The sequence below is a fragment of the Methylobacterium sp. D53M genome, assembly GCF_053345625.1.
Map to the genome: position 1 here is coordinate 1 of NZ_JBKFAL010000004.1, position 111,938 is coordinate 111,938.

General features: G+C 71.3%; 102 protein-coding genes (1 of these 102 running past the window's edge). 55 read left to right on the plus strand and 47 right to left on the minus strand.

All coding sequences use genetic code 11. The features are described 5' to 3' along the window. The coding region (locus ACLBYG_RS09130) for a DUF1236 domain-containing protein (protein WP_447681271.1) at positions 1-531 on the plus strand (531 nt) is incomplete at its 5' end. A 54-nt stretch (positions 532-585) separates the two neighbouring features. Here ACLBYG_RS09130 and hrcA read toward each other — a convergent pair. After that, positions 586-1,641, minus strand: coding sequence for a heat-inducible transcriptional repressor HrcA (gene hrcA, locus ACLBYG_RS09135; RefSeq protein WP_020091867.1), 1,056 nt, complete (start codon positions 1,639-1,641; stop codon positions 586-588). Between the two features lie 167 nt (positions 1,642-1,808). On the opposite strand from hrcA, the gene rph reads away from it, so the two are divergent. The 3 genes from rph to hemW are packed head-to-tail and all read left to right on the plus strand — an operon-like array spanning position 1,809 to position 4,362. Further along, on the plus strand, positions 1,809-2,522 hold the full coding sequence (gene rph / locus ACLBYG_RS09140; protein WP_056528382.1) for a ribonuclease PH: 714 nt from the start codon (positions 1,809-1,811) through the stop codon (positions 2,520-2,522). Then, positions 2,519-3,148 carry an RdgB/HAM1 family non-canonical purine NTP pyrophosphatase gene (rdgB, locus tag ACLBYG_RS09145; protein ID WP_132366550.1) on the plus strand — a complete coding sequence of 210 codons (630 nt, stop codon included), beginning with the start codon at positions 2,519-2,521 and terminating at the stop codon, positions 3,146-3,148. Before rph ends, rdgB begins: the two co-directional genes overlap by 4 nt. A gap of 26 nt (positions 3,149-3,174) precedes the next feature. Beyond that, entirely contained in the window at positions 3,175-4,362 is a 1,188-nt protein-coding gene (gene hemW / locus ACLBYG_RS09150; RefSeq protein ID WP_447681272.1) for a radical SAM family heme chaperone HemW, read from the plus strand. Here the strand turns inward: hemW and ACLBYG_RS09155 are convergent, their stop codons facing one another. Then, positions 4,363-5,628, minus strand: coding sequence for a penicillin-binding protein activator (locus tag ACLBYG_RS09155; protein WP_447681273.1), 1,266 nt, complete (start codon positions 5,626-5,628; stop codon positions 4,363-4,365). 135 nt (positions 5,629-5,763) lie between these two features. Here ACLBYG_RS09155 and rsmI point away from each other — a divergent pair, with 135 nt between their 5' ends. Further along, complete coding sequence (rsmI, locus tag ACLBYG_RS09160; RefSeq protein ID WP_020091872.1) at positions 5,764-6,735, plus strand: 16S rRNA (cytidine(1402)-2'-O)-methyltransferase; 972 nt, start codon at positions 5,764-5,766, stop codon at positions 6,733-6,735. Then, positions 6,732-7,121 (plus strand): YraN family protein, encoded by a 390-nt coding sequence (locus ACLBYG_RS09165; RefSeq protein ID WP_447681274.1) that lies wholly within the window; start codon positions 6,732-6,734, stop codon positions 7,119-7,121. Before rsmI ends, ACLBYG_RS09165 begins: the two co-directional genes overlap by 4 nt. A gap of 38 nt (positions 7,122-7,159) precedes the next feature. Here ACLBYG_RS09165 and ACLBYG_RS09170 read toward each other — a convergent pair whose 3' ends face one another. The 3 genes from ACLBYG_RS09170 to ACLBYG_RS09180 form a co-directional block, all read right to left on the minus strand. Beyond that, positions 7,160-7,549 (minus strand): response regulator, encoded by a 390-nt coding sequence (locus ACLBYG_RS09170; protein ID WP_012319888.1) that lies wholly within the window; start codon positions 7,547-7,549, stop codon positions 7,160-7,162. Between the two features lie 270 nt (positions 7,550-7,819). Then, positions 7,820-8,932 carry a L,D-transpeptidase gene (locus ACLBYG_RS09175; protein ID WP_447681275.1) on the minus strand — a complete coding sequence of 371 codons (1,113 nt, stop codon included), beginning with the start codon at positions 8,930-8,932 and terminating at the stop codon, positions 7,820-7,822. Positions 8,933-9,008: 76 nt separating this feature from the next. After that, positions 9,009-10,004 carry an extensin family protein gene (locus ACLBYG_RS09180; protein WP_447681276.1) on the minus strand — a complete coding sequence of 332 codons (996 nt, stop codon included), beginning with the start codon at positions 10,002-10,004 and terminating at the stop codon, positions 9,009-9,011. Between the two features lie 183 nt (positions 10,005-10,187). Here ACLBYG_RS09180 and ACLBYG_RS09185 point away from each other — a divergent pair, with 183 nt between their 5' ends. Together ACLBYG_RS09185 and ACLBYG_RS09190 are read left to right on the plus strand one after the other, a co-directional pair. Beyond that, entirely contained in the window at positions 10,188-12,257 is a 2,070-nt protein-coding gene (locus tag ACLBYG_RS09185; protein ID WP_447681277.1) for a M3 family metallopeptidase, read from the plus strand. 84 nt (positions 12,258-12,341) lie between these two features. Beyond that, on the plus strand, positions 12,342-13,235 hold the full coding sequence (locus ACLBYG_RS09190) for a hypothetical protein (RefSeq protein WP_447681278.1): 894 nt from the start codon (positions 12,342-12,344) through the stop codon (positions 13,233-13,235). 3 nt (positions 13,236-13,238) lie between these two features. Here ACLBYG_RS09190 and ACLBYG_RS09195 read toward each other — a convergent pair whose 3' ends face one another. Further along, positions 13,239-13,457: a hypothetical protein gene (locus ACLBYG_RS09195; protein WP_012319883.1), complete on the minus strand. Its 219-nt coding sequence runs from the start codon at positions 13,455-13,457 to the stop codon at positions 13,239-13,241. Positions 13,458-13,631: 174 nt separating this feature from the next. Further along, complete coding sequence (locus ACLBYG_RS09200; RefSeq protein WP_012319882.1) at positions 13,632-14,024, minus strand: DUF2267 domain-containing protein; 393 nt, start codon at positions 14,022-14,024, stop codon at positions 13,632-13,634. A 216-nt stretch (positions 14,025-14,240) separates the two neighbouring features. Between ACLBYG_RS09200 and ACLBYG_RS09205 the strand changes: the two genes are divergently transcribed. The 6 genes from ACLBYG_RS09205 (at position 14,241) to ACLBYG_RS09230 (ending at position 21,568) form a co-directional block, all read left to right on the plus strand. Continuing rightward, a complete protein-coding gene (locus tag ACLBYG_RS09205) occupies positions 14,241-14,984 on the plus strand; it encodes a (Fe-S)-binding protein (protein ID WP_042673458.1) in 744 nt (247 codons plus the stop codon). After that, entirely contained in the window at positions 14,981-16,552 is a 1,572-nt protein-coding gene (locus ACLBYG_RS09210; RefSeq protein ID WP_056528400.1) for a lactate utilization protein B, read from the plus strand. Before ACLBYG_RS09205 ends, ACLBYG_RS09210 begins: the two co-directional genes overlap by 4 nt. Continuing rightward, positions 16,549-17,154 carry a LutC/YkgG family protein gene (locus ACLBYG_RS09215; protein ID WP_447681279.1) on the plus strand — a complete coding sequence of 202 codons (606 nt, stop codon included), beginning with the start codon at positions 16,549-16,551 and terminating at the stop codon, positions 17,152-17,154. Before ACLBYG_RS09210 ends, ACLBYG_RS09215 begins: the two co-directional genes overlap by 4 nt. 218 nt (positions 17,155-17,372) lie before the next feature. Further along, positions 17,373-18,233, plus strand: a complete 861-nt coding sequence (locus tag ACLBYG_RS09220) for a transglutaminase-like domain-containing protein (protein WP_020091882.1) — start codon at positions 17,373-17,375, stop codon at positions 18,231-18,233. Positions 18,234-18,948: 715 nt separating this feature from the next. Next, on the plus strand, positions 18,949-20,679 hold the full coding sequence (ilvD, locus tag ACLBYG_RS09225; protein WP_447681280.1) for a dihydroxy-acid dehydratase: 1,731 nt from the start codon (positions 18,949-18,951) through the stop codon (positions 20,677-20,679). After that, positions 20,666-21,568 (plus strand): tetratricopeptide repeat protein, encoded by a 903-nt coding sequence (locus ACLBYG_RS09230; protein ID WP_091927843.1) that lies wholly within the window; start codon positions 20,666-20,668, stop codon positions 21,566-21,568. Before ilvD (ACLBYG_RS09225) ends, ACLBYG_RS09230 begins: the two co-directional genes overlap by 14 nt. A 35-nt stretch (positions 21,569-21,603) precedes the next feature. Here the strand turns inward: ACLBYG_RS09230 and ACLBYG_RS09235 are convergent, their stop codons facing one another. Together ACLBYG_RS09235 and xth are read right to left on the minus strand one after the other, a co-directional pair. Then, positions 21,604-22,227 (minus strand): glutathione S-transferase family protein, encoded by a 624-nt coding sequence (locus ACLBYG_RS09235; protein WP_020091885.1) that lies wholly within the window; start codon positions 22,225-22,227, stop codon positions 21,604-21,606. A gap of 23 nt (positions 22,228-22,250) precedes the next feature. Beyond that, positions 22,251-23,045, minus strand: a complete 795-nt coding sequence (xth, locus tag ACLBYG_RS09240; RefSeq protein ID WP_447681281.1) for an exodeoxyribonuclease III — start codon at positions 23,043-23,045, stop codon at positions 22,251-22,253. A 95-nt stretch (positions 23,046-23,140) separates the two neighbouring features. Here xth and ACLBYG_RS09245 point away from each other — a divergent pair, with 95 nt between their 5' ends. The 3 genes from ACLBYG_RS09245 (at position 23,141) to glpX (ending at position 26,383) form a co-directional block, all read left to right on the plus strand. Beyond that, on the plus strand, positions 23,141-23,827 hold the full coding sequence (locus tag ACLBYG_RS09245; protein ID WP_447681282.1) for a ceramidase domain-containing protein: 687 nt from the start codon (positions 23,141-23,143) through the stop codon (positions 23,825-23,827). Between the two features lie 109 nt (positions 23,828-23,936). Then, entirely contained in the window at positions 23,937-25,253 is a 1,317-nt protein-coding gene (locus ACLBYG_RS09250; protein ID WP_447681283.1) for a homoserine dehydrogenase, read from the plus strand. A gap of 146 nt (positions 25,254-25,399) precedes the next feature. Continuing rightward, positions 25,400-26,383 carry a class II fructose-bisphosphatase gene (gene glpX, locus ACLBYG_RS09255; protein ID WP_091677119.1) on the plus strand — a complete coding sequence of 328 codons (984 nt, stop codon included), beginning with the start codon at positions 25,400-25,402 and terminating at the stop codon, positions 26,381-26,383. Between the two features lie 57 nt (positions 26,384-26,440). Here the strand turns inward: glpX and ACLBYG_RS09260 are convergent, their stop codons facing one another. After that, on the minus strand, positions 26,441-27,388 hold the full coding sequence (locus ACLBYG_RS09260) for a L,D-transpeptidase (protein WP_447681284.1): 948 nt from the start codon (positions 27,386-27,388) through the stop codon (positions 26,441-26,443). A gap of 512 nt (positions 27,389-27,900) precedes the next feature. On the opposite strand from ACLBYG_RS09260, the gene ACLBYG_RS09265 reads away from it, so the two are divergent. The 4 genes from ACLBYG_RS09265 (at position 27,901) to ACLBYG_RS09280 (ending at position 32,744) form a co-directional block, all read left to right on the plus strand. Then, positions 27,901-29,163, plus strand: coding sequence for an MFS transporter (locus ACLBYG_RS09265; protein ID WP_020091891.1), 1,263 nt, complete (start codon positions 27,901-27,903; stop codon positions 29,161-29,163). 225 nt (positions 29,164-29,388) lie between these two features. Next, complete coding sequence (locus ACLBYG_RS09270; protein WP_447681285.1) at positions 29,389-30,681, plus strand: MFS transporter; 1,293 nt, start codon at positions 29,389-29,391, stop codon at positions 30,679-30,681. A 6-nt stretch (positions 30,682-30,687) separates the two neighbouring features. Beyond that, a complete protein-coding gene (locus tag ACLBYG_RS09275; protein WP_447681286.1) occupies positions 30,688-31,908 on the plus strand; it encodes a CaiB/BaiF CoA transferase family protein in 1,221 nt (406 codons plus the stop codon). 23 nt (positions 31,909-31,931) lie between these two features. Next, a complete protein-coding gene (locus tag ACLBYG_RS09280) occupies positions 31,932-32,744 on the plus strand; it encodes an enoyl-CoA hydratase/isomerase family protein (protein WP_091677110.1) in 813 nt (270 codons plus the stop codon). A gap of 252 nt (positions 32,745-32,996) precedes the next feature. On the opposite strand, the gene ACLBYG_RS09285 is transcribed toward ACLBYG_RS09280, so the two are convergent. From ACLBYG_RS09285 to dctP, 4 genes are all read right to left on the minus strand, one after another. Then, positions 32,997-33,464, minus strand: a complete 468-nt coding sequence (locus ACLBYG_RS09285; protein WP_447681287.1) for a YbaK/EbsC family protein — start codon at positions 33,462-33,464, stop codon at positions 32,997-32,999. A 192-nt stretch (positions 33,465-33,656) separates the two neighbouring features. Beyond that, on the minus strand, positions 33,657-35,009 hold the full coding sequence (locus tag ACLBYG_RS09290; RefSeq protein ID WP_020091896.1) for a TRAP transporter large permease: 1,353 nt from the start codon (positions 35,007-35,009) through the stop codon (positions 33,657-33,659). After that, positions 35,006-35,698, minus strand: coding sequence for a TRAP transporter small permease (locus ACLBYG_RS09295; RefSeq protein ID WP_447681288.1), 693 nt, complete (start codon positions 35,696-35,698; stop codon positions 35,006-35,008). Before ACLBYG_RS09295 ends, ACLBYG_RS09290 begins: the two co-directional genes overlap by 4 nt. After that, complete coding sequence (dctP, locus tag ACLBYG_RS09300) at positions 35,695-36,717, minus strand: TRAP transporter substrate-binding protein DctP (protein WP_020091898.1); 1,023 nt, start codon at positions 36,715-36,717, stop codon at positions 35,695-35,697. The genes ACLBYG_RS09295 and dctP overlap by 4 nt, the downstream gene beginning before the upstream one ends. A 193-nt stretch (positions 36,718-36,910) precedes the next feature. Here dctP and ACLBYG_RS09305 point away from each other — a divergent pair, with 193 nt between their 5' ends. Both ACLBYG_RS09305 and ACLBYG_RS09310 read left to right on the plus strand, forming a co-directional pair. Beyond that, the gene (locus ACLBYG_RS09305; protein WP_020091899.1) at positions 36,911-37,564 is read left to right on the plus strand and encodes a GntR family transcriptional regulator; all 654 of its coding nucleotides are present in this window, start codon (positions 36,911-36,913) and stop codon (positions 37,562-37,564) included. A 182-nt stretch (positions 37,565-37,746) separates the two neighbouring features. Further along, a complete protein-coding gene (locus ACLBYG_RS09310; RefSeq protein WP_447681289.1) occupies positions 37,747-38,676 on the plus strand; it encodes a class I SAM-dependent methyltransferase in 930 nt (309 codons plus the stop codon). Positions 38,677-38,705: 29 nt separating this feature from the next. Here the strand turns inward: ACLBYG_RS09310 and ACLBYG_RS09315 are convergent, their stop codons facing one another. The 5 genes from ACLBYG_RS09315 to ACLBYG_RS09335 all read right to left on the minus strand — a co-directional run bounded on the left by ACLBYG_RS09315 (position 38,706) and on the right by ACLBYG_RS09335 (position 46,049). Beyond that, positions 38,706-39,386 carry a GntR family transcriptional regulator gene (locus tag ACLBYG_RS09315; RefSeq protein WP_020091901.1) on the minus strand — a complete coding sequence of 227 codons (681 nt, stop codon included), beginning with the start codon at positions 39,384-39,386 and terminating at the stop codon, positions 38,706-38,708. A 21-nt stretch (positions 39,387-39,407) separates the two neighbouring features. Then, entirely contained in the window at positions 39,408-42,395 is a 2,988-nt protein-coding gene (locus ACLBYG_RS09320; RefSeq protein ID WP_447681290.1) for an FAD-binding and (Fe-S)-binding domain-containing protein, read from the minus strand. Between the two features lie 208 nt (positions 42,396-42,603). Next, entirely contained in the window at positions 42,604-44,409 is a 1,806-nt protein-coding gene (locus ACLBYG_RS09325; protein ID WP_056528448.1) for an IlvD/Edd family dehydratase, read from the minus strand. A gap of 156 nt (positions 44,410-44,565) precedes the next feature. Continuing rightward, complete coding sequence (locus ACLBYG_RS09330; protein ID WP_447681291.1) at positions 44,566-45,333, minus strand: SDR family oxidoreductase; 768 nt, start codon at positions 45,331-45,333, stop codon at positions 44,566-44,568. A gap of 2 nt (positions 45,334-45,335) precedes the next feature. Beyond that, positions 45,336-46,049 (minus strand): GntR family transcriptional regulator, encoded by a 714-nt coding sequence (locus tag ACLBYG_RS09335; protein WP_447681292.1) that lies wholly within the window; start codon positions 46,047-46,049, stop codon positions 45,336-45,338. 119 nt (positions 46,050-46,168) lie between these two features. Here ACLBYG_RS09335 and ACLBYG_RS09340 point away from each other — a divergent pair, with 119 nt between their 5' ends. From ACLBYG_RS09340 to ACLBYG_RS09360, 5 genes are read left to right on the plus strand one after another with little or no spacing between them, the layout of a single operon-like run. Next, entirely contained in the window at positions 46,169-47,428 is a 1,260-nt protein-coding gene (locus tag ACLBYG_RS09340; RefSeq protein ID WP_447681293.1) for an ABC transporter substrate-binding protein, read from the plus strand. A 7-nt stretch (positions 47,429-47,435) separates the two neighbouring features. After that, the gene (locus ACLBYG_RS09345) at positions 47,436-48,311 is read left to right on the plus strand and encodes a branched-chain amino acid ABC transporter permease (RefSeq protein ID WP_447681294.1); all 876 of its coding nucleotides are present in this window, start codon (positions 47,436-47,438) and stop codon (positions 48,309-48,311) included. A gap of 14 nt (positions 48,312-48,325) precedes the next feature. After that, on the plus strand, positions 48,326-50,884 hold the full coding sequence (locus ACLBYG_RS09350) for a branched-chain amino acid ABC transporter ATP-binding protein/permease (RefSeq protein WP_447681295.1): 2,559 nt from the start codon (positions 48,326-48,328) through the stop codon (positions 50,882-50,884). Continuing rightward, the gene (locus ACLBYG_RS09355) at positions 50,881-51,804 is read left to right on the plus strand and encodes a 3-hydroxyacyl-CoA dehydrogenase (protein ID WP_447681296.1); all 924 of its coding nucleotides are present in this window, start codon (positions 50,881-50,883) and stop codon (positions 51,802-51,804) included. Before ACLBYG_RS09350 ends, ACLBYG_RS09355 begins: the two co-directional genes overlap by 4 nt. A gap of 2 nt (positions 51,805-51,806) precedes the next feature. Continuing rightward, complete coding sequence (locus ACLBYG_RS09360) at positions 51,807-52,736, plus strand: 3-keto-5-aminohexanoate cleavage protein (protein ID WP_447681297.1); 930 nt, start codon at positions 51,807-51,809, stop codon at positions 52,734-52,736. 176 nt (positions 52,737-52,912) lie between these two features. Here ACLBYG_RS09360 and ACLBYG_RS09365 read toward each other — a convergent pair whose 3' ends face one another. From ACLBYG_RS09365 to ACLBYG_RS09375, 3 genes are read right to left on the minus strand one after another with little or no spacing between them, the layout of a single operon-like run. Then, positions 52,913-53,194, minus strand: coding sequence for a DUF167 domain-containing protein (locus ACLBYG_RS09365; RefSeq protein WP_100251172.1), 282 nt, complete (start codon positions 53,192-53,194; stop codon positions 52,913-52,915). Positions 53,195-53,204: 10 nt separating this feature from the next. Continuing rightward, a complete protein-coding gene (locus ACLBYG_RS09370; RefSeq protein WP_447681298.1) occupies positions 53,205-54,572 on the minus strand; it encodes an FAD-binding oxidoreductase in 1,368 nt (455 codons plus the stop codon). A 36-nt stretch (positions 54,573-54,608) separates the two neighbouring features. Continuing rightward, positions 54,609-55,802, minus strand: a complete 1,194-nt coding sequence (locus ACLBYG_RS09375) for a fumarylacetoacetate hydrolase family protein (protein WP_447681299.1) — start codon at positions 55,800-55,802, stop codon at positions 54,609-54,611. 278 nt (positions 55,803-56,080) lie between these two features. Between ACLBYG_RS09375 and ACLBYG_RS09380 the strand changes: the two genes are divergently transcribed. From ACLBYG_RS09380 to ACLBYG_RS09405, 6 genes are all read left to right on the plus strand, one after another. Next, complete coding sequence (locus ACLBYG_RS09380) at positions 56,081-57,142, plus strand: ABC transporter ATP-binding protein (protein ID WP_447681300.1); 1,062 nt, start codon at positions 56,081-56,083, stop codon at positions 57,140-57,142. Between the two features lie 73 nt (positions 57,143-57,215). Continuing rightward, positions 57,216-58,526: an ABC transporter substrate-binding protein gene (locus ACLBYG_RS09385; protein ID WP_331299996.1), complete on the plus strand. Its 1,311-nt coding sequence runs from the start codon at positions 57,216-57,218 to the stop codon at positions 58,524-58,526. 23 nt (positions 58,527-58,549) lie between these two features. Then, a complete protein-coding gene (locus ACLBYG_RS09390; protein ID WP_447681301.1) occupies positions 58,550-59,506 on the plus strand; it encodes a carbohydrate ABC transporter permease in 957 nt (318 codons plus the stop codon). Between the two features lie 89 nt (positions 59,507-59,595). Beyond that, positions 59,596-60,441 (plus strand): carbohydrate ABC transporter permease, encoded by an 846-nt coding sequence (locus tag ACLBYG_RS09395; protein WP_234082978.1) that lies wholly within the window; start codon positions 59,596-59,598, stop codon positions 60,439-60,441. A 198-nt stretch (positions 60,442-60,639) separates the two neighbouring features. Beyond that, positions 60,640-62,268 carry a dihydroxyacetone kinase subunit DhaK gene (locus ACLBYG_RS09400; protein ID WP_447681302.1) on the plus strand — a complete coding sequence of 543 codons (1,629 nt, stop codon included), beginning with the start codon at positions 60,640-60,642 and terminating at the stop codon, positions 62,266-62,268. A 69-nt stretch (positions 62,269-62,337) separates the two neighbouring features. Beyond that, on the plus strand, positions 62,338-63,294 hold the full coding sequence (locus ACLBYG_RS09405; protein WP_207904120.1) for a D-2-hydroxyacid dehydrogenase family protein: 957 nt from the start codon (positions 62,338-62,340) through the stop codon (positions 63,292-63,294). Between the two features lie 26 nt (positions 63,295-63,320). Here the strand turns inward: ACLBYG_RS09405 and ACLBYG_RS09410 are convergent, their stop codons facing one another. The 6 genes from ACLBYG_RS09410 to ACLBYG_RS09435 all read right to left on the minus strand — a co-directional run bounded on the left by ACLBYG_RS09410 (position 63,321) and on the right by ACLBYG_RS09435 (position 69,720). Continuing rightward, a complete protein-coding gene (locus ACLBYG_RS09410) occupies positions 63,321-64,418 on the minus strand; it encodes an ABC transporter permease (RefSeq protein WP_447681303.1) in 1,098 nt (365 codons plus the stop codon). Continuing rightward, on the minus strand, positions 64,415-65,338 hold the full coding sequence (locus ACLBYG_RS09415) for an ABC transporter permease (RefSeq protein ID WP_042669623.1): 924 nt from the start codon (positions 65,336-65,338) through the stop codon (positions 64,415-64,417). The genes ACLBYG_RS09410 and ACLBYG_RS09415 overlap by 4 nt, the downstream gene beginning before the upstream one ends. Beyond that, positions 65,335-66,921: a peptide ABC transporter substrate-binding protein gene (locus tag ACLBYG_RS09420; protein WP_447681304.1), complete on the minus strand. Its 1,587-nt coding sequence runs from the start codon at positions 66,919-66,921 to the stop codon at positions 65,335-65,337. The genes ACLBYG_RS09415 and ACLBYG_RS09420 overlap by 4 nt, the downstream gene beginning before the upstream one ends. 2 nt (positions 66,922-66,923) lie before the next feature. Continuing rightward, the gene (locus tag ACLBYG_RS09425) at positions 66,924-67,361 is read right to left on the minus strand and encodes a GlcG/HbpS family heme-binding protein (protein WP_056528495.1); all 438 of its coding nucleotides are present in this window, start codon (positions 67,359-67,361) and stop codon (positions 66,924-66,926) included. A gap of 185 nt (positions 67,362-67,546) precedes the next feature. Further along, positions 67,547-68,575, minus strand: coding sequence for an alpha/beta fold hydrolase (locus ACLBYG_RS09430; RefSeq protein ID WP_447681305.1), 1,029 nt, complete (start codon positions 68,573-68,575; stop codon positions 67,547-67,549). An 80-nt stretch (positions 68,576-68,655) separates the two neighbouring features. Continuing rightward, positions 68,656-69,720, minus strand: a complete 1,065-nt coding sequence (locus ACLBYG_RS09435) for a WcbI family polysaccharide biosynthesis putative acetyltransferase (RefSeq protein ID WP_020091925.1) — start codon at positions 69,718-69,720, stop codon at positions 68,656-68,658. 726 nt (positions 69,721-70,446) lie between these two features. On the opposite strand from ACLBYG_RS09435, the gene ACLBYG_RS09440 reads away from it, so the two are divergent. Then, positions 70,447-71,112, plus strand: a complete 666-nt coding sequence (locus ACLBYG_RS09440; RefSeq protein ID WP_447681306.1) for a hypothetical protein — start codon at positions 70,447-70,449, stop codon at positions 71,110-71,112. 91 nt (positions 71,113-71,203) lie between these two features. On the opposite strand, the gene ACLBYG_RS09445 is transcribed toward ACLBYG_RS09440, so the two are convergent. Further along, entirely contained in the window at positions 71,204-72,058 is an 855-nt protein-coding gene (locus ACLBYG_RS09445; RefSeq protein WP_447681307.1) for a LysR substrate-binding domain-containing protein, read from the minus strand. 92 nt (positions 72,059-72,150) lie between these two features. On the opposite strand from ACLBYG_RS09445, the gene ACLBYG_RS09450 reads away from it, so the two are divergent. Continuing rightward, complete coding sequence (locus ACLBYG_RS09450; protein WP_447681308.1) at positions 72,151-73,455, plus strand: aspartate aminotransferase family protein; 1,305 nt, start codon at positions 72,151-72,153, stop codon at positions 73,453-73,455. Between the two features lie 69 nt (positions 73,456-73,524). Here ACLBYG_RS09450 and ACLBYG_RS09455 read toward each other — a convergent pair whose 3' ends face one another. Then, positions 73,525-75,390: an ABC-F family ATP-binding cassette domain-containing protein gene (locus ACLBYG_RS09455; protein WP_447681309.1), complete on the minus strand. Its 1,866-nt coding sequence runs from the start codon at positions 75,388-75,390 to the stop codon at positions 73,525-73,527. 265 nt (positions 75,391-75,655) lie between these two features. Here ACLBYG_RS09455 and ACLBYG_RS09460 point away from each other — a divergent pair, with 265 nt between their 5' ends. Then, positions 75,656-76,720: an HD-GYP domain-containing protein gene (locus ACLBYG_RS09460; protein WP_447681310.1), complete on the plus strand. Its 1,065-nt coding sequence runs from the start codon at positions 75,656-75,658 to the stop codon at positions 76,718-76,720. 9 nt (positions 76,721-76,729) lie between these two features. Here ACLBYG_RS09460 and ACLBYG_RS09465 read toward each other — a convergent pair whose 3' ends face one another. Then, positions 76,730-77,632 carry a UDP-3-O-acyl N-acetylglycosamine deacetylase gene (locus ACLBYG_RS09465; protein WP_447681311.1) on the minus strand — a complete coding sequence of 301 codons (903 nt, stop codon included), beginning with the start codon at positions 77,630-77,632 and terminating at the stop codon, positions 76,730-76,732. 244 nt (positions 77,633-77,876) lie between these two features. Between ACLBYG_RS09465 and ACLBYG_RS09470 the strand changes: the two genes are divergently transcribed. From ACLBYG_RS09470 to ACLBYG_RS09485, 4 genes are all read left to right on the plus strand, one after another. Further along, on the plus strand, positions 77,877-78,563 hold the full coding sequence (locus ACLBYG_RS09470; protein ID WP_026604752.1) for a Crp/Fnr family transcriptional regulator: 687 nt from the start codon (positions 77,877-77,879) through the stop codon (positions 78,561-78,563). A 4-nt stretch (positions 78,564-78,567) separates the two neighbouring features. Then, entirely contained in the window at positions 78,568-79,626 is a 1,059-nt protein-coding gene (locus tag ACLBYG_RS09475; protein ID WP_447681312.1) for an ABC transporter ATP-binding protein, read from the plus strand. A gap of 77 nt (positions 79,627-79,703) precedes the next feature. Beyond that, complete coding sequence (locus ACLBYG_RS09480) at positions 79,704-80,594, plus strand: ABC transporter permease (protein WP_447681448.1); 891 nt, start codon at positions 79,704-79,706, stop codon at positions 80,592-80,594. Continuing rightward, positions 80,591-81,364: an ABC transporter permease subunit gene (locus ACLBYG_RS09485; protein WP_447681313.1), complete on the plus strand. Its 774-nt coding sequence runs from the start codon at positions 80,591-80,593 to the stop codon at positions 81,362-81,364. Before ACLBYG_RS09480 ends, ACLBYG_RS09485 begins: the two co-directional genes overlap by 4 nt. Positions 81,365-81,370: 6 nt before the next feature. Here the strand turns inward: ACLBYG_RS09485 and ACLBYG_RS09490 are convergent, their stop codons facing one another. Then, complete coding sequence (locus ACLBYG_RS09490) at positions 81,371-82,831, minus strand: sodium:solute symporter family protein (RefSeq protein WP_447681314.1); 1,461 nt, start codon at positions 82,829-82,831, stop codon at positions 81,371-81,373. Continuing rightward, complete coding sequence (locus ACLBYG_RS09495; RefSeq protein WP_042673517.1) at positions 82,828-83,031, minus strand: DUF3311 domain-containing protein; 204 nt, start codon at positions 83,029-83,031, stop codon at positions 82,828-82,830. The genes ACLBYG_RS09490 and ACLBYG_RS09495 overlap by 4 nt, the downstream gene beginning before the upstream one ends. A gap of 198 nt (positions 83,032-83,229) precedes the next feature. Here ACLBYG_RS09495 and ACLBYG_RS09500 point away from each other — a divergent pair, with 198 nt between their 5' ends. After that, positions 83,230-83,460 (plus strand): hypothetical protein, encoded by a 231-nt coding sequence (locus tag ACLBYG_RS09500; protein ID WP_056528533.1) that lies wholly within the window; start codon positions 83,230-83,232, stop codon positions 83,458-83,460. Between the two features lie 39 nt (positions 83,461-83,499). On the opposite strand, the gene ureG is transcribed toward ACLBYG_RS09500, so the two are convergent. The 7 genes from ureG to ACLBYG_RS09535 all read right to left on the minus strand — a co-directional run bounded on the left by ureG (position 83,500) and on the right by ACLBYG_RS09535 (position 89,336). Further along, positions 83,500-84,117, minus strand: a complete 618-nt coding sequence (gene ureG, locus ACLBYG_RS09505) for an urease accessory protein UreG (protein WP_020091939.1) — start codon at positions 84,115-84,117, stop codon at positions 83,500-83,502. Between the two features lie 9 nt (positions 84,118-84,126). Then, positions 84,127-84,837 carry an urease accessory protein UreF gene (locus tag ACLBYG_RS09510; protein ID WP_447681315.1) on the minus strand — a complete coding sequence of 237 codons (711 nt, stop codon included), beginning with the start codon at positions 84,835-84,837 and terminating at the stop codon, positions 84,127-84,129. Beyond that, positions 84,803-85,303 (minus strand): urease accessory protein UreE, encoded by a 501-nt coding sequence (locus ACLBYG_RS09515; protein ID WP_447681316.1) that lies wholly within the window; start codon positions 85,301-85,303, stop codon positions 84,803-84,805. Before ACLBYG_RS09515 ends, ACLBYG_RS09510 begins: the two co-directional genes overlap by 35 nt. 33 nt (positions 85,304-85,336) lie before the next feature. Further along, complete coding sequence (locus tag ACLBYG_RS09520) at positions 85,337-85,816, minus strand: DUF29 domain-containing protein (protein ID WP_447681317.1); 480 nt, start codon at positions 85,814-85,816, stop codon at positions 85,337-85,339. 32 nt (positions 85,817-85,848) lie between these two features. Then, the gene (gene ureC, locus ACLBYG_RS09525; RefSeq protein ID WP_132366588.1) at positions 85,849-87,576 is read right to left on the minus strand and encodes an urease subunit alpha; all 1,728 of its coding nucleotides are present in this window, start codon (positions 87,574-87,576) and stop codon (positions 85,849-85,851) included. 2 nt (positions 87,577-87,578) lie between these two features. Beyond that, a complete protein-coding gene (locus tag ACLBYG_RS09530) occupies positions 87,579-88,199 on the minus strand; it encodes an urease subunit gamma (protein ID WP_447681318.1) in 621 nt (206 codons plus the stop codon). A 123-nt stretch (positions 88,200-88,322) separates the two neighbouring features. Continuing rightward, positions 88,323-89,336 carry a LysR family transcriptional regulator gene (locus ACLBYG_RS09535; protein WP_020091945.1) on the minus strand — a complete coding sequence of 338 codons (1,014 nt, stop codon included), beginning with the start codon at positions 89,334-89,336 and terminating at the stop codon, positions 88,323-88,325. A gap of 97 nt (positions 89,337-89,433) precedes the next feature. On the opposite strand from ACLBYG_RS09535, the gene ACLBYG_RS09540 reads away from it, so the two are divergent. Genes ACLBYG_RS09540 through ACLBYG_RS09550 form a run of 3 tightly spaced genes read left to right on the plus strand, consistent with a single transcriptional unit; the run spans position 89,434 to position 91,503 of the window. Continuing rightward, complete coding sequence (locus tag ACLBYG_RS09540; protein WP_447681319.1) at positions 89,434-90,687, plus strand: GNAT family N-acetyltransferase; 1,254 nt, start codon at positions 89,434-89,436, stop codon at positions 90,685-90,687. Further along, complete coding sequence (locus tag ACLBYG_RS09545; protein WP_020091947.1) at positions 90,684-91,298, plus strand: cysteine hydrolase family protein; 615 nt, start codon at positions 90,684-90,686, stop codon at positions 91,296-91,298. The genes ACLBYG_RS09540 and ACLBYG_RS09545 overlap by 4 nt, the downstream gene beginning before the upstream one ends. Continuing rightward, positions 91,291-91,503 (plus strand): hypothetical protein, encoded by a 213-nt coding sequence (locus ACLBYG_RS09550; protein ID WP_026604754.1) that lies wholly within the window; start codon positions 91,291-91,293, stop codon positions 91,501-91,503. The genes ACLBYG_RS09545 and ACLBYG_RS09550 overlap by 8 nt, the downstream gene beginning before the upstream one ends. Here the strand turns inward: ACLBYG_RS09550 and ACLBYG_RS09555 are convergent, their stop codons facing one another. Together ACLBYG_RS09555 and ACLBYG_RS09560 are read right to left on the minus strand one after the other, a co-directional pair. Beyond that, entirely contained in the window at positions 91,504-91,683 is a 180-nt protein-coding gene (locus ACLBYG_RS09555; RefSeq protein WP_447681320.1) for a hypothetical protein, read from the minus strand. Positions 91,684-92,131: 448 nt separating this feature from the next. After that, positions 92,132-92,359 (minus strand): hypothetical protein, encoded by a 228-nt coding sequence (locus ACLBYG_RS09560; protein WP_056528555.1) that lies wholly within the window; start codon positions 92,357-92,359, stop codon positions 92,132-92,134. A gap of 255 nt (positions 92,360-92,614) precedes the next feature. Between ACLBYG_RS09560 and ACLBYG_RS09565 the strand changes: the two genes are divergently transcribed. The 6 genes from ACLBYG_RS09565 (at position 92,615) to ACLBYG_RS09590 (ending at position 101,237) form a co-directional block, all read left to right on the plus strand. Continuing rightward, positions 92,615-93,868 (plus strand): efflux RND transporter periplasmic adaptor subunit, encoded by a 1,254-nt coding sequence (locus tag ACLBYG_RS09565; protein WP_447681321.1) that lies wholly within the window; start codon positions 92,615-92,617, stop codon positions 93,866-93,868. Positions 93,869-93,917: 49 nt separating this feature from the next. Then, positions 93,918-97,082: an efflux RND transporter permease subunit gene (locus tag ACLBYG_RS09570; protein WP_447681322.1), complete on the plus strand. Its 3,165-nt coding sequence runs from the start codon at positions 93,918-93,920 to the stop codon at positions 97,080-97,082. A 231-nt stretch (positions 97,083-97,313) separates the two neighbouring features. Then, a complete protein-coding gene (locus ACLBYG_RS09575; RefSeq protein ID WP_447681323.1) occupies positions 97,314-98,459 on the plus strand; it encodes a CaiB/BaiF CoA transferase family protein in 1,146 nt (381 codons plus the stop codon). Between the two features lie 34 nt (positions 98,460-98,493). Then, entirely contained in the window at positions 98,494-99,243 is a 750-nt protein-coding gene (locus ACLBYG_RS09580) for an SDR family oxidoreductase (protein WP_042669500.1), read from the plus strand. A gap of 10 nt (positions 99,244-99,253) precedes the next feature. Further along, positions 99,254-100,402, plus strand: coding sequence for an acyl-CoA dehydrogenase family protein (locus ACLBYG_RS09585; RefSeq protein WP_447681324.1), 1,149 nt, complete (start codon positions 99,254-99,256; stop codon positions 100,400-100,402). 1 nt (position 100,403) lies between these two features. After that, entirely contained in the window at positions 100,404-101,237 is an 834-nt protein-coding gene (locus ACLBYG_RS09590; protein ID WP_447681325.1) for an FAS1-like dehydratase domain-containing protein, read from the plus strand. A gap of 123 nt (positions 101,238-101,360) precedes the next feature. On the opposite strand, the gene ACLBYG_RS09595 is transcribed toward ACLBYG_RS09590, so the two are convergent. Both ACLBYG_RS09595 and ade read right to left on the minus strand, forming a co-directional pair. Beyond that, the gene (locus ACLBYG_RS09595) at positions 101,361-101,786 is read right to left on the minus strand and encodes an organic hydroperoxide resistance protein (protein ID WP_020091957.1); all 426 of its coding nucleotides are present in this window, start codon (positions 101,784-101,786) and stop codon (positions 101,361-101,363) included. An 85-nt stretch (positions 101,787-101,871) separates the two neighbouring features. Beyond that, the gene (gene ade, locus ACLBYG_RS09600; RefSeq protein ID WP_447681326.1) at positions 101,872-103,593 is read right to left on the minus strand and encodes an adenine deaminase; all 1,722 of its coding nucleotides are present in this window, start codon (positions 103,591-103,593) and stop codon (positions 101,872-101,874) included. A 127-nt stretch (positions 103,594-103,720) separates the two neighbouring features. Here ade and ilvD (ACLBYG_RS09605) point away from each other — a divergent pair, with 127 nt between their 5' ends. Beyond that, a complete protein-coding gene (gene ilvD, locus ACLBYG_RS09605) occupies positions 103,721-105,550 on the plus strand; it encodes a dihydroxy-acid dehydratase (RefSeq protein ID WP_331300025.1) in 1,830 nt (609 codons plus the stop codon). Here the strand turns inward: ilvD (ACLBYG_RS09605) and ACLBYG_RS09610 are convergent, their stop codons facing one another. The 3 genes from ACLBYG_RS09610 to fcl all read right to left on the minus strand — a co-directional run bounded on the left by ACLBYG_RS09610 (position 105,551) and on the right by fcl (position 108,324). Next, positions 105,551-106,249, minus strand: a complete 699-nt coding sequence (locus ACLBYG_RS09610) for a GDSL-type esterase/lipase family protein (RefSeq protein WP_447681327.1) — start codon at positions 106,247-106,249, stop codon at positions 105,551-105,553. Between the two features lie 3 nt (positions 106,250-106,252). Further along, positions 106,253-107,275 carry an SGNH/GDSL hydrolase family protein gene (locus ACLBYG_RS09615; protein ID WP_447681328.1) on the minus strand — a complete coding sequence of 341 codons (1,023 nt, stop codon included), beginning with the start codon at positions 107,273-107,275 and terminating at the stop codon, positions 106,253-106,255. Positions 107,276-107,352: 77 nt separating this feature from the next. Beyond that, positions 107,353-108,324 carry a GDP-L-fucose synthase gene (gene fcl, locus ACLBYG_RS09620; RefSeq protein WP_447681329.1) on the minus strand — a complete coding sequence of 324 codons (972 nt, stop codon included), beginning with the start codon at positions 108,322-108,324 and terminating at the stop codon, positions 107,353-107,355. A gap of 321 nt (positions 108,325-108,645) precedes the next feature. Here fcl and ACLBYG_RS09625 point away from each other — a divergent pair, with 321 nt between their 5' ends. The 3 genes from ACLBYG_RS09625 to ACLBYG_RS09635 form a co-directional block, all read left to right on the plus strand. After that, positions 108,646-110,109: a hypothetical protein gene (locus ACLBYG_RS09625; protein ID WP_447681330.1), complete on the plus strand. Its 1,464-nt coding sequence runs from the start codon at positions 108,646-108,648 to the stop codon at positions 110,107-110,109. 74 nt (positions 110,110-110,183) lie between these two features. Beyond that, positions 110,184-111,707 (plus strand): phytoene desaturase, encoded by a 1,524-nt coding sequence (locus ACLBYG_RS09630; RefSeq protein WP_091976571.1) that lies wholly within the window; start codon positions 110,184-110,186, stop codon positions 111,705-111,707. After that, positions 111,688-111,938, plus strand: partial view of a phytoene/squalene synthase family protein gene (locus tag ACLBYG_RS09635; RefSeq protein ID WP_447681331.1) — the beginning only. It continues 820 nt past the right edge of the window; the window shows 251 of its 1,071 coding nt (coding positions 1-251); its start codon is at positions 111,688-111,690; its stop codon lies beyond the right edge, outside the window. The genes ACLBYG_RS09630 and ACLBYG_RS09635 overlap by 20 nt, the downstream gene beginning before the upstream one ends.

A 111,938-nucleotide genomic window follows, 5' to 3' on the forward strand; every position in this document is an offset into this window, starting at 1 on the left:
GCGGGTCGCGGCGCGGAGGGACCGGGTCGTCCGGGGGGCGCGGCCGAGCGCAACGGACCGGCGGACCGGGGCGGACCGGCCGCGAAGCCCGGGGCCGGTGACCGCGATGCCGGCGATCGCGGTGACCGCGGCGAGCGGGGTGGCCGCGAGCCGGGCGCCGGACCCGAGCGGGGCAACCGCGACGCGGCCGGTCCCGAGCGCGGCGGTCGCGGTCCGGCCGGCGAGCGGGGTGGCCGTGCCGGCGCCCGCGACCGCGGCGCCGTCCGCGGGGCTGTCGGCCGCCTCGACACCCGCCAGCGGACCGAGTTCCGCAGCTCGATCACGCGTCTGGGCGTCTCGCCGCTCCGGGACGTGGCCTTCGGTCTCGCGGTGGGCACGGCGATCCCGCGCTCGGTCAGCCTGCACCGGCTCCCGCCGGCGATCATCGAGCTGGTGCCGGAATACGAGGGTTACGACTTCATCCTCGTGCGCGACGACATCGTGATCATCGATCCCGACACCTACGAGATCGTGGACGTGATCCCGGCCTGAGCCGGCCGTCCCGATAAGGTCGGCGCGCCGGGCGGATCCTCTGCCCGGCGCGCTCTAGCGTCCGCCGTCCAGGAGCTTCGACACCACGCGCGCTGTGTAGTCGACCATCGGCACGATCCGCGCGTAGTTCAGCCGGGTCGGACCGATCACGCCGACGACGCCCACGATCTTCTGCGAGCCGTCGCGGAACGGCGCCGCGATCAGCGAGGATCCGGAGAGCGAGAACAGCTTGTTCTCCGAGCCGATGAAGATCCGCACGCCCTCGCCGCCCTCGGCGCGGGACAGGAGATCGATCACGTCCTTCTGGGTCTCCAGATCGTTGAACAGGAGGCGGATCCGCTCGAGATCCTCGACCGCGCGCAGGTCGTCGAGCAGGTTGGCCTGCCCGCGCACGATCAGCTGGCGGGCCTCCGTCGGGCCGACCGGCGTGGCGAGCCCGGCATCGACGAGGCGCTCGGTGATCGCGTCGAGCTCCCGCTTCATCGCCTTGCGGCCGGCCTCGATCTCGGCGCGCAGCGTGCCGAGGGTGCGGCCCTGCAGGCGCGCGTTGAGGAAGTTCGTCGCCTCCTGGAGGGCACCGGCCGGCAGGCCCGCCGGCAGGTCCACGAGGCGGTTCTCCACCGAGCCGTCGTCCGAGACGAGGATGACGAGGGCGCGGGCGGGATCGAGGCGCACGAACTCGATGTGCTTCAGGTTGACGTTCGCCTTGGTGGTCAGGACGACCCCGGCGCCCCGGGAGACGCCGGACAGCATGGTCGAGGCTTCGGCCAGGGCCGAGTCGAAGGTGTGACCCGAGGCGGCAGCGCGCATCTGCGCCTCGATGCGCGCCTGCTCGTCCTGGCTGACGTCGCCGAGCTCGAGCATCGCGTCCACGAAGAAGCGCAGGCCGAGCTCCGTCGGCAGGCGGCCGGCGGAGGTGTGCGGCGCGAAGATGAGGCCGGAATGCTCCAGATCCGCCATGACGTTGCGGATCGAGGCCGGCGACAGCGCCATCGGGAGGATGCGCGCGAGATTCCGGGAACCGACCGGCTCGCCGGTCGTGAGGTAGCTCTCCACGATCTGCCGGAAGATCTCCCGGGCACGCTCGTTGAGGGCGGCGAGCGCCTGCATCGCTTGGCCGTTCGAGAAGTTGGGACTGGGGTGTGTCACGGGGTCATCCTGTGGTCCGATCATGTCCAACCGTCCCGCGCGGATCAATCCGTACGGCGATGCTTGCCCGCGGTGGCGCGGCGGCCTAAGAGCCCGGCCCTCGACACTCTCGACAGAAGGGGCCCGCGATGCGGCCTTCCAAGCGTGCCGCCGACGAGTTGCGGCCCGTGAGCCTGGAGCGCGCGGTCTCGCGCTACGCCGAGGGCTCCTGCCTCGTCAGCTTCGGCAACACCCGGGTGCTCTGCACCGCGTCGCTGGAAGAGCGCGCGCCGCCGTGGCTGCGCGGTTCCGGCAAGGGCTGGGTCACGGCCGAGTACGCCATGCTGCCGCGTGCGACGCACGAACGCACCCGCCGCGAGGTCGGTTCCGGGAAGCCGTCGGGGCGGACCCAGGAGATCCAGCGACTGATCGGCCGTTCGCTGCGCGCCGTCACCAACCTCCCGGCCATGGGCGAGCGCCAGATCACGATCGATTGCGACGTGATCCAGGCCGACGGCGGCACCCGGACGGCCGCGATTACGGGCGCCTGGGTGGCGCTGCACGATTGCTTCGCCTGGATGCGGACCCGCTCGATCATCTCCGTCGATCCGCTGCGCGACCACGTCGCCGCCGTTTCCTGCGGCCTGTACAAGGGCACGCCGGTCCTCGACCTCGACTACGCCGAGGATTCGGCGGCCGAGACCGACGCCAACTTCGTGCTCACCGGCCGGGGCGGCATCGTCGAGGTGCAGGGCACCGCCGAGATGGAGCCCTTCACGCAGGAGCAGCTTCTCGAGCTCCTCGGCCTCGCCCGCGCCGGCACCGAGCGGCTGGTCGCCCTGCAGAAGGAGGCCCTCGCGTGAGCCGCCGTCTGACCGGGAAGGTGGTCATCGCCACGCACAATGCCGGCAAGCTCGCCGAGATGCGCGACCTGCTCGCGCCGTTCGGGATCGAGGCGGTGTCGGCGGGCGAGCTCGGCCTGCCCGAGCCCGACGAGACCGGCACGATGTTCGCCGAGAACGCGGCGATCAAGGCGCGGGCGGCGGCCGACGCCACCGGGCTGCCGGCCTTCGCGGACGATTCCGGCCTCTGCGTCGACGCCCTCGACGGGGCGCCGGGCATCTTCTCGGCCCGCTGGGCCGGCCCGACCAAGGACTTCACCGGCGCGATGGCGCGGATCTTCGCCGAACTCGACCGGCGCGGGGCCGCCGAGCGCCGGGCGCACTTCGTGTCCGCCCTCGTGCTGGCTTGGCCGGACGGGCACACCGAGCTGTTCGAGGGACGGGTCTTCGGCGACCTCGTCGCCGCGAAGGGCTCCGCGGGCTTCGGCTACGACCCGATCTTCCGGCCGGACGGCCACGACCGTACCTTCGGCGAGATGAGCGCCGAGGAGAAGCACGGGGTCGACTGGCAGCAGGGGCGGGGCCTGTCGCACCGGGCGCGGGCCTTCGTCGAGCTGAGCCGCGCCTGCCTCGCGCCCGGCGCCTGATTGCCAAACGGCGCGCGGGCGCTCACATGCCCGCCATCATGTCATCGACCGGCCCGGACCATCCGACCCGCGACGCGGGCTTCGGGATCTACCTGCACTGGCCCTTCTGCGCCGCGAAGTGCCCGTACTGCGACTTCAACAGCCACGTCCGCCACGCGGGCGTGGACGAGCCGCGCTTCCTGGCGGCCTTCCGCGCCGAGATCGCCCACACCGCCGCCCGCACGCCGGGCCGGACCGTGACCAGCATCTTCCTCGGCGGCGGAACGCCCTCGCTGATGCAGCCCGCGACCGTGGCCGGGCTGCTCGACGCGGTGGCGGAGCATTGGGCGGTCGCGCCGGACGCGGAAGTGACCCTCGAGGCCAACCCGTCGAGCGTCGAGGCGGACCGCTTCCACGGCTACCGCGCCGCCGGGGTCAACCGGGTGTCGCTCGGGATCCAGGCCCTCGACGACGCCTCGCTGCGGACCCTCGGGCGCCTGCACGACACCGCGCAGGCGCTCGGCGCGATCGCCCTGGCGCAGTCGGCCTTCGCGCGGACCTCCTTCGACCTGATCTACGCGCGGCCCGGACAGACGCCGGACCTGTGGCGGGCGGAGCTTAGCGACGCGCTCGCGCGGGCCGCCGAGCACCTCTCGCTCTACCAGCTCACCATCGAGCCCGGGACGCCGTTCCACGGGCTCGCCGCCGCTGGCAAGCTGGTGACGCCGGACGACGAGGTCGGTCGCGCCCTCTACGACGTCACCCAGGAGCTCTGCGCGAAGGCCGGCCTCCCGGCCTACGAGATCTCGAACCACGCGCGGCCCGGTGCGGAATCGCGGCACAACCTGCTCTACTGGCGCTACGGCGAGTATGCTGGCATCGGTCCGGGCGCCCACGGACGGCTCGTGACGGGCCGGGGCCGGGTCGGAACCGTGACGGAACGGTCGCCCGAGGCGTGGCTCGCCCGCGTCGAGGCCGAGGGCCACGGGATCGTCGAGACCGAGAGCCTCTCGGCCGCCGACCAGGCCGACGAGTTCCTGGTGATGGGCCTGCGCCTGCGCGAAGGGATCGATCCCGACCGCTACGCGGCGCTCAAGGGCCGGCCCCTGAACGGCAACCGCATCGGCATGCTGATCGGGGACGGCCTGCTCGAGCGGCTGCCGGGCGGCCGCATCGCCGCCACGGCGCGGGGGGCGCCGGTGCTCAACGCCCTGGTCGCCGAGCTCGCCGCCTGATCAGATCGCCGGCTTCGCGAGAACCCGGGGCGCCGGGCTGACGGGCGTCGCGGCGTTGTTGCGGATCTCGTAGACCGCGAGGGACCGCTCGCTCTGACCGTCCGGCCGGAACCGGAACGTCCCGTCGACGCCGGCGAAGCCCAGGCCGTTGGTCAGGGTGGTCTCGGCGAAGCGCTGCGAGCCGTAGCGCCGCGACAGGGCCGCGGCGAGCAGCACCGCGTCGTAGGCGAGCGAGGCCACCCGCGGCGGGACGGCGCCGAACCGAGCCTGGTAGCGCGCGCTGAAATTCGAGAAGCCGACGCGATCCGGCGCGGCGAAGCGGCCGCCTTGGAGGGCCGGCAGCGCGAACAGTGACGGCTCGTTCCAGAGGGCGGTGCCGAGGGGGCGCACCCGGGCCGGCGAGAAGCCCGCCTTCGTCAGCGCGGCCGCCACGGCAAGCATCGCGTCCGCGGTCTCGGGGATGAACAGCGCGTCGGCGGTGGCGCCGGGCCCGGCGATCACTCGCGCGAGCCGCTCGACCGCCGGGCCGGGCGCGCCGGCCGGGTATCGCTCCACGGCGGCGACGCGCGCGCCCTTGCGGGCGACGACCTCCCGGAACGCCGCCTCGACGGCGTTGCCGTAGGCGGTCTCGGGGATCAGCGCCGCGAAGGACCTCTTTCCGCCCGCGACCGCGTCCTCGACCACGCGGTCCACCTCCGGCTGCGGCAGGAAGCTCAGCAGGTAGACGCCCTGGTTCGCCACGGTCGCGTCCGTGGAGAAGCCGATGACCGGCTTGCCGGCGGTCCTGGCGACGGCCGCGGCGGCCTGCACGCTGCCGGCGAAGAGCGGGCCGAGCACGATCTCGGCGCCCTGCCGCAGCGCCTCCTGGGTCGCCTCCCGGGCGCCGTCCGGACTGCCCCGGTCGTCCTCGACGATGAGCGTCAGGTCGGGCTGCTGGGCCTCGTCGTAGGCGAGCTGCGCGGCGTTGCGCATCGCGGCCCCCACGGTCGATCCCTGGCCGGTCAGCGGCAGCACCAGGGCGACCTTCACCGAGCCCGCCCCGATGCGCCCGCCGCCGCCCGCGGCCGGCATCGGCGGCGGCGCGGGCGCGGTGCCCGGCACATCCGGCACGGCGGCCGGCGGTGACAGCTCGGCCTGCGGCCCGGTCACGCGTCGCGCGAGGTCGCTGCCGACGCAACCGCCGAGCGAGAGCAGGATCGCGCAGAGCGCGGCGGTCTGGGCGGTGACACGCACGAGACGGTCCCGCGCGCTTGTCGGGCGCGCCATGGCGCGTACTCCTTCGGGCAGGCTCCGCAGCCTGACCGGCGGATTCTCAAATGTAAACGCGGCGGCGGGGACTTGCCCCCCGGCCACGCGGCCTCGCCGCGACGAGAGGCGACCAGTGTGGCAAGATCGCCGGTGATGACCCGCAGATTCGACGACCCGGGGCCCGCTGCCCCGACCCGAGCTCCGTCCCCGAAGCTCGCCCCCGACCGCCCGCGCAGCACGACCTTCACGGCCTTCGGCCTCGCGAGCGAGACCGAACCCCTGTCGCCGGGCCTGCACATCGTGGCGACGCCCATCGGGAACCTGCGCGACATCACCATCCGGGCGCTGGCGACGCTGGCGGCCGCCGACGCGGTCCTGGCCGAGGACACCCGCGTCACCCGGAACCTGCTGGCGCATTACGGGATCACGACGCCGCTGCTCGCCTATCACGAGCATTCCAACGACGCGGTGCGCGAGCGGATGGTGGCGCGGCTCACCGCCGGCGAGGCCCTGGCGCTGGTCTCGGATGCCGGGACGCCGCTCGTCTCGGATCCCGGCTACAAGCTGGTCCAGGCCGCCATCGAGGCCGGGATCGCCATCACGCCCGTCCCGGGGCCGTCCGCGGTGATGACCGCGCTAGTCGCGGCGGGCCTGCCGACCGACCGGTTCTTCTTCGAGGGCTTCCTGCCGCAGAAGGCCGGAGCGCGGCGCAACCGCCTGGAGGCGCTGATCCAGGTTCCCGGCACCCTGGTCCTGTTCGAGTCGCCGCATCGCCTGCCCGACATGCTGGCCGACGCCGCCGCGGTGCTCGGTCCGGAGCGGCCGGCGGCCGTGACCCGCGAGCTGACCAAGCTCTACGAAACCATCCGGCGAGATACGTTGGGCAGCCTGAGCGCGCGCTTCGCCCAGGAGGGACCGCCGAAGGGGGAGATCGTGGTGATCATCGGTGCGGCGACGGCGCCGGAGCGCAGCGCGGATTCGGATGCCGCCCTCGACGCCCTGATCCTGGCGGCGCTGGAGCGGCACTCGATCAAGGATGCCGCCAGCCTCGTGTCCGACGAGACCGGTCAGCCGAGGCGCCTCGTCTACACCCGCGCGCTGGCGCTGGCGCGGGACCAGGGATGACCGGGGCCCTGCCGGACCGGACCGATCGGCGCCGCGCCGCCTACCGGCTCGGCCACCGCGCCGAGTGGCTGGCGCTCGCCGCGCTGATGCTCAAGGGGTACTGGCCGATCGGCCGGCGCGTGAGCGTCGCGGGCGGCGAGATCGATCTCGTCGTCCGGCGCTGGAAGACCGTCGTGTTCGTGGAGGTGAAGGCTCGGGCGCGCCGCGACGACGCCCGGGAGGCGATCGACGCCGCCAAGCGGCGGCGGTTCTCCCGCGCGGTCCGCGCCTGGATCGGACGCAATGCGTGGTGTGCCGGGTCGACGTTCCGGGCCGACGCCGTGTTCGTCGGATCCCGCACCTGGCCCGCCCATGTCGAGCGGGTCTTCACCATCGAGGGTCTCTGACGAGCGGCCCGAGACCGCCGGAGCCGACGCGCCGGGTCTCAGTCCCGGGCGGCGCGGATCGCCCCGATCAGGGTGCGCTTCAAGTCGGCCTGGCTGAACGGCTTCTGGACGACGGGCCTGTCGCGGAACGGCTCGCGGATGCCGGCACCGCCGTAACCGGTCGAGAAGACCAGCGGAAGGTCGCGCTTGGCGATGGCCTCGGCCACCGGGTAGATCGGCTCACCCGCCACGTTCACGTCGAGAATGGCGACCTCGAACGCTTCCTGCGACGCCATCTCCAGCGCGGAGGACAGCCGCGCGGCCGGCCCGACCACGGCGCAGCCGAAATCGAGGAGCATGTCCTCCAGCAGCATCGAGATCGCGGCCTCGTCCTCGACGACGAGAACACGGACGCCGTTGAGGACGTCGTCGTTGGGGTCAGCAATCACGCCGGGCCGTCTTCCCTTCGAATGCCCCCGTCGCCGGGGATCTTGCCATGCGGCTGGTCACGCCTTGCGCACCGCGTGAGCAGCGTCCGGACGGGTGAACGCGGCCCGAGGGTCAGCCCGCGAGACAACCTGAGGCGTCGCCCGTAATGCGCAGTGTGTCAAGCGTTCCCGGCCCGTTCCGACACCCAGACCGGGCGCTATGTTAACCGATGATACATTTTTGTGCGGGCGGCTTTGCGCGGGCGTATGCGAGTGTCGCCGCGCGGCCGCTCAATCGTCCTTGAACGTGACCTTGGCGCCCCGTGTCACATGCGCGGCGAGGTCGCGGGCGTTCCAGTTGGTCAGGCGGATGCAGCCGTGGGACTCCGTCTTCCCGACCTTCTCGGGCTCCGGCGTCCCGTGGATCCCGTAGCTCGGGATCGCCAGGTCGATCCAGACCAGGCCGACCGGGTTGTTGGGCCCCGACTGGATGGTGAATTTGTGCTGCGCCTTCACGCCCTTGAACGCATATTTCGGGTTGTAGGTGTAGTCCGGGTCGAACGCGACGCCCTTCACCTTGGTCTCGCCGCTCGGGGCCGGCTTCTCGGCACTGCCGATCGACGCGGGGTAATAGGCCACGAGCTTCCCGTCGGCGCCGTAGGCGCGGACGTCGCGGCTCGTTTTGTCGACCTCGATGCGTTCGACCTTCGGCTCCTGGGGCAAATCCTTGGCCTTCGGCTTGTCCATGCCCATCGGGTCCACCGCCGCGACCGCGATGGTCGTGCCGGCCTTGTCCAGGGGCTTGCCGGGATTGAGCGCGCTGACGAGGTCGCGGCTCATGTGGAAGCGCTCGGCCAGCATCTCGCGGGGATTGGTGTAGCCCAGCGACTTGAGCTCGGCCTGCTCCTCCATCTTGGGCGGGATCCGATCGACGTAGGGGCCCGCGGCGTCGGCCTCGGTGAGCGTGTAGTCCGTGACGGCGGGCTTGTCGCTGGTCGCCTGGAGCTTGTCCCAGATCTCTGGCGTCAGGTCCTCGCCGGCAGGAAGCCCCTGGGCCACCGCGAAGGCCGAGAGGGCGTACCGGTAATTGTCGCCCTTCCGGCCGTCGATCGCTCCGGGATAGAACCGCGCGCGATCGAGTAGCACCTGGGCCTTGACGATCAGCGGATCGGGCTTCTCGTCCGACGATTTGGCCCGACGGGCCTTCGCCTCGGACTTCGTCCCCTCGGTCTTCCCGGCGCCCGGCTGCGCCAGGGTCGCGGCGTTCACCGCCTCGGCGGTCAGCGCCGGCGGCTGCGCCGTCTCGGCCTTCCGGCCCTTCCCGGTCCGGGCAGCCGCGCCGTGCGCGGCCAAACAACTCGCCAGGAGAGCCACGCAGACCGGCCGCCAAGGTTTCGGGATCATCGCCGTCGTCATTCCGGGGAGCGGGCGCGCTCCCGAGCCGAGAAATGCCGGATCTGCGGGAACGTTCCACGCCGCTCTACTGGCACAGGCGGTGACCGCCGTTACGCTCGCGCTCGTCGAGGTGGAAATGGTTGGCGTGGGCGGCGTTCGAGCCCGGGCCGAGGACGGTGCGGAAGAAGCCGCAGGCCTTGGCGCGCACCGCGCCGAGGAACTGCGCCTCCTCGGAGCCGTCCGGCATCGCCTTGACGGGGATGCTCGCGCGTCCCGCGAAGGCGAAGCCCATGATGTCGGCGGCGTTGGCGAAGGCGTGCTCGCTGAGCTTGGCGTCGACGTCGTGGTTCTGTCCCCGGCAGACATAGGAACCGCCGAGTTCGAGCGCGGTCAGCGGATGCTTCAGCGTTCGATCGGCCTCGATCTGCACCTCCGTGACCCAGCGCGCCAGCGCCTCGGCGGTTCGGCAGGTCAGCGTGGCGCCCTGCGGCAGCGTCACGCCGTCGGCGAACTTCGTCACCTTGAGCGGCAGCGGCGCGGTGCACTGGCCTTCGGAGATCGGCGGCAGCGGCTCGAACTCGACCCCGAGACGCTTGAGGCGCGTCCGGCAAGCGGAATCGTCCGGCGGTGTCACCTTGAGCGCCAGGGCGGCCGCGCCCGACAGCTCGGACGGCCGCGCGGGCGGCGCTGGCGGCGGTGAGGGGATCTCGGGCTTCGCTGTCTCCTTCGCTGTCTCCTTCGCGGGTTCCTTCCCGGCTTCCTGCCCGGACTCCGGCGGCTTGTCCCGGCCATTCTCCCTCGACGGCTCCCGGGCCAGGTTCTTGCTCGGCTCCTTGCTCGGCTCAGCCGCGGCAGGTTTCAGCTCGGGCGGCCGCGCCGGCGGCGTCGGTGGCGCCGGCTCGGCGACGGGCGGCTTCAGCGCCTCGGGGCGCTCCGGCGGCAGGGGCGGGGGCGTCGGCACCGTGGCCGCCGGCGTTTCGACGGCGCCGACCGGCGTGGCGGAGAGGGCGAGCCCCGCGGCGAGGGCGCCGCCCGCCAGGAGCGTCGCGGATCGGAGGATCGACAGGCTGCGTCCCGGCATGGGGCCTCGAAGCGTGGGCGTTGGCCTCTACAACGGGCGAGACGCCATTCGGATCGCCCAGACCCGGTTGACGGCCGCGCCGATCGGACCACTGTCTTCCGGATCGCGCCGGCACACCCCATGTCGGCGCACCTGCGGCGCGGACGATCGCGCCGTCGCGTGGACGTCGAGATCGAGGACTGCATGTCGGACGCAGCTGATGCCGGGCTCCCGAGCCTGCCGCCGGACAATCCCTTCCGCGAGGCGCAGTGGAGCACCCCGCACGGCCTCCCGCCCTTCGAGCGGATCCGGCCGGAGCACTACCGGCCCGCGTTCGACGCCGCCCTGGCGGCGCACGATTCCGAGATCCGCGCCATCGCGAGTGAGTCCGCTCCCGCCACCTTCGGCAACACCGTCGAGGCGATGGAGCGGGCCGGCCTCGCCCTCGAGCGCGTCGCCGGCGTGTTCTACAACCTGACAGGCAGCCACACGAACCCCGAGTTGCAGGCCATCGAGCGGGAGATCGGGCCGAAGCTCGCCCGGCACGGCAGCGCCATCTACCTCAACCCCGAGCTCTGGGCCCGGATCTCGGCGATCGACGCCGAGGGCCTGAGCGCGGAGCAGCGCCGGGTCCTCGACCGGTACCGGATCCGCTTCCGCCGGTCGGGGGCGGATCTCGGGCCCGAGGACAAGGCCCGCATCGCCGAGATCGCGGCGCGTATGTCGGAGCTCGGGACCACGTTCAGCCAGAACCTCCTGGCCGACGAGAGCAGCTTCACCCTGCCGCTGCAGGGCGAGGAGGATCTGGCCGGCCTGCCGTCGTTCCTGCGGGCCGCAGCCACGAGCGCCGCGAAGGAGCGCGGCCTCGACGGGCACGTCATCACCCTGTCCCGCTCGCTGATCGAGCCGTTCCTGGTCTGCTCGACCCGGCGCGACCTGCGCGAGCGCGCCTACGCGGCCTGGACGCGGCGCGGCGAGAACGGCGGCGCGACCGACAATCGGGCGATCATCGCGGAGATCATCCGGCTGCGCGCCGAGCGGGCGCGGCTCCTCGGCTTCGAGAGCTTCGCCCATTTCGCCCTCGACGACACGATGGCGGCGAGCCCGGACGCGGCAACCGGGCTGCTGCGGGACGTGTGGACGCCGGCCCGGGCGCGGGCGGCGGAGGAGCGCGACCGTCTCCAGGCCACCATCCAGGCGGAGGGCCACAACTTTCCCCTCCAGGCGCACGATTGGCGGCACTACGCCGAGAAGGTGCGGCGCGCCGAGCACGACCTCGACGAGAGCGAGATCAAGGCGTACCTGCCGCTGGAGCGAATGATTCAGGCGGCGTTCGACACGGCATCGCGGCTGTTCGGTCTGACCTTCACGGAACTCGCCGACGTGCCGCGCTACCATCCCGATGTCCGGGTCTGGCGGGTCGGCAATCCCGACGGGTCCGTGGTCGGCCTGTTCCTGGGCGACTACTTCGCCCGCGCCTCGAAGCGGTCCGGCGCCTGGATGAGCGCCTTCCGCTCGCAGGAGCGCCTGAACGGGACGGTCACGCCGATCATCGTCAACGTCATGAACTTCGCCAAGGCGCCGGACGGCGAGGCGACGCTGCTGTCCTTCGACGACGCGCGCACCCTGTTCCACGAGTTCGGCCACGCTCTGCACGGGCTGCTCTCGGACGTGACCTACCCGCTCCTGTCGGGGACGTCGGTGTCGCGCGACTTCGTGGAGCTGCCCTCGCAGCTCTACGAGCACTGGCTGGAGCAGCCGGAAGTCCTGCGGACCCACGCGCGCCACCATCGCACGGGCGAGCCCATGCCCGACGTCCTGCTGCGGAAGCTGCTCGCCGCGCGGACCTTCAACCAGGGTTTCGCCACCGTGGAGTACACGTCCTCGGCGATCGTCGACATGACCCTGCACCTCTCGGCGGAAGGCGAGGGCGGTCTCGACGTGCCCGCCTTCGAGGCCGAGGCGCTGCGGCGGATCAGCATGCCGGCCGAGATCAGCATGCGGCACCGGACGCCGCACTTCGCCCACATCTTCTCGGGGGACGGCTACGCCGCCGGATACTACAGCTACCTCTGGTCTGAGGTGCTGGACGCGGACGCCTTCGACGCGTTCCGCGAGGCCGGCGACATCTTCGATCCGGAGACGGCGAAGCGGCTGCGGACCTTCGTGTACGGGGCCGGCAATTTGCGCGACCCGCGCGAGGCCTACACGGCCTTCCGCGGGCGGATGCCGAGCATCGAGCCGCTCCTGAAGAAGCGCGGGCTCGCGGCCTGACCGACGGGCGTGCGGTAAGGGTTTCGTAAACAAACGTCCTTAACGAACGCTTGCAGCGCGAGGCCGCGTGCGGAGTTCGGGGCGATGACGAAGATCGAAGCCAAGCAGGGCGTTTCCCAGGGAATCTCGCCGGCCGACCTGCTCAAGGCCGCGGTGACCGGCAAGACCGACGCTGCGGCCTCCGCGACCGAGACCGCGGCCTCGCCGGCCGGCGGGAAGTTCGCGCTGGCGTCGCTGGCGCGCCTGGATCCGAAGCGGTTCGCGATCCCGGGCGCGACCCTGGCGGTCGGCGTCCTCCTGGGCGGGGGCGTGATGGCGCTCTCCCGCCCGGCCTCGGTCCGGCCCGACGCGCTGGCGGCCCTCGAGACGACGCTCGATGCCGGCCGCACCGAGACCGTGCGCCTCGCCGCCGACATCGCGCAGCTCCACACCGTGCTCGCCGACCTTCGCGCCTCGACCGACGTGGCGCGGAAGGAGGCGGCCAGCCGCAGCACCGCCCTCGGCGAGCGCCTGGCGCAGGTCGACAAGAGCCTGAACGGCAAGGTCACGGCCGTCGGCGAGCGGCTCGAGCAGGTCGAGCGCGACCACAACACCCGCCTCAGCGGTCTCGCCGCGCAGCTCGACCGCCGCGCGGCCGCGACTCCGGCCGCCGCGAAGGCGGAGCCGACCCAGACCGGCAGCATCGGCGAGCCCGCCCGCGCCGCCGAGGCGAAGCCCGAGGTCAAGGTCTCGGACGCCAAGGTGAGCGAGCCCAAGCCGAAGCCGGCCGCGTCCGACAAGCCGCCGGTGATCGAGGGCTGGGCCCTGCGGGACGTCTACGAGGGCACCGCGATCCTGGAGAACCGCCGGCGCCGCCTCGTCGAGGTCGCGCCCGGCGACGTCATCCCGGGCGTCGGCCGCGTCGAAGGCGTCGAGCGCCACGGTCGGGAATGGGTGGTGGTGACCCGCCAGGGCCTCGTCACCGCGCAGGCTTGGTAGCCCTCAGCGGCCCGTGAATCCGGTCGGCGCCAGCTCGCCGGGCGCGATCGGGAAGCGCGGCTCGATCGTCATCGGATCGGCCAGGGCCGCCGCGCGCTCCGCGCGCCTGCGCCCGTGCCGCAGGGCCCGGGTCTGCGCCGCGCGGGTCGGGTGCAGGATGGCAGCGAGCAGGGACTGCCCTTCGAACTCGCTGTCCAGGTTCTTGGCTTCGAAGACGGGCATGGCCGGCCTGCTTGAGTGCGGTGCCGGACACTGCCGAAGGCGTCGATCCGGGCCACATCCCCAATAACGGGGATCGCGTGGACAGGTTCCGTCAAGCTTTCGCTCCGCAACCTCTTTTTTACTTTCGTCCAGGCGTCACCCGAATGCAGTGCGGCCGCGCACACCGGCCCGCGGTCAGACGAACTGGTTCAGCCCCGGGATCGATCCGATAATCGGGCCCATCGCGTCCTCGCCGACCTTCTCGCGGCCGAAGGCGAACAGCTCTTGTCCGAGGGGCTGCATCTGACCCATCGGCACGCCGGCGGCCATCAGCTTCTGGCCGAGCGCCATGACGCCGCCGCCGCCCATCATGCCGCCGAGCATGCCCATCAGGCCGCCGCCGCCGCTCTCGCCGGCATTCGACTCGGCGATCAGCGCCTCGGAGCCCGGCAGCGCCGCCAGGAGCTGGCCGACCTCGGCCGCGGGCCCTTCCTTCTGCAGGAAGGCCAGGATGTGCCCGATGGCGGTCTGAGCGGTCGCGGCGTCGAGCCCGGTGCGGGTGGTGACGCGGGCGAGCAGTTCTTCCATGGTGATGATCTCTTCGGAACGCTTCCAGACGTCCTTCGACTCTGAGGCGTCGGAAATCAAGCGCGCGGCATCGCTTCCCAGGAAAACTCCCCGGTTACAGCGGGCACGGTGCCGCAGCGGGCGACCTCGCCAAGGGCCGCCCCTTCCGGTAGACCCTCGGTCAGTCTTGAACCGTTCCAGGCCACCGGGCCGGATGATCCAGGGAGTTGCCGGACCATGCGGGTCGGCCTGTTCGTGCCGTGCTACGTCGACGCCTTCGAGCCGGAGGTCGGGATCGCCACCCTGGAGCTCCTCGAGCGCCTGGGCTGCACGGTCGAGTATCCGTTCGACCAGACCTGCTGCGGCCAGCCGATGACCAACACCGGCTGCCACGCCGAGGCCGCCGCGACCGAGGCGCTGTTCGTCAAGAACTTCTCCGGCTTCGACTATATCGTCGCCCCGTCGGGATCCTGCGTCCATCAGGTGCGCGAGCACCTGACGGCGATCCCGCAGACCGACGAGGTCCGGCACGTCCGCGCCAGCACCTACGAGCTCGTGGAGTTCCTGCACGACGTGCTGAAGGTCGAGGACCTGCCCTGGGCGAACTTCCCCCACAAGGTCGCCTATCACACCAACTGCAACGCCCTGCGCGGCATCCACCACGCGCGGCCGACCGAGCTGGTGAAGCCCTACTACTCGAAGCCCCTCGACCTGCTGCGCCTCGTGAAGGGGGTCGAGCTCGTCGACCTCGCCCGGCCGGACGAGTGCTGCGGCTTCGGCGGCACCTTCTCGGTGTTCGAGCCCGCCGTCTCGGCGAAGATGGGCTACGACAAGGTCGCCGATCAGAACCGGGCCGGGGCCGCCTACGTCGTCTCGGCGGATTCCTCCTGCCTCATGCACCAGAAGGGCTGCGCCGAACGGCTCGGCTTGCCGCTCAAGTACATCCACATCGCGCAGGTGCTGAACGGAGCCGCCGCATGAGCGCCGAGGACCTCAACCCCCGCGAGCGCGAAGGCGTCATCCACCCCGAGGTGCGGGCCGGCCACGACGAGAGCGAGCGGGCGCCGGACGGCCGGCGTCTCCAGCACGCGGAAGCCGCCTCGAAGCCGATCCGCGCCCCGCAGACCCGGGAGCCGCAGCCGCGCGGCGCGAAGATCCGGGGCGACCGGCCGATCAACCAGTCGGAGGCCGCCGAGCGCTTCCTCGCGGCGCCGCTGCACCAGGCCGCCCACGACGAGCGCCTGTGGGACCTGCGCAAGAAGCGCGACGCCTCCGCGCACGGCATCCCGGAGTGGGAGGAGCTGCGCGAGCTCGCCTCGCAGATCAAGACCCACACGCTGAGCCACCTCGACCGGTACCTCGAGCAGTTCGAGGCGGCCGCGAAGGCCAACGGCGTCCACGTCCACTGGGCGAAGGACGGCGCAGATCACAACCGGATCGTGCTGGACATCCTGCGGAGTCACGGCGCGAAGACGCTGGTGAAGTCGAAGTCGATGCTCACCGAGGAGTGCGGCTTCCGCCACCACATGGCGGCCAACGGCATCGAGGTCATCGAGACGGATCTCGGCGAGCGGATCCAGCAGCTCGACAACGAGGAGCCGAGCCACGTCGTGGCGCCGGCCGTCCACAAGACCCGGATGGACGTGGCCGAGGTCTTCGCCAAGACGCTCGGCACCGATCCAGACAACGACGACGCGCACTACCTTGCCGAGAGCCAGCGCGAGACCACCCGGCCCTACATCCTGAAGGCCGATGCCGGCATGACCGGATGCAACTTCGCGATCGCCGAGACCGGCACGGTCGTGACCTGCACCAACGAGGGCAACGCCGACCTGTCCGGCAACGTGCCGCCGCTGCAGATCCACTCCATCGGCATCGAGAAGATCATCCCGAAGGTCGAGCATCTCGGGGTGTTCATCCGCCTGCTGTCGCGCTCGGCGCTGGGCTCGCCGATCACCCAGTACACCTCGCATTTCCGCGGCCCCCGCGCGGGCACCGAGATGCACATGGTGCTGGTCGACAACGGCCGCTCCGAGCGCCTCGGCATGGAGGAGTTCTGGACCTCGCTGAAATGCATTCGCTGCGGCGCCTGCATGAACACCTGCCCGGTCTACCGGCGCTCGGGCGGCCTCTCCTACGGCGCGACCTATTCGGGGCCGATCGGTCTGATCATCGATCCGACCTTCAACAAGCGGAAATACTCGACGCTGCCGTTCTCCTCGACGATGAACGGTTCCTGCACCAACGTCTGCCCGGTAAAGATCAATATCCACGAGCAGATCTTCGCGTGGCGGAAGGTGCTGGTCGAGGAGCACCAGATTCCGGCCCTCAAGCAGGGCATGATGAAGGCCGCGGGCGCCGTGCTCTCGCGCCCGGCCGCCTACCGGGCGGCGATCGGCGCGGCGGATTCCGCCCTGAAGGTCCTGCCGCGCTTCGCGGTCTACAACCCGCTCAACACCTGGGGGAAGAAGCGCGAGATGCCCGACGCGCCGCGCCAGACCTTCCACGCCTGGTACAAGCAGAACCGCATGAAGGACACTGGTCGATGAGCGCCCGCGACGCGATCCTCGACGGCATTCGCAGGAACCGGCCGGCCGGCGACTTCCCGCTGCCGGAGGTGCCGCTGTTCGCGCCGCTCGTCGGCGAGGACCTGGTCGCCGAGTTCGGCGAGCGGCTGAAGCGCATGGGCGGCCGCGTGGCCGAGCCCGGTGCCGGCGACGTGTTCGCGGGCGTGCGCGAGCGCCTCGACGCCGCCAAGGTTATCGCCTCCGCGGTGCCGGAGCTGACCGGCAACCGCGACCTGCGGAGCGTGCGCGCGCCCCAGGAGGTCGAGGACGTGGACGTGGCGGTGGTCCGCGCGGTGTTCGGCATCGCTGAGACCGGCTCGGTGCTGTTCACGCAGGACCAGCTGATCGTCAACGCCGTCGCCTATCTCGCGCAGCACCTCGTCGTGCTGCTCGACCCGGCCGACATCGTACCGAACGTGCAGGCGGCCTACCGCCGGCCGGAATTCGGCCGCTCGGCCTACGCGGTGCTGCATACCGGCCCGTCGGCCACCGCCGACATCGAGGGCGTCCTCATCCACGGCGCGCAGGGGGTCCGCTCACTGACGGTGGTGCTACTCCCGCGGGATGCCGCCGCGCGCGGCTGAGACCGGCTCCATCGCTTCAGCCGTCCTTGCGAGCGGAGCGAAGCAATCCAGGGACGCGCCGCTCTGGCTCGCTTCGCTGCGCTCGCGATGACGGTGGCGCCGTCCGACGCACGCGGCGCCCCCGTCTCGCCCGCGCCCCCCCGATCGAGCCGGAACCGACGGTCGGGCGCGCCCCTTGCTTGGACGGCGGATGGGCCGTCATCCGGCAAGGAGATCCGATGCGCTACACCCTCGGTTGCAGCCTGTCCTACAACATCCTCTCGGACACCACCTTCATCTTCAATTTGGAGGTGGCGAAGCTGAAGAGCGTCGAGATCCTGAGCGAGAGCCTGGTCCTGACGCCGAACCTCAAGCGCGATCTCTACACGACCCCCGATCTCCAGAACCGCTATCTCGCGGTCAACGTCCCGACCGGTCAGTTCGCGCTGGAGTACAATGCCGAGGTCGACCTGACCGTGCACCGGGCCGACCCGGCGACCGTCAACGAGACGCCCATCGGGCAACTGCCCCTCGACATCCTGCCGTTCCTGCTGCCGAGCCGGTTCGTCTCATCGGACCGGCTGACGCCTTTCGCACTCGCCGAGTTCGGGGCGCTCCCCAAGGGCCACGCGCGCGTGAACCAGATCTGCAACTGGATTCACGACCACATCGCCTACCAGCCCGGCTCCAGCGACGGCGAGACGACCGCCCACGAGTCGCTTCTGAAACGCGCCGGCGTCTGCCGCGACTTCGCGCATATCGGCGCCGCCTTCTGCCGGGCGCTCGGGATCCCGGCCCGGTTCGTGAGCTGCTACGCCCACGGCCTCGTCCCGAGCGACTTCCACGCGGTGTTCGAGGCCTATCTCGACGGGCGCTGGTGGCTGTTCGACGCCACCCGGCAGGCTGACCTCGACGGGCTGGTGCGGATCGGCGTCGGGCGCGACGCCGCGGAGATCGCCTTCTCGACGCCGTTCGGCAACATGCAGCCGGTCAATCAGCAGGTCCGGATCCAGCGCGCGGACGGGCAGGGCAGCCCGATGCCGCGCACGGTGGACGCCATCTCGACCGAGATCCCGGCGCCGCACGCCGGAGCGGCCTGAGCGCGGATCCGGCCGGGATCACGTCGTCCTGTGATCCCGTGATCCCGGCCGCGCCGCAGCGAAGCGGGTGCCGGTGCAGGACGCCCGATCCCGGCCTGCGTCGGCGAAGAGCGGCACGCGGGCTCCATTCGATCAGGCCCGCGACGCCGCCACGAACGCGCGCCGGACCCACCGTTCCGGCGAGCGAGGACGGCGCGGCGCGCAAGCAGATTGGCGCGCGGGACCCGCCGCGGCGGCGGCGCGACATGTCGTTCCGCCCGTCGGTCGGCGTATTGCCGGCGCCGGTCCCGCGCAGAAATAGTGATAGAGCGACTTTCCGGGTGCCGGATTGCCGCGTCCCGCCCGGACCATGGCCGGAAGACCCTCGGCTTCTCCGAAGACAAGTTGCGTCTCGGAGAAGCGTCTCGTCAGCGCCGCGCCATTGTCCTTCATCTTGTCGTCGCCGCCGAAATGGCCGCAAGCGTGGCTGTGGCGGGGTCGCAACACCGTAAAACGATCCCCGCTCCGCCCCGAGACCTGCCCGTAAACGCCGCGATCCCGCCATAGTCCGGGCCCACCTCAACATCCGCGGTAAACGGCAAATTCGACAACGGTTTACCGTTCGGAAACGAGGACTTCCCGAGCACGCGGACGGATCTCCCGGCGCCTCGCGAACGGCGACGCGCCGCGGTTCAACGCACCCTCGGGATCGGCTGCGAAGGCTTGGTCTGAAGTCATGGTGACGCGTTTGAACGACAAGTCGAAGCTGCCGAGTCGCCACGTCACGGAGGGGCCCGACCGCGCCCCGCACCGCTCCTACCTCTACGCCATGGGCCTGACCCGTGAGCAGATCCACCAGCCGCTGGTGGGTGTCGCCTCCTGCTGGAACGAGGCCGCGCCCTGCAACATCTCGCTGATGCGCCAGGCGCAGGCGGTGAAGAAGGGCGTCGCCGCCGCCAACGGGACGCCGCGCGAGTTCTGCACGATCACCGTCACCGACGGCATCGCCATGGGCCATGGCGGCATGCGCGCGTCGCTGCCGTCGCGGGAGGTCATCGCCGACTCGGTCGAGCTGACCATGCGCGGCCACGCCTACGACGCCCTCGTCGGCCTCGCGGGCTGCGACAAGTCGCTGCCCGGCATGATGATGGCGATGGTCCGGCTGAACGTGCCCTCGATCTTCATCTACGGCGGCTCGATCCTGCCCGGCTCGTTCCGCGGCAAGCCCGTGACCGTCCAGGACCTGTTCGAGGCGGTCGGCAAGGTCGCCGTCGGCGACATGAGCCTCGAGGACCTCGACGAGCTGGAGCAGGTCGCCTGCCCTTCGGCCGGCGCCTGCGGCGCGCAGTTCACCGCCAACACCATGGCGACCGTCTCCGAGGCGATCGGCCTGGCGCTGCCCTACTCGGCCGGCGCCCCGGCCCCCTACGAGATCCGCGACAAGTTCTGCGCCACGGCCGGCGAGAAGGTGATGGAGCTCCTGGAGAAGCGCATCCGCCCGCGCGACATCGTCACCCGCAAGGCGCTGGAGAACGCCGCCACGGTGGTGGCGGCCTCGGGCGGCTCCACCAACGCGGCGCTGCACCTGCCGGCGATCGCCCACGAGTGCGGCATTGAGTTCACCCTGTTCGACGTGGCCGAGATCTTCCGGCGCACGCCCTACATCGCCGACTTGAAGCCCGGCGGGCGCTACGTCGCCAAGGACATGTTCGAGGTCGGCGGCATCCCGCTGCTGATGAAGACGCTCCTCGACCACGGCTTCATGCACGGCGACTGCCTGACGGTCACCGGCCGCACCATCGCGGAGAACATGGATCGGGTGACCTGGAACCCGGACCAGGACGTGGTCTATCCGGCGAACCGGCCGATCACCCCGACCGGCGGCGTCGTCGGCCTCAAGGGCAACCTCGCCCCCGAGGGCGCGATCGTGAAGGTCGCCGGCATCCCGGCCGAGAAGCAGGTTTTCACCGGCCCGGCCCGCGTGTTCGACGGCGAGGAGGCCTGCTTCGCGGCCGTGCAGGCCCGCAGCTACAAGGAAGGCGACGTCCTCGTGATCCGCTACGAGGGCCCGCGGGGCGGCCCCGGCATGCGCGAGATGCTGTCGACCACCGCGGCCCTCTACGGCCAGGGCATGGGCGACAAGGTCGCGCTGATCACCGACGGGCGCTTCTCGGGCGCGACCCGGGGCTTCTGCGTCGGCCATGTCGGCCCCGAGGCCGCCGTGGGCGGCCCGATCGGGCTGCTGCGCGACGGCGACGTTATCACCCTCGACGCGATCCAGGGCACGCTCAGCGTCGCCCTGTCGGACGCGGAGCTGGCCGAGCGGCGCAAGGCCTGGACCGCGCGGCCCAACACCGCGACCTCCGGCTACCTCTGGAAATACGCGCAGGGCGTCGGCCCGGCCCTGTACGGCGCCGTCACCCATCCGGGAGGTGCCAAGGAGACGCAGAGCTATGCGGACGTCTAGGACTGACCTCAGCCGGCGCAGGGCGCCGGCCGGGGCCGATCCCGGTCGGTTCCGGTCCGTCGGCCGGCTCGCGGTCGCGACCTGGGCGCTCGCCCTGGTCGCGCTGCCGGTCGCGCCGTCGCGCGCCCTCGACGCCAATGTCCGCACGCCCGTGCAGGTCCCGGTCGCCGACAAGAGCTACCGCTCGGCCAAGGACGCGCTGCGCGCCGGCATGCGCGAGTACAATGCCGGCGACAAGCAGGGCGCCGCCCGCGCGCTGGAGTACGCGGCCGGCCAAGGCCACGCCCTTGCGCTGTGGAAGCTCGGCCGGATGTACGCCGACGGCGACGGCGTCCCGCACGACGACCTGAAGGCGTTCGAGTTCTTCTCGCGGATCGCCGACGCCAGCACCGACGACGGGCCCGATCCGCAGAACTCGGCGGTCCTGGGCAGCGCCTTCACGGCGCTGGGCACCTACTTCCTGGAGGGGATCAAGGGCACCTACGTGCGCCCCAATCCCGAGCGCGCCTACGACATGTTCAACTACGCGGCGTCCTACTACGGGGACCCCAACGCGCAGTACAATCTCGCCCGGCTCTACCTCGACGGCACCGGCGTCGAGGCCGACCCGCGGCAGGCCGCGCGCTGGTTCAACCTCGCCGCCGAGAAGGGCCACCACCCGGCGCAGGCGCTGCTCGGCGACATGCTGGTCAACGGCCTGGGCGGCATCCCGGTCCAGCGGGTGCGCGGCCTGATGTGGCTCTCGCTCGCGCGGGAAGGTGCCGAGAGCCGCAAGGACGACTGGATCGTCGCCCTCTACGAGAAGAACTGGGCGGCCGCCAGCGAGGACGACCGCGCCGAGGCGCAGACGCAGCTCCAGACCGTGGGCTCGATCCGCAAGCGGCGCTGAGCCGCCCTCGACTGTGCAAGCGGCGCTGAGCGGCCTCAGCTCTTCGCCGCGGCGATCGCCGCGGTGAAGGACGGCCGCTCCAGCGTCGCCGCCACCCAGTCGGCGAGCTTCGGCCACCGGGCGCCGTCGACCGCGACCTTGGCCAGCCGCAGGTTGTGAAACGGCGCCGCCACGGCGATGTCGGCGATGCCGAACCGGCCGCCGACGAGGTAGGGCCCGTCGATCTGCGATTCGAGGTAGTCGAACAGCGGCGGCAGAGCCGTGTCGACGGTCCGCTGCGCCAGGGCCTCGTCGCCCTCGACCTTGAACAGGCGGGGCTTGAGGAAGCGCTCGACGAACGGCACCAGCACCTGCCGGGTCAGCTCGCACTCGCCGAACTTGTCGAACCAGCGGGCGCGGGCGGCGTCCCGCGCGTCCTCGGGGATCAGCGCGGGCGCCGGGTGCAGCCGCTCGAGATAGTCCACGATGGCGCTCGAATCGGCGAGGCGATACCCGGCATCCTCCATCGCGGGGATCTTCCCCATCGGGCTCGCCGCCCGGAAGCCGGGATCCTGCGCGTGGAAGCCGACCGGGCGGTGTTCGAAGGCGACGCCCTTCTCGTAGAGCGCCGCGAGCACCTTGCGCACGTAGGGCGACACGCTGCTGCCGTAGATGATCATCGTCGTTCCCCCAAATCGCGGCTCTAACCGGCCGCCAGCTCCGCCGTGACCGGCACGTGGTCCGACGGCTTGTCGAGCCCGCGCATGTGCTTCTGGACCGAGGCCGAGACCAGGCGGTCGCCGGCCTGGGGCGAGAGCAGCAGGTGGTCGATGCGGATGCCGGCATTCCGCTGCCAGCACCCGGCCTGATAGTCCCAGAAGGTGTAGAGCCCGTCGCGCGGGTCGCAGGCGCGCAGGGCGTCGGTGTAGCCCTCGGCGAGGATCGCCCGGAACGCGGCCCGGGTCGTCCCGAGGAACAGGGCGTCCGAGCGCCACGCCTCCGGATCGGCCGCGTCGGCCGCCTCCGGGATGACGTTGTAGTCGCCCGCCAGCGCCACCGCGATCTCGTCGTCCAGCAGCGCCCGGGCGTGGAGCCGCAGCCGCTCCATGAAGGCGAGCTTGTACGGGTATTTCGGGCTGTCCACCGGGTTGCCGTTCGGCAGGTAGATCGACGCCACGCGCACCGGGCGGGTGTCCGCGCCCGAGATCAGCGCCTCGATGTAGCGAGCCTGCTCGTCGGCGGCGTCGCCCGGCAGCCCGCGCCGAATCTCCGACATGGCCAGCGGCGCCCGGACCAGCAGCGCCACGCCGTTATAGGCCTTCTGGCCCAGCGTCTCGACCGCGTAGCCCGCTGCCTCGATGTCGGCGCGCGGGAAGGCCTCGTCCTGGCATTTCAGCTCCTGCAGGCAGACCACGTCGGGCCGCGCCTCCTCCAGGAAGCCGAGGAGGTGCGGGAGCCGCTGCTTGATCGAGTTGACGTTCCAGGTGGTGATCCGCATCGCCTCGCTTCCGGTCGCCGCCCGGCCGTCATCCGCGCTTCGCGTCGCGCTGACAAGGCCATCCCGGCGCAAGGACGGGGAAGTAGGGTCGGCGGATGAACTGGTTCGAGCCGGTATCGGCTTACTGCGAGCGGGGCGGGCCGGACTTCTGGGCCGAGCCCGCGAACGCGCTGTCGAACGCGGCCTTCCTGCTGGCCGCCGCCGCCGCGGCGCGGCGCGCCGCCGTGGCCGATCCGCCGGACCGGACCTGCCTCGGGCTGGCGGCCCTGATCGCCGTGGTGGGCGTCGGCTCGTTCCTGTTCCACACCCTGGCGGTCTACTGGGCGATGCTCGCGGACGTCGTCCCGATCGCGCTGTTCATCTACGCCTATCTCGCGCTGGCCCTCTCGCGGTTCCTGCGCTTGGCGCCGGTCCGGGTCGCGGCGGCGACGGGCGGCTTCGCGCTCCTCGGATTCGCGCTCACGCCCCTGCTCGACGGGATGACCGGCCTCGACGTCGCGCGGCTCACCAACGGCTCGGTCGACTACCTGCCCGCCCTGCTGGCGCTGTTCGGCGTCGCCTGGGCGGCCGCGCGGCGGCCGGAGGAGCGCTTCGTCGGGACCGGGCGGCGGCTCGCCGGCATCGGCCTGCTCTTCCTGATCTCGCTCGCGGCGCGAACCGGCGACCGGGCGGCCTGCGCGCTGCTGCCGACCGGCACTCATCCGCTCTGGCATGTGCTGAACGCCGTCGTCCTGTACGCCCTCGTGGCGACGGCGATCCGCCACCGGGAGACCGCCGGGTGACACGCCCCGCGGTCCCGGGCCAATTCCTTGCGGGCGGGGCGGAATTCTTGCAGAAGTGCGCCGCATCGGGCGCCCGGCCCATCGCGGTCGCCCGGGCACGGAAGGGGTCATGACAGTGAGCTTTCGCCTCGGGATCGCCGGACTCGGGACCGTCGGTGCGTCCGTTGTCCGGATGGTCGAGCGCCGCCGCGCCGCCTTCGCTGCGGCAGGCCTCGACATCCGCGTCACCGCGGTCTCCTCGCGCGACCGTGGCCGGGACCGCGGCCTCGACCTGTCCGGCATCGCGTGGTTCGACGATCCGGTGGCGCTCGCCCGGTCGGAATCCGTGGACTGCGTGGTCGAGCTGATCGGCGGCGCCGAGGGAGCGGCCAAGGCCGTGGTCGAGGCGGCGCTCGCGGCGGGCAAGCCGGTGGTGACCGCCAACAAGGCGCTGCTGGCCCGTCACGGCGCCGCCCTGGCCGCGCAGGCCGAGGCGAAGGGCGTGGCCCTCGCCTTCGAGGCGGCGGTGGCCGGCGGCATCCCGGTGATCAAGACCCTGCGCGAGGGCCTGCCGGGCAACGCGGTCTCCCGCGTCTACGGGATCCTCAACGGCACCTGCAATTACATCCTCAGCCGCATGGAGCGCGAGGGGCTGACCTTCGAGGCCTGCCTGAAGGACGCGCAGGCCCTGGGCTACGCCGAGGCGGACCCGACCTTCGACGTCGAGGGGTTCGACACCGCGCATAAGCTCGCGATCCTGACGAGCCTCGCCTTCGGGACCGCCGTCGACGCCGACGGCGTGTCGGTCGAGGGCATCTCCCGGGTGCAGCCCCTCGATCTGCGCATGGCGGACGAGCTCGGATACCGGATCAAGCTGCTCGGCGTCGCGCAGGCGACCGAGGCCGGCATCGAGCAGCGGGTCCACCCGACCATGGTGCCGAAATCCTCGGCGATCGCGCAGGTCATGGGCGTGACCAACGCCGTGACGATCGACGCGGACGCGGTGGGCGAGCTCACGCTCATCGGTCCCGGCGCCGGCGGCGAGGCCACGGCTTCCGCGGTGGTCGCCGACATCGCCGACGTGGCGCGCGGCGTGATCCGCCCGACCTTCGGCGTTCCGGCCGCGGCGATGCGCGCCAGCGAGCGCGTGGAGATGCAGCGTCACGAGGGCGGCTACTACATCCGCCTCACCGTCCATGACCGCCCGGGCGTCGCGGCCGGCGTCGCGCAGCGGATGGCCGAGCGATCCATCTCCCTGGAGAGCATCCTGCAGCGCCGCGTCGAGGGGCCGGAGGCCGATCCGCGCGGCCGCTCCGGCCGGCCGGTGCCGCTGGTGCTGATCACCTACGCGGCGACCGAGGGAAACATCCGCGACGCGCTCGACGCCATCGGCGCCGACGGGTTGCTGGCGGAGCCGCCGCAGCTAATCCGGATCGAGCGTGAATAACAGTGCATACGGTCGCGTGACCCCCCCACCCCTTGATGCAGGATAGTGGGCATTAGCGAACCGGCGTATACGCTGCGCGGCCGTCATCCGACGGTATCCATCCGGGATCCGACCCCAAGATCGGACCCGGCCAGAGGCAGGAAACCATGGAAGAGGCCCCCAAGCCGGCATCGCGCGGCGTCCCGCGCACGCTCGCCCTCGAATTGGCCCGCGTGACGGAGCGTGCCGCCATCGCCGCCGCCCGATTGCGCGGCCAGGGCGACGAGAAGGCGGCCGACCAGGCCGCGGTCGACGCGATGCGCGACGAACTCAACGGCCTGCCGATCCGCGGCACCGTGGTGATCGGGGAGGGGGAGCGCGATCAGGCGCCGATGCTGTTCATCGGCGAGCAGCTCGGTCTCGGGGAAGGGCCCGAGGTCGACATCGCGGTCGATCCGCTTGAGGGCACGACCCTCTGCGCCAAGGACATGCCGGGTGCCATCGCCGTCATGGCGATGGCCGAGCGCGGCTCGCTCCTCGCCGCGCCCGACGTCTACATGCAGAAGATCGCCATCGGGCCCGGCTACCCGCCCGGCCTCGTCGATCTCGACGCCAGCCCGACCGACAACATCGTGGCGCTGGCCCGGGCCAAGGGCGTCGACCCGAAGCAGATCACCGCGCTGATCCTCGACCGTCCCCGCCACGCGGCGCTCGTGGCCGAGGTTCGGGCGGCCGGCGCGGCGGTCCGCCTGATCTCGGACGGCGACATCGCCGGCATCATCTTCACGGCGAGCCCCGAGGAGACGGGCATCGACCTCTATCTCGGGACCGGCGCGGCGCCCGAAGGCGTGCTGGCGGCCGCCGCGATGCGCTGCATCGGCGGCCAGATGCAGGGACGCCTGATCCTCGACACCCCGGACCGGCGACGCCGGGCCGCCGAGATGGGCATCGAGAATCTGGACCGGAAATACGACCTGACCGATCTCGCGAGCGGCGACGTCATCGTGGCCGCCACGGGCATCACGGACGGGGCTCTTCTGCGCGGCGTGCGCTTCCGGCCGGACAAGATCCAGACCGAGACCCTGGTGTACCGGTCCGAGGCCGGGACGGTCCGCCGGATCCTCGGCGAGCACCGGCGCGGGCTGACCTGAACCGGCGGACCGCCGGTCCCGGACCGGCGGCGCTCGGGCGGTGGGCCCGGCCCGGCCTCAGTTCAGCACCACCACCTTGCTGCCGACGCCGACCCGGCTGAACAGGTCGATCGCGTCCTGATTGATCATCCGGATGCAGCCCGACGACACGCTCTTGCCGATGGAGAAGGGCTCGAGGGTTCCGTGGATGCGGAACAGCGTGTCCTTGTTGCCCTGCCAGAGGTACATGGCGCGGGCGCCGAGCGGATTGCGCAGACCGCCGGCGACGCCGAGACCGCTCTGCAGCTTGTCGACCTCGCTGGCGAGCTTCGGGCTGCGGGCGATCATCTCCTTCGGCGGATACCAGTCCGGCCACGCCTGCTTGGAATTCACCGTCGCGGTGCCCGACCACGAGAAGCCCTGCTTGCCGACGCCGACGCCGTAGCGGCGGGCCCGGCCGTTCGCCTCGACCAGGGTAAGCTGGTGGGCCCGTGGGTCGACGATGATCGTCCCCGGCTCGTAGGGACCGTGATAGGCGATCTCCTGACGGAGGAACGCGGGGTTCATCTTCTTGTAATTGAACGCCTGGACCGGGAAAACGTCGTCCGTGATCGGGCCGTAGATCTTGGCGTAGTCGATCGGCTCGTTGTCGGGCGCGCGGAGCACGGCCTTGGCCTTCGCGGCCTCCAGCGGCGATAGCCCCTCGGCCTGGGGCGCGCTGCCCCGGCGTGCCGGGACCGTCGGGTCCGTCTCCAGGTTGGCGGCCGGCGGCGGCGCGACCGGGGCCTGCGCGGCGGGCGTCGGGGGTGCCGGGCGCACGAAGTCGGTGCGGCCGGTATAGGGCAGGTAGCGGCCGCCTCGACGCACGTAGAGCGCGCCGTTCTGATCCTGGTAGAGCTGACCATCGTCGCCGAACCCGTCGATCCCGGCATCGCCCACGGGGCCGCGGCCCTGGGCGTTTGCGGCGGAGGCGAGGGCGAGGACCGTGAAGCCGGCCAGGAGAAGGCGACGGATCGGGGCGGACATGGTTCGAATTCCTCGGGAGGCGCCGCCGGGGCTTGCCGCGACGCGCAGGCGAGCGGGCCGGCACGAAGTCGCGGCACAGCTCATCCCGGGGCTTAGCAAAGGTCGCGCTTTACCGCCAAGTTGCCGACGGTCATCGAGGGCAACTTACAGGGTCTTCCGGGTCGTTTCTCGCCGCGTGTGTTGCCCTCGTGCAGCAACGATTTCGGCCGCGCCGCTCACCGATCCGTGAGGGCGCCGGGCGAGCGCCCGTTTACTCGGCACGCCTGCCTCGCCGAGCGGCAGCGACTCGGCGCCAGCGACTTGGCGGATTGCGGTTCGGCCGCGACGCCGCGACGGCCGAGCGATCCGGTCGGCGGGCGTCCGTCCGGGATGGCACGCTTGCTGCATTGCCCAGTCAGCCGCGCCTGCTGCGGCGGCGGAGCAACGACGCTCCAAACAGCGGACGGTGTGAGTCCGGATCCCCGGCATGAGCGACCGCACGGCGGTTCGCCCACTTACGACGAGCACCAGCTATGGCCAGCTTCAAAACGGTGATGAAGTCGGGTCACCCCCCGACGCTGTTCGCGGCATTCCTCTACTTCGATTTCTGCTTCGCCATCTGGGTCCTGAACGGCGCCATGGGCCCGTTCATCACCGAGACCTACAAGCTGACGCCGGCCCAGACCGGCTTCATGATCTCGCTACCGATCCTCGCCGGTGCGCTGATGCGCTTCCCGCTCGGCGTCCTGGCCCAGTATATCGGCCGCAAGAACGCCGCGATCACCGAGATGGTCGTGATCATGCTGGCGATGGCCTACGGCTATCTCTTCGTCTCCTCCTACAACGACGTGCTCGCCATGGGCGTGCTGCTCGGCATCGCTGGCGCGTCCTTCGGCGTCGCGCTCTCCCTCGGCTCCGGCTGGTTCCCGCCGGAACACAAGGGGCTGGCGATGGGCATCGCGGGCGCCGGCAATTCCGGCACCGTGCTGGCCGTGCTGTTCGCCCCGCCGCTGGCCCAGGCCTACGGCTGGCAGACCACCTACGCCTTCGCGGGCCTCGTGATGCTGCTGCCGCTGGCGGTCATGATCGTGCTCGCCAAGGAGCCGCCGGATTGCGAGCACCAGTCCTTCAAGGAGCACGTCTCCTGCCTGTTCACGAAGGACGGCTGGGCGTTCTCGCTGATCTACGTCATCACCTTCGGCGGCTTCATCGGCCTGTCGAACTTCCTGCCGACCTTCTTCTACGAGCAGTTCGCGGTGACGAAGGTCGAGGCCGGGCGGCTGACGATGCTGGCGGCCTTCATGGGCTCCGGCATCCGGATCGTCGGCGGCTACTTCGCCGACCGGATGGGCGGCATCGCGGTGCTGTCGGTGGTGCTGCTGGCGGCGATCGCGACCCTGCTCTCGCTGACCGCGACCCCGTCCCTCGCGCTCACGACGCTCCTGTTCATGCTGTGCTTCGCGGCGCTCGGCGCCGGCAACGGCGCGCTGTTCCAGCTCGTCCCGCTGCGCTGGCCCACCAACACGGCGGTGGCCGGCTCGATGATCGGCGAGATCGGCGCGCTCGGCGGCGCGATCCTGCCGAACGTCATGGGCCTGTCGAAGCAGTATACCGGCTCGTTCTCGCTGGGCTTCGTCGGCTACGCCGTCTTCACCGCGATCGTGCTCGGTTGCCTCGCCCTCTGGCAGCGCAAGTGGGTCGGGAGCTGGGTCGGGCCGCGCGGCAAGGCGCTCGGCAAGGCGATCGGCACCCCGACCGAGGCCGAGCAGGGTCAGCTCCGGCCCGCGACGGCCTGACCGGCGCCGCGGCGCCTCCCGGCGACGACCGACACGAGACGGGGGCCCGGGCGGCCCCCGTTTTCAGTTGCACCTCGTGGAATGAATTCACGTGCCGGATGCACGTCGGCGGTTGCCTTCCGCCGCGCGACGCGTTTGAATAATGCATTACGAAAGAGCGTCCGGCCCCTGAGCCGAGGCGCCCGGCGACCGCGCGAGGCGGCGCCCCCATGGGAGGAACGGTCGATGTCGAAGCGCTTCAGCGCCACGAACGGCGTGCTCGGCCTGCTCTGTCTGATGTACTTCATCACGTACCTGGACCGGGTGAACATCGCCACGGCCGGTGCGGAGATCATGCGCGATTTCGGCATGTCGAAGACCGATTTCGGTCTGATCCTGTCGGCCTTCGCGTACCCCTACGCGATCTTCCAGGTGATCGGCGGCTCGGTCGGCGACAAGTTCGGCGCCCGCCGCACGCTGCTGGCCTGCGGGGTGATCTGGGCCTCGGCGACCATCCTGACCGGCATGGTCGGCGGCCTCGTCAGCCTGTTCCTGGCGCGCGTCCTGCTCGGCTTCGGCGAAGGCGCGACCTTCCCGACCGCCACCCGCGCCATGCAGAACTGGACGGCGCCCGGCCGGCGCGGCTTCGCGCAGGGCATCACCCACGCCTTCGCGCGGCTCGGGAACGCGGTGGCGCCGCCGATCGTGGCCTTCCTGATCTACCATTTCGGCTGGCGGACGAGCTTCGTCATCCTCGGCGCGGTGAGCTTCGTCTGGGTCGCGATCTGGTGGCTGTACTTCCGCGACGACCCGTCCGAGCATCCGGCGATCACCGAGGCCGAGCTCGCGACGCTGCCGCCGCCCCGTCAGGTCGGCGCGAAGCAGAGCGTCCCGTGGGGTGCCCTGACGCGCCGGATGCTGCCGGTCACCGTCACGTATTTCTGCTACGGCTGGACGCTGTGGCTGTTCCTCGGCTGGCTGCCGAGCTTCTTCAAGGAGAACTACAGCCTCGACCTGAAGAACTCGGCCCTGTTCGCCTCGGGCGTGTTCTTCGCCGGCGTCGTCGGCGACACGGTCGGCGGCATGCTCAGCGACTCGATCCTGCACCGTACCGGCAAGGTGAAGCTCGCGCGCCTGTCGGTGATCGTGATCGGCTTCCTCGGGGCGGCCGCGAGCCTCGCGGGCGTGTTCATGACCCGGGACCTGACCCTCGTGGCGCTGCTGCTGTCCTCCGGCTTCTTCTTCGCGGAACTGGTGATCGGACCGATCTGGTCGGTGCCGATGGACATCGCGCCGAAATACGCCGGCACCGCCAGCGGCCTGATGAACACCGGCTCCGCCGTGGCGGCGATCGTCTCGCCGATCGTCTTCGGCGTCATCGTTGACGTGACCGGGAGCTGGACGCTGCCCTTCGTCGGCTCGATCGGCCTGTGCCTGCTCGGCGCCGCGCTGGCCTTCACGATGCACCCTGAGCGGGAATTCGTGGATCCCGTCACGCCGTCGGTCGGCCCCGCGGCCACCGTCCCGGCCGGGGAGTAGCGCGCGATGGCGGAGACGATGAAGCGGTCGGGTCCCCTCGCCGGGATGCGGGTGATCGAGCTCGCCCACATCATGGCCGGGCCGGTCTGCGGGCTGATGCTCGCCGACATGGGTGCGGAGGTGATCAAGGTCGAGAAGAGGGAGGGCGACGACACCCGTCGCACCGTCCCGCCCGCCCTCGAGGGCGAGAGCGCGGCCTACATGATGATGAACCGCGGCAAGCGCGGACTCAGCCTCGACCTGAAGGATCCGGACGGCGTCGCGGTCCTGCGGCGCCTGCTCAAGGGCGCGGACGCCCTGATCGAGAACTACCGCGGCGGCACGATGGAGCGCCTCGGGATCGGGTACGAGACCCTCAAGGTCGAGTTCCCGGAGCTGGTCTACTGCTCGCTCTCCGGCTTCGGCCGCACCGGTCCCTACGCCGACCGGGCCGGGTTCGACCTCGTGGCGCAGGGCATGAGCGGCCTCATGTCGGTGACCGGGGAGGGGCCCGGGCGGCCGCCGATGAAGTGCGGGCCGCCGGTCACCGACATCACCGCGGGCATCCTGGCCGCCATGGGCATCCTCGCCGCCTACGCGAACCGGCTCCGCACGGGCCGGGGCCAGGCGGTCGACACGTCGCTGTTCGAGGCCGGCATCACCCACACCTACTGGCAGTCGGCCATCGCCATGGCGACCGGGATCGCGCCCGGCCCCATGGGCTCGGCCCACCCGCTGAACGCGCCCTACGAGGCCTTCGAGACCGCCGACGGCTGGATCACAATCGGCGCGGCCAACCAGACCAACTGGCTGCGCCTGCTCAAGGCCATCGGCGCCGACGACCTCGCCGAGGATCCGCGCTTCGCGCTCAACCGCGACCGGATGGCCAATCGGCACGCGCTCGCCGCGACCCTCGCGCCGATCTTCCGGGCCCACAGCTCGGCCGAGTGGCTCGCGAGGCTCGAGGCCGGCGGCGTCCCGGCCGGCCCGGTCCTCGACGTGAACGCGATGCACCGGGACCCGCAGACCCTCGCCCGCGAGATGGTGGTCGAGGTCGATCACCCGCGGGTCGGCCGCATGAAGACGCTCGGCCTGCCGGTGAAGTTCTCCGAGACACCGGGACGCGTGCACGGGCCGGCCCCGTTGCTCGGCGAGCATTCCCGCGCGATCCTGGCCGAGGCCGGCTACGCGCCGGCCGAGATCGACGCGCTGATCGCGCGGGGCGTGGTCCGCGAGACCGCGGCCTGACGCCGCCACCCGGAGACCCGCGCATGACCGCCAAGCCCGCGACCGACGAGTTGCTGTTCACCACCGACGAGGCCGGCATCGCCCGCATCGTCCTGAACCGTCCGCAGGCGCGCAACGCGCTGACCTTCGCGATGTATCAGGGCCTGATCACCTGCTGCGAGGCGATCGCCGGGAACCCCGCGGTCAAGGCGCTGATCATCACCGGCGCGGGCGACAAGGCCTTCGCGGCCGGGACCGACATCGCCCAGTTCCGCGACTTCAGCACCGCCGAGGACGCGCTGGGCTACGAGCGCTTCATGGACAGGGTGCTGGGCTCCCTGGAGCGGCTGCGGGTGCCGACCATCGCGGCGATCGCCGGCGCCTGCACGGGCGGCGGCGCGGCCATCGCGGCGGCCTGCGACCTGCGCATCGCCACGCGCGACGCCCGCTTCGGCTTCCCGATCGCCCGCACCCTCGGCAACTGCCTGAGCCAGGGCAACCTCAAGCGGCTCTCCGGCCTGATCGGCCCGGCGCGGGTCAAGGACATCATCTTCACCGCCCGCCTCGTCGGAGCCGAGGAGGCGCTCGCCATCGGCCTCGTGGGCGAGGTGGTCGACGATCGGATCGCGCTCACGGAGCGGGTCGATACGCTGGCCCAGCTCTTGGCCAACCACGCGCCGCTTACCATGCAGGCGACCAAGGAGGGGCTGCGGCGGCTCGCCGAGGAGGAGGCCGGCGCCGAGGGCGCGCCGCATCCCGGCGATGACCTGATCCTCATGTGCTACATGAGCCAGGATTTCCGCGAGGGCATGGAGGCCTTCCTCGGCAAGCGCCCGCCCAACTGGACCGGACGCTAGGGCCGCGTCGGAGGGTGTTGCGACGGTCCGGAGAGAAGGCGTCTTCGGTGTCGAGACAGAGGCGCCATGCCCCCTTCCCCGGGCTGGAGAGGGTTGGGGTGAGGGACGAGAACGTTCAGGATCAAGCGCGCGATCCTCCGTCGACGGCGCGCGCCTCGTCCGGAGAGACCTGATCCCTCACCCTGTCCCTCTCCCGCGCGGGAGAGGGGATCCGCGCCTCGTGCGGAGCGGGAACGGCGCTGACCGCGCCGCTCAGCCCGGCAGCGCGCAGACATCGATCCAGTCGGCGCCGGTCAGCTCGGCCATCCGCGCCGGCGCGATCCGCACCGAGCTGTGGGTGCTGCCGGCCGCCGGCACCACCTCGTCGAACGCCCGCAGCGAGACGTCGCAGTAGACCGGCAGCGGCGTCGACAGGCCGAAGGGGCAGACGCCGCCCACCGGATGGCCGGTGAGCGCCTCGACCTCGCCGAGGTCGAGCATCCGCACCTTGCCGCCGAAGGCAGCCTTGGCCTTCCGGTTGTCGAGCCGCGCGTCGCCGCGCGTCACCACCAGGGCGACCTGATCGCCGACCCGGATCGAGAGCGTCTTGGCGATCTGGGCCGGGGCGACGCCGTGGCCCTCCGCCGCCTCGGCAACGGTCGCGGTGCTGGTCTCCAGCACGATGACCGCGATGTCGGGCGCCTTCTCGGCGAAGAAGGCGCGCACGGAGGCGAGGCTCATGGTTCGGTCCGAAGCTCGGGATCGGGGCGGGGCGGCGCGCGCTGCCATAGGCGGCTCCGGTCGCGCCGGCCAGCGCGCCGACGCGGGCCGCCGCTGCGCGGGACGCGGCGCTCGCGCGACCGCCTCCCCACGCGCGACAGGCCCCTCTCCGGGCGGAGAGGGGCTTGCCTCGCACGGGCCGGGTGGATCGAGCTACCGCGTCGTCGTCAGCAGCAGGTCCGGCAGCCACATCGCGATGCCCGGCACGAGGCACAGGATCAGGATCGCCACCGCCATCAGGATCACGAAGGGCAGGGTGCCCCAGATGATGTCCGAGAGCGGGATGTCCGGGGCGATGTTCTTGATGACGAAGATGTTGAGGCCCACCGGCGGGTGGATCAGGCCCATCTCCATGGTGATCGTCATCACGACGCCGAACCAGACGAGGTCGAAGCCGGCGGCCTTGAGCGGCGGCAGGATGATCGGCGCCGTCATCAGGATGATCGAGACCGGCGGCAGGAAGAAGCCGAGCGCGATCACCAGCGCCAGGATGGTCACCAGCAGCACCCACGGCGAGAGCTGCATCGCGACGATCGCGGCGGCGGCCGACTGCGAGATGTGCAGGTAGCTCATCACGTAGGCGTAGAGCAGCGACATGCCGATGATCAGCATCAGCATGGTCGATTCCCGCAGCGTCGCCGTCAGGATCGGCGTGACGTCGCGGAAGCGCCAGACGCCGTAGATCGCGGCGATCAGCGCCAGGGCCATCAGCCCGCCGAGGCCCGCGGTCTCGGACGGTGTGGCGTAGCCGCCGTACAGCGCCACCATCACGCCGGTGAGCAGGACCACGAAGGGCAGGACCCGCGGCAGCGTCGAGAAGCGCTGCGCCATGCTGTACTGCTCGTCCGCCAGGATCGGCGAGGCCGGCCCGCCGCGCTCCAGGGCCACCTTCGCGGCGGCGTATTCAGAGCGGAACCGCACCATCGACCACGCGGCGAACAGGCCCACGAGCAGGAGCCCCGGCCCGATGCCCGCGAGGAACAGCCGCCCGAGCGACTGCTCGGCCGCCACCGCATACAGGATCATGGTGATCGATGGCGGCAGCAGGATGCCGAGCGTGCCACCCGCCGCGATGATCCCGGCCGCGAAGCCCGGCGAGTAGCCGCGCTTGCGCATCTCCGGGATGCCGGCCGAGCCGATCGCCGAGCAGGTGGCCGGGCTGGAGCCCGCCATGGCGGCGAACAGCGCGCAGGCGAAGACGTTGGCGATGCCCAGGCCGCCCGGGATGCGGTGCATCCAGGCGTGCATGGCCGTGTAGAGATCCTGGCCGGCCTTGGACCGCCCGATGGCCGCGCCCTTCAGGATGAAGAGCGGGATCGACAGCAGGGTGATGGAGGCCATCTCCTCGTAGACGTTCTGCGCCACCGTATCGAGGGAGGCGCCGGGCATGAACGCCACCATGAAGGCGAGCGCCACGAAGCCCAGCGCGAAGGCGATGGGGATGCCCGAGAGCATCGCCCCGAGGGTCGCGCCCGCGTACAGGAAGCCGATCGCGGCCGTGCTCATCGTTCAACCTTCGCGGAAACGGTCTGACCCATCGGGTCCGGTCCCCGGGGCGCGACCTCGGCCGCCCCGTGCATGTCGCGATTCACATCGGCCCCGAGCCCGATCTTGGGCTGTGCCCAGCCTGCAGCCCGGGGCCCGTAGGCGAGGGCCTCCGCGATCTGGAGGACGAACTGGACGCACAGCAGGCTCATGCCGACCGCCATCAGCGTGTAGGGGATCCAGAGGGGCGGCCCCCAGGTCGATTGCGAGACCTGCCCGTCGACCCACGCCTCGTGATCGAGGGACCAGCTCTTCCAGGCGAAGAACAGGCAGAAGGCGAGGCTGACGACGTCGGCCAGCAGGAGCCGGATTCGGTTGGCGGCGGGCGGGAGGAGGCCGGTCAGGGCCTCGATCGCGACGTGCCCGCGCTTGGCCTGCACGCCGGCCGCCGACAGGAAGGTGGCCCCGATGATGAGGAACACCGCCATCTCGTCCTGCCACTCCGTCGGCTCCTTCAGGAGGTAGCGGACGACGACGCTGTGGGTCAGGACGAGGCAGGCTGCCACCAGGCAGAGGCCGCCGACTGCCAGGATCACCTTGTTCAGGAGGCGCATGCCCCGATCGAAGGTGCCGAGGAGGCCCGGAAGGCGCGGTTCCTCGGCCCCGCGCGCCTCCGGAGCGGCCGTGGCCGCGTCGAAGCCGTGGCTCACGCGACCTGCTCCGCGAGCTTCAGCAGTTCCGCGCAGTTCGCGTTCTTGGCGGCGTAGTCCTTCCAGGCCGTGCTGCGGGCGAGATCACGCCACTGGCCGAGTGACTTCTCGTCAACCTGGACGACCTTGGCGCCGGCCTTGGCGAAGATCTCCTCGACGCGGGTGTCGTCCTCCTTCGCGCCGGCCTGGCCGAAGGCCTCGAGCTCCGTGCCGACCGCCATGATCAGGTCCTGCTGCTCCTTCGGCAGGCCCGAGAACACGATCTTGGACATCATGATCGGCTCGAGCATGAACCAGTAGGAGCGCTCGCGCCCCGAGGTCAGCGCCTTGGACAGCTCCTCCAGGCGGAAGGAGATCAGGCTGGTGGATGAGGTGATCACCGCGTCGCAGGCGCCGGTCTGCATCGCCGCGTAGGACTCGTTCGACGGGATCGAGAGGGTGGCCGCGCCGGCCTCCTTCATCATCATGTCCATCTCGCGCGAGCCGCCGCGAACCTTCATCCCCTTGGCGTCGGCCGGCGCCACGAGGGCGCGCTCCCGGCTCGCGACGCCGCCGGCCTGCCAGACCCAGGAGACCAGGATGATGCCCTTCGCGTCCAGGATCTCGGTGAGCTTGCGGCCGACCGGGGCCGCCTTCCACGCCACGGCCTGCGCGTAGGACGTCACGAGGGCGGGCATCAGGCCGATATTGAGTTCCGGAATCTCGCCGCCCGCGTAGGGGCTCGGGTAGAGCGACATGTCGAGTGCGCCCTTGCGCATGGCGCCGAACTGGGCGTTCGTCTTCATCAGCGAGGAGCCCGGGTAGACCTGGACGTCCAGGGCGCCCTTCGAGCGCTCGCCGACCATCTTGGCGAACTTCCGGCACATGCGGTCGCGGAAATCGCCCTCGTCGATCGTGCCGCCGGGGAACTGGTGGGACAGCTTCAGCGTCGTGGCCGCCTGCGCGCTGTTCAGGCCGAACCGCAGGATGGCCGGTGCCGCGAGCGTGGCCGCGATCAGCGATCGACGAGTTGGCGTCATGGAGCTCTCCCGCACCGCAAACAACGCGGCGTAATTTTGTGCGCTGCAATAGTGCGGCGCCTCGTTGTATGCATGGAAAACCGCCTTGTATATTTTGTCAATGCTCCAGCATAATGTCCGCGCGTGCCGAACATCCGCCGGCCTCAAGGGCGGGACGGCGCGCGACCCGTTCATCGGGGGAGGGAACGGCGGCATGAGCCACGCGCAGCGGCTGCGGCAGCGAATCGAGGATGAGATCGTCTCCGGCGAGCTCGCCTTGGGATCGCGACTCGACGAGAACCAGCTCGCGGCCCGCTTCGGGGTCTCGCGCACGCCCATCCGGGAGGCGCTGCTGCAGCTCGCCGTCACCGGGCTGGTGCAGACGAAGCCCCGGCGGGGAGCGATCGTCAGCGCGCCCGAGCCGCACCTGCTGCTCGCCATGTTCGAGACGATGGCGGAGATCGAGGCGGCCTGCGGCCGTCTCGCGGCGCGCCGCCTCGTCCCCGAGGACGCCGCCGCGCTGCGCGCCGCGCTGGAGGGCTGCCGCGCCGCCCTGGCCACCGAGGACACCGAGGCCTACTACGCCGAGAACTACGTGTTCCACACCGTCGTGTACCGGGCGAGCCGGAACGCCTTCCTGGCGGAGCAGGCGCTGTCGCTCCATCGCCGCTTGGCCCCGTATCGCCGGCTGCAGCTGCGCGTGCGCCAGCGCCTGCCGCAATCGCTGGCCGAGCACGAGGCGATCGTCGCCGCGATCATCGCGGGCGACGAGGCCGGCGCCGCGGAGGCCCTCCGGGGCCACGTGATCGTCCAGGGCGACCGCTTCACCGATCTGGTGGCCGGACTGCGGGCACCGAGCGCCGCCTGAGCGGCGGGGGGCGCGTCGCCCGCGATAATTGCGTCGGCGGTCTGTCCGAATCCGGGCCCGGCCCGGGATCGTCCCTTCATCGCGTCCTAACCCTGCCGGCAGGTCGGACTGCGTAGGTGTTCCGCCCGACTCGACCATAAGTTGCAGTCCCGGCATTGTCGATCCGGAGCCGGGGATCGATCATGCTGAAGGACGTCGTCAGGAGCGCGGGCCGTCGCGCGGGGGTGGATATCTTCCGGGCCAGCCGGGAAGTTTTTCGCTGGAGCCACACGGTCCACGATTACTACCCCGTCGTGCCGTCCGCGCGCTGGTCGCCGGGCCGGGCGCCGCACGGCCAGCTCAAGGCGGTGCTCGCCCGGTCGCACGCGGCCTACGACAGCTTCCTCACGGAACTAGAGGCGCGGGCGGACCTGCTGCACAGCGTCCCGCACGACGCGCCCGTGACCGGTGCGGCGACGCCCCACTGGAACAACACGTGGTTCACCGCCCTCGACGGCGCCGCGCTGATGACGATGCTGGCCTGGAAGCGCCCGTCTCGGTTCTTCGAGATCGGCTCGGGCTGCTCGACCTGCTTCGCGCGGCACGCGATCGACACCCTGAACCTTCCGACGCGGATCACCTCAATCGATCCGATGCCCCGCCGCGAGATCGACGCGCTCTGCGACTGGACCGTGCGCAGCCCGCTGGAATCCTGTGATCTGAAGATCTTCGAGGAACTGAAGGCGGGCGACATCCTCTTCTTCGACGGTTCGCACCGCTCCTTCGCGAATTCGGATGTGACGGTGTTCTTCTTCGAGGTGATGCCGCGCCTCGCGCCGGGCGTGATCGTGCAGATCCACGACATCTTCATCCCGGACGACTACCCGTCCGCGTGGAACTGCCGATTGTACAACGAGCAGTACCTGCTGGCGGCGATGCTGCTGTGCGGCGCGCCGCCGTTCCGGGTGACCGTGCCGGTGATGTATATCTGCCAGGACCCGGCGATGAGCGCCAGGGTCAAGACGGTCTTCGCCGCCCGCGGCACCGGCCCCGACATCCCGTTTCTCTACGCGAACGATTCCCGCACGCCCGGCGCGTCGTTCTGGTTCGAGATGACCGGGACGCCCGGCTGATCGCGGGCGCGGTCTATCGCGGCTGCGGCTCAGGCAGTCTCGGCCGCACCGTAATTGGCGGCGATCACCGACTTCTTCCCGCGGATGTGCTCGCGCATCAGGACGGCCAGCGCCGCGCCGTCCCGGGCGCGCAGCAGCGCGATCATGCGCTCGTGCTCGGAGACGGCGCGGGCCCACTGCTCGGGGGTCTGGTGGGCGGAGTAGCGCGAGCGCTGGATTCGGCCGGACAGGCTCTCGTAGATGTTGGCGAGGATCGTGTTGCGGCTCGCCGCCATGATCCCCTCGTGGATGCGTCGGTTGTGGCTGAAGTAACCGGCCTCGTCGCCCGACTTCCAGGCCTCGACCATCGCGTCGTGGTCGACCACCAGGGCGTCGATGTCGGCGTCGGTGATCGTGCGGCAGGCGAGATCGCCGGCCGTCGCCTCGAGGCCCGCGATCACCTCCATCATCTCCTCGAGTTCGCCGTCCGAGATGCTGGCGACGCGCGCCCCGCGATTCGGGAGCAGTTCGAGCAACCCCTCCGTCGCAAGGATCTTGATCGCCTCGCGGAGCGGCGTCCGCGAGATCCCGAAGCGCTCGGTCAGCTCGCTCTCGTTGATCCGCGCCTTCGGCTCCATCTCGCCGGACCGGATCAGTTCGCGCATGCGCTCGGCGACCTCGTCGTGGAGGTAGCGGCGGCTGATGCCGATCCCGGGCTCGATTTTGTTCATGGTCCCCCGACACACGTCAGGTCAGTGCGACCTGTGGTCTATGTGTAGGTGCCCGGCAATGGAGTGTCGAGGCACGAGGGCCCGATCCAGCACGCGGGCCACATGTTCCGCCTGGAGACCCAGCCCGTCGTGGATCTGGTGACGGCAGCTCGTCCCGTCGGCCACCACGAGGTCGTCGGGCCCGGCGGCGCGCAGGGCCGGGAACAGCGACAGCTCGGCCATGGCGAAGGACGTCTCGATGGATTCCGGTCTGTAGCCGAAGGCGCCCGCCATCCCGCAGCAGCTCGATTCGATCACCCGCAGGTCGAGCCCCGGCACCGACCGGAGCACCGTCTCGACTGAGCCCATGACGCCGAAGGATTTCTGATGGCAGTGGCCGTGCAGGTGCGCGACCCGGCCGCCCTGATCGGCGAACGGCAGCGCGATGCGTCCGGCCGTCAGGTCGGCGGCCAGAAGCTCCTCGAACAGGAACGACTGCTTGGCCAGCAGCGCGGCCTCTTCGCCGGGCAGGAGCGCCGCGAACTCGTCCCGGAAGGTGAGCAGGCAGGACGGCTCCAGGCCGACGACCCTTGCCCCCGCGCGCAGGAACGGCAGAAGCGCGTCGAGGGTGCGGCGCGCCTCCTGGCGCGCCCGGTCGGTCTGGCCGGCGGAGAGCCAGGTCCGGCCGCAGCAGAGGGGGCGCCGCCCGCGCGACGGGTAGACCCGGTGCAGCCGGTAGCCGGCCGCCTTAAGCACCCGCTCGGCCGCCTCGAGATTCTCCCGCTCGAAGGCCCGGTTGAAGGTGTCGCCGAACAGGATCACGTCGCGGAAATCGCCCGCGACGTCCTGCGCGTGGGCGGGCTCGCCCTGCTCGCTCCAGGGCCGGCGCCAGCGCGGCAGCGAGCGCTTGGCCGAGAGGCCGGCGACGCGCTCCGAGAGGGCGGCGAGGGCCGGGTACCGGTCCCGCAGGTTGAGGAGCGGCGCCAGCCGCGCGGCGGCCCCGGCGTAGAGCGGCATCGTCGCGATCAGGCGCTCCCGCAGGGGCAGCCCGTGGCGGGCGTGGTAATGGTGCAGGAACTCGATCTTCATCTTGGCCATGTCGACGCCGGTCGGGCACTCGCGGCGGCAGGCCTTGCAGGAGACGCAGAGATCGAGGGTTCGCTTCATCTCCGGGCTGGTGAAGGCGTCCTTGCCGAGCTGGCCCGAGATGGCGAGCCGCAGGGAATTGGCCCGGCCCCGGGTCAGGTGCTGCTCCTCCCGGGTTGCCCGGAAGGAGGGGCACATGGCGCCGCCGACGAGCTTCCGGCAGGTGCCGTTGTTGTTGCACATCTCGACGGCGGAGCCGAAGCCGCCCCAGTCCGACCAGTCGAGGGCGGTCTTCATCGGCGCCGACACGGCGTAGTCCGGCTTGAAGCGGAACAGGCTGCGATCGTCGAATTTCGGCGCCCGCACGATCTTGCCGGGGTTGAGCCGGTTGTCCGGGTCGAACGCGTCCTTCACGGTCTCGAAGGCGCGGGTGAGCGTCGCGCCGAACAGCGGCTCGACGAATTCCGAGCGCGAGAGGCCGTCGCCGTGCTCGCCGGAGTACGAGCCCTTGTAGCGGCGCACCAGCTCGGAGGTCTCCTCCGCGATCGCCCGCATCCGCCGGACGTCGCCGGCCTCCTTCATGTCGAGGATCGGGCGGACATGCAGGCAGCCGACAGACGCGTGGGCGTACCACGTGCCGCGGGTGCCGTTCTTGGTGAAGACCTCCGTCACCGCGTCGGTGTAGTCGGCGAGGTGCTCCAGCGGGACGGCGCAATCCTCGATGAAGGAGACCGGCTTCGCGTCGCCCTTCATCGACATCATGATGTTGAGGCAGGCCTCGCGCACCTCCCAGACGGATTTCTGGCGCGCGGGCTCGACGACCTCCACGACGGCGTCCGGGAAGCCGTGATCGGCCATGCAGGTGTCGAGGCGCTTCAGGTCGCGCCGGAGCGACGCGAGGTCGTCCCCGGCGAACTCCGTCAGCAGAAGGCAGTTCGGCTTGCCCTTGGTGATGTCGGCGAGCGTCGTGCGGAACAGCGGGATATCGGCGCCGAGCACGAGGACGTTGTTGTCGACGAGTTCGACCGCCACCGGGTCCAGGCCGACGATGTGCCGCGTCGTCTCCATGGCCGCCCGGAAGGACGGAAAGTGGCACACGCCCATCACCCGGTGCGTCGGCAGGCGCGAGAGCTTCAGCGTCACCGCGGTGGTCGCGGCCAGCGTGCCCTCGGACCCGACGAGCAGGTGCGCGAGGTTCGGCTGGGCCTCGATCAGCGAATCGAGGTTGTAGCCGCCGACGCGGCGCTGAACCTTCGGGTAGCGCGCCGCGATCTCGGCGCGGTGGTCCTCGGCGAGGCCGCGCATCCGTGCGGCGAGCGCCGCGGCCCGATCCGAACCGTTCACGCCCGGATGCGCGTTTCCGGTCAGGCCGAAGCCGAAGGCCTCGCCGTCGTGGAGCAGCGCCTCGATCGCGAGGACGTTGTCGCTCATCTTGCCGTAGCGCAGGGAGCGGGCTCCGCAGGAATTGTTGCCCGCCATGCCGCCGATGGTGCAGCGGGTCGCCGTCGAGGGCTCGACCGGGAAGAACCAGCCGTCGGCCTTCACCCGGGTGTTCAGGCGCTCCAGCACCATGCCGGGCTCGACCGTGATCGTGCCGGCCTCCGCGTCGTAGGCCAGGACGCCGTTGAAGTACCGCGAGCAGTCGACCACGAGGCCGGACCCGATCGGCTGGCCGTTCTGCGAGGTGCCGCCGCCCCGCAGGATCACCGGGGCCCCGTGCTCGGCCGCGATGCGCAGGGTGGCGGCGATGTCGGCGGCGGAGCGCGGCAGCACCACGCCGGCGGGCATGATCTGGTAGATCGACGCGTCGGTGCTGTAGCGTCCGCGCGTGAAGGCGTCGAAGCGCGCCTCACCCTGGAGCTGCTCCGCCAGCCGGCGCGGCAAACCGGCCTCGAGGCGCGCCGCTGCACGCGGCGCCGGGGCATCCGCCCTCGCTTCCGTCACGATCGATCCCTCCCGAGATGGGACGCGCCCACCCGCGGGGAAATGTATTCAAAATTCACTGCGGCGCAAATCGGCCGCGGTGTCACGCTGGCAGCGGGCGGCCGGAGTCCTGTACTGCGCCGGGCCTCGCGGGCTGCCGCGAACCTCGCCCGGCGCGCGGCCCGTCGCAGCCCCGCGTCCGCCCGTCGGGCGGGTTCTGGTAACGGCCTCAGTGGTTGTCTCGCGGCACCCCGGAGGCCTGCGCGACCTTCTGGAACTTCACCGCGCCCTTCAGCACCATGCCTTGATCGAGCTGGTCGACCTGATCGCGGTAGATCTCCTGCCAGGGCGTCTGCGTCGCCGGGTAGGGATATCCGCCGCGCGCCGCCAGATCCGCGCGCCGGCGCGCGATCTCCTCGGCCGGGAGCAGGATGTCGGCGCTCCGGCGGTTGAGGTCGATCCGGATACGGTCGCCGCTCTGCAACAGGGCCAGCCCGCCGCCCGCGGCCGCCTCGGGAGACGCGTTCAGGATGGCGGGCGTGCCGGAGGTGCCGGATTGCCGGCCGTCGCCGATGCAGGGCAGCGAGGTGACGCCGCGCCGGATCAGGGCGCCGGGCGGCTGCATATTCACCACCTCGGCGGCGCCGGGATAGCCGATCGGACCGGCCCCGCGCATGATCAGGATCGTGTTCTCGTCGATGTCGAGCGCCGGGTCGTCGATCCGCGTGTGGTAGTCCTCGGGCCCGTCGAACACGATCACCCGCCCCTCGAAGGCCATCGGATCGTTCGGATTGCGCAGGTAGCGGGCGGCGAATTCCTCCGAGATCACGCAGGTCTTCATGATCGCGGAATCGAACAGGCTCCCCTTGAGATTGAGGAAGCCGGCGCGCTCCATCAGCGGCTCGCCGTAGGCGCGGATCACGTCGCGGTTCCAGCTGTGCCGCCCGCGGTAGTTCTCGCCGACGGTCCGGCCGTTGCAGGTGAGGGCACCCTCGTGGACCTTCCCGGCCTCGATCAGCTCGGCGAAGACCGCCGGCAGGCCGCCCGCGCGGAAATACTCCTCGCCGAGCCAGCGGCCGGCGGGCTGCATGTCCACGAGCAGCGGGATCTCGAACCCGACCCGTTCCCAGTCGTCGCAGCTCAGCGGCACGCCGATATGCTTGGCGATGGCGTTGATGTGGATCGGCGCGTTGGTCGAACCGCCGATCGCGGCGTTGGCCACGATCGCGTTCTCGAAGGACTCGCGGGTCAGGATGTCGGAGGGCTTGAGGTCCTCCCAGACCATCTCGACGATCCGCTGGCCGGTGGCGTAGGCCGCCTGGCCGCGCTCGCGGTAGGGCGCCGGGATCGCCGCCGAGCCGGGCAGCGCGAGGCCGAGCGCCTCGGCGAGGGCGTTCATCGTCGAGGCCGTGCCCATCGTGTTGCAATGGCCCGTGGACGGTGCCGACGACCCGACGATGTCCATGAACTGCTGGAAGTCGATATCGCCGGCGGCGTGCCGCTCGCGCGTCTTCCAGACGATCGTGCCGGACCCGGTCAGCTCCTTCTGGAAGTAACCGTTGAGCATCGGTCCGACGTTCAGCGAGATCGCCGGGATGTTGACGGTGGCCGCCGCCATCAGACAGGCCGGCATGGTCTTGTCGCAGCCGGTCAGCAGCACGACGCCGTCGAGCGGGTAGCCGTACAGCACCTCGACCAGCGACAGGTAGGCGAGGTTCCGGTCGAGCGACGCGGTCGGCCGCTTCCCGGTCTCCTGGATCGGGTGGCAGGGAAACTCGAAGGCGACGCCGCCGGCCGCCGTGATGCCGTCCCGCACCCGCTTGGCGAGCTCGACGTGATGGCGGTTGCAGGGCGACAGGTCGGAACCCGTCTGGGCGATGCCGATCAGGGGCTTGCCCGACCGCAGCTCCTCCGGCGTCAGCCCGTAATTGAGGTAGCGCTCCAGGTAGAGGGCGGTCATGCCCGGGTTGTGCGGATTGTCGAACCAGGCCTTCGAGCGCAGGTCGGCGGGCGTGATCCGGCGTTTGTCGCTCATGGTCGCTTCCTCGCATCCTGGGGCCGGCGCTGGCGGTCCGGCTCGTGTCTTCCGCTACCGCGGCGGGCGTCGCGGCCGCGGTCGCGGCGCCCTGAGCTCGATCTTGCAATACTCTGAGGATTGATCCGCCGCAGCATCTCCGGCGCTGGATTAATTTCAGGACAGCATCCGGGTGTCACCATCGATGGAAATGGCCTGCCCCGAGATCGTCCGGCCACGCGGCGAGCAGAGCAGCAGGATCTGGTCGGCGAGCTGCCGCGCCGTGACGTACTCCTTCACCGACACGAACGAGAACGCCCGCGCCTCCATGTCGGCGAAGCTGGTGCCCTGCTGCTGAGCCTTCGATTCGAGCACCCGGCGCTGGCGATCCCCGGCGACGAGGCCCGGCAGGATCGCGTTCACCCGGATCCCCGCGCCGCCGAGCTCGATCGCCAGGGACTTGGTGAAGCCGATCACCCCCCACTTGGCGGCAGCGTAGGGGCTGCGCAGCGCGAAGCCGAACTTGCCCGCGGCCGAGGAGAGATTGACGATCGAGGCGTTGGCGCTCTGGCGGAGGTGCGGCACCGCCAGCCGCGCGCAGTTGAACTGGCTGGTCAGGCAGACCGTGAGGCAGCGATCCCACTCCTCGGGGGCGATCTCCTCGACCCGGCCGGTCGGACCGGCGATCCCGGCATTGTTGACGAGCACGTCGAGGCCGCCGAGGAACTCGACCGCCTGGTCCATCATCGCGGCGACCGCGTCGCGGTCGGCGACGTCGGTCCGGCTGCGCCCGACGGTGTCCGGCAGCGCGGCCAAGGCTTCTATGTCGATATCGCAGGCGAAGACGCGCGCGCCTTCGTCCAGGAAGGCGTCGACGATCTCGCGACCGATTCCGGCAGCGCCCGCCGTCACCAGGACGCGCAGGCCGGCAATCCCCAGATCCATGATCAATCCTCTCCCTGAACGTCCCGCAATCCGCCGCGGGTCAAGATGAACTCCGCGGCTTCCCGGATGTCGGCGGCGATCGCGGCCGCGGCCGCCGCGCCGTCCCGGATCTCGATGGCCGCCACGGCCTCGGCGTGCCGGCGCAGAGCGAAGCCCTGGAGGAGGCGCTCCGGGTGGGCGCGCAGATCCAGGTTGATCACCGGGCCCGCCTTCAGCCAGAGCCGCGCGATGATCTCCTGCAGGGGTGCCAGCCCGCAGGCGCCGTAGATGGCGAAATGCAGGTCGCGGTTGAGCTGGACGGCGCGCGCCCTGTCGGGCTCCGCCGCCTCGGCCTCGGCCCGGAAGGCCGCCTCGGCGCTCCGGATCGCCGCGAGCTCGGCCCCCGTCCGCCGCTCGGCCGCCCGCGCCACCGCGATCCCCTCGACCGCGATGCGGGTCTCGACCAGGGCCCGGAACGCGGCCGCGCCCATGACCGGCACCCGGATCACGCGATTCGGCGCCACCTCCAGCACGCCGTCCGCCGCGAGCCGGCTCACCGCCTCGCGCACCGGCATGACCGAGACGCCGAGCGCAGCCGCACTCTGCCGGAGGGACAGCCGGTCGCCCGGCGCCAGCCGCCCCGAGGCGAGGAGATCCGACAGGGCCTCGTAGACGGTGTCGGACAGGGTCCGCCGCGCGAGCTGGGGCAGGTCGGCCAGCGCCAAAGTGGAATTCATATGCCGACACTAGACGGATCCGGCACTATCGCGCTAGTGATCTGTGATCACAGTTCGGGTGAGGGCCGTCAGAGCCCGCCACAACAACCCGGCTGGAGGACACGCACGGGAGCGGAACGATGACGGACCGGTACGGGGATTCCCTTTCTCGCCGCAGCCTCCTGCGCGCCGCCGGCGCGGCGCTCCTCGCGCCGGCCCTCGCGAGCCCGGCGCTCTCCCAGGGACAGTCCGAGGTGATCCGGATCGGTCACCTCACGCCGCGGACCGGCTTCCTCGGGCCGCTCGGCGAGTTCGCCGTGCAGGCGGCCCAGCTCGCGGTGGAGGAGATCAACGCGGCCGGCGGCATCGCGGGCCGGAAGGTCGAGCTCCTGGCGGAGGACAGCGTCAACCCGCAGACCGCCTCGGCCAAGGCCGAGCGCATGGTCCAGCGTGACCGCGTGGCGTGCCTCGTCGGCGAGATCAATTCGGCCTCCGCGCTGGCGATCAGCCAGGTCGCGCAGCGCGAGAAGATCCTGTTCATCAACACCGGCGCCAACTCGGACGCGCTGCGCGGCTCCGACTGCAAGCGCTTCATGTTCCACGTCGAATCGCAGAACACCATGATGGTGCGGGCCTGCGGCCGGGCGTTGCTCGACCGGGGCCTGATCAAGGGGCGCAAGGTCTACGCGCTCACCGCCGACTACGCCTTCGGCCACGATCTCCTGAAGCAGGCCAAGAAGTACTTCGCCGCCAACGACGCCACCCTCGTCGGCGAGGATCTGATCCCGACCGAGCTCACCGACTTCTCACCGTTCCTGCTCAAGCTCCGTCAGGCCAAGCCGGACCTCGTGATCTGCAACCTCGCGGGCGCGCAGATCACCAACTTCCTGAAACAGTACAGCGAGTTCGGCCTGCCGTTCCCGGTCGCCGGCTTCGGCTTCGACACGGCGCTCGCCTGGGGCGCCGGGCCGGGGAACTTCCTCGGCACCTGGCCGGTGATCTGGCACCACCAGATCGACTCGCCCTCGGCGAAGAAGTTCGTCGCCGCCTTCAAGGCCAAGTACAAGAAGCCGCCTGAGAACCAGGGCTGGGGCGACTACACGGCGATGAAGATCGTCGCGCAATCGATGAACGAGCTCAAATCGACCGAGTCGATCAAGGTCGTGGAGCACCTGGAATCGGGGGCGAAGTTCGACATCGCCAAGGTCCGCGAGGGCTATTTCCGCCCCTGGGACCACGAGCTGATGCAGGAGATGTTCGCGATCACCGCCCTGCCGGCGGATCAGGTCAAGAACCCCTACGACATCTTCACCTCGACCGGGCCGCTGCCCGGTCCCGGCGAGAGCCTGGAAGTGCTCGCCACCACCCGCGACGAGAACGCCTGCACCTTCCCGGCGTGAGGCGTCCATGCAGCTCGTCTTCATCCTGGAGCAGGTGCTCAACGGCCTGCTGATCGGCGTGCAGTACCTGCTGATCGCGCTGGGTTTGTCGCTGATCTTCAGCCTCGGCGGGATCGTGAACCTCGCCCACGGCGCCTTCTACGCGATCGGCGCCTACATGACCGTGCTGCTGACGCCGACCATCGGCTTCGGCGGCGCGCTCATCGCCTCGCCGCTCGCGGTGGCGGCGCTCGGCCTCCTGATCGAGCGGTTCCTGCTCCGGCGCTTTTACCGTGGCGACCCGACGCTGGGCCTGCTCCTCACCTTCGGGCTCGCGATGGTGGCGGAGCAGGCGCTGCGCATGGCCTTCGGGGCGGCGCCGGTGCCGTTCGGGATCCCGCTGTGGCTGCGCGGGCAGGTCTTCATCGGCGACCTGATCTACTCGCGCTACCGGCTCTCGATCCTCGTCGTGGCCCTCGCCTGCGTCGCCGGCCTGTGGCTGCTCCTGACCCGCACCAGCTTCGGGCGGGTGGTCCGGGCCGGCGTGCAGAACCCCGACATGGTCGCGGCGCTCGGCATCTCGCTGCGGCCCTATATGACCGCGGTGGTGACGATCGCTGTCGGGCTCGCGGCGCTGGCCGGGACCATGATGGCGCCGGTCACGGGCGTGCAGCCCGCCATGGGCGCCGAGATCCTGACCTTCGCCTTCGTGGTCGTGGTGATCGGCGGTCTGGGCTCCTTCTGGGGCGTGGTGCTCGCCGCGCTGATCGTCGGCGTGGTCCGGGGCCTCACCGCCTACGCCTACCCACCGGCCACCGAGGCCGCCGTCTACGCCCTCATGGTGCTCGTCCTGCTGCTGCGCCCGCGCGGCCTGTTCGGCGAGCACATCGCCCGGTTCGAGTGAGCGGAGAGCGTCCCATGTCCGGAACCGCCGAGCCGCTGCCGCTCGCCCTGCCGCAGCGCGGCCTGATCCTGCGCGAGAGCCGCCAGCTCTGGGCGGCCCTCGCCGCCCTGATCGTCCTGCCCTTCGCCCTCGACGCGATCGGCCTGACGCTGATCACCGCCACCGACGTAGTGATCTTCGCCCTGGCGGTGCTCGGCCTCAACATCCTGGTCGGCTGGACCGGGCTCACCTCGTTCGGCCACGGGGCGTGGTTCGGGATCGGCGCCTACGCGGTGGCGATCCTCCAGACGCGCCTCTTCCCCGGCGACATGTCCCTGCCGCTCCTCGGCGCCCTGGCGATCACCGGGCTCGCGGCCCTCGCCGCCGGCGGCCTGATCCTCCGGCGGCGGGGCGTCTACTTCTCGCTCCTGACCCTCGCCTTCACGGCGATGCTCTACGCCATCGCGTTCCGCTGGACCGACCTGACCGGCGGCGAGAACGGCATCGGAAACCTGCACCGATGGGCGGCGCTGCAGGAGCCCGGCGCCTACTACGCCGCGGTGTCCGGAATCGCCTTCGCGGTCCTGATCGCCCTGTGGCGCTTCCGGCGCTCGCCGATGGGCACCGTCCTGGTGGCGATCCGCGAGAACGAGCAGCGCGCCGGCTTCCTCGGCTACGCCACCAACCGCTACAAGCTCGCGGCCTTCGTGATCTCGGCGACGATCACCGGGCTGGCGGGGGCGCTCGCGGCCTACAGCCACCGCTTCACCTCGGCCGACCCGATCTCCATCGCCTTCTCGGGCGAGCTGCTCGCCATGGTGGTGATCGGCGGGATGCGCTCGTTCCTCGGGCCGGCGCTCGGCGCGCTGTTCTACATCCTCTTCCGCGAGTTCCTGTCGATCTACACCGCCGACTGGCTGCTGTATTTCGGCCTGCTGTTCGTCGCCTTCATCGTGTTCTCGCCGGACGGGCTCGTCGGCATCGCGGCGCGGCTGCTCAAGCCGTTCCGGCGCGTCCCGACCGAGGGCGCGGCCATGTCGGCCCGCCGCGCCGGCGCCTCGGGCCGCGTCCCGGCCCGCTTCATCGCGGAGGGGTGCGGCGACGGCCCGGTGCTGGTCGCCGACGAGATCCGGAAGAGCTTCGGGCCCGTGAAGGCGGTGCGCGGCGTGTCCTTCGCGGTCGCCGACCGGACGCTCCACGCCCTGATCGGACCGAACGGCGCCGGCAAGACCACCGCCTTCAACCTGCTGTCCGGGATGTTCAGCCCGAGCGGCGGCAGCATCCGCCTCGACGGAAGCGAGATCGCCGGCCTGGAGCCGCACGCCATCACCCGGGCCGGGATCGGGCGCTCGTTCCAGATCACCAACCTGTTCCCGGGCCTCTCCGTGGAGGAGAACGTCCGCCTCGCGGTGCAGGCCCGGCACGCCGCGCATTTCAGCCCCTGGCGGGACGCGCTGGCCGTCCGCGAGATCGCCGACGACACGGCCGAGCTGCTGCGCTGGACCGGCCTGTCCGGCATCGAGCGGGCCGAGGCCGGCAGCCTGTCCTACGGCGGCCAGCGGCTGCTCGACATGGGGCTGGCCCTGGCCACGCGGCCGCGCGTGCTGCTCCTCGACGAGCCCCTCGCCGGGCTCGCGGCGGCCGAGCGCGAGCGGGTCGGCGACCTGATCAAGGCGCTGTCGGCCGACATCCCGGTGCTCCTCGTCGAGCACGACATCGACCGCGTCTTCCGCCTCGCCGACCGCGTCACCGTGATGGCCGACGGCGCGGTGCTGGTCGACGGCTCGGTCGCGGACGCCCGGGACGACGAGCGGGTGCAGGCGGTCTATCTCGGCTCGGGCACGGCGGCGATCGCCGCGAAGCCGCGCGCCAGCGCCGCCGAGGCCGAGACGCTGCTCGCCATGGAGGGCGTCGACACCTTCTACGGCAAGTCGCACATCCTGAACGGGGTGAACCTGGCGGTGCGCCGGGGCGAGGTCGTGGCGCTCCTCGGACGCAACGGGGCCGGCAAGTCGACCCTGCTCAAGACCCTGATCGGCACCGCGCCGCCGGCCGCCGGCCGGATCGTGCTCGCCGGCAAGGACATCGCCGGCCTGTCGCCCGACCGGATCGCCCGGCTCGGAATCGGCTACGTCCCGCAGGGGCGGGCGCTGTTCGCCGGCATGACCGTCGCGGAGAATCTCGGCCTCGGCCGGCTGCGGCGGCTCACCGGCGCCGGCATCCACTGGGACGAAGAGAAGGTCCTCGAGTTCTTCCCGCGCCTGAAGGAGCGCTGGAGCGTCGACGCGGCCCGCCTGTCCGGCGGCGAGCAGCAGATGGTGGCGGTGGCCCGCGCCCTCTCGGGGGACACGCGGCTCCTCCTCCTCGACGAGCCCTTCGAGGGCCTGTCGCCGGCGGTGACGGAGGAGCTGTTCGAGGCCTTCGACCGGCTCCGCCGGGAGATCGCGATCATCCTGGTGGACCACCACCTCGACCTCGCCCTGGCGCTGTCCGACCGCACCGTCGCCCTGGAGCGCGGCAGCGTGCAGTGGACGGGCGAGTCGCGTCTCCTGCGCGAGGATCAGGAGTTGAGGCGGAAGGTGCTGTGGCTATGACCGAGAGCGTCGCGATCGTCGGCGCCGGCCTGATCGGCCGGGCCTGGGCGATGATCTTCGCCCGTTCCGGCTGGGACGTGCGCCTGTTCGACCCCGCGGCGGGCATCGCCGAGGCCGCGATCCCGCTCTGCGCCGAGGGGCTGCGGACACTGGCGGCGAACGACCTCTGCGCGGATCCCGCGGGTGCCGCGGCGCGCATCCGCGCGGCCGGCACCCTCGCGGCCGCCCTCGACGGCGTCGCCTTCGTGCAGGAGAACGGACCGGAGCGGCTGGAGGTCAAGCGGAGCCTCTTCGCGGACCTCGACGCCGCGGCGCCGCGGGAGGCCGTCATCGCCTCGTCCTCCTCGGCGATCCGCTGCTCCCTGTTCACCGAAGATCTGCCGGGTCGGGCCCGGTGCCTCGTCGGCCATCCGGTGAATCCGCCGCACCTGATCCCGCTCGTGGAGATCTCCGGCGCGCCGTGGACGGCGCCCGAGGCACTGGTGCGGGCCCGTCAGGTCTACGAGCAGATCGGGCAGGTCCCGATCACCGTGCTGAAGGAGATCGAGGGCTTCATCCTCAACCGGCTCCAGGGCGCCCTGTTGGCGGAGGCGTTCCGCCTCGCCTCGGAGGGCTACGTGACCCCGCAGGACCTTGACAAGACCGTGGCGGACGGCCTCGGCCTGCGCTGGAGCTTCATGGGTCCGTTCGAGACGATCGAGCTCAACGCGCCCGGCGGCATCGCCGATTACTGCGCCCGCTACACCGGCTTCTACAAGAGCCTCGCCGCCGACCCGGCGCCGCCCGCGGTCTACGAGGCGCCGGCCACCGAGGCGATCCTGGCCAACTGGCAGCCGCCGACCGATCTGCCCGCACGCATGAACCGCCGCGACGCGCGGCTGGCGGCGCTCCGCGCCCACAAGGCTTCACGGAAGGACTGAGCATGGCCTCACAGCGGAAAGTCATCATCACCTGCGCGGTGACGGGCGCGATCCACACGCCCAGCATGTCGCCGCACCTGCCCGTGACGCCCGAGGAGATCGCCGACGCGGCCATCGGTGCCGCCGAGGCCGGCGCCGCCATCGTGCACCTGCACGCCCGCAACCCGGAGAACGGCCAGCCCGACCAGACCCCCGAGGCCTTCGCCAAGTTCCTGCCGGTGATCAAGCAGCGCTCGAACTGCGTGGTGAACATCACCACGGGCGGCGCGCCGACCATGTCCATCGAGGAGCGGGTGCGCCCCGCGGCGACCTTCCAGCCGGAGGTCGCCTCGCTGAACCTCGGCTCGATGAACTTCGGCCTGTTCGGCATGCTCGACCGCTTCAAGGACCTGAAGCACCAGTGGGAGCGGGACTATCTCGGCAACAAGGATATCATCTTCCGCAACACCTTCGGTCAGATCGAGCACATCCTGACGACCTGCGGCCCGAACGGGACGAAGTTCGAGTTCGAATGCTACGACACCGCGCATCTCTACAACCTGAAATATTTCTTCGACCGCGGGCTGGTGCAGGCGCCGCTGTTCATCCAGACGGTCTTCGGCCTGCAGGGCGGCATCGGCGCGCATCCGGACGACGTGATGCACATGAAGCGCACCGCCGACCGTCTGTTCGGCGATCAGTACCGCTGGTCGGTGCTCGGCGCGGGCCGCAAGCAGATGAACATCGCCGCCATGGCGGCCGCGATGGGCGGCAACGTCCGCGTCGGCCTCGAGGACAGCCTCTGGGACGGTCCGGGCAAGCTCGCCGAGACCAACGCCGCGCAGGTCCGGCGCGTGCGCGCGATCATCGAGGGGTTGGGCCTCGCGGTCGCCTCGCCCGACGAGGCGCGCGAGATGCTGGCGCTGAAGGGCGGCGACAAGGTCGGGTTCTGATCGATCAGTCGGTTGATGATGCGTCGCGGGAGGTGCGACGCGTCATCCGATAGCGGCTGACGTTCAGGCTCTTCCGTCCTTGCGAGCGTAGCGAAGCAATCCAGGCGCGCCTCAGGCCTCCGATGTCGCGCAACACTGGATTGCTTCGCTGCGCTCGCAAAGACGTAGGCGACCGCTCACGGCGAACCGAACACGCGATCGAGATCCGCCTGCGCGGCGCCGTCGATCTCCAGGATCTTCAGCCGGCTCTGCTCGCCGGTCACGATGCGGACCGAGCCGCGGCTGACCTTCAGCGCCTTGGCGATCAGCGCGACGAGCGCCTCATTGGCCGCGCCCTCAACCGGTGGGGCGGCGACGCGGACCTTCAGGTAGGGCTGCCCCTTCTCGTCCCGAGCCCAGCCCTCCGCGGCGTCGCGGCCCCCGCGCGGCGTGAGGCGCACCGCCAAGCGGATCGCCACGGCGGAGCCCTCAGAAGATCTTGCCCGGATTCAGCCGATTGTCCGGATCGAGCGCCCGCTTCACGAGCCGCATGACGGCGATCTCCTCGGGCGAGCGCGACAGCTTCAGCTTGGCCCGCTTCTCGAGCCCGATCCCGTGCTCCGCCGAGACGGAGCCGTTCAGCTCCGCCAGCGGCTCGTAGATCGCCGCGTCGATCGCCGCGTTGCCGACGGCGTCGAGGCGGGTGGTGTTCCAGTGGAGATTGTTGTCGCCGATATGCCCGTAGACGACCGCCCGGCAGCCCGGAATCGCCGCGAGGCGGTCGAGCGCGCCGCGAACATAGCCGTCCATCCGCGCGAGCGGCACGCTCACGTCGAAGGCCCGGTCGATCCCGTCGGCGTTCAGGTGCTCGACGCGGTCGCGGATCCGCCACATGCCGCGGCGCTGCTCCTCCGAGGCGGCGACCACGGCGTCGAGGATCGTGCCGTCCCCCATCAGCCCTTCCAGCAGGCCCAGGAACCGGTCCGATTCCTCGGGGACGCACTCGACCTCGATGATCGCGTAGAACGGGTAGTCCGGACCGAGCGGTGGGGTCGCGCGCCCGGGTGCCGTCATCAGCCGGTAGAAGTCCGGCCACAGGCCCTCGAACGAGGAGACACGCCCCTGGAAGGCGCTCTGCGCCGCCCGCAGCACCCGCGCGCCGTCGTCGACTCCGGGGCACGCGATCAGCGCCGTCGCGTAGCCGGCGGGCTCAGGCCGCAGGCGGATGACCGCCCGCGTGACGATGCCCATCGTGCCCTCGGTGCCGAGGAAGAGCTGCTTGAGGTCGAGCCCGGTATTGTTCTTGATGAGCGGCCGCATCGACGACACGACCGTGCCGTCGGCGAGCACCGCCTCCAGGCCGAGCACCATCTCGCGCATCATGCCGTAGCGCAGCACCCGCAGGCCGCCGGCGTTGGTGGAGATCGCGCCGCCGATCGTCGCCGAGCCGCGGGCCCCGAGATCGAGGGGGAAGAACAGGCCCGCCGCGGACGCGGCGTCCTGCACGCTCTCGAGCGTCGCGCCGGTGCCGACCACCACCGTCATGCCGAGCGGGTCCACCGGCTCGATGCCGGTCATGCGCTCGGTCGAGAGGGTGATCTCGTCGGGCTGGCAGAGCGTGCCGTCGACGAGGCCGGTGGCGCCGCCCCGCGGGACCACCGCGACGCCCGCCGCGCGGCAGGCGGCCATGACGGCACTCGTCTCCTCGGTGCTGCGCGGGCGGACCAGCGCGAGGGCGGCGCAGGGCTCGGTCGGGCGCGTCCAGTTGGCCGAGCGCCCCCGCAGCTCCGCGCCGGTGACGAGACCGGACGGTCCGACGATCGCGGCGAGGCGGTCGAGGAAGGCGGTGTCGGTCATCGGCATATCTCGGGGCTCGGTCCGGTCGCCGCTCTGTCACAGAATCCCGCGCGCGGCGAGGTTCCGCATCAGCGCGCGGGCGCCGAAGGTCCAGGGCTCGCAGGCGTCGCAGGGGCGCATGCAGTTGACGAGGCTGCCGAGTTCCGGGCTCGCCACGACGACGCGGTCGCCGTCGGCGTGGGTGAAGCCGAGGCCCGGCCCGTGCCGGTCTTGGATCGGCGCGAACATCGTTCCGAGGAGGAGGAGGGCGCCGTCGGGGTAGTCGTGCGTCCGCCCCATCAGCGCCTCCGCCAGCTCCTCCGGGTCGCGGCTGATCTCGGAGAGCGGCGAGGTGCCCTCCAGCCGGAAGCCGTCCGTGCCGGTCACCTCGAGGGTCACGGTCGTGCGGCGGACGTCGTCGAGGCCGAACGTGTCGTCGAACAGGCGCAGGAACGGCCCCACGGCGCAGGAGGCGTTGTTGTCCTTGGCCTTCCCGAGGAGCAGCGCCGACCGGCCCTCGAAGTCGCGCAGGTTCACGTCGTTGGCGAGCGTCGCCCCGACGATCCGCTGGTCGGAGGCGATCGCGAGCGCCACCTCGGGCTCGGGGTTGTTCCAGTGCGAGTCCGGGTGCAGGCCCGCATCCGCGCCGCAGCCGACGGCCGAGAGCGGCTGCGCCTTGGTGAAGATCTCGGCGTCCGGGCCGATGCCCACCTCCAGGTACTGGCTCCAGGCGCCCTGGGCGACCAGCACCTCCTTGAGGGCCATAGCCTCGGGCGAACCGGGCTTCAGCCGGCGCAGGTCGTGCCCGACCAGGCGCTCGACCTCGGCGCGGATCGCCGCCGCGGCGGCGAGATCGCCGCGTGCGCGCTCCTCGATCACCCGCTCCAGCATCGAGGTGGCGAAGGTCACGCCCGCCGCCTTCAGGGCCTGGAGGTCGACCGGGGCCAGGAGCCAGGGCTTGGTGGCGTCGCGCGCGTCCGCCGGCGTGTTGGCCAGCACCGCGTCGAGGCTGCCGAGATCCTCGCCCTGGGCGCCGCGCAGGGCGGCGGCGGGGTCTCGGGCCTCGCACAGGTCGCTGACGGTGGGGAAGGCGGCGGTGACGTCGACGATTCGGGCCGCGCCGTCCGCGTCGGCGCGGATCGCCACGACGCTCGGACCGGCCACGTCCGGCCGCCACACCCGGCCCACGAGGGCGCCCCGGCATCCGTCGGCGGGCAGGATCTCCCGCGCGGTCAGGCCCGATAACGACATGTGCTCATGTCCCCTGGATGTGTGATCCTGCGATGTCCGCGCGTGGCGGGCCCGGTTCCCGGACCGCGGCCGGCGCGCGATCCCATAGCATTCCACGGCGCCCGTCATCCCGCCGGATGTTTCACCGGGCCGCGCTCGTCACGGGCGCCGGGCGGGCTCGCCTGACAGATCCAAGATTATCTGCAGCTTTGCCAGGAGGCCGGGTTGCTTTCCCGCGAACCCTCATTTGTACTGCTGCCCTAGAGCCGCCGACAGAGCGGCCTTGATCGGGAGGAAGCATGGCCTCGGTGGGAATCCGCGAGGTTCGCAAGGCTTTCGGATCGACGAATGTCCTGCACGGCGTGTCGGTGGATATCCGGGACGGTGAATTCGTGATCCTGGTCGGCCCGTCGGGCTGCGGGAAATCAACGCTCCTGCGGATGATCGCCGGGCTCGAGAACATCTCCGGCGGCGAGATCCGCATCGGCGAGCGCGTGGTGAACGATGTGCCGCCCAAGGAGCGGGACATCGCCATGGTGTTCCAGAACTACGCCCTCTATCCGCATCTCACCGTCCGCGAGAACATGGCGTTCTCGATGCGGATCCGGAAGGCGCCGGCCTCCGAGATCGATCTCCGGGTCAACAAGGCCGCCCAGATCCTCGGGCTGGCTCCCCTGCTGGACCGCTACCCGCGCCAGCTCTCGGGCGGCCAGCGCCAGCGCGTCGCCATGGGCCGGGCGATCGTGCGCGACCCGCAGGTCTTCCTGTTCGACGAGCCGCTCTCCAACCTCGACGCCAAGCTCCGCGTGGCGATGCGCACCGAGATCAAGGAGCTGCACCAGCGCCTGAAGACGACGACGATCTACGTCACCCACGACCAGATCGAGGCCATGACCATGGCCGACCGGATCGTGGTGATGCACGACGGGGTCGTGGAGCAGATCGGGCCGCCCCTCGAGCTCTACGACCGGCCCGACAACCTGTTCGTCGCCGGCTTCATCGGCTCGCCGGCCATGAATTTCATGCCCGGCAAGGTCCGGGCGAACGGGCGTCTGACCTTCACCACCGAGACCGGCCTGTCGATCCCGCTCGCCGACGCGCCCTCCGGGGCCGACGGTCGGCCGCTCATCCTGGGGGTCCGCCCCGAACATTTCGACCTCGCGCCCGAGGGGATCGCCGCGGAGGTCGTTGTCGTGGAGCCGACCGGCTCCGAGACCATGCTGGCGGTGCGGGCCGGGGGCCAGGACCTCACCTGCGTGTTGCGCGAGCGCGTGCGCGAGCGGCCGGGCGAGACGATCTCCCTGCGGCCGAACCGCGTGCACTTCTTCGACGCCGAGACCGGCCGTCGCCTGCCGAGCTGACCCGCGTCGGATCCGGCGCGGATTCGAGGCGCGCGGCGCCTCTAGGATCACGATCACCGAGGGAGAAGTAACGATGTCCGTTCTCGATCGCCGGTCCCTCCTCGCGGGCGCCGCAGCGACAGGCCTCGCCGCCGGCGGCGACCTCCTCGGCTTCGCCAAGGCCTGGGCGCAGAACGCGGAGTGGAAGCCCGAGCCGGGGGCGAGCCTGTCGCTCCTGCGCTGGAAGCGCTTCGTGCCGGCCGAGGACGAGGCCTTCATGAAGCTCGTCGACGCCTTCACCAAGGCGACGGGCGTCAAGGTCACGGTGACCAACGAGTCCTTCGACGACATCCAGCCCAAGGCGTCGGTCGCCGCCAATACGGGCCAAGGGCCCGACATGGTCTGGGGTCTGTTCTCGTTCCCGGCGCTGTTCCCGGACAAGTGCCTGCCGCTCGAGGACGTGGCCGAGTCCCTCGGCAAGAAGTACGGCCCCTGGTTCCCGTCGGCCGAGGCCTACGGCAAGGTCAAGGGCAAGTGGATCGCGATCCCCGTCGCGTTCAACGGCGGCTATCCGAACTACCGCATCTCGGCGATGAAGAAGGCCGGGTTCGACAAGTTCCCGACCGACACGGCGGGCTTCCTCGAACTCTGCCGCGGCCTGAAGAAGAACAACACGCCCGCCGGCTTCGCCCTCGGCCACGCCACCGGTGACGGCAACACGTGGTGCCACTGGGCACTCTGGTCGCACGGCGGCAACCTCGTCGACGCCAACGAGAAGATCGTCATCAACTCGCCCGAGACCGCCAAGGCGCTCGAATACGTCAAGTCCCTGTACGAGACCTTCGTGCCCGGCACGGTGTCGTGGAACGATTCCTCGAACAACAAGGCCTTCCTGGCCGGCGACCTGTACCTGACCAACAACGGTATCTCGATCTACGCGGCGGCCAAGAAGGACAACCCGAAGCTCGCCGAGGACATGGACCACGCGGTCTGGCCGATCGGCCCGGTCGGCAAGCCCACCGAGTTCCAGCTCGCCTTCCCGATCCTGGCCTTCAAGTACTCGAAGGCGCCGAACGCCTGTAAGGCCTTCATCGCCTTCATGATGGAGGCCTCGAACTACAATCCCTGGCTGGAGGCGGCCCAGGGCTACCTCTGCGAGCCGCTGTCGAACTATCCGAAGAACCCGATCTGGACGAGCGACCCGAAGAACGCGGTCTTCGCCGAGGCGGGACGGCGCTCCCTGGCGGCGGGCGGGCTCGCGCCGGTGAGCGAGCGGATCGCCGCGGTGCTGGCCGACTTCGTGATCGTCGACATGTTCGCCAGCCACTGCACCGGCCGCGAGGACGTGAAGGGCGCCATCAAGAACGCCGAGCGCGCCGCCACCCGCATCTTCCGGAACACCTGACCGCACCCGCCGGAGGCGAGACCATGGCGCACACGGCCCTGACGCAGCCCGCCCCGGCCGCAAGCCCGACCCGCTCGGCCTGGCAGCGCGTCCGCGCGAGCCGGGGCTGGGCGGGGTTCTGGTTCATGCTCCCGACGGCGCTGATCCTCGGCCTGTTCCTGGCCTACCCGCTCTTGAAGGGCATCTGGCTGTCCTTCACCAACGCGCGGATCGGCCGCGACGGGGTCTTCGTCGGCCTGGAGAACTACGAGTGGCTCTGGGACGACGACGTCTTCTGGCTCTCGGTGTTCAACACCTGCCTCTACACGGCGGTGGCGTCCGTGGTGAAGTTCGGCGTCGGGCTCTACCTCGCGTTGCTGCTCAACAAGAACATGCCGTTCAAGTCGATCATCCGGTCGATCGTGCTGATCCCGTTCGTGGTGCCGACCGTGCTGTCGGCCATCGCGTTCTGGTGGATCTTCGACAGCCAGTTCTCGATCATCTCCTGGTCGCTGCGCCATCTCGGGATGATCGACGGCAACATCGACTTCCTCGGCGAGCCGGCCATGGCGCGGGCCTGCGTGATCTTCGCCAACATCTGGCGGGGCGTGCCATTCATCGCCATCACGCTGCTCGCCGGTCTCCAGACGGTCTCGCCCTCGCTCTACGAGGCCGCGACGCTGGACGGCGCCTCTAACTGGCAGATCTTCTCGCGGATCACCCTGCCGCTGCTGACCCCGATCATCGCGGTCGTGATGACCTTCTCGGTGCTGTTCACCTTCACCGATTTCCAGCTGATCTGGGCCATGACGCGCGGCGGCCCGGTGAACGCCACCCACCTGATGGCGACCCTGTCGTACCAGCGCGGCATCCTCTCGGGGACGCTCGGCGAGGGCGCGGCCATCGCCACCGCCATGGTGCCGTTCCTGCTCGCGGCCATCGGCATCTCGTGGTTCGGCCTGCAGCGCAGGGCCTGGCAATCCGGGGGGAACGACCGATGAGCGCGCCCGCACCGCCCGCCCACGCCGATCCGCATCTCAACTCCGTGCTGGAGGCGCGGCCCGCCGGGCTCACCGACAATTCGGAGGGGATGGCCTATCTCGAGCGCCTGCCCCGGCGGCTCGTGACGACCTACCTGCCGCTCCTCCTCATCCTCGCCGTGCTGCTGTTCCCGTTCTACTGGATGGCGCTGACGGCCATCAAACCGGACGAGCAGCTGATCGACATGGAGCGGTTCAACCCGTTCTGGGTCGTGGATCCGACGCTCAAGCACATCAACAAGCTCCTTTTCGAGACGCAGTATCCGCGCTGGCTCTGGAACACGATGTACGTGTCGGTGGCGGCGACCGTGCTGTCGCTGTTCGCGAGCGTGCTCGCCGCCTATGCCTGCGTCCGCGTGCGCTACCGGGGCGCCGGCTGGGTCGGGGCGGCGATCTTCCTCGCCTACCTCGTGCCGCCCTCGATCCTGTTCATCCCGCTCGCCACGATCATCCAGGCCTACGGCCTGTTCGACTCGCCGATCGCCCTGATCCTCGCCTACCCGACGATCCTGATCCCGTTCTCGACGTGGCTCCTGATGGGCTACTTCAAGACCATTCCCTACGAGCTGGAGGAATGCGCGCTGATGGACGGCGCCAGCCGGTGGCAGATCCTCACCAAGATCATCCTGCCGCTCGCCTTCCCGGGGCTGATCTCCGCCGGGATCTTCTCCCTGACCCTGTGCTGGAACGAGTTCATCTACGCGCTGACCTTCCTGTCCTCGACGCAGAACAAGACGGTGCCCATCGCCGTGGTGAGCGAGTTCGTGGATGGCGACGTCTACAAGTGGGGGTCGCTGATGGCCGGGGCGCTGCTCGGCTCGCTGCCGCTGGTGATCCTCTACTCGTTCTTCGTCGAGTACTACGTCTCCGCACTCACCGGCGCCGTGAAGGAATAGGGACGGGCAGGACCGTCGTCGTCGCGCGCGCAGCGAAGCGTGACAGGGCGGCGGGACCTAGGTCGGCGTGGCGCGGGCCGGATCGCTGCGCTGTGCTCGCGAGGACGGAGACCGTTGCCAGCAGGGCTCGACGAGGCGGACAATGCGCGCGGATCCGCCGGCGCAGAATCGCGGATTGGCCCCATCGAAGGTCACGCCATGGCCCACTTCATCGACGCCCGCTCCACCCTGGTCAACGACGCCGTCGACGGCCTCGTCGCCGCGAGCGGCGGACGCCTGGCACGGCTCGACGGCGACCCGGGCATCCGCGTCGTCCTCCGCGCCGCTCCGGATCCCGGGAAGGTCGCGGTCATCTCCGGCGGCGGCTCCGGCCACGAGCCGGCCCATGCGGGCTTCGTGGGACCGGGCCTGCTCAGCGCCGCTGTCTGCGGCGACGTCTTCGCCTCGCCGAGCGTCGACGCGGTGCTGGCCGGGATCCTCGCGGTGACGGGGCCGGCGGGGTGCCTGCTCGTCATCAAGAACTACGCGGGCGACCGGCTGAATTTCGGCCTCGCCGCCGAGCGCGCCCGGGCGCTGGGCCACAGGGTCGAGACCGTGATCGTCGCGGACGACATCGCGCTGCCGGACGCCAAGCAGCCGCGCGGCGTCGCCGGGACGCTGTTCGTCCACAAGGTGGCGGGTCACGCCGCGCAGGCCGGGGAACCGCTCGAGACCGTGGCGTCGCTCGCCCGCCGGGCGGCCGGGGCGGCGAAGTCGCTCGGCATCGCGGTCTCCACCTGCACGATCCCCGGCTCGCCGCGCAGCGAGCGGCTGGCGGAGGGACAGGCCGAGCTCGGCCTCGGCATCCACGGCGAGCCCGGCGCGGAGCGCATCGCGCTGCCGAAGGCCAGCGACCTCGCCGAGCTGATGGCCGAGCGTCTCGCGCGGGCCGTCGAAGGTGCGGACCGGCTGGCGCTGCTCGTGAACAATCTCGGCTCCGCCTCCGCGCTCGAGATGCAGGTCCTCACCCGCGCCGTGCTCGCCACCGACCTGGGGCGGCGCGTCCGCCTGCTGCTCGGGCCCGCGCCGCTGATGACGGCGCTCGACATGCACGGTGCCTCGCTGTCGGTCCTGCCGCTCGACGACGCGCTGGAGCGCGCCCTGTCGGAGCCCGTCCCGGTCCCGGCCTGGCCCGCGGCGGTGCCGGTCGCGCCGCCGATCCTCCGGCCGGTGCCCGAGGGACTCGCGGGCGAGGCCTTCGTGCCGTCGCAAGACGCCGTCACCGCCGCGCGGATCCGAGCCGTCGCCGAGGCCCTGATCGGGACCGAGGACACCCTGAACGGCCTCGATGCCAAGGTCGGGGACGGCGATGCCGGCACGACCTTCGCGGGCGCGGCGCGGGCCGTCCTGGCCGATCTGGACCGGCTGCCGCAGGCCGAGCCGGCCGCCCTGTGCCGGGCGCTCGCCGAGCGGATCGGGCGCGCGGTCGGCGGATCGAGCGGCGTGCTCGGCTCGATCTTCTTCGCCGCGACGGCCTCGGCCCTCGCCGACGGCGCCGTGTGGCCCGAGGCTCTCGGGCAGGGCGTGGCGCGCGTCCAGGGTTACGGCGGCGCCCGGGCCGGCGACCGCACCCTGCTCGACGCCCTGATTCCCGCCGTCGAGGCCCTGAAGGGCGGCGACCTCGCGGCCGCCGCGGCGGCGGCCCGGGCCGGCGCCGAGGCCACGGCCGGCATGGATCGCGCCGGCGCGGGCCGCTCCAGCTACCTGGCCGCCAAGGACCTCGCCGGTGTCCAGGATCCCGGCGCCGCCGGCGTCGCGGCGGCGTTCGCGGCCCTGGCCGGGGCGTAGGCGCCGGGCGCCGCGCGCCGTCACCCGGCATCCGTTGAGGCTCCACCCGTCGAGGCCTACCCCATCCCCATGCGCACTGGCCTGATCCTTGACGATTACCAGCAGGCGGCCCTCGCGCTCGCGGACTGGGCGCGCCTCTCCGACCGCGTCGCGGTCTCCGCGATCAGCCAGCACATCCCGAATCCGGACGACCTCGTGGCGCGGATCGCGCAGGCCGAGATCCTCGTGATCATGCGGGAGCGGACGCCGTTCCCGGCGGCTCTGCTGGAAAGGCTGCCGCGGCTGGAACTCCTCGTCACCAGCGGCATGCGCAACCTCGCCATCGACCTCGCGGCGGCCCGCGCGCGCAACGTCGTCGTCTGCGGCACCGATTCCAGCCCGACGCCGCCGACGGAGCTGACCTGGGCGCTGATCCTCGGACTGGCCCGACACGTGGCGCCGGAGAGCCTGACCCTGCGCGCGGGCGGCCCCTGGCAGAGCACGATCGGGACCGACCTCGCCGGCGCGACCCTCGGCGTTCTGGGCCTGGGGAAGATCGGGACGCGGGTGGCCGAGATCGGGCGCGCCTTCGGCATGCGGGTGATCGCCTGGAGCCCGAACCTCGACGATGGCCGCGCAGCAGCCGCCGGGGTGGAGCGGGCGGCCTCGAAGGAAGCCCTGCTGGAGGCGAGCGACGTCGTCACGATCCACCTCGTGCTGGGCGACCGGACCCGCGGCCTCCTGGGCGCGGCCGAGCTGCGCCGCATGCGCCGCGACGCGTTTCTCGTGAACACCTCGCGCGCGCCGATCATCGATCAGGCCGCCCTGGTCCAGGCGCTGGAGGAGGGCTGGATCGCCGGCGCGGGCCTCGACGTGTTCGAGACCGAGCCGCTGCCGGCCGACAGCCCGTTCCGGCGCCTGCCGAACGTGCTGGCGCTGCCGCATCTCGGCTACGTGTCGCGCAACAACTACCGGACCTTCTTCACCCAGGCGGTGGAGGACATCGAGGCCTGGCTCGCCGGCGCCCCGATCCGGCAACTGGGCTGACGTCGCGGAGCTTGCCGGCCCCGGACTCAGTCCCGGCGGGGGTCCAGCGCGTCCGCGAGGCCGTCGCCGATCAGGTTGAGCGCCACCAGGGTCGCGATCAGGAACGCGGCCGGGGCCGCGAGCAGGTGCGGCGCCGCCTCGATGGAGCGGGCGCCCTCGGCGATCAGGACGCCCCAGCTGGTCTGCGGCTCCTGCACGCCGAGCCCGAGGAACGACAGGAAGCTCTCCAGCAGGATCACCTGCGGCACCAGCAGCGTCGCGGTCACGGCCACCGGGCCCAGGGTGTTCGGCACGATGTGCCGGAGGATGATCCGGGGTGTTCCGAGGCCGAGCGCCCGGGCGGCGCGGACGAAGTCGCGCTCGCGCAGCGACAGGGTCACGGCGCGCACCACCCGGGCCATGTCGAGCCACTCCACCGCGGCGATCGCCACCAGCATGAGCAGCAGGCTCGGGCGGAAGAAGACCAGCAGCAGGATCACGAAGAACACGAAGGGGAGGGCGTAGAGCACGTCGACGGCGCGCATCATCACGGCGTCGACGGCGCCCCCGACGAAGCCCGCAATCGCCCCGTAAGCGACGCCGATGAGCAGGGCGACGAGGCTGGCCGCGAGCCCGATCGCCAGCGAGATCCGGCCGGCGACGAGGCAGCGGGTCAGCAGGTCGCGACCCTGGATGTCGGTGCCGAGGGGGAAGTGCAGGCGTCGGACCGGCACCGCCACGACGAGCCCGCGGCCGCCGTCCCGCTCTTCCGCGACGGTCGGGGTCCCGAACAGAGCCGAGCGCGGAAGGTAGACGAGGCTACGCCGGTCGACGCCGGCGTCGGAGCCGAGGGTGAGCCGCAACGTGTCGCCGTCGCGCTCGACCGCGTCGAGCCGCGCGCGCATGCGGAAGGCCAGACGCTCGAGCGCCGGCCGGAGACGCGCGGCGTCGGGCTGCGCGGTGAGGCCGGCCGGGAGCTGGCGCAGGTCCGGATAGGCGCGCTCAGGATCGTGGCCGGTGAGGCCCGGGCCGATCAGGCAGGCGAGGGCGATCAGGACCAGCACGGCGAGCGCCGCCACGGCGGTCCGCTCCCGCGCGAACCGGAGGGCGGCGCGCCGGGCCGGCGCCGTGGAAACCGCCGTCACGCCGCCACCCGGAGGCGCGGGTCGAGCCACGCGCAGGCGAGGTCGGCGGCGAGGTTGAGCAGGATCACCAGCCCGGCGACGAGCAGGACCGTGCCCATCACCAGCGTGTAGTCGCGGTTGAGCGCGCCCTCGACGAAGTACCGCCCGATCCCCGGAAGCCCGAAGATCGTCTCCACCACCACCGAGCCGGTGAGCAGGGCCGCCGCCAGCGGTCCGAGATAGGCGACCACCGGCAGCAGCGCCCCCCGCAGGGCGTGCCGGGTGACGCGGGCCGGCGGCAGGCCGAGGCTGCGCATGGTGCGGACCGGCTGCGTCCGCAGGGCCTCGGCCAGCGAGGTCCGGGTCAGGCGGGCCAGGGCGCCGACCTGCGGCAGGGCCAGCGTCACCACCGGCAGGACGAGGTGGCTCGGGGCACCGTCGTTCCAGCCGCCGAGCGGCAGCCAGCGCAGGGTCAGGCCGAAGGCGATCTGCAGCAGGGGCGCGACGACGAAGCTCGGCAGCGAGAGGGTCAGGGCGGCCCCGACGCCGAGCAGCCGGTCGACGAGCCCGCCGCGCCGGAGCGCCGCCGCGATCCCGATCCCGACGCCGAGCGCGGTGGCGAGGGCGAGGGCGAGGGCGCCCAGCGTCGCCGAGACCGGCAGGCCCCGCGCGATCAGGCCGAGGACGCTCTGGTCGCGGAACGAGAAGGACGGACCGAGGTCGCCCCGCGCCAGCGCCGCGAGGTAGCTGCCGAACTGCGCGATCAGAGGCCGGTCGAGGCCGTAGACCCGGCGCAGGTTCTCCATGGCGGCGGGCGCCAGCGGCCGCTCCAGGTCGAACGGGCCCCCCGGGGCGAGGCGCATCAGGAAGAAGCTGACGGTCACCACGGCGAGCAGCGTCGGCACCGCCTGGAGGAGGCGGCGCAGGATGAAGCGGATCACGCGTCGAGCCTCATGAAGCGGGTCGGCGCGGCGTTGCGCAGGTTCGGGTGGTAGCCGTGCAGCCGCGGCGCGATCAGCGCCTTGGAGCGGTAGTGCATCAGCGGGATCCACGGCAGCTCGCGCAGGGCGATCGTCTCGGCGTCGTAGAGCAGGCCGGCCCGGCGGGTGAGGTCGCGCTCGGTGGCGGCCCGCGCCATCAGGGCGTCGTAGGCGGCGTCCGACCAGTGGCCGGCGTTCATGCCGTCATTCCCGCTCTGAAGCAGGAACAGGAAGTTCTGCGGATCGGAATAGTCGGCGATCCAGCTGTAGCGGGCGACGTCGAAGTCGCCGCCGTCGCGCAGGTAGGCGAAATGCGTCTTCGCGTCCGTGTAGACGTAGCGCGTCACGATCCCGAGGTCGCGCCACATCTCGCCGAGCGCCACCGCGATGGTGCGGTTGTTGTCGCTGATATTGAACCGGTACTCCACCGTGAGTGGCCGGTCCGGGCCGAAGCCTGCCTCCGCGAGCAGCCGGCGCGCCTCCGCCTCGTGGTCGATCGGCAGGCCGAGGCGGCCCTCGGTCTCGGGGGGCGTGCGGTAATTGTCGAGGCCGGGCGGGCACAGGGAGTAGGCCGGGCTCATGGTGCCGCCGTTGAGGCCCTCGGCGAGGTACTCGCGGTCGATCACGAGCGACAGCGCCCGGCGGACGCGCCGATCCGAGAACGGCGCCTTGCGGGTGTTCACCACCAGCGCCGCGAGCCCCAGCGAGGGGCCGAGCACCACCTGCGGCCCGAAGCGGCGGCGCAGGTCGGCGATCTGGTCGACGGGCAGGTCGGAGAGGGAGTCGATCTCCCCGGCGGCGTAGCGGCGCACCGCGGCGGCGATGTCGGGCGTCGGCAGGAAGGCGACGCGCCGGATCGCGAGGCTCGCGGCGTCCGGATGGTGCGGGTTGACCTCCAGCGTGATCACGCCGCCCGGAACGCGGTCGGCGAGCCGGTAGGGTCCGTTGGTCACGAGGTTTCCCGGCCGAGTGAAGCTGTCGCCGTAGCGCTCCACCGAGGCGCGGTGGACCGGAAGCGCGGTCTGGTGGGTCAGGAGTTCCAGGATGTAGGGCGTCGGCTGTTCAAGCGTGATCGCGAGCCGGAGCGGCGCCTCGGCGGCGACGCCGAGGGCGTCGGCCGGCGTCTCGCCGCGGTTCACGGCGGCGGCGTTGCGGATCGGGAACAGGATCTCGGCGTATTTCGCCGCCGTGGCCGGGTCGAGCATTCGGCGGAACGCGTAGACGAAGTCGTTCGCTGTGACCGGCTCGCCGTTCGACCAGCGGCCGTCGGGGCGCAGGTCGAAATGCAGGCTCACCCCGTCCTCGGAGACCGACCAGGCGCGCGCCGCGCCCGGGATGATCGTGCCCCGGTTGTCGTAGGTGAGCAGCCCGTCGCAGAGATCGCGCAGGATGTGCGCCTCCGCGACCGTGGACGAGCGGTGCGGGTCCAGCGTCTCGGGATCGGCGTCGTTGCCGCGGCGGTAGAGCGCGTCGGCCGCGCGGGCGGGCCGCACGGCCGCGAGGGCGAACGCGCCGGCCAGCCAGTCGCGCCGGCGCGGGCGCACGGTCAGGCGCCGGTATCCGGCTTCAGGCCGGCCGCCGCGATTCCCGCCACCGCGCAGATCTCGTCGTTGTCGGAGGTGTCCCCGGAGATGCCGACCGCGCCGAGAAGGCGTCCCTCACCGGAGCGGATCAGCACGCCGCCCGGCACCGGCACGAGGGCGTCAGGCCCGGCGAGGTGCGTCACGGCGGCGACGAAGTAGGGCTGCTGCTCCGCCCGCGCGTGGATCGCCCGGGAGCCGAGGCCCAGCGCCAGGGCCCCGTTGGCCTTGCCGCTCGCGATCTCGGCCCGGCGCAGGGACGTGCCGTCCTCGACCGCGACCGCCTTCAGCGCGCCGCGGGCATCGTAGACGACGACAGCGAGGGGCTTGAGGTTGCGGGCGCGCGCCTCCCGCAGGGCGGTGTCGACGACGGTGCGGGCGGCCTCGAGGGTCAGGTCGATCATCGGATTCCAACACGGACGCCGCTCCGGGCGGCGCCGCCATCCTTACGGACGGGGGCGCGCCGGGTCCACCGACGCGGGCCGCCTCGTCCTCCGACACCCGACCTCGTCGGTCTGCAACCGGCGCGAGCTCGGCCCGCCGGCCTGCGAGCGCCTGCGCGCCGGTGTCCCGCGAGCCCGCTAACGGATCACGCCGGTCGCGCGGCCGGCAGGCGGATGATGCTCGCCAGGAACGCGTCGTAGCCGGCCGCCACCGCCTCCGGCCGCTCGAAATGCGGGAACGCGCCGGTCGGCAGGGTGTCGACGCGCCAGTTCGGCCGGTCGGCGACCCGCGGCACCAGCCGGTAGTCGACGAAGTCGCCGCGCTCCCCGTGCACCATCCAGACCGGGAGGCGCAGGCGCTCGTAGAGGCGGGTCGCGTCGGTGGGGAACAGGTGGCCCGCGATGAAGCAGAACGGGGCGTGCTCGGCGCCGGGCTGGTGAGCCGAGGCGTGATCGTAGGCGAGCAGACCCTCGTCGATCTCGGAGGAGCCGAAGGTCTTCTCCAGGAAGAACCGCATGCTCGGCCGCGTGACCAGCGCGTCGAAGAGCGGCCGGCCGAGCGGAGGGCGGTCGAGGACGCGGAGCAGCCAGTCGCGGCCGCGATGGCCGTCCGGCGGACCCTCCCCGGAGAGCCGGGCGTCGAACCCCGTCGGGCTCACCAGCGCGAGGCTGCGATAGGCGTCGGACCGCTCCAGGCTCGCCCGCGCCAGGAACGAGCACGAGAGCGACAGGGCGAGGGCGTCGATCGTCCAGCCGCCGTGCCGGCTCCGGATCTCGTCGACCGCCGCGTGGATCGCCTCCACCATCAGGCGCGGCGTGTAGCGGCGGCGCGAGCGCTCCGAGAAGCCGAACCCCGGGAGTTCCAGGGCGTAGACCGGGCGCGTGCCGCGGTAGCGCAGGTACAGCGGCCGGACCTCATAGGCGTTGGCCGCCGCGTTGATCGAGTGGATCAGCAGGAGCGGCACGCCCTCGGCCTCAGCGGAGCCGTAGAGCGACAGCGCGCCGGCGCGGCGGGTTCGGATCCGCTCGTGGCGGCCCGGCAGGGCAGGCGGCAGGGTCATCCGCCGGTCCACGGCCAGCGCGCTCCATCCGACCAGCGCCGCCGCCGATCCGGCGAGCGTCAGGGCCGCCGCGGTCGCGGCGCGACCGGTGCGGTGGCGGGACACGGAACTCATCGGAACACCTCGACGTCCTTCCCGCGGCGGCGGGCCGTGGCCGACAACGCCGGGCCCGCGGGGAAGTGCCCGTCCGGACGCTACGAGGCGTGGCCGGCGAGGCTGCCGGCATTCACCGCCGGGGCCCGGCTCGCCGGCCGCGCCGGCGCGTCGCCCCGGCCCGCGGCCTCGCGCAGGAAATCCACCGTCGGCGCGTCGTTGAGCCAGCCCTGGACGCGCTGCGAGATCAGGAGCTTCCGCTCGCGCCGGTCGTAGTTCGCGTAGGAGGCGGCGACGAATTCGGGCCGGCTCATCGTGCGCGCGGGGCCGGACCGGCGCGTCTCCGCCTTGAAGAACAGGGCGCTGCCGGGCACGCCGTAATGCTGGGCGATCTCCGGATAGACCGGCCAGCTGCCCTGGCCGCCGAGATCGTCCGGGAGGAACGCGTCGAGGTCGCATTCCTCGAAGGGCACGCCGGCCCGGGTCAGCAGGCCGCGGGCGAGGTCGGCCACCACGTAGAGCTTCGTGTGGTTGATCGAGTGCATGAAGCAGCCCCGACGCGCCCAGCGCGTGAGGTGCGTGTCGAGATCGTACCCGGCCTGGACGCCGAGGCCGCGCAGGTACGCGACCGACTCGTCCCAGAGATTGAAGTATCCGAGGCGCTCGAAGACCGGCTCGGAGAACAGCCGCAGCGCCTGCGCCTGCGAGAAGCCCGACAGGTAGGCGAACAGCGTGATCGCCGAGTGCGAGTGCCCCATCGGACCCGAGATCAGGCCGTTCAGCGTGACGTGATCCTGAACGCCCACGTGGACGAGGTCGGGATGGTAGGCGCTGAACACGATGGTCGGGATCAGCCGGACCTTCGGGTGCGTCCGCAGCGTGTCGATCGAGCCGCCGCCCTTGAACTTGGGCAGGTAGATGCTGGTGAAGACGTGGTCGTAGCCGTCCGCGTGCGCCATCAGGTCGGCGAGCCGCGGGAACCGGCGGGACGCCGTGAACGCCGAGACGAAATCCACCTGCGCGTGCGGCAGCAGGTAGCGCATCGTCTTGGCGATGGATCCGGCCTGGCAGACCCCGATCACGAGGATGCGCGGCGATCCGGTACGCTTCTTCCCGAACTGCGCGAGCCGGTGCCGCGCGCGCCAGAGGCTATCGACGGTCAACATCCGGCCTCTCTCGCATGTCCGCGGGCCGCGGGCAAACACCGCACCCGTGCGGATCCCGCGGGCCGGGACCGCCGATCGCGCCCATCGGGAGGAGCCCCCTCGCGGTGCCGACCGTCGGACGGACTGCGCGACCCGCGCGGCGGAACCGCAGCTCACGGCGACGCGCGCCGCCTGTGGATCGCCCGGGCTCGAAAGCACGCGCTCGGGGATCTCCGATTATTCGGAGCACCGCCCGCCATCTCTGAAAAGAGCGGAAGCAACGCGTACAGCGGACCGCCGAATTCCTACGATGTCGCCACGATATAAAGTCCAAGAAAGTCTGTCACGGAGACGATTCAACTTGCGCGCCATTGACAGAGTCAAGTCGTTGGATACAAATCCGATTCAACGAAGCATGAAGCTCGCGGACTGGGCGCTCGCGGTCATGAGGACCGGCAGGCCCCCCTGATGACCGAGGTGGATCCCCTCTCTCGCCGTGACTCCGCGTCAGCGGCTGCTCCGACGGGCGCGGGGCGCTTCCGACCAACCTGCCTGGACAACGGGCCACGGTCCGAGCCGCTCGGACGGCGCAGCCGCGGCATGCCCGCGGTGGCGCCCCTCCGCATCGCCGCGACGGTCGTCGATCCACGCCCGCATGGCCGTCGGCAACCGGTCGTTGCGCGGGCGACGGCGCTGCGCGGGTCGGAGGCCGGGTTCCGCATCGGGTCGAAAGCTGGAGACTGCGCGATGGATTACGTACCTCCGATGGCCGCGATCGCGGCGGCCGCACAGAAGGCGCCGCCCGGCGAGGCGACCGTGCTTACCCCGGCGCGCGACGTGAATCCCGTCGCGGCGCCGGATCCGCGGTCGATCTACACGCTCACGCCGGAGGCGGCCGGGGCCGTCTTCGCGCTCGTCGAGAACCGCATCCAGGTGATCGACGCCGCGCTCGACGTGACCGACCGGCGGGGTACGCAGGTCGCTGCCGCCGCGATGGCGACGGCCACGGCGACGACCCCGGTCGTATCGCCGGAGACGACGAAGACGATCGGCGCCGCCAATCGCAACTGGAGCGAGGATGTCCGGTTGGATCACAGCCCGTCCCGGCTCGTCGGCGCCGACACGGTCGTGGCGTACGACAGCCCGCGGGTCACGGCGGCCTGGAGCCTGGCCTTTCCGGACGTGCCCGGCCGGCGGTTCCGGGCCGTGCAATTGCCGGGACCGAGCCTCCGCTCCGTCCTGCACGAGGCGGAGGCCGGTTTGGACGACACGGGGAGCGACATCTACCTGCTCTGCAACAGCGCGCATTTCGAGACAATCCGCCAAGCCCATCCGCGCACCCACATCAACTGGATCAACGTCGACAACGACGAGATCGTCGTCGTCTGGCGGAAGCCGTCCGAGGCGGGCTAGCGACAGGCCCGACCGGCTCGGGGTGGCCGCGATCGCGACCGGACCAGGGCTACCCCGCCCGGACGAACGGGAGCCCGGCGGGACCGCCCGATCAGAGCGTCGGCAGCACCGCGCGCAGGTGGGCGGCGAAGGCGCGGGTCAGCGGCGCGGCGTGCGCCTCGTCCAGGCGGATCGTCAGGCCGATCCGCGGCAGCGCGGGCAGGCCGCTGCCGCGGCTCAGGATGCGCAGGTCGGGCGGGACCGCGGCCCGGGTGAGGACCGCGACCGCCTGGGCGGAGCGCGCCACCGCCAGCAGTCCGGACAGGCTGCCGCTCGCGTAGGCGATCCGGTACGCGCGCCCGCCGGCGTCGAGCGCGGCCCGCGCCGCCCGGTGGTCCAGCGTGTCGGGGTCGCCGAGCGCGAGCGGCAACGGGTCGGGCCACGGCGCTTCGGCGCCGCGCGGCGCCACCCAGACGAGGTCCTCGCGCCGCAGGATTTCCCGCCCGGCCGCCAGCGGGACCGAGACGAGGGCCAGATCGAGCCCGCCGCGGGCGAGCCGCTCCTCCAGACGGGGCGTCGCGCCGCAGACCACCTCGATCGCCGCGTCGGGATGCAGGTGCGCGAAGCCGCGCAGCAGAGTGGGGAGGAAGGCCTGCGCGTAATCGTCCGGGCAGCCGAACCTGAGCGTGCCGTTGAGGCGGCCGCCGGACAGTTCCGCCACCGCGTCGTCGTGCGAGGCCAGGATCCGGCGCGCGTGGACGAGGAGCCGCTCGCCCTGCACCGTGAGCACCACCCCGCGCCCGGTCCGGCGCAGCAGCGGCTGCGCGACCAGATCCTCCAGTCGCTTCATCTGCATGCTGAGGGCGGCCTGGCTGCGCCCGACCCGCTCCGCGGCCCGGCTCAGCGCGCCCGTCTCCGCCACCGTGGCGAAGCTGCGCAGGAGGTCGATGTCGAGGCTCTGGGCCATCAGGATCGCTGAACCCTCGGTTCAGAACTATAAGCTTCTCTGGGGTTGCGGGCGGTCCTAGCATGGCGGGGCCTGCCACGGGACCCGGATCGATGACGACGCGGAACGACGACCCCGACTTCTGGACGCGCGTGCGCCGGCACCTCGTGCGCTACGGCGGCGCCTTCGCGCCGGTCATCATCGAGCGGGCGGAGGGCAGCTTCGTCTACGACGCGGACGGCCGGAAGATCCTCGACTTCACCTCCGGCCAGATGAGCGCGATCCTGGGTCACGGGCATCCCGAGATCGCCGCCGTCGTCGCCGACCACGTCGGGCGCCTGGACCACCTGTTCAGCGGCATGCTGAGCCGGCCGGTGGTCGACCTCGCGACCGCGCTGGCCGGCCTCGCCCCCGGCGGGCTGGAGCGCGCGCTTCTCCTGACCACCGGCGCCGAGGCCAACGAGGCCGCCCTGCGCATGGCCAAGCTCGCCACAGGCGGCTGGGAGATCGTCAGCTTCGCGCAGTCGTGGCACGGCATGACGGCGGGGGCCGCTTCGGCCACCTACAGCGCCGGCCGCAAGGGCTACGGCCCGGCCCCGGTCGGATCCTTCGCGATTCCCGCCCCGAACGCCTACCGCCCGACCTTCGCGCGGGACGGGGCCGCCGACTGGCAGACCGAGCTCGACTACGCCTTCGCGCTGGTGGATCGGCAGTCGACCGGCAATCTCGCCGCCTTCCTGGCGGAGCCGATCCTCAGCTCCGGCGGCATCCTCGAACTCCCGCCCGGCTACCTCGCGGCGCTCAAGCGCAAGTGCACCGAGCGGGGCATGCTGCTGATCCTCGACGAGGCCCAGACCGGCATCGGCCGCACCGGCCTGATGTTCGCCTGCGAGCGCGACGGGGTGGTGCCCGACATCCTGACCCTGTCGAAGACCCTGGGCGCCGGCCTGCCCCTCGCGGCGGTCCTGACCACGCCGGAGATCGAGGATCTCTGCCACGCCCGCGGCTTCCTGTTCTACACCACGCACGTCTCCGACCCGCTTCCCGCCGCGGTCGGCCTCAAGGTGCTGGAGATCGTCCGGCGCGACGGCTTGGTCGGCCGGGCCGAGGCGGCCGGCGCGCGGCTCGCGGCGCGGCTGCGGGCGCTGCAGCAGCGCTTCGCCTGCATCGGCAACGTGCGCGGGCGCGGCCTCCTGCAGGGCATGGAGATCGTGGCCGACCGGGACACGAAGGTGCCGGCCCCGGAACTCGGCGACGCGATCACGCGGCGCTGCCTCGAACTCGGGCTGAGCATGAACATCGTGCAGCTGCCCGGCATGGGCGGCGTGTTCCGCATCGCCCCGCCGCTGACCGCCACCGACGCGGAGATCGACCTCGGCGTCAACATCCTGGAGCGGGCGATCGAAGGTGCGGTCTGAGGCGGCCGCCGCGCCGGTCGCCCGCGCCGGCCGGCCCGCGCGCTCGGCCGAGTCGCGCGGGCCGCCGCGTCACGCCGCCTCGATCTCGGTGCTGACCGTCAGCCACTCCTCCTCGGCGGCGGCGAGCGCGGTCGCGGCGTCCGACCGCATCTTGGCGATCTCGCCGGCCTTGGCGGCGTTTTCCCGGAACGCGGACCCGTCCTCCAGGGCCGCGTCGATCTTCTGGATTGCCGCGGTCAGCTTGGCCATCCGCGCCTCGATGGCCTCCAGCCGCTTGCGCAGGGGCGCCAGGGCCGCGCGGCGCTCGACGCCGGCGCGGCGCGCCTCGGCCTTCTGGCCGCCGGACGGCTCGGACTCGCGCTCCGACTCCCGCTCGGGCCCCGACAGGACGAAGCGCCGGTAATCGTCCATGTCGCCGTCGAAAGTCTTCACCGTGCCGTCCGCGACCAGCCAGAGCCGGTCGGCGCAGGCCTCGACGAGGAACCGGTCGTGCGAGACGAGGATGACGGCGCCCTCGTAGTCGTTGATCGCCTCCACGAGGGCCTGCCGGCTCTCGATGTCGAGGTGGTTGGTCGGCTCGTCGAGGATCAGGAGGTGCGGGCCGTGGAAGGCGGCGAGCCCCATGAGCAGGCGCGCCTTCTCGCCGCCCGACAGCTTCTCGACCGGCGTGTCGGCCTTGTTGGCGCCGAATCCGAGCCGCGCCGTCGCGCTGCGGACCTTCGCCTCGGGGACATCCGGCATCAGGGTCCGGACATGCGCGTAGGCGCTCTCGGCGGGGCGCAGCTCGTCGAGCTGGTGCTGGGCGAAGTAGGCGACCTCCATCTTGGAGGAGCGCTTCACCTCACCGGCGACCGGCCCGAGCCGGCCGCCGATCAGCTTGCAGAAGGTCGACTTGCCGTTGCCGTTCGCGCCCAGCAGCGCGACCCGGTCGTCCGGCGCGAGGCTGAGGTCGAGGCCGGTCAGGACGATCCGCTCCCCGTAGCCGGCCTTGACGCGCTCCATGGCGACGATCGGCGGCGACAGCGGCTTCTCCGGGCTCGGCAGGTGGATCACCGGCACGTCGTCCTCGAGGAGCGCGGCGATCGGCTCCATCTTGGCGAGCCGCTTCATCCGCGACTGGGCCTGCCGCGCCTTGGTGGCCTTGGCCTTGAAGCGGTCGATGAAGCTCTGCAGGTGCGCGCGCTCGGCATCCTGCTTGGCCTTCGCCTTGGCCTGGAGAACGCGCTTCTCCGAGAGCTGCTTGGCGAAGCTGGTGTAGCCGCCGCGGTAGATCGCCAGCTTGCCGCGGTCGAGGTGCAGGATGTGGTCGACGCTGGTGTCGAGCAGGTCGCGGTCGTGGCTGATGATGATCGCGGTGCGCGGGTAGCGTTCCAGGTAATCGTACAGCCAGAGCGTGCCCTCGATGTCGAGGTAGTTGGTCGGCTCGTCGAGGAGCAGCAGGTCCGGCTCCGAGAACAGGACGGCGGCGAGCGCCACGCGCATCCGCCAGCCGCCGGAGAAGTCCGCGCAGGGCCGCGCCTGGGCCGCCGCGTCGAAGCCCAGCCCGTGCAGGATCGCGGCGGCCCGGGCCGGCGCCGAGTGGGCGCCGATATCCACGAGCCGCGTCTCGATCTCGGCCCGGCGCAGACCGTCCGCGTGCTCGGCCTCCGCCATCAGGCGGGCGCGCTCCGTGTCGGCGGCGAGCACGACCGCGTGCAGCGTCTCCGGTCCTGCCGGCGCCTCCTGGGCGACGGCGCCGATTCGCATGCCCTTGGGCAGCGCCACCGACTTCGCGTCGACCGGGAGGTCGCCGAGAATGGCCTTGAACAGGGTGGTCTTGCCGGCCCCGTTGCGCCCGACCAGCCCGACGCGGGCGCCTTCCGGGATCGTGAAGCTCGCGGAATCGAGAATCAGACGGTCGCCGATGCGGTAGGTGAGGTCGTTGACGCGCAGCATGCCGGCGTTCTGGAGGTCCGGACGCCGCGAGGCAAGCGCCGCCGTCGCGCGGGCAGGTCGGCGTCCCCGTGTCGCCCCCCGACACAACGCGACGCCTATTTTAAGCTTGAAACATCAGCTTCGGCTGTCGGATTTTTAACGGAATGCCGTCAAACCTGTGGCGAGTGCTGCGCAAATAGACGCTGATAGTGCGTTCATCGGCTCTAGAACGTCGGCACGCGAGCCGGAAAAGCGCCCGGGCGGGGGCGAGCCACAGGGGGGAATCTTGGGCCAGACCCTGATCCTGACCGACGATGTCGAGCGCGCCGAGAGGCTCGCGCGCAATCTCGGCGGCGTCACGCCCGTTGTGCTGCACGACCTCTACGGCGACGCCGTCCCGCCGCGGGGGGCGGGGCTGATCATCAGCGACGTCAGCGCGCTGACCTCCGAATCCGTGCGCCGGCTGCGCCAGGCGCTGTTCACCGCGCGCGGGCCCGGCATCCCGTTCCTGGCCCTGATCCACGGCAACCTCGGCCGCGGCGAGATCCAGGCCACCGCCCTCGGCGCGACCCGCGCGATGCCGGCCGCCGCGGTCAGCGCCATGCTGCTGAACGCGGTCGCGACCCTGATCGGCACCGCCAAGGCCCCGCCGCAGACCGGCAACTGGCAGGAGCAGGTGAACGAGGCCCGCTCGGCCTTCGTCAGCCTGTTCCGCGCCGATCAGGCGCCCCCGGCCGCGCTGGTCGAGAACGGCGCCGACTTGGTCAACCAGGCGATCCGCGAGGCCAAGGTGTCCGAATGGCTCAGGGTCGTAGCGAGCTTCGACGACGTCACGCACCGCCACTGCCTGAGCGTGGCCGGGATCGCGGCCGAGTTCGCGCGCGTCCTGGGGCTCAACGAGGCGGATTCCCGCTACCTCGTCAAAGGCGCGCTACTCCACGACATCGGGAAGGCCAAGATCCCCCTCGCGATCCTGAACAAGCCCGCGCCGCTGACGCCGACGGAGCGCGCCGAGATGGCTCGCCACCCGGCGCTCGGACACGAGATGCTGCTCACGGGCGACTACGACGCGCTGACCCTGTCGGTGGTCCGCTCGCACCACGAGTATCTCGACGGGTCGGGCTATCCGGACGGGCTGCGCGGGCAGCAGATCCCCGACCTCGTCCGCCTGATCACCATCGCCGACATCTTCGCCGCGCTGATCGAGGCGCGCCCCTACAAGGCGCCGAAGGCCCCGCGCGAGGCCTACGCCATCCTCGAATCGATGAGGGCGAAGCTCGATGCCGACCTCGTCCGCGCCTTCGGAGCGGTCGCGGTCGCCTGCGAGACGCCCCGCCGCGCCTCCGCCTGAACCCGACCCTCAGACGAGTTCCCAGGCCTTGCCGTCCCGCATCAGGGCGGTGACGAGGGCATGGTTCAGCTCGTGCCCCGTGTGGAACGCCGAGATCCGGCCCTCGACCGGGTGGCCCGCCAGCGCGAGGTCGCCGACGAGGTCGAGGATGCGGTGGCGAACCGGCTCGCCGGGGACGCGCATCCCGCCCAGCACGTGCCCGCGCACCAGCAGCGCTGCCGAGCGGGGTGAGACGCCCTGCAGGAAGTCGTTCCGCATCAGGTAGCCGTAGGCGCGGCCCGCCATGGCCCGCGCGTAGCGCCCGAAGCTGCGCGCCGGCGCGATCTCCCGCTCGAAGGATTCCGGCGTGATCGCGCCCGACCAGTCGATCGATCCGAAATGCGCCAGCGCGACGTGGCCGGTGATGTGCAGGCCCGGGCCCGGCTCGATCTCGAGGCGGCGCCGCCCGTTCTCGACCGCCACCGTGCGCAGCAGGCGGATCACCCGGCAGGGCAGGCTCTGCTCGCGCCGACCCGCGGTCCGTATCGCCTCACACCAGGGCGTCGCGCTCCCGTCGAAGATCGGCAACTCGTCGGCGTCGATCTCGGCCAGTACGTTGTCGATCCGCAGCGCGCTGAGCGAGGCCATCAGGTGCTCGATCGTGCGCACGAGGACGCCGTCGCGTCGCAGCGCCGAGGAGAGCGGCTGCGATTCCCGGTAGTGCCAGTGGGCGGGCACGTCGACCGCCCGTCCGTCCTTCAGGTGGCGGCGGAAGACGATGCCGTGGCCGGCCGGGGCGGGGCTGACGCGGACCGTGGCGTGCCGCCCGGAATGGAGGCTGCGGCCCGAACGCTCGAAGGGGCGCGCAAGTGTCGCCTGCTGGCGGGGACCGGTGGAGGATGTCGAGCGCGGGAAAGGTACGTCTTGATGCATCGATACTGCCCGCCTCGGCGGGCCAGGAATTTAGCCCTGATACCTGATCCACGCTAATAAACTCCTGTTCATCGGGACGCGGCTTGACCGCCCCGCCCGCGACCGTCACGATTGCGGCGCCCGATCGATCCAGCACCGCCCCGGCGGGGCGCGGCTTCACTGTGCGGGCTGCTCCCGTCCCCAGATCTGCTGGCCGGCCCCCGTCAGGGCAGGGACGGAGGCCGGAGTTGAGGGAACACGATCGATGGCGCGGTTGGGGACAATACCTTTCTTCAAGGATCCCGGCATCGAGCTCAGTCCCTACGAGCCCCGCTGCCACTGGCGCCGCTTCGACGAGAACGAGGTCCTCGTCGACTTCGACGATATCTCCACCGACGTGTACTTCATCGCCTCCGGCGAGGTCCGCATCCTGAACCGGACCCAGTCCGGCAAGGAAGTCATCCTGGGCGAGATGCGGGGCGGGGCCTTCTTCGGCGAGCTCGCCGCCATCGACGGGATCGGCCGCTCGGCCAACGTCACGGCGCTGACCCGCGGCGAGGTCTGCGTGGTGCCGGCGCCGGTCTTCCGGCAGATCGTGTTCGCCTCCGAGGCGATCGCCGACCGGCTGTTCCGGCTCCTGGCCAAGCGCGTGCGCGAGCTGAACACGCGGCTCATGGAGCACGCCCTGCTCGACCTGAAGCACCGGCTCTACGCCGAGCTGCTCCGCCTCTCCGTGCCCCGGGCCGGCACGGCGGGCGAGCGGGTGGTCTCGCCGCCGCCCTACCACCACGTCCTCGCCGCGCGGATCGGCTGCCGCCGCGAGCAGGTGACCCGGGAGTTCACCGCGATGGCGGCGGAGGGACTGGTCGACCGCACCCGCGGCGCCCTGGTCCTGCGCCGGCCGGACCTCCTGGAAGCGCGCGTGGCCGAGGCGCTGCGCGAGGATTCCTGATCCGTTGTCCGAGGGGCCTGCGCCGCGCCTGCGGCTGGAGGAGCTGACCAAGCGCTTCGGCACGCATCGGGCCGTCGACGCCGTGGCCCTCGACCTCGAGGCGGGGGAGTTCTTCTGCCTGCTCGGCCCGTCCGGATGCGGCAAGAGCACACTCCTGCGCATGATCGCGGGCTTCGAGAGCCCGACCTCGGGACGGATCCTGCTGGGCGCGCAGGACCTGACCGCGCTGCCGCCCCATCGGCGGCCGGTCAACATGATGTTCCAGTCCTACGCCCTGTTCCCGCACATGAGCGTGGCCGGTAATATCGGATACGGACTGAAGGGCCTCGGCCGTTCCGCCTCGGCGGAGCGCGTGTCGGAACTGCTCAAGCTCGTGCGCCTGGACGGGTTCGGCGACCGTCGCCCGGAGACGCTCTCGGGCGGCCAGCGGCAGCGGGTCGCCCTGGCCCGGGCGCTCGCCCGGGAGCCGAAGCTGCTGCTGCTCGACGAGCCGCTCGGCGCGCTCGACCGCGGCCTGCGCGAGGAGACCCAGGGCGAGCTGCGCGCGGTCCAGCGCCGCCTCGGCACCGCCTTCGTCGTCGTCACGCACGATCCCGAGGAGGCGATGATGCTCGCCGACCGGATCGGCGTCATGGAAGCGGGCCGCCTGATCCAGGTCGGGCCGCCGGCCGATCTCTACCGGCGCCCGGCGAGCCGCTTCGTCGCCGGCCTGCTCGGCGACGTGAACCTCATCCCCGGTCGCATCGGCGCCGGAGGCGCCGACACGGTCCGCACGGTCGAGACCGCCCACGGTCCCGTGCGGGGCGTCGCGGAGGCCGCGCTCGCGGAAGGGGCCGCGGTCGTGGTGGCGGTGCGGCCCGAGGACGTGGTGCTGGGCGCGGAAGGGCTGCCGGTGGTCGTCGCCGACGCCGTGTTCCTGGGCGACCGGGTGCGCCGGACGCTGCGCCTGCCCGACGGCGCCACGCTGCGGGCGAGCGGGCGGCCCGCGGAGGCCACCGCGGCGCCGGGCTCGGACGCACGGGCCAGCTTCCCCGCCGACATCGCCGTGATCCTGCCGGCATGAGGGCCGCCGGAGCGGAGGCCGACCGCGCGACCGGGCGAACGGAGGCCGGGTCCGCGCGCGCCCGCAAGCGCGGCCGGATGTTCGACCGCTTGGCGCGCCTGCCGCCCTTCCTGTGGCTGGCGGCGTTCTTCCTGCTGCCCTTCGTCATCACCCTGAAGATCAGCCTCTCGGAGCCGGCGACGGCGATCCCGCCCTACCTGCCGCTGCTCGACTGGCGCGGCGGGCTCGACGGCTGGTCGGCCTTCCTCGAGGCCCTGAACTTCGACAATTACCTTACGCTCGCCGCCGACCCCCTCTACCGCGACGCCGCCCTGGGCTCCCTGACCTACGCGGGCGTCGCCAGCCTGATCCTCGTCGCCCTCGGGACGCCGCTCGCCTACGCCCTGGCGCGGGCGCCGTCCCGCTGGCAGCCGCTCCTCGTGGCGCTGGTGATCGTGCCGTTCTGGACGAGCTTCCTGATCCGCATCTACGCCTGGATCGCGATCCTGAAGCCCGAGGGCCTGCTCAACCTCGCCCTGCGCCGGCTCGGCCTGATCGACGCGCCGCTGACGATCCTCAACACCGACGCGGCGGTGATCGTCGGTCTCGTCTACGCCTACCTGCCCTTCATGGTGCTGCCGCTCTACGCGGTGATGAACCGCCTCGACCCGACCCTGCGCGAGGCCGCGGCGGATCTCGGCGCCTCGCCGACCCGGGTGTTCTGGACCGTGACCGTGCCGCTCAGCCTGCCCGGGATCGCGGCCGGCGCGGGGCTCTGCTTCATCCCGATGGTCGGCGAGTTCGTGATCCCCGACCTGCTCGGCGGGTCGGAGACGCTGATGCTCGGCCGGGTGCTCTGGAGCGAGTTCTTCTCGAACCGCGACTGGCCGCTGGCCGCGGCGGTCGCCGTGCTGATCCTCGCCATCGTCATCGGACCGGTGGTGCTGTTCCGGGACAGCCTGCGCGCGGGCGAGGGCGAGGCGCCGTGAGCTGGGTGACCCGCACCGCCCTGATGGCCGGCCTGGGCTTCCTCTACGGGCCGATCGCGGTGCTGATCGTGTACTCGTTCAACGCCTCGCCGATGGTGACGGTCTGGGGCGGGTTCTCGACCCGCTGGTACGGCGCCCTGCTCGCCGACGCGCCGCTCCTGTCGGCCGCCTGGGTCTCCCTGAAGGTCGCTTTCCTCGCGAGCCTGCTCGCCACGATCCTGGGGACGCTGGCCGCGCTCGCCCTGGAGCGGCAGGGCCGCTTCCGCGGTCGCGCCCTGTTCACGGGTCTCGTCTTCGGGCCGATCGTGATGCCGGAGGTGATGATCGGGCTGTCGCTCCTGCTCATGTTCATCGGGATCGGGCTGGACCGCGGCCTCCTGACGATCGTCATCGCGCACACGACCTTCTGCACCGGGTTCGTGGCGGTGGTGGTCGGCGCGCGCCTGCGCGGCCTCGACCGGTCCCTCGAGGAGGCCGCGGCCGACCTCGGGGCGGCGCCGGCGCGCGTGCTGATGACCGTGACGCTGCCGCTGCTCGCGCCCGCCCTCGCGGCCGGCGCGCTCCTCGCCTTCACCCTGTCGCTCGACGACCTGGTGATCGCGAGCTTCGTCTCCGGCCCGGGCTCCACCACCCTGCCGATGCGGCTCTACAGCCAGGTCCGGCTCGGCGTGAATCCGGAGATCAACGCGGCCTCGACCCTCCTCGTCGGGTTGGTGAGCGTCGCGGTGCTGCTGGCGTCCTGGCTGACCGCCCGCCGCGGACAGGGCTGAGCGGCGTCACTCCGCGGCCTGCGCGGCGGTCGCGCCCGCGCGCACCATCTGCGCCACGGCGACCGTCACGACGACGTTCACCACCAGCGCCACAATGCCGACATTCACGTCCTGGAGCGGCCCCAGGACCGGCAGCTTCGCGAGGCTGAACCCGGAGAGGACCGTCGCCGCCACGGTGGCCACGCCCGCGACGATGCCGGCGATCGCGGCCCGGCGGTCGAGGGGATTGCGGCGCATCAGGCTGGTGATGAAGCACGGGAAGAGCTGCGTCACGAAGTTGTAGCCCATGAGCAAGAGCTGCACGATCGTGTCGCCGCCCGACAGGGTGAAGCCGACGCAGACCAGCGCCAGCACCGGCACGAGGATCTTGCACAGCCGCACGGTCGCGGCGTCGTCCATGCCGGGGCGCAGCGGGCGGACGAGGTTGTTGGCCACCAGGGTGACGCCTGCGATCAGGATCATGGAGCCCGGGACGAGGGCGGTCAGCACCCCCGTGGCGCCGATCAGCCCGATGACCCAGGGCGGGAAGGTCGCGAGGGCGAGCTTGAACAGCGAGAGGTCGACGTCGGGCCCCGTCAGGCCCGGCACCTGCATCACGGCGGTGAAGCCGATCACGAACACGAACAGGTTGATCAGCTGGTAGATCGGCAGGATCACGGCGTTGCGGCGGAAGGCGCCGGGCTCCCGCGCCGTGTAGAGCGACGCGAAGGTGTGGGGCCACATGTAGCCGCCGAGCGCGGTCAGCAGGACCGTGGTGGTGAACCAGGTCGGGCTCTGGCCGCGGTCGGGCAGGGCCAGGAAGCCGGGCTTCGCCGCCTCGATCGCCGTGAACAGGCCCTCGTAGCCGCCGTAATAGTGGACTGGCAGGTAGATCCCGAGGAACACCACCACGAACAGGATGCTGGTGTCCTTGATCACGGCCGTCCAGGCGGAGCCGTGCACGCCCGACACCACGACGTAGGCGGTGAGCGCGGCCGCGCCGATCCAGAGCGCGGTCGTCGACGAGATCGCGCCGTAGGACGCCGTCGAGACGATGATCCCGAGGCCCTTGAACTGCAGCACGAGGTAGGGGACGAGGGCGACGATCCCCACGAGCGCCACCAGCATGCCGAGCGCGCGGCTGCCGTACTTGCGCGCGAAGAAGTCGGGCTGCGTGTAGAGGTTGTGCTGCTTGGCGTAGCGCCAGACCGGGGGCAGCAGCCAGTACGAGGTGACGTAGGCGAGCGTCAGGTAGCAGAGGATGTAGTAGGCGGGGCCGCCCTTGCCGTAGGCGATGCCGGAGCCGCCGAGGAACGTGAAAGTCGTGTAGATCTCCCCGGCCATCAGCAGGAAGACCAGGGCGGTGCCGAAGCCGCGGCCGCCGACAGTCCACTGCTCCAGCCCCATCTCGCGGCCCAGCCGCGCGTAGAGGCCGAGCCCGATCGCCAGCGCGAAGCCGGCCGCCACGATGACGAGCGCGATGCTCATCGGGGATCCTCCGGCGCGCGGTTCTGAGGGTCGGTCAGGTAGATCACCCCCATCACGACCGAGGTTCCGATCACGCAGAACACCAGCCAGGCGAGGAGCAGCGGCAATCCGAACACGAAGGGCTCGACCCGGTTCAGGAAGAACGGGCCGACCAGGATGCCGAGGAAGGGCAGGGCGGCCAGCCACCGCAGATTTCGCATGCGCGATACCGTTCAGAAGGCCCCGATATCGCGGGTTGAATCAGTCACGGACCGCTGTCAACGCCGCGAGCGCCCGACGGCGCTCATCCCGATCACGTCTGCGTGCTGTGCGCTCGCGCACGCGGCCGCGCTCCGGGCGCGCATATCCTCAGCGCAGCGTCGTGCCGTCCGACACGGCGGGCGCCGAAGGATTTCACGATGACCCGCACTCTGACCATCGCGGCGCTGGCCGCGCTCCTCGCCGTTCCGGCGGTCCAGGCGGAGGCCCGCCCGCGGCACACCCCCGCCAAGGCGCAGCCCAGCGCCGCGATCAAGGCGCGCCAGACCGTCCTGAACGATTTCAACGCGCGGATGAGCCGTCTGGACGCGCTCATGGGCACCCCGAGCAGGTCGTCGGTCCGCGCGCGCTCGGCCGAGGCCGGCCGCTAGGAAACGTGACCCGCCGGCCACCCGGACCGGCGCGTCGACTCAGCGGCCCAGGCCGCCCGCCTCCTCCACGAAACGCGCCACCGCGTCCGCGCCCGCGCCCTCGCGCAGGGACGCGAACACGTACGGCCGGGTGCCGCGCATCCGCTGCGTGTCGGATTCCATCACCGACAGGTCGGCGCCGACGAGGGGCGCGAGGTCCGTCTTGTTGACGATCAGCAGGTCGGACCGGGTGATGCCCGGACCGCCCTTGCGGGGGATCTTCTCGCCGCCGGCGACGTCGATCACGTAGAGCGTGATGTCGGCGAGTTCCGGCGAGAACGTCGCCGCGAGGTTGTCGCCGCCGGACTCGATCAGCACGAGGTCGAGCTTCGGGAAGCGCCGGCTCATCTCGGCGACGGCGGCGAGATTGATCGAGGCATCCTCCCGGATCGCCGTGTGCGGGCATCCCCCGGTCTCGACGCCGAGGATGCGCTCCTCCGGCAGGGCGCCCGCGACGGTGAGGATCCGCGCGTCCTCCTTCGTGTAGATGTCGTTGGTGATGGCGCAGATCTCGTAACGGTCGCGGAAGCGCTTGCAGAGCTGCTCCATCAGGGCGGTCTTGCCGGAACCGACAGGTCCGCCGATGCCGACGCGGAGGGGGCCGTTCGTGGAGGTCATGCTGCGGGCTCAGGATCGGAAGATGCGGGAATACTGGGTCTCGTGGCGAAAGGAGCCGAGATCCAGGCGGAAGGTGGCGGCACCGAGGGCGTCGAGATCCGCCGCGGCGGCCGCCTCGGCGAGCCCGGCGAGGCGCGGCGCGAGGGCGGCCACGACCCGCGTGCCGGCGGCCTGACCCACGGGCGCCGCCCGGAGGGCCGCGGAGACGAGGTTCTGCAGGAAGGCGAGGCCGTAGGCGGCGAGCACGGACCCCGGATTCATGCCGTGCGCGCCGGCCGCGAGGCCGACCGCGACCGGGTAGGCGACCGGCCCCGGCAGATTGCCGGCCAGGGCGTCGAGGGCGTCGCAGGGCCACGCGCCGCGCGTCGCGTCGAGGAAGCTGCGGCCCTGCTGGCTCGTCTCCAGGTGCAGCTCGCGCGACGGCGCCAGGGCCAGGGCGAGGTCGTTGACGGCGACCAGCGCGGCGCCGTCCGCGGACAGCGCCGCCGCGTGGGCGTGGGCGGCCAGGATCAGGTCGTTGCGCAGGGCGCCGCGCTCGCAGACGTCCCGGAGCCACGCGGTCAGGCTCGCCTCGTCGCGGACGTCGCCCGCCTCGACCGCCCATTCGAGCCCGTGCGAGTAGGCGTAGGCCCCGACCGGGTAGCCGGGCGACAGCCACGCCATCAGGCGCAGCGCCTCCACGGCCTCAGCCCGCGGCATGGTGGTGATGGTGGCCGCCATGCGGGTGGTCGTGCCCGTGGCCGTGGCCGAGATCCCCGGAATAGGCGCCGCCCTCCGGCCGAAACGGGCGCTCCACCGGCTCGGCGGTGCCGCCGAGGCCCCGGACCATCTCGGCGAGGACGTGGTCGTGCGCGATCCAGACCGCGTCCGGGCCGATCTCGGCGGCAATGTGCCGGTTGCCGATGTGCCAGATCAGGCGCTTGAGGGCGTGATCGCTGGGAGCCCGGATCTCGAGCAGGCGCTCCGGCGCGGCCTCGACCCAGACGAGGCGCCCGTCCTGGAGGACGAGGGCGTCGCCGTCCTCCAGCACGGTCGGCTCCGGAAGGTCCAGCAGGAAGCTCAGCCCCCCGGCGCCGCGCATGGCGACGCGGCGGCGGTGGCGGTCGCCGTGATCGAGGACGACGCGGTCGACGATCTCGCCACCCGACAGGGCGTCGCGGCGGAGGATGCGGGTGGCGCGGATCATGGTCGACGGATCGGGTGGGGTTCTCGGGCGCGGTCAGACAACGTCCGTCTCCGGCGTGCCCGGATAGAAGCCGAGCTCACGGATCTTCTCGATCGCGTAGGGACAGGATTTCGGAAAGACGGATCCGGGCAAGCCCGTCTCGCTCGCGGCCCCGAGGACAGCGACGGAATAGGCCTTCGCGAGCACCGCATCCGGCCAGGACTGGAGGCTGGGGCTCACGTCGATCAGGTCATCGAACCGGATGCGCTGCTCGAGGATGGTCGCGCGCCAGCCGTACTTCCGCTTCTCCGGCTGGAATTCCCACTTCAGCAGGTGCAGCAGCAGGATGGCGAGACGGCTCCGGATCTCGGCTTTCTGGGATCCGCCCAAGCTCTCGATCTCCTCGGCGACGTTGGCGCGGTCCAGATCCGGCCAGCGCCCGGCCCGGAGCAGGGCTGCCTGCTCCTCGGTCCAGAGGCAGAGATCGGTCGTGTAGAGGTCGTCCCTCGCCGGAAGCTGGGCGATCTTCGTCATCGCGGCTCTCCTGCCACCGAGCCCATCCTATCTCAGAACAGGAAGTAGCGCTGCGCCATCGGCAGCACCTCGGCCGGCTCGCAGACCAGCAGCTCGCCGTCGGCGCGCACGTCGTAGGTCTCTGGATCGACCTCGATGACCGGCGTCGCGTCGTTCAGCACCATGCTCTTCTTCGAGATGCCGCCGCGGACGTTCTCCACCGCAACCAGCTCCTTCTGCACGCCCAGCCGCTCGCGCAGGCCGTCCTCCACCGCCGCCCGGGAGACGAAGGTGAGGGCGGTGGCGAAGGGGACCCGTCCGTAGGCGCCGAACATCGGCCGGTAATGCACCGGCTGCGGCGTCGGAATCGAGGCGTTCGGGTCGCCCATGGGCGCGGCCGCGATGCTGCCGCCCTTCAGCACGAGGTCGGGCTTCACGCCGAAGAAGGCCGGCGTCCACAGCACGAGGTCGGCGAGCTTGCCGGGCTCGACCGAGCCGATGTGCCGGGAGATGCCGTGCGCGATGGCCGGGTTGATCGTGTACTTGGCGACGTAGCGGCGCGCGCGCAGGTTGTCGGTGCCGGACGCGTCGCCCGGCAGGGCGCCCCGCTGGCGCTTCATCTTGTCGGCGGTCTGCCACGTGCGGATGATGACCTCGCCGACCCGGCCCATCGCCTGGCTGTCGGAGGACATCATCGAGAGCGCGCCGATATCGTGCAGGATGTCCTCGGCCGCGATGGTCTCGCGCCGGATCCGGCTCTCCGCGAAGGCGAGATCCTCGGGGATCGACGGGTCGAGGTGGTGGCACACCATGAGCATGTCGAGATGCTCGTCGATCGTGTTCCACGTGTAGGGCCGCGTCGGGTTGGTGGACGACGGCAGCACGTTCGGCAGCCCGGCCACCTTGATGATGTCCGGCGCGTGGCCGCCGCCCGCGCCCTCGGTGTGGAAGGCGTGGATGGTCCGGCCCTTGAAGGCCGCGATCGTGTCCTCGACGAAGCCCGATTCGTTGAGCGTGTCGGTGTGGATCATGACCTGGATGTCGTGGGCGTCCGCCACCGACAGGCAGGTATCGATCGCCGCGGGCGTGGTGCCCCAGTCCTCGTGCAGCTTCAGCGCGCAGGCACCCGCCCGCACCATCTCGACGAGGCTCTCCGGACGGGACGCGTTGCCCTTCCCGGCGAAGGCGAGGTTCATCGGGAAGGAATCCGCCGCCTCGATCATCCGGGCGATGTGCCAGGGGCCCGGCGTGCAGGTGGTGGCGAAGGTTCCGTGCGCCGGGCCGGTGCCGCCGCCGAGCATCGTGGTCACGCCCGAGCAGAGCGCCTCCTCGATCTGCTGCGGGCAGATGAAGTGGATGTGGCTGTCGAAGCCGCCCGCCGTCAGGATCTTGCCCTCGCCGGCGATGACTTCGGTGCCAGGCCCGACCACGATGTCGACCCCGGGCTGCACGTCCGGGTTGCCGGCCTTGCCGAGCCGGAAAATCCGGCCGCGCACGATGCCGACATCGCACTTCACGATGCCCCAGTGGTCGAGGACCACCGCGTTGGTGATCACCGTGTCGACGGCGCCGTCGGCGTTCGTGGCCTGGCTCTGGCCCATGCCGTCGCGGATGACCTTGCCGCCGCCGAACTTCACCTCCTCGCCGTAGGTGGTGAAGTCGCGCTCGACCGTGATCTCCAGGCTCGTGTCCGCGAGCCTGATGCGGTCGCCGACGGTCGGGCCGAACATGTCGGCGTAGGCCGAGCGCGGCAGGCTGGCGGGCTTGGGCGTGTTGGCCATGGTCAGAGCTTGCCCATCACGTCGCCGCGGAACCCGTAGACGGTGCGCCCGCCGGAGAGCGGCACCAGCGCCACTTCCCGCGTCGATCCCGGCTCGAACCGCACGGCGGTGCCCGGCGCGATGTCGAGGCGCTTGCCGCGGGCCTGCTCCCGCGGGAACACGAGGCCCGGATTGACCTCGAAGAAGTGATAGTGCGAGCCGACCTGGATCGGCCGGTCGCCGACATTGGCGACCTCGATCACGGTCCGCTCGGCGCCGGGGTTGAACACGATCTCGCCGGGCAGAGTCGTCACCGCGCCGGGGATGTCAGACGAGGCCGCACCGCGGATCGGGTGATGCACGGTCACGAGCTTGGTGCCGTCCGGGAAGGTCGCCTCCACTTGGATGTCGTGGATCATCTCGGGCACGCCCTCCATGACCTGATCGGCGGTCAGCACGGTGGCGCCGGCCTGCATCAGGTCGGCCACGGTGCGGCCGTCCCGCGCGCCCTCGACCACGAAGTCGGTGATCAGCGCCACCGTTTCCGGATGGTTGAGCTTCACGCCGCGGGCGAGGCGGTTGCGCGCCACCTGCGCCGCCATGGCGATGAGCAACTTGTCCTTCTCACGGGGCGTCAGCAGCACGGGCAACCTCGTCGTCGCGGCGGCCGGAGCAAGGATCATGCGCGCGGCGCGGTCAAGGGCGAGCGTCGGCCGTTGCAGGACCCGGACCAGCGGCCGTCGCGGCCCGCCGGAATCACGGAGGCGTCACGGCGTCATGGCGATGAAGCCGGCGAACAGGTCGGGGAGGGCCGCGCCCTTCACGGCACCCGGCAGGTCGCGGGGGTGGATGAACTCGTCGCGGAACCAGGGATAGCGCTTCGGATCGAAGGAGGCCCGCAGCCAGTCGATCGTCCGCCGCACGCGGGTGATCCGCTCGGCGTCCGGGTGATAGGTCAGCCAGATGTCGACGCTGAAGCGGCCGAGATTGTCCACCGGGACGACCTGGGCGCCGATCGCGCTGGCATAGGTCGGCAGCAGGCCGATCCCGGCCCCCTTGGCGATGGCCCAGTAATACGCGCTGCTGACGTTGATCTTCAGGGTGATCGGGACCTTCGCGGGGAAGCCCGGCACCGTGCGCACGTAATCCTCCAGGGCGACGGTCTGGCCGCCGTCCTGCACCACGATCCGGTGGCGCTCCAGGTCCTCGGGGCGCGCCGGGAGCCCGTAGGTCTCCTCGTAGCTCCGCGCGGCGTAGGGCACCATGTGGATCCGGCCGAGCTTGACGATGCGCAGGTCCGGGCTGGTCGGCCGCGTCAGCTGGATCGCGACGTCGGCCTCCAGCCGCAGGACGTCGGCGGATTCCATCGCGCAGCGCAGGTCGACGGTCAGGCGCGGGTTGGCGCGCTGGAACTCGACGAGCCGCGGCGCGAGCCAGAAGGCGCCCAGCCCCTCCGTCACGGCGATCCGCACCTCGCCGGTCTCGGCGAAGGGCGCGCCCTCGCCGGTGCGCACGAGGCTGAAGGCGGCCGCCTCCATGCGGCCGGCGGCCTCGAGGATCGCGTGGCCCTCGGCGGTGAGGCGGATGCCGTCGACGTGGCGGGTCAGCAGCGGCGCGCCGATCAGCGCCTCGAGATCGTCGATCCGGCGCCGCACCGAGTTCACCGACAGGCCGAGCTTCGTGGCCGCCGAGCGGAAGCTGCCGGACCGCTGGAGCGCCAGGAAGACCCGGATGCTCTGCCAGTCGGGCATCGGGTCCCGGATCGCCTCCGCCTGTTCCATCGACGGAACACCCCTGTTTCAAATTTTGCACATACAGCCAGAGCGCTAGATGCGAAGTGCTTAACCGTCAATCCGTACCCGAATGACAGGTCATCCGATGACGGTGCACATTGCTCGCGCGCAGTTCGTGGCCAAGGACGCCGATCAACTCGGTACAGCGCTAGTCTCTCCCGAGCCGCGGCACGCGCTGAATGCGCTCGAGGTCGGCCGAATTGCCCGGCACCTCGTCATCTTCACGCCGACCCCGGACGATCTGGCGCGGCTGATCGCGGCGGCGCGCGCGGATCTGCCCGATCTCGCGCCCCTGCGAACCGTCCAGCGGGTGATGTCGATCAATCCCGACAGCGTCCTGGCGATCGCCCAGCGCCACCGGTTCGACGCCGCGGATCCGCGGGGCGAGGGGTTCGTGGCCTGCCTGATGCTGAACGCCGACGGCCTGGCGGCGCTCAAGGCCGGGACGCTCGACGCGTCCGATCCGCCCGCCGCGATGCTGGCCGGCCAGCACGAACGTCCGGCCGGGATCTACGTCTGGGCCGTCTACGCGCGGCGGCGCCTCTCCGGCGGAGTCGGCCTCGTCTTCGATCGTCTGTCGAGCCCGACCTACCGGGGCGTGGACTTCTACGCCCGCGCGGCCACACCCGAGGGGGCCGATCTCCTGTCGGCCCTCGGCTTCGCGGCGCGGACCTCCGCCGGCGGGACCCTGTACCATTTCGCCCGCGGTCCGAAGGCGGAGCCGGCGCCCCCGTACGACAGTCACCGGCCGGGCGCGACCGGCATCAGCGTCGCGGTCGCGCGGAACATGGACGACCTGTCCCGGGTGATCGCCCTGCGCGCCGCCGTCTACATGGCGGAGCAGGCCTGCCCGTACGAGGAGGAGTTCGACGGCAACGACCTCTCGGCGACACACCTGATCGGCTATGTCGGCGACGAGCCGGCGGGCTGCCTGCGCATCCGGTTCTTCGCCGATTTCGCCAAGATCGAGCGCCTCGCGGTCCGGGCCGAGTTCCGCAACACGCGCCTGTCCTTCGCGCTGGTCCGCGCCGGGATCGAGCTGGCCCGGGTCAAGGGCTACCGGCGGCTCTACGGCCACGCCCAGAAGCGCCTCGTCGGCTTCTGGAGCCGCTTCGGCTTCCGCGTCTTCGAGGGCGCGCAGGAGCTGGTCTTCTCGGATTTCGACTACGTCGAGATGCTGATGGAGGCGGAGCCGCACCCGCAGGCGATCGGCCTCGGCGCCGACCCCTACGTCATCATCCGGCCGGAGGGGCGCTGGCACCGGGCGGGCGCCCTCGACCGCTCGCGGAGCCGCGCCGTGACCCGCCCGTCCGTCGACCGGGCGGTGGCCGCGCGATGAACCGGCCGATCAACCCGGCGCTGTATCGCCGGCCGCGCAGCGTCCCCGCCCTGGTGCTGGTGGACATGCAGCAGGAATACGAGATCGCGGGCCGCCCGCTCGCCCTGGCGGGGATCGAGCCCGCGCTCTCCAACTGCCGGCGCGCCCTCGCGCATGCCCGCGCGAGCGGCATGCAGGTGGTCTACGTCCGCTGGATCGGCGCGCCGCTGTTCCAGGCGGGCAGCCGCTTCGTCCGCTGGATCGAGGGGTTCGAGCCGCACGGCTGCGACATGATCTTCGACCGGGACCGCCCGTCCTGCTACGCCAGCCCCGCCTTCGCGGACGCGATGGAGCGGGGATCGCCGCCGCTCGTCATCGCGGGCTTCGCGGGCGAGTCGTCCTGCCTCGCGACGGCGGTCGACGGCTTCCACCGCGGCCAGGACGTGACCTTCCTGTCCGACGCCTCCGCGAGCCACGACCTCGACGGGATCTCCGCCGACGAGATCCACCGGTCGGTGAGCGCGGTGATGCGGGTGTTCGGCGACGTCACCGACACGCAATCCTGGATCGCGGCCTCGGCGCCTTTCAGGCCCCTGCCCACAGCTTCGAGACCCACGCACGCCAATGACTGACCGAAGCCAGAATCACGGGATTCCGGAGGGGGTCCCGGCCGGCGACGATGTGGACCTGCGCCTCGGCCGGCACGCGATCGAGCTGCTGCAGGCGGCGCGCGAGGCCGGCGAGCCGACGCTGATCGCGCAGGCCGAGGCCATGGCGATGGCGGTCGGCTTCGTGCTGGCGAGCCGGCTGCCGGGCGGCGCGCCGGAGACCGCGTGATCAGTCGGCGCCGTCCTCGCCGCCGATGAGGCGCATGGCGCGCAGGCGCGCGGTCCGCTCGTCCTGGGCGCGCCGGTCCGCGGCGAGCGCCCGCCAGAGCACGATGAGCTCATCCGCGACAGGCGAATCGACGGTTTCGTCGGTATCGCGCGCGATATTGGCGTGATCGAAGGCGTCCATGTTCGAGGTTCCGCGCCTTGAGATGCGGTCCGCTAACAGGACAGGATCGCGATCGTCCAGCCCGAAAGTTGAGCAGATCCTGTACAAGCCGACGGGATCGTCACGCGCGGCGCAATCCATCGCCGGCAAACCGAACACCGGATCGTAGATCGGCGAGGATGGGGAGGCTGACGGCGGTCGATCGACCGGGGCGATGATCCGGTTCGACCGAATTGCATCCGGAGCCGCTGTTCCGGCGGCTGCCGGGACATGAATTCAATAATCTATTGACGATAATTGATGAATACGCGACCGGCCACGCCGCCCGTCGCCTCGAACAGTGTCCGCCCGGGACCGCGCACGCCGCGAGCCCTCAGAAACATCTCGGACACCGAACTGTGACAATCCCGACCGGTATCGGCCAGGGCCCGGGCGCCGCACGGGTGCGTCCGATCGGACCGCGAGCACCTCAGGCCCGGGATCGCGTCAGCGCGGCGATGATGGATTCGACCACCACGATCTGCTCCTGCACGGCGACCAGCCGCGGCCCGGCATCCGCGCCGTCGCCCAGCACGAAGGTGCCCTTCTGCCGCCGCGCGTCGCGCAGCTTGCGCACCGACGCGACGATGATCTGCCGCTCCTCGATCAGCGCGTCGCGCAGTTCGTTCAGGCCGTCCAGTTCCAGGGTCGAGGCCATGCGGCGTCCCGGTCTCACATCCTCGGCGCGGCGTCGGCGGCCATCCCGCGCGGGCACGCCGGGCGCCTGTCGTCCGCGCGGGGCGTCCGGCCCCGCGGCGCAGCCCACTCTCGGCGCCGGTAGCACGCTTTCCGCTCACGGAACATTGCCGCGATCCGGGGAGCGCCGCGATGTCCGGCGCGGCCATTGTATGCTATTGAATGCAAAATTATCCCGGTCCGCGAAGCGGTCGGATCAACGGGCGGATAGCGGCGCATGCTGAGTGAGGACGTGCATGACCGCGACGGGTCTCGCGCGGACGAGACGGTCGCGGACCGGAGCCACGGCGACGCGCGCCGCGCCGCGACCGGACCGGCGAAGAAGCGCTCGGGCGCGGCCGGCCTGATCCTCCTGCTGCTCGCCGTCGCGGGCGGCGGCGCCTACGGCTACACGCGCCTGAATCAGCCCGCGGTGAAGTCCCGGGCGGCGGCCCCGCTGCCGGTGCCCGTCACCCTCGGAACGGTCGAGCAGGGGCCGTTCGCCCTCGTGTCGAACGGCCTCGGCACCGTCCAGGCGTACAACACCGTCCAGGTGCGCACGCGCGTCGACGGCGAGATCCAGCAGGTCGCGTTCCGCGAGGGGCAGACCGTCCGCAAGGGCGACGTGCTCGTGCAGATCGACCCGCGACCCTACCAGGCGGCGCTGGATCAGGCGAAGGCCAAGAAGGAGCAGGACACGGCCAACCTCGGCAACGCGAAGGCGGACCTCGTCCGCTACACCGGGCTGGGCGCCTTCGCGTCCCGGCAGCAGACCGAGACGCAGACGGCCCTGGTCGCCCAGCTCACCGCGCAGGTGGCGTCCGACCAGGCGGCCATCGACAACGCCACGACGCAGCTCGGCTACGCCACGATCCGCGCGCCCATCGACGGCGTCACGGGCTTCCGGCAGGTCGATATCGGCAACATCGTCAACGCCGCCGGCCAGACCCCGATCGTGACGATCACCCAGGTCGAGCCGATCTTCGTGGTGTTCACGGCCCCGGAGGATCAGCTGCCCGCCATCACCGCGGCCCTCAAGGCCGGTGACGTGCCGGTGGAGGCCTGGACGTCGGACGGGCTGACCAAGCTCGCCGACGGCAAGCTCGCCCTGTTCAACAACCAGGTCGACACCGCGACGGGCACGATCCGCCTCAAGGCCGTCTACGAGAACGGGAACCACGCGCTGTGGCCGGGCCTGTCGGTCTCGACCAAGATGCGCGTCGGCACGGTCGCGGTCGCCACGACGGTGCCGGACGACGCGATCCAGCACGGGCCCGACGGGCTGTTCGCCTTCGTGGTGGACGATGCCAGCCGGGCGCATCAGCGCGCGCTGAAGGCGGGCCGCTCGGATTCGGGGCGGACGCGCGTTCTCAGCGGCGACCTCCGGCCCGGCGAGCGGGTGATCGTCGCCGGCCAGTACAAGGTGCAGGACGGCAGCCTCGTGGCCGATCCGCACGCGGCCCACACCGCGCAGGCGGAGGCGGTCCAGTGACGCGCGCGGGACGCCTCACGGCGGGCGCGTCCCCGCGCGGGGCCCGGCCATGAAGGGCGGCATCTCGGCCCCGTTCATCCGGTTCCCGGTGGCGACCACGCTGATCATGGTCGGCATCCTGTTCCTCGGGATCGTGGCCTACCCGCTGCTCGGCGTCGCGCCGCTGCCGCAGGTGGATTTCCCGACCATCCAGGTGACCGCGCAGCTCCCCGGGGCCAGCCCGGAGACGATGGCCTCGTCGGTGGCGCAGCCCCTGGAGCGGCAGTTCTCGCAGATTCCCGGCGTGTCGCAGATGACCTCGACGAGCTCCCTGGGGATCTCGACGGTCACGGTCCAGTTCGACCTCAACCGCAATATCGACGGCGCCGCGAGCGACATCCAGGCGGCCATCAACGCCGCCAGCGGCCAGCTCCCGAAGAACCTCCCGACCCCGCCGACCTACCGCAAGGTCAATCCGGCCGATTCGCCGATCCTGCTGCTCTCGGCCACGTCCGACAGCATGCCGCTGATCGACGTCGACGACGCGGTCGACGTCCAGCTCGCCCAGCGGATCAGCCAGATCTCGGGCGTCGCGCAGGTCTTCATCGGCGGCCAGCAGAAGCCCGCCGTGCGGATCCAGATCGACCCGGCCAAGCTCGTGGCCAAGGGCCTGTCGCTGGAGGACGTGCGCGCGCAGCTCACCCTCACCACGGTCAACAACCCGAAGGGCAGCATCGACGGCGGCAGCCACAGCTACACCATCTACGCCAACGACCAGCTCACCGCGGCGCACAACTGGAACGACGTCATCGTCGCGTATCGCGACGGCGCGCCGCTGCGCGTCCGCGACATCGGACAGGCGGTCGCCGGCCCCGAGGACACCAAGCAGGCCGGCTGGACCAACGGCAAGCGCGGCATCTTCCTGGTCGTGTTCAAGCAGCCCGGCGCCAACGTCATCGACACGGTCGACAGCATCAAGGCCCAGCTGCCCCGCCTGACCGCCACACTGCCGGCCGCCATCAAGGTCGGCATCCTGAGCGACCGCACGCAGACCATCCGCGCCTCGGTCGAGGACGTGCAGTTCACCCTGCTGCTGACGATCGCGCTGGTCGTCGGGGTGATCTTCGTCTTCCTGCGCAGCTTCTGGGCGACCGTGATCCCGAGCGTGACCGTGCCGCTCGCGCTGCTCGGCGCCTGCGCGCTGATGTGGATGGCGGGCTACACCCTCGACAACCTCTCGCTGATGGCGCTCACCATCTCGGTCGGCTTCGTGGTCGACGACGCCATCGTCGTGCTGGAGAACATCAGCCGCTACGTCGAGGAGGGGATGCGGCCCATGGAGGCCGCCTTCAAGGGCGCGGGCGAGATCGGTTTCACCATCGTGTCGATCTCGGTGTCGCTGATCGCCGTGCTGATCCCGCTCCTGCTGATGGGCGGCATCATCGGAAGGCTGTTCCGCGAGTTCGCCGTGGTGCTGTCGATGACCATCGCGGTCTCGGCCTTCGTGTCGCTGACGCTGACCCCGATGATGGCCTCGCGGCTGCTGAAGGCCCACGACGCCGAGCGCCACGGCCGCCTCTACCGCATGAGCGAGGCCGCCTTCGACTGGCTGCTCGCGGTCTACGCCGACGCCCTCGACGTCGCGCTGCGCTTCCGCCGCATCACGCTGCTGGTCTTCTTCGCCACGCTGGCGCTGACCGGCTACCTGTTCGTCGCCATCCCGAAGGGCTTCTTCCCGCAGCAGGACACCGGTTTCATGATCGGTGTCACCGAGGCGTCGCAGGACATCTCCTTCTCGGCGATGAAGGCGCTGCAGGAGAAGGTCGGCGCGATCGTCCAGGCCGATCCCGCGGTCGCCACCGTCGGCATGTCGCTCGGCGGCAACGGCCAGGCGCTCAATTCCGGGCGCATGTACATCACGCTGAAGCCCCGCGACGAGCGCGACGTCAACGCCTTCCAGGTGATCGGCCGGTTGCGCCCCAAGCTGGAGCGCGTCGAGGGCATCCGGACCTTCATCCAGGCGACCCAGGACGTGCGCACCGGCGGCCGCACCTCGCGGACGCAGTTCGAGTACACCCTCCAGGACCCGGACCTCGCCGAGCTGAACACCTGGGCGCCGCGCATCCTCGACAAGATGAAGACGCTGCCGGAGCTGCGCGACGTCGCCACCGACCAGCAGACCCGCGGCACGACGCTGACGCTGTCGATCGATCGCGACGCCGCCTCGCGCTACGGCATCACGCCCCAGCTCATCGACGACACGCTCTACGACGCGTTCGGCCAGCGCCAGATCGCGCAGTACTTCACGCAGCTCAACAGCTACCACGTCGTCCTGGAGGTTCTGCCGGCGCTGCAGGGCAGCGTCGAGAGCCTCGACAAGATCTACATCAAGGCGCCGATCGGCGGCGGGCAGGTGCCGCTCGCGGCCTTCGCCCGCTGGACGACGGTTCCGGTGGCGCCGCTGGCCGTGAACCACCAGGGGCAGTTCCCGGCGGTGACGATCAGCTTCAACCTCGCCCCCGACGTCGCCCTCGGGCAGGCCACGGAGGCGATCGGCCGGGCGATGCGGGAGCTGCAGGTCCCGCCGACCGTGGTGAGCGGCTTCCAGGGCACCGCCCAGGCCTTCCAGCAATCGCTCTCGACGGTGCCGCTGCTGATCCTGGCGGCCCTGTTCGTGGTCTACCTGATCCTCGGCATCCTCTACGAGAGCTTCATCCACCCGATCACCATCCTGTCGACGCTGCCCTCGGCCGGCGTCGGCGCCCTGGCGGTGCTGATGTGGGCGGGGTTCGACTTCAGCCTGATCGCGCTGATCGGCATCATCCTCCTCATCGGCATCGTGAAGAAGAACGGCATCATGCTGGTCGACTTCGCCATCGTCGCCGAGCGGGAGGAGGGTCTCTCGCCCGAGGTCGCGATCCGGAAGGCCGCGCTGCTGCGCTTCCGGCCGATCCTCATGACCACGATGGCGGCCCTGCTCGGCGGCATCCCGCTGATGGTCGCCACCGGGACCGGCTCGGAGATCCGGCAGCCCTTGGGCTACGCCATGGTGGGCGGCCTCGCGGTCAGCCAGGTGCTGACGCTGTTCACCACGCCGGTGATCTACATCTACCTCGACCGGCTGGCGCACCGCTTCTCGTTCCGCGACAAGCCGCAGGCGGTGGACGCGGCGCTCGATGACCCCGAGCCGGTGGAGGAGGTCCGCGGCCCGCCGGCGTTGCGCGCGGCGGAGTGAGGCCGACCGCCGTCTTCGCGAGCGGAGCGATCCAGATACGCCGCGCTCGCCGACGTCGCGCTTCCCTGGATTGCTTCGCTCCGCGCGCAGAGACGCTGAACGTCGCGGAAGAGGCGTCCCGAAGCCAATGGCCGGGCAGCCCTGTCACCGCGGCCCGCTTGGCGGGGCTTCTCGCCGTTCCAGTTCATGCGGCACCGGCCCTCTGAGACCGCGGGAAGCCGAAGGATGCGGATGAGCCAGAACCTGCCGCTGCGAGGCCTGACCGTGCTCGCCCTGGAGCAGGCCGTCGCCGCGCCCTACTGCACCTCGCGGCTCGCCGATGCCGGGGCCCGGGTCATCAAGATCGAGCGGCCGGAGGGGGATTTCGCCCGCGGCTACGACGCGGCGGTCAACGGGCTGGCGAGCTACTTCGTCTGGCTCAACCGCGGCAAGGAGAGCCTCGTCGCCGACATCAAGGATCCGGCCGATGCCCACCTGCTGCACGCGATCCTCGCCCAGGCCGACGTGTTCGTGCAGAACCTCGCCCCCGGCGCGGCGGCCCGGGCGGGCTTCGGCTCGGCGGAGCTGCGCGCGCGCTACCCCCGGCTGATCACCGTCGACATCTCCGGCTACGGCGCCGGCAACGCCTACAGCGACATGAAGGCCTACGACCTGCTGGTCCAGGCCGAGAGCGGGCTCGCCGGGATCACCGGCCACCCGGCGGGGCCCGGCCGCGTCGGCGTCTCCGTCTGCGACGTCGCCTGCGGGATGGACGCCCACGCCGCGGTTCTCGAGGCGCTGATCGCCCGCGGGATCACCGGGCAGGGCTGCGCCCTGGAGGTCAGCCTGTTCAGCGGCGCCGCCGACTGGATGAACGTGCCGCTGCTCTACTTCGAGGGGACCGGCAAGGCGCCCCAGCGGGTCGGCCTCGCGCACCCGTCGATCTGTCCCTACGGCGCCTTCCCCACGGCCGACGGCAGCCTCGTGCTGATCTCGATCCAGAACGAGCGCGAGTGGGCGAATTTCTGCGCCGGCGTGCTCGGGGAGCCGGAGCTCGCCTGGGCCGAGGGCTTCGCGTCCAACAACGCCCGTGTGGCCAACCGCGCCGCGGTCGACCTGCGCATCGGCGCCGCGCTGGTGCGGCTGACCCGCGACGCGGCCGCCGCCCGGCTGAAGGCGGCGGGCACCGCCTACGGTTTCGTCAACACGCTGGCGGACCTCGCCACGCACCCCGCGCTGATCCGCGCGGATGTCCGGACGCCTTCGGGGCCGGCCCGGATCGTGGCGCCGCCGGTGCTGATCGACGGCGCGGTCCGCGCCCTCGGGCCGGTCCCCGCGATCGACGAGCACGGGGCGCGGATCCGCGCGGAATTCGCGCCCCGGGCTCGAGGACAGTGATCTGACAGCGCATCGGAATGGGCGGGAGGAGACGATGAGACTGGACGGCAAGATCGCGCTCGTGACGGGGGCCGGCAGCGGCTTCGGGGCCGGGATCGCCCAGCGCTTCGCCGCGGAGGGCGCCAGGGTGGCCTGCGTCGACATCGACGGCGCGGCGGCCGGGCGCGTCGCGGCGGCGCTCGGCGAGAACGCCATCGCGATCGCCGCCGATGTCGGGCTGGCCGCCGACGTCGCCGCCAGCGTCGCCGAGACGCGGCAGCGCTTCGGCGTGCCGAGCATCCTCGTCAACAACGCCGGCACCACCCACCGCAACAAGCCGCTGATGGAGGTGACGGAGGAGGATTTCGACCGGGTCTTCCGGGTCAACGTGAAGTCGATCTTCCACTACGTCCGGGAAGTCGCCCCGCTGATGCGCGACGCGGGCGGCGGCGCGATCCTCAACGTCAGCTCGACGGCGGCGCTGCGGCCGCGCCCGGGTCTGACGTGGTACAACGCCTCCAAGGGTGCGGCGAGCCTCGCCTCGAAGTCGCTGGCCCTAGAGCTGGCGCCCTGGAAGATCCGGGTGAACGCCCTCTGCCCGGTCATGGGCGCCACGGGGCTCCTCGAGCACTTCATGGGCGTCCTCGACACGCCCGAGAACCGCGACCGCTTCATCGCCACGATCCCGCTCGGGCGCCTGTCGGAGGCGAGCGACATCGCCGCCGCCGCCCTGTTCCTCGCCTCCGACGAGGCGGCGTTCATCACCGGCGTCGATCTCCCCGTCGACGGCGGCCGCACGGCCTGAGGAGCCCCCGATGGAAGCCTATACCGAGATCCGCGAGGCGGTCGCCAAGCTCTGCGCCGGCTTCCCGGGACCGTACTGGCGGGCCCTCGACCGGGAGATGGCCTACCCGACCGAGTTCGTGAACGCGCTGACCGAGAGCGGATACCTGTCGGTGCTGATCCCCGAGGCGTACGGCGGCTCCGGCCTGCCGCTCTCGGCGGCCGCCGCGATCCTTGAGGAGGTGCAGCGGGCGGGCTGCAACGGCGGCGCCTGCCACGCGCAGATGTACACGATGGGCACGCTGCTGCGGCACGGCTCAGAGGCGCAGAAGGCCGAGTACCTGCCGGGCATCGCGGAGGGTCGACTGCGGCTCCAGGCCTTCGGCGTGACCGAGCCGACCTCCGGCACCGATACCGGCAGCCTGAAGACGACGGCTCGCCTGGAGGGCGACCACTACGTCGTCAACGGCCAGAAGATCTGGACCAGCCGCGCCGAGCACTCGGACCTGATGCTGCTCCTCGCTCGCACGACGCCGAAGGCCGAGGGCATGAAGCGCACCGACGGGCTCTCGGTGCTCCTCGTCGACATGCGCGCGGCGAAGGGCAACGGCCTCACCATCCGGCCGATCCGCACGATGATGAACCACGCCACCACCGAGGTGTTCTTCGACAATCTCCGCGTTCCGGCGCAGAACCTCATCGGCGAGGAGGGCAGGGGCTTCCGCTACATCCTGTCCGGCATGAACGCCGAGCGGATCCTGATCGCCGCCGAGTGCGTCGGCGACGCCAAGTGGTTCATCGACAGGGCCCGGGCCTATGCCGGCGAGCGCTCCGTCTTCGGGCGGCCGATCGGTGCCAACCAGGGCGTGCAGTTCCCCATCGCGAAGGCCTACGCCAACATGCGCGCGGCCGAGCTGATGGTCCGCGAGGCACTGACCCTCTACGAGGGCGGGGCCAATCCCGGGGCCGAGGCCAACATGGCCAAGATGCTCGCTGCCGACGCGTCCTTCGAGGCGGCGAACGCCTGCATCCAGACCCATGGCGGCTTCGGATTCGCCGAGGAGTACGACGTGGAGCGCAAGTTCCGCGAGACGCGCCTCTATCAGGTCGCGCCGATCTCCACGAACCTGATCCTCGCCTACCTGTCCGAGCACGTGCTCGGGCTGCCGCGCTCGTACTGACATGACCGATCTCAGCGCCTGGATCGGCCGGACGCGGGCGGCGTCCGACCTCGTCACCCCGCGCCTCCTCGCCGAGTTCCGCGCGACCTTCGCGCCGCACCTGGCGCCGGTCGACGACGGGATCGCGCCGCCGGCCCTGCACTGGTGCCTCGCGCCCGAGACGCCGACGGCCGACTCCCTCGGGCCCGACGGCCACGCCGCCAAGGGCGGCTTCCTGCCCCCGGTGCCGCTGCCCCGGCGGATGTGGGCGGGGGGCGAGATCGAGACGCTCTCGGACCTGCGCGCGGGGGACACGGTCACGCGCACCGAGACCGTAAAGGACGTCGCCTTCAAGAGCGGGCGGAGCGGGAGCCTGTGCTTCGTCACCGTCGACCACACGGTCTCGACAGAACGGGGCGTCACGATCCGCGAGCGGCAGGATATCGTCTACCGCGAGGCGGCGGGCGCGCAGACGGGAACCGGCGCCGCGCCCGAGCGCGACGGTTCCGAATCCTACGCGATGATCTGGGAGGTGCCGGCGACCCCGACGCTGCTGTTCCGCTACTCGGCGATGACCTTCAACGGCCACCGCTTCCACTACGACCAGCCCTACGCGACGCGGGTGGAAGGCTACGCCGACCTCGTCGTGCACGGCCCGATGCAGGCGACGCTGCTGATGAACCTCGCCGCGACGCTCCTCGGACGCGTGCCGCGGACGTTCACCTATCGCGGCGTCGCGCCGATGACGGCGAACCAGGTGTTTCGGGTCTGCGGGCGGGTCGCCGGGACGGCGTTCGAGGGCGTGACCCTCGACGCGGGGGGAAATGTCTGCATGCGGGCGCGGGCCGACGGGTGAGCGGCCGCGGACGCTCGGTCCGCATCCGAGATTGGGCCGGAATCGGCACCGCCGCTGCGCCGCGCGCGGGCAAAAGCGGCGCAGCGGCCCGCGGACGCGTCCGCGGGCCGGCCCCGGGCAGGATCAGGCCAGCTTCAGGCCGACGTTGACGTTGCCGCGGGTGGCGTTGGAGTACGGGCAGACCTGATGGGCGGCGTCGACGAGCTTCTGCGCGTCGGCGCGGTCCAGGCCCGGGAGGCTGATGGTCAGGTCGGCGGTGATGCCGAAGCCGCCCTCGGAACGCGGGCCGATGCCGACGTCGGCGGTGACAGTGGTCTCGGCCGGGACCTTCAGCTGCAGCGACGGCGCGACGGCCTTCATGGCGCCGAGGAAGCAGGCCGAGTAGCCGGACGCGAAGAGCTGCTCCGGGTTCGCGCCCGGACCGCCCGCGCCGCCGAGCTCCTTCGGGGTCGAGAGCTTGACCTCGAAGCTGCCGTCGGCAGTCCGGGCGGCGCCGTCGCGGCCGCCGGTGGCCGTGGCGGTGGTACGGTACTTCACGTCTACGGGCATGGGACTCTCCGGTTTGGGGATGCCGCCGGCATGTAGGCGCCGACTCGCCTCCGCACAGCCCATTTAGATTGCGCGCAATCTAATTTCAAGGATCGATCAGCGCGAAGCGGTCGACATCGACGAGCCCTCGATCGGTGATCTTCAGGTGGGGGATCACCGGCAGGGGCAGGAAGGCCACCTGCAGGAAGGGTTCCGGGAGGACGACCCCTAGGCTTCGCGCCGCGTCGCGCAAGGTTACGAGCGACCGGCGGATCGCGTCGAACGGCATGAGACTCATGAGCCCGGCGACAGGCAGCGCGATCTCGGCCAGCACACGGCCGCCCTCGACCACCACGAAGCCACCCTCGATCGCGCCGAGCCGGTTCACTGCCACGGCCATGTCGGCATCGTCCGCCCCGACCACCGTGATGTTGTGGCTGTCGTGCCCGACCGACGAGGCGATGGCGCCGCATTTGAGGCCGAATCCCTTCACGAACGCGACCCCGACGCCGCGCGCGCCCGGCTGTGTCCGGCCGTGGCGCTCGACCACCGCGACCTTGATGACGTCCTGGTCGAGGTCGATCCGGCGCTCGCCGCCGGAATAGGGCAGGGTCAGGTCGTGCCGCAGGGTGATGATCTTGCCGGGCACGACGCCGATCACCGGCGTCGACGGCCCGGAGCCCGGAGCGGCGAAGTCGGCGGCCGTCACGTGCCGCGCCCGCACGCTCCGGCGGCCGATCGGCTCGATCGACGCGCGCGCGTCGAAGAGCGCCGCGTCCACCGGCCGGCCCGCGCTGAGGACTTGCGACACGGCACAGGCGGCGAGATCGTCGAGCACCGCGAGGTCGGCGCGCTGGCCGGGCGCGACGAGGCCCCGGTCGTGCAGCCCGAAGGCCCGGGCCGCCGACCAGGAGGCCGCCCGATAGGCGGCCAGCGGCGGCACGCCGAGGGCGATGGCCGTGCGGATGACGAAGTCGAGGTGCCCCTCCTCGGCGATGTCGAGGGGATTCCGGTCGTCCGTGCAGAAGGCCAGGAACGGCGCCGTCCGCTCGGTCAGGATCGGCGCGAGGGCGTGCAGGTCCTTGCACACCGAGCCCTCGCGGATCAGCACGGTCATGCCCTTCGACAGCTTCTCGCGGGCCTCCTCGGGCGACGTCGCCTCGTGCTCGGTGCGGATGCCCGCCGCGATGTAGCCGTTGAGGCCGAGGCCGCGCAGAAGCGGCGCGTGCCCGTCGATGTGCCGCCCCTGGAAGGCCGCGAGCTTGTCCAGCACGCCCGGGTCGCCCGCCAGAACACCCGGGAAGTTCATGAACTCGGCGAGGCCGATCACCTTCGGGTGCGTCGCGAAGGGCAGGAGATCCTGCGCCTCGATCCGGGCGCCCGAGGTCTCCAGGTGGTCGGTGGCCGGCACGCAGGACGAGAGCTGCACCCGCAGATCCATCGCCAGCGTCTCGGAGGATTTGAGGAACCACGTGAAGGCGTCGGTGCCGAGCACGTTGGCCATCTCGTGCGGGTCGCAGATCCCGGTGGTGACGCCGTGCGGCAGGACGCACCGCTCGTATTCCTGCGGCGGCATCAGCGACGACTCGACGTGGAAATGCGTGTCGATGAAGCCCGGCACCACGACCTTGCCGGACACGTCGATCTCCCGGGTGCCGCTATACGCTCCGAAGGTCCCGACGATCCGGTCGCCGCAGATCGCGATGTCGGAGGCCACCAGATCGCCGGTGACGAGGTCGAGGAAGCGGCCGCCCTTCAGGACCAGATCGGCCTCAACCCGGCCCTGACCCTGCGCGATCGCGCGCCGGAGGTAATCCACCTGTGTCATCGCGATCCGCCCCTCCCGCCTGCCATCCGCCAGAAGCATGCCACGGGTGCCGGTTTCCCGGCGACGCTTGCGGATGCGCGGGCGCGGGCGCAGAAGCCCTTCACCTTTGAACCAGTCGAAGCTCTCGATGCCTGCCTATCGCTCACGCACCACCACCCACGGCCGCAACATGGCCGGTGCCCGCGGCCTCTGGCGCGCCACCGGCATGAAGGATTCGGATTTCGGCAAGCCGATCATCGCGGTGGTGAACTCTTTCACGCAGTTCGTGCCGGGCCACGTTCACCTCAAGGACCTCGGCCAGCTCGTCGCCCGGGAGATCGAGGCGGCCGGCGGCGTCGCCAAGGAGTTCAACACCATCGCGGTCGATGACGGGATCGCGATGGGCCACGATGGGATGCTGTACTCGCTGCCGTCCCGCGAGCTGATCGCCGATTCCGTCGAGTATATGGTCAACGCGCACTGCGCCGACGCGATGGTGTGCATCTCGAACTGCGACAAGATCACCCCCGGCATGCTGATGGCGACGCTGCGCCTCAACATCCCGACCGTCTTCGTCTCGGGCGGCCCGATGGAGGCCGGCAAGGTGCAGCTGCCGGGCATCGCCAGGAAGGTCGACCTCGTCGACGCGATGATCGCGGCGGCCGACGACCGGATCTCCGACGAGGACGTCGCCGTCATCGAGCGCTCCGCCTGCCCGACCTGCGGCTCCTGCTCGGGCATGTTCACGGCGAACTCGATGAACTGCCTCACCGAGGCCCTCGGGTTGGCCCTGCCGGGCAACGGCTCGGTGCTCGCCACCCACGCCGACCGCAAGCGCCTCTTCGTCGAGGCCGGCCACCTGATCGTCGATCTGGCCCGCCGCCACTACGAGCAGGACGACGCCAGCGTGCTGCCGCGCGCGGTCGCGAGCTTCCAGGCGTTCGAGAACGCCATGACCCTCGACATCGCCATGGGCGGCTCGACCAACACGGTGCTGCACCTGCTGGCCGCCGCCCACGAGGGCGAGGTGCCCTTCACCATGGCCGATATCGACCGGCTGTCCCGGCGGGTGCCGGTGCTGTGCAAGGTCGCCCCGGCGGTGGCCAACGTCCACATGGAGGACGTCCACCGGGCGGGCGGCATCATGGGGATCCTGGGCGAGCTCGACCGGGCCGGCCTGATCGACACCGGCGTCGGCAACGTCTCGGCTGGGACGCTCGGCGGGGCGCTCGCCCGCTGGGACGTGCGCGGCGAACCGGCCGCCTCGGTCCAGACCTTCTACCGCGCGGCCCCGGGCGGCGTGCCGACCCAGGTGGCGTTCAGCCAGGAATCGCGCTTCGACGCGCTCGACCTCGACCGGGAGGGCGGCGTCATCCGCGACGCGGCGCACGCCTACTCGCAGGATGGCGGCCTCGCCGTGCTCTACGGCAATCTCGCCGAGCAGGGCTGCATCGTGAAGACCGCGGGCGTCGACGCCTCGATCCTGACCTTCACGGGCACCGCCCGCGTGTTCGAGAGCCAGGACGCGGCCGTCGACGGCATCCTCAACGGCAAGGTCACGGCCGGCGAGGTGGTGCTGATCCGCTACGAGGGCCCCCGCGGCGGCCCCGGCATGCAGGAGATGCTGTACCCGACGAGCTACCTGAAATCGAAGGGACTGGGTAAGGCCTGCGCGCTCGTCACCGACGGACGATTCTCCGGCGGGTCGTCGGGCCTGTCCATCGGGCACGTCTCGCCCGAGGCGGCCGAGGGCGGCCTCATCGGCCTCGTGCGGGACGGCGACCGGATCGCCATCGACATCCCGAACCGGCGCATCCACCTCGATGTCGAGACGGCGGAGCTCGACCAGCGGCGGGCCGCTCAGGAGGCGGCGGGCTGGCAGCCGGCGAAGCCGCGCAAGCGGAAGGTGAGCGCGGCCCTGCGCGCCTACGCCATGCTCACAACGAGCGCGGCGCACGGCGCGGTGCGCCGGGTCTGATCAGCGGAGCTCGAGGACCAGGGCGGCGATGGCGGCCAGCAGGGCCGCCGCCGCCACCGCGACGCCGATGAGGCGTGCGCGGACGGACCGCGTCGCCTTCGCGGGCGCATTCCTCACCGACAGGGCAGGGGCGGATGGGGCATCCGGGATGCGCCCCAGCGCCCAGAGCATCAACGGCTCGATCGCCGCGTATCCGGCCGGGCTCAGGTGGAGCCCGTCCGTCCCGTAATCCGGCCGGAGTCCGCCGGTCTCGGACACCAGCACGGCGTGGTAATCGATGAACGTCGCGCCGTGCTCGTGGGCGTGAACCCGGAGCCACGCGTTGACCGCCGCGATCATGGCGGGGGCGTCCCGCACCTCCGGATTCCACGGGATGCCGTCCACCGGCGTGAGCGAGCCGATCCAGGCCTTCACGCCCAGGGCACGGGCCTCGTCGAGCATGCCGGCGAGCGTGCGGCAGATCTCCTCGACCGGGACGAAGACACCCTCGTTGCGGCCGATATCGTTGACGCCGCACAGGAGATGCACGCCCCGGGCGCCGGTCTCCGCGAGGTCGCGGGCGAACCGCATGGTGATCCAGCGCGCCGTCTGCCCGGAGCCGCCACGGGGGATGAGGTCGTAGGCCTCGAAAGTGCCGGCCCGGTGGAAGCCCCAGAGCTCCGTGATTGAGTCGCCCACGAAGACGATCGGTTCGGCCATGGCTCAGGCGGCCGTCGCCGCCCCGACCGTCTCGACCACCTCCGCCTGGAGACGGTCGGCCATCACTTGGCGCCCCTCCGAAGTCACGTGGACGATGTCGGTGAACAGGGCGCGGGCGTCGGCCTCGAACAGCCGGCTCAGATCCCGCGCCGCGAAAGACCGGTCGGCCGTGTCCAGCCGCCCGAGGACACTCTCGAAGCGCTCGTACTGGCGGTCGAGATAGGCGAGGAACGCGCCGGACGCGGCGCCGGCCTCCGCGCCCGCGAGCGCCCCCTTGCGGACGACCGTCGGCTGCAGGAGGAACCGGACCGGCGCGCCGATCCCGGGCGCGAGCCGCGCGAGGCGCCTGAGCGCCAGCTCGAACTGCCGCACCACCTCCCATTCCCAGATGTCGGACTGCCAGTTCGTCAGCGCGCGCAGGTTCTCGAGGCGATTGAAGATCATCGCCTGCAGGCCGTCATACGACAGGTCCTCCGCGTCCTCGGCGGATTTCCTCGGGTCGAAGAAGTAGTCGTAGAGGCTCTCGTTCGCGAAGTGATTGTAGGGAACGCCGGCCCGCGGATCGAAGCTCCACGGCTGGAAGATGTCGGTCGCGCCGCCGACCACCAGGATGACGTCGGGCTGCAGGTCCATCAGCCGCGTCGTGATCAGGGCGATCATCTGGTTGAGACAGGCCGAGACCGCGCCGAAATTGTAGACCCGCGCGCCGGGCCCGTGCGCCTGCTTCAGCCCGGTCTCCAGGCGTCCGGGCACGGTGTCGGCGAAGACCTGGCCGTCGATCAGCGTGCTGTCGCCGACGACGAAGACCCGCAGCGTCTCGGAGGGCGGCCGCGCGTCCGCGTGCGCGTCGTTGCGATACCCGAGGGCGTCGTAGCGCCAGCCCTGACCGGACGCCTCGGTCAGCGGCTTCCCGGCGAACTGCGCGTAGGGCGCGGGAAACCGGCTGTTCGCGTCGAAGTTCTGGAAGCTCTGCAGGAACTTCCGCCGTCGCGCGTCCGCGCTGTCGTCGGGCGGCCGGTGCGCCATGGTCCGTCTCCTCGCCGGGCGGATGCCCGGTGGCTGTGCGATGGTCGGTGAGCCGGGCGGCGCGACGGCGGGCCCGGTCAGCTCCGCAGCGTCGCGTGGTTCTCCAGGAACCAGCCGTAGGTCTGGCGCAGGCCGTCCTCGAGGGCGATCTCCGGCCGCCAGCCCATCGCCCGCAGCCGCGACACGTCCATCAGCTTGCGCGGCGTGCCGTCCGGCTTGGTCGCGTCGAACGCCAGCTCCCCCCCGTAGCCGATCACCCGCGCGAGCGCCTCGGCGAGCTGACGGATGGTGCAATCCTCACCCGTCCCGACGTTGATGTGCGAGAGGTCGGGGCGCGTGTTCGCGGCGTAGACCGCGTCGTCCATCTCCATCACGTAGACGCTGGCCCGCGCCATGTCGTCGACGTGCAGGAACTCGCGCATGGCGCGGCCGGTGCCCCAGACCGTGACCTTCGCCAGACCCTCCCGCTTCGCCTCGTGGAAGCGGCGCATCAGCGCCGGCAGCACGTGGGCGTTCTCGGGATGGAAGTTGTCGTTCGGGCCGTAGAGGTTGGTCGGCATCACGCTGCGATAGCGGCGCCCGTACTGGCGGTTGTAGCTCTCGCACATCTTGATCCCCGCGATCTTGGCGATCGCGTAGGGCTCGTTGGTCGGCTCGAGCAGCCCGGTCAGCAGGGCGTCCTCGCGCATCGGCTGGGGCGCGAGCTTCGGGTAGATGCAGGACGAGCCCAGGAACAGCAGCCGGTCGACGCCGTGCGTGTGCGCGGCGTCGATCAGGTTCGACTGGATCAGCAGGTTCTCGTGGATGAACTCGGCCGGGTAGGTGTTGTTGGCGTGGATGCCGCCGACGCGCGCGGCGGCGAGGTAGACCTGGTCGATGCGGTTCCCGGCGAAGAAGCGCCGGACCGCGGCCTGATCGAGGAGGTCGAGGGTCCGGCGGTCGGCCGTGAGGATCCGCTCGTGACCGAGCTCACGCAGGCGACGCACGATCGCCGAGCCCACCATGCCGCGATGGCCCGCCACGAAAATGGTCTGACCTCGACCGTCCATCACGCGTCCGTTCCCTGCCGAAAGCTCGGATTTCCAAGCCCCTATAGCCCCTTTGCGGCGCGATATCGCCGCGCAAACACGCGTTTTCTGAGGCGGGCGACGGCGCGCGCGCCGGCCTCCGCGAACCGCGTCATTGTACGGGAAACGGCGAAACCAAATACAACTGAAAGTTAGCGTTAATCATTCTACCAGAAGCTGCATCTCGTTCCTGCTTGCCGACCAACGGGTTGCAGGGCCGGATCGGAATCGCTCCCCGGCCGCGCAGCAATGGAGTTCCAGATGCGTCCCTTGACCGTCGTCCCGGTTATGCCGCGGACTGCGATGATCGCTGTCCTCCGTCCGGGCGCCGCCCGCGCGATCCCGATCGCGGCCGGGCTCCTGCTCTGCACGGCCCTGGCGACGCCCGCTCAGGCGCAGCTCCTGCGCGGCGCCTTGGATACAACTTCGAATGGCATCCTCGGCACCGGGCTCACGATCGGCACGAGCAGCCCCGGCAGCGGTGTGCTCGGAACCGGCCTCAATGTCGGGACGACCAATGGCGGGCTTCTCGGCACGGGCGTCACGGTCGGTACCACAGATCCCGGCACCGGCGTGCTGGGGACCGGCCTCAACGTAGGAACCACCAGCGGGGGTGTGCTCGGGACCGGCGTGCTCGTCGGCACGACCGGTCCGGGAGACGGGCTGCTCGGCACCGGTCTCACCCTGGGAACCGCGGGAGGGACCGGAACGGGCGGCTGCGGCACATGCGGCGGCACCGGCGGGGGTGGGACCGGCGGAGGCGGAACCGGTGGTGGTACCGGTGGCGGGTCCAATCAGGGCATCTACATCATCACCGGCAACGTGACGCAGTCCCAGGGGCAGACCGTCATCAACGAACTGAGGCTCTCGCAGCTCACGAGCGTTACGGGCGTCGCCGCCAACAACACCAGCAACCAGGCCGCGCCGATCGCCGTCGGCAGCGACGCGCTGGCGGTGGGCTACGGTTCGAGCGCGGCCGGGACGGCCTCGACCGCGGTCGGCACGGGCGCCAGCGCCGCCAACACCGGCAGCGTCGCCCTCGGCTACGCGGCCAGCGCGCAGGGCCTCGGCGGAACGGCGATCGGCACGGCCTCCGCGGCGTCCGGAGCCGGCAGCACCGCCCTGGGCTTCGTCGCCGGCGCGACCGGGACCGGATCCACCGCCGTCGGTGCGGCCGCCTCGGCGGCCGGCAACAACAGCGTCGCGCTCGGCAACGGGGCGGCCGCCAACCAGGCCAACACGATCGCGATCGGTGCGAACGTGAAGACGACCCAGGCCAACCAGGTCGCGATCGGCAATTCCGCGAACACCTACAGGCTCGCCGGCATCGCCTCGCAGGCGAGCGCCGCCGCGCAGAGCGGAGCGACGGCCTTCGTGACCACGGACGCGAACGGCAACCTCGCGGCCTCGGCCTACGGACCGTCGACGATCGCCGGCCTCGGTAACCGGATCGATTCGGTGCAGGCGCAGGTCAACAACCTGGAAGCCAAGACCGACTCGGTCCAGCGCTACGCCATCCAGACCCGCAAGGAGGCCCGGCAGGGCGTCGCCATGGCCATCGCGATGGCGACCGCGCCGATGCCGTCGGCGCCGGGCAAGACGACCTGGGCCACCAACGGGGCGACCTACCGGGGCGAGTGGGCGGGCGGCCTCGCGGTGGCGCACCGGTTGCCGACCTGCTGCGTCCCGATCGCGGTGACCGCGGGCGTGGCCTACGGCGGCGACAACGCCGTCGGTGTCCGCGCCGGCCTCGCGGGCGAGTTCTGACGCGACCATCGCCGCCAGGGACGCGCATGATTTCGTCCTTGCGCGGCGGGAAAGGACCGCGATAGTGTCAAGCAATGCTGACACTCGCGGTCGACCATCGGGTTGCGCAAGAGATCGATCGGCGCCCGCACGCCGTCGTGGTCGGCTCGGGCTTCGGCGGCCTCGCCGCGGCGGTCCGGCTGGGCGCGCGCGGCTATCGGGTCACCGTGCTGGAGCGCCTCGCGCAGCCCGGGGGACGGGCCCGCGTCCACCGGCAGGACGGCTTCACCTTCGACGCCGGTCCGACCATCGTCACCGCGCCCCAGCTCTTCGAGGAGTTGTGGCAGCTCGCCGGCCGCAGGCTCGCCGACGACGTGACGCTGGTGCCGATGGATCCGTTCTACCGGATCCGCTTCGCCGACGGCACGTCCTTCGCCTACAGCGGCGACGTGGACCGGATGCGCGCCGAGGTGGCCCGCTTCGCGCCGGACGACGTCGCGGGGTACGAGCGCTTCATGGCGCACAGCCGCGCCGTCTGCCGGATCGGGTTCGAGCAGCTCGGACACGTGCCGTTCGGCAGTGTCGGCGCGATGCTCAAGATCGCGCCCGATCTGCTGCGCCTCTCGGGACACCGCTCGGTGCACGACGTGGTGGCGCGCTTCATCCGCGACGAGCGGCTGCGCACGGTCTTCAGCTTCCATCCGCTCCTGATCGGCGGCAACCCGTTCCGGGCCAGCGCCATCTACTGCCTGATCGCCGACCTCGAGCGGCGCTGGGGCGTTCACTTCGCGATGGGCGGTACGGGGCAGCTGGTCGACGGGCTGGTGCGGCTGATCCGGTCGCAGGGCGGCCGCCTGCGCCTCGGCGTCGAGGTCGCGCGCATCCGGGTCGAGGCGGGGGCGGCCACCGGCGTCGACCTGACCGGCGGCGAGACGATCGCGGCCGACGTCGTGGTGTCCAACGCCGATTCGGCCGTGACGCACGCGCGCCTGCTTCCGGAGGCGCAGCGCTGGAGCCCGGGGCGGTTCCAGCGAGCCCGCTCGTCGATGGGACTGTTCGTCTGGTACTTCGGCACCAAGCGGCGCTACCCGGCGGTGGATCATCACACGATCCTGCTCGGGCCCCGATACCGCGGCCTGCTCGCCGACATCTTCGACCGCAAGGTGCTGGCCGAGGACGCGAGCCTCTACCTGCACCGTCCGACCGCCACCGATCCGAGCCTCGCCCCACCGGGATGCGACGCCTTCTACGTGCTGGCCCCGGTGCCGAACCTCGCCGGCGGCCAGGATTGGCAGACCCTCGCCGAACCGTACCGGCGCCGGATCGCCGCCCTGCTCGAGGCGAGCGTGATGCCCGGCCTGTCGGAGGCCATCGTGACCTCGAAGGTGACGACGCCGCTGGATTTCCAGGACGATTTCCTGAGCTACCGGGGCTCCGGATTCGGCCTGGAGCCGGTGCTGACGCAATCGGCCTGGTTCCGTCCGCACAACCGGTCGAGCGCAGTCCGCAACCTCTACCTCGTTGGGGCCGGCACGCATCCGGGGGCCGGCCTCCCCGGGGTGCTGTCCTCCGCCCGCATCCTCGACAGCGTGGTCCCCGATGCCCGCGTTACCGCCTGAATTCGCCGCCGCGGCCGACCGGACCGCCTGCCGGTTGGCGATCCGGGCCGGCTCGAAGAGCTTCTTCGCGGCCGGCCAGCTGCTGCCGGCCGACATGCGCGAGGCGGCTTACGGCCTCTACGCCTTCTGCCGGCTGTCCGACGATCTCGTCGACGATGCGGCGAGCCCGGCCGACCGGCGCGGCGCCGTGGCGCGCCTCGAGGCCCGAATCGGCCAGGCCTACGCGGGCCG

Excerpts from the sequence above, each read along its gene's own strand:
- hrcA (WP_020091867.1), bottom strand. The coding sequence starts at position 1,641 with ATGCAGGCGCTCGCCGCCCTCAACGAGCGTGCCCGGGAGATCTTCCGG.
- rph (WP_056528382.1), top strand. The coding sequence starts at position 1,809 with ATGCGGCCTTCCAAGCGTGCCGCCGACGAGTTGCGGCCCGTGAGCCTG.
- hemW (WP_447681272.1), top strand. The coding sequence starts at position 3,175 with ATGCCCGCCATCATGTCATCGACCGGCCCGGACCATCCGACCCGCGAC.
- ACLBYG_RS09155 (WP_447681273.1), bottom strand. The coding sequence starts at position 5,628 with ATGGCGCGCCCGACAAGCGCGCGGGACCGTCTCGTGCGTGTCACCGCC.
- rsmI (WP_020091872.1), top strand. The coding sequence starts at position 5,764 with ATGACCCGCAGATTCGACGACCCGGGGCCCGCTGCCCCGACCCGAGCT.
- ACLBYG_RS09165 (WP_447681274.1), top strand. The coding sequence starts at position 6,732 with ATGACCGGGGCCCTGCCGGACCGGACCGATCGGCGCCGCGCCGCCTAC.
- ACLBYG_RS09175 (WP_447681275.1), bottom strand. The coding sequence starts at position 8,932 with ATGATCCCGAAACCTTGGCGGCCGGTCTGCGTGGCTCTCCTGGCGAGT.
- ACLBYG_RS09180 (WP_447681276.1), bottom strand. The coding sequence starts at position 10,004 with ATGCCGGGACGCAGCCTGTCGATCCTCCGATCCGCGACGCTCCTGGCG.
- ACLBYG_RS09185 (WP_447681277.1), top strand. The coding sequence starts at position 10,188 with ATGTCGGACGCAGCTGATGCCGGGCTCCCGAGCCTGCCGCCGGACAAT.
- ACLBYG_RS09190 (WP_447681278.1), top strand. The coding sequence starts at position 12,342 with ATGACGAAGATCGAAGCCAAGCAGGGCGTTTCCCAGGGAATCTCGCCG.
- ACLBYG_RS09195 (WP_012319883.1), bottom strand. The coding sequence starts at position 13,457 with ATGCCCGTCTTCGAAGCCAAGAACCTGGACAGCGAGTTCGAAGGGCAG.
- ACLBYG_RS09200 (WP_012319882.1), bottom strand. The coding sequence starts at position 14,024 with ATGGAAGAACTGCTCGCCCGCGTCACCACCCGCACCGGGCTCGACGCC.
- ACLBYG_RS09205 (WP_042673458.1), top strand. The coding sequence starts at position 14,241 with ATGCGGGTCGGCCTGTTCGTGCCGTGCTACGTCGACGCCTTCGAGCCG.
- ACLBYG_RS09210 (WP_056528400.1), top strand. The coding sequence starts at position 14,981 with ATGAGCGCCGAGGACCTCAACCCCCGCGAGCGCGAAGGCGTCATCCAC.
- ACLBYG_RS09215 (WP_447681279.1), top strand. The coding sequence starts at position 16,549 with ATGAGCGCCCGCGACGCGATCCTCGACGGCATTCGCAGGAACCGGCCG.
- ACLBYG_RS09220 (WP_020091882.1), top strand. The coding sequence starts at position 17,373 with ATGCGCTACACCCTCGGTTGCAGCCTGTCCTACAACATCCTCTCGGAC.
- ilvD (WP_447681280.1), top strand. The coding sequence starts at position 18,949 with ATGGTGACGCGTTTGAACGACAAGTCGAAGCTGCCGAGTCGCCACGTC.
- ACLBYG_RS09230 (WP_091927843.1), top strand. The coding sequence starts at position 20,666 with ATGCGGACGTCTAGGACTGACCTCAGCCGGCGCAGGGCGCCGGCCGGG.
- ACLBYG_RS09235 (WP_020091885.1), bottom strand. The coding sequence starts at position 22,227 with ATGATCATCTACGGCAGCAGCGTGTCGCCCTACGTGCGCAAGGTGCTC.
- xth (WP_447681281.1), bottom strand. The coding sequence starts at position 23,045 with ATGCGGATCACCACCTGGAACGTCAACTCGATCAAGCAGCGGCTCCCG.
- ACLBYG_RS09245 (WP_447681282.1), top strand. The coding sequence starts at position 23,141 with ATGAACTGGTTCGAGCCGGTATCGGCTTACTGCGAGCGGGGCGGGCCG.
- ACLBYG_RS09250 (WP_447681283.1), top strand. The coding sequence starts at position 23,937 with ATGACAGTGAGCTTTCGCCTCGGGATCGCCGGACTCGGGACCGTCGGT.
- glpX (WP_091677119.1), top strand. The coding sequence starts at position 25,400 with ATGGAAGAGGCCCCCAAGCCGGCATCGCGCGGCGTCCCGCGCACGCTC.
- ACLBYG_RS09260 (WP_447681284.1), bottom strand. The coding sequence starts at position 27,388 with ATGTCCGCCCCGATCCGTCGCCTTCTCCTGGCCGGCTTCACGGTCCTC.
- ACLBYG_RS09265 (WP_020091891.1), top strand. The coding sequence starts at position 27,901 with ATGGCCAGCTTCAAAACGGTGATGAAGTCGGGTCACCCCCCGACGCTG.
- ACLBYG_RS09270 (WP_447681285.1), top strand. The coding sequence starts at position 29,389 with ATGTCGAAGCGCTTCAGCGCCACGAACGGCGTGCTCGGCCTGCTCTGT.
- ACLBYG_RS09275 (WP_447681286.1), top strand. The coding sequence starts at position 30,688 with ATGGCGGAGACGATGAAGCGGTCGGGTCCCCTCGCCGGGATGCGGGTG.
- ACLBYG_RS09280 (WP_091677110.1), top strand. The coding sequence starts at position 31,932 with ATGACCGCCAAGCCCGCGACCGACGAGTTGCTGTTCACCACCGACGAG.
- ACLBYG_RS09285 (WP_447681287.1), bottom strand. The coding sequence starts at position 33,464 with ATGAGCCTCGCCTCCGTGCGCGCCTTCTTCGCCGAGAAGGCGCCCGAC.
- ACLBYG_RS09290 (WP_020091896.1), bottom strand. The coding sequence starts at position 35,009 with ATGAGCACGGCCGCGATCGGCTTCCTGTACGCGGGCGCGACCCTCGGG.
- dctP (WP_020091898.1), bottom strand. The coding sequence starts at position 36,717 with ATGACGCCAACTCGTCGATCGCTGATCGCGGCCACGCTCGCGGCACCG.
- ACLBYG_RS09305 (WP_020091899.1), top strand. The coding sequence starts at position 36,911 with ATGAGCCACGCGCAGCGGCTGCGGCAGCGAATCGAGGATGAGATCGTC.
- ACLBYG_RS09310 (WP_447681289.1), top strand. The coding sequence starts at position 37,747 with ATGCTGAAGGACGTCGTCAGGAGCGCGGGCCGTCGCGCGGGGGTGGAT.
- ACLBYG_RS09315 (WP_020091901.1), bottom strand. The coding sequence starts at position 39,386 with ATGAACAAAATCGAGCCCGGGATCGGCATCAGCCGCCGCTACCTCCAC.
- ACLBYG_RS09325 (WP_056528448.1), bottom strand. The coding sequence starts at position 44,409 with ATGAGCGACAAACGCCGGATCACGCCCGCCGACCTGCGCTCGAAGGCC.
- ACLBYG_RS09330 (WP_447681291.1), bottom strand. The coding sequence starts at position 45,333 with ATGGATCTGGGGATTGCCGGCCTGCGCGTCCTGGTGACGGCGGGCGCT.
- ACLBYG_RS09335 (WP_447681292.1), bottom strand. The coding sequence starts at position 46,049 with ATGAATTCCACTTTGGCGCTGGCCGACCTGCCCCAGCTCGCGCGGCGG.
- ACLBYG_RS09340 (WP_447681293.1), top strand. The coding sequence starts at position 46,169 with ATGACGGACCGGTACGGGGATTCCCTTTCTCGCCGCAGCCTCCTGCGC.
- ACLBYG_RS09345 (WP_447681294.1), top strand. The coding sequence starts at position 47,436 with ATGCAGCTCGTCTTCATCCTGGAGCAGGTGCTCAACGGCCTGCTGATC.
- ACLBYG_RS09350 (WP_447681295.1), top strand. The coding sequence starts at position 48,326 with ATGTCCGGAACCGCCGAGCCGCTGCCGCTCGCCCTGCCGCAGCGCGGC.
- ACLBYG_RS09355 (WP_447681296.1), top strand. The coding sequence starts at position 50,881 with ATGACCGAGAGCGTCGCGATCGTCGGCGCCGGCCTGATCGGCCGGGCC.
- ACLBYG_RS09360 (WP_447681297.1), top strand. The coding sequence starts at position 51,807 with ATGGCCTCACAGCGGAAAGTCATCATCACCTGCGCGGTGACGGGCGCG.
- ACLBYG_RS09370 (WP_447681298.1), bottom strand. The coding sequence starts at position 54,572 with ATGACCGACACCGCCTTCCTCGACCGCCTCGCCGCGATCGTCGGACCG.
- ACLBYG_RS09375 (WP_447681299.1), bottom strand. The coding sequence starts at position 55,802 with ATGTCGTTATCGGGCCTGACCGCGCGGGAGATCCTGCCCGCCGACGGA.
- ACLBYG_RS09380 (WP_447681300.1), top strand. The coding sequence starts at position 56,081 with ATGGCCTCGGTGGGAATCCGCGAGGTTCGCAAGGCTTTCGGATCGACG.
- ACLBYG_RS09385 (WP_331299996.1), top strand. The coding sequence starts at position 57,216 with ATGTCCGTTCTCGATCGCCGGTCCCTCCTCGCGGGCGCCGCAGCGACA.
- ACLBYG_RS09390 (WP_447681301.1), top strand. The coding sequence starts at position 58,550 with ATGGCGCACACGGCCCTGACGCAGCCCGCCCCGGCCGCAAGCCCGACC.
- ACLBYG_RS09395 (WP_234082978.1), top strand. The coding sequence starts at position 59,596 with ATGGCCTATCTCGAGCGCCTGCCCCGGCGGCTCGTGACGACCTACCTG.
- ACLBYG_RS09400 (WP_447681302.1), top strand. The coding sequence starts at position 60,640 with ATGGCCCACTTCATCGACGCCCGCTCCACCCTGGTCAACGACGCCGTC.
- ACLBYG_RS09405 (WP_207904120.1), top strand. The coding sequence starts at position 62,338 with ATGCGCACTGGCCTGATCCTTGACGATTACCAGCAGGCGGCCCTCGCG.
- ACLBYG_RS09425 (WP_056528495.1), bottom strand. The coding sequence starts at position 67,361 with ATGATCGACCTGACCCTCGAGGCCGCCCGCACCGTCGTCGACACCGCC.
- ACLBYG_RS09430 (WP_447681305.1), bottom strand. The coding sequence starts at position 68,575 with ATGAGTTCCGTGTCCCGCCACCGCACCGGTCGCGCCGCGACCGCGGCG.
- ACLBYG_RS09435 (WP_020091925.1), bottom strand. The coding sequence starts at position 69,720 with ATGTTGACCGTCGATAGCCTCTGGCGCGCGCGGCACCGGCTCGCGCAG.
- ACLBYG_RS09440 (WP_447681306.1), top strand. The coding sequence starts at position 70,447 with ATGGATTACGTACCTCCGATGGCCGCGATCGCGGCGGCCGCACAGAAG.
- ACLBYG_RS09445 (WP_447681307.1), bottom strand. The coding sequence starts at position 72,058 with ATGGCCCAGAGCCTCGACATCGACCTCCTGCGCAGCTTCGCCACGGTG.
- ACLBYG_RS09450 (WP_447681308.1), top strand. The coding sequence starts at position 72,151 with ATGACGACGCGGAACGACGACCCCGACTTCTGGACGCGCGTGCGCCGG.
- ACLBYG_RS09455 (WP_447681309.1), bottom strand. The coding sequence starts at position 75,390 with ATGCTGCGCGTCAACGACCTCACCTACCGCATCGGCGACCGTCTGATT.
- ACLBYG_RS09465 (WP_447681311.1), bottom strand. The coding sequence starts at position 77,632 with ATGCATCAAGACGTACCTTTCCCGCGCTCGACATCCTCCACCGGTCCC.
- ACLBYG_RS09470 (WP_026604752.1), top strand. The coding sequence starts at position 77,877 with ATGGCGCGGTTGGGGACAATACCTTTCTTCAAGGATCCCGGCATCGAG.
- ACLBYG_RS09480 (WP_447681448.1), top strand. The coding sequence starts at position 79,704 with ATGTTCGACCGCTTGGCGCGCCTGCCGCCCTTCCTGTGGCTGGCGGCG.
- ACLBYG_RS09490 (WP_447681314.1), bottom strand. The coding sequence starts at position 82,831 with ATGAGCATCGCGCTCGTCATCGTGGCGGCCGGCTTCGCGCTGGCGATC.
- ACLBYG_RS09495 (WP_042673517.1), bottom strand. The coding sequence starts at position 83,031 with ATGCGAAATCTGCGGTGGCTGGCCGCCCTGCCCTTCCTCGGCATCCTG.
- ACLBYG_RS09500 (WP_056528533.1), top strand. The coding sequence starts at position 83,230 with ATGACCCGCACTCTGACCATCGCGGCGCTGGCCGCGCTCCTCGCCGTT.
- ureG (WP_020091939.1), bottom strand. The coding sequence starts at position 84,117 with ATGACCTCCACGAACGGCCCCCTCCGCGTCGGCATCGGCGGACCTGTC.
- ACLBYG_RS09510 (WP_447681315.1), bottom strand. The coding sequence starts at position 84,837 with ATGGCGGCCACCATCACCACCATGCCGCGGGCTGAGGCCGTGGAGGCG.
- ACLBYG_RS09515 (WP_447681316.1), bottom strand. The coding sequence starts at position 85,303 with ATGATCCGCGCCACCCGCATCCTCCGCCGCGACGCCCTGTCGGGTGGC.
- ACLBYG_RS09520 (WP_447681317.1), bottom strand. The coding sequence starts at position 85,816 with ATGACGAAGATCGCCCAGCTTCCGGCGAGGGACGACCTCTACACGACC.
- ureC (WP_132366588.1), bottom strand. The coding sequence starts at position 87,576 with ATGGCCAACACGCCCAAGCCCGCCAGCCTGCCGCGCTCGGCCTACGCC.
- ACLBYG_RS09535 (WP_020091945.1), bottom strand. The coding sequence starts at position 89,336 with ATGGAACAGGCGGAGGCGATCCGGGACCCGATGCCCGACTGGCAGAGC.
- ACLBYG_RS09540 (WP_447681319.1), top strand. The coding sequence starts at position 89,434 with ATGACGGTGCACATTGCTCGCGCGCAGTTCGTGGCCAAGGACGCCGAT.
- ACLBYG_RS09545 (WP_020091947.1), top strand. The coding sequence starts at position 90,684 with ATGAACCGGCCGATCAACCCGGCGCTGTATCGCCGGCCGCGCAGCGTC.
- ACLBYG_RS09550 (WP_026604754.1), top strand. The coding sequence starts at position 91,291 with ATGACTGACCGAAGCCAGAATCACGGGATTCCGGAGGGGGTCCCGGCC.
- ACLBYG_RS09555 (WP_447681320.1), bottom strand. The coding sequence starts at position 91,683 with ATGGACGCCTTCGATCACGCCAATATCGCGCGCGATACCGACGAAACC.
- ACLBYG_RS09560 (WP_056528555.1), bottom strand. The coding sequence starts at position 92,359 with ATGGCCTCGACCCTGGAACTGGACGGCCTGAACGAACTGCGCGACGCG.
- ACLBYG_RS09565 (WP_447681321.1), top strand. The coding sequence starts at position 92,615 with ATGCTGAGTGAGGACGTGCATGACCGCGACGGGTCTCGCGCGGACGAG.
- ACLBYG_RS09570 (WP_447681322.1), top strand. The coding sequence starts at position 93,918 with ATGAAGGGCGGCATCTCGGCCCCGTTCATCCGGTTCCCGGTGGCGACC.
- ACLBYG_RS09575 (WP_447681323.1), top strand. The coding sequence starts at position 97,314 with ATGAGCCAGAACCTGCCGCTGCGAGGCCTGACCGTGCTCGCCCTGGAG.
- ACLBYG_RS09580 (WP_042669500.1), top strand. The coding sequence starts at position 98,494 with ATGAGACTGGACGGCAAGATCGCGCTCGTGACGGGGGCCGGCAGCGGC.
- ACLBYG_RS09585 (WP_447681324.1), top strand. The coding sequence starts at position 99,254 with ATGGAAGCCTATACCGAGATCCGCGAGGCGGTCGCCAAGCTCTGCGCC.
- ACLBYG_RS09590 (WP_447681325.1), top strand. The coding sequence starts at position 100,404 with ATGACCGATCTCAGCGCCTGGATCGGCCGGACGCGGGCGGCGTCCGAC.
- ACLBYG_RS09595 (WP_020091957.1), bottom strand. The coding sequence starts at position 101,786 with ATGCCCGTAGACGTGAAGTACCGTACCACCGCCACGGCCACCGGCGGC.
- ade (WP_447681326.1), bottom strand. The coding sequence starts at position 103,593 with ATGACACAGGTGGATTACCTCCGGCGCGCGATCGCGCAGGGTCAGGGC.
- ilvD (WP_331300025.1), top strand. The coding sequence starts at position 103,721 with ATGCCTGCCTATCGCTCACGCACCACCACCCACGGCCGCAACATGGCC.
- ACLBYG_RS09610 (WP_447681327.1), bottom strand. The coding sequence starts at position 106,249 with ATGGCCGAACCGATCGTCTTCGTGGGCGACTCAATCACGGAGCTCTGG.
- ACLBYG_RS09615 (WP_447681328.1), bottom strand. The coding sequence starts at position 107,275 with ATGGCGCACCGGCCGCCCGACGACAGCGCGGACGCGCGACGGCGGAAG.
- fcl (WP_447681329.1), bottom strand. The coding sequence starts at position 108,324 with ATGGACGGTCGAGGTCAGACCATTTTCGTGGCGGGCCATCGCGGCATG.
- ACLBYG_RS09625 (WP_447681330.1), top strand. The coding sequence starts at position 108,646 with ATGATCGCTGTCCTCCGTCCGGGCGCCGCCCGCGCGATCCCGATCGCG.
- ACLBYG_RS09630 (WP_091976571.1), top strand. The coding sequence starts at position 110,184 with ATGCTGACACTCGCGGTCGACCATCGGGTTGCGCAAGAGATCGATCGG.